99 protein-coding genes, 1 pseudogene and 1 riboswitch (1 of these 101 only partly in view) are annotated in these 101,693 nt (G+C 42.1%); of the genes and pseudogenes, 29 read left to right on the forward strand and 71 right to left on the reverse strand.

Annotation, left to right across the window (positions count from 1 at the left end):
- The 11 genes in view from rpoS to JIG41_RS19810 are tightly spaced (at most 59 nt apart) and all read right to left on the reverse strand, a layout consistent with a single transcriptional unit that may run on beyond the window.
- Positions 1–835: the 5' portion of an RNA polymerase sigma factor RpoS gene (gene rpoS / locus JIG41_RS19760; RefSeq protein WP_199525325.1), read on the reverse strand. The gene continues 149 nt to the left of window position 1, outside the view; only the first 835 of its 984 coding nucleotides appear in the window; it begins with the start codon at positions 833–835; its stop codon lies off the left edge, out of view.
- 57 nt (positions 836–892) lie between these two features.
- The gene (locus tag JIG41_RS19765; protein ID WP_199525326.1) at positions 893–1,717 is read right to left on the reverse strand and encodes a peptidoglycan DD-metalloendopeptidase family protein; all 825 of its coding nucleotides are present in this window, start codon (positions 1,715–1,717) and stop codon (positions 893–895) included.
- 41 nt (positions 1,718–1,758) lie between these two features.
- Entirely contained in the window at positions 1,759–2,337 is a 579-nt protein-coding gene (locus JIG41_RS19770) for a YqaA family protein (RefSeq protein WP_065978037.1), read from the reverse strand.
- An 11-nt stretch (positions 2,338–2,348) separates the two neighbouring features.
- Positions 2,349–2,987 (reverse strand): protein-L-isoaspartate(D-aspartate) O-methyltransferase, encoded by a 639-nt coding sequence (locus JIG41_RS19775; protein ID WP_036970812.1) that lies wholly within the window; start codon positions 2,985–2,987, stop codon positions 2,349–2,351.
- Positions 2,977–3,741 carry a 5'/3'-nucleotidase SurE gene (surE, locus tag JIG41_RS19780; RefSeq protein WP_118844020.1) on the reverse strand — a complete coding sequence of 255 codons (765 nt, stop codon included), beginning with the start codon at positions 3,739–3,741 and terminating at the stop codon, positions 2,977–2,979. The genes JIG41_RS19775 and surE overlap by 11 nt, the downstream gene beginning before the upstream one ends.
- Entirely contained in the window at positions 3,742–4,770 is a 1,029-nt protein-coding gene (truD, locus tag JIG41_RS19785; protein ID WP_118844019.1) for a tRNA pseudouridine(13) synthase TruD, read from the reverse strand.
- On the reverse strand, positions 4,767–5,249 hold the full coding sequence (ispF, locus tag JIG41_RS19790) for a 2-C-methyl-D-erythritol 2,4-cyclodiphosphate synthase (RefSeq protein WP_036970817.1): 483 nt from the start codon (positions 5,247–5,249) through the stop codon (positions 4,767–4,769). The genes truD and ispF overlap by 4 nt, the downstream gene beginning before the upstream one ends.
- Positions 5,246–5,947, reverse strand: a complete 702-nt coding sequence (gene ispD, locus JIG41_RS19795; RefSeq protein WP_065978035.1) for a 2-C-methyl-D-erythritol 4-phosphate cytidylyltransferase — start codon at positions 5,945–5,947, stop codon at positions 5,246–5,248. Before ispD ends, ispF begins: the two co-directional genes overlap by 4 nt.
- Complete coding sequence (gene ftsB, locus JIG41_RS19800; RefSeq protein ID WP_036970819.1) at positions 5,937–6,227, reverse strand: cell division protein FtsB; 291 nt, start codon at positions 6,225–6,227, stop codon at positions 5,937–5,939. Before ftsB ends, ispD begins: the two co-directional genes overlap by 11 nt.
- A gap of 22 nt (positions 6,228–6,249) precedes the next feature.
- Positions 6,250–6,882, reverse strand: coding sequence for a hypothetical protein (locus tag JIG41_RS19805; RefSeq protein ID WP_065978034.1), 633 nt, complete (start codon positions 6,880–6,882; stop codon positions 6,250–6,252).
- A 59-nt stretch (positions 6,883–6,941) separates the two neighbouring features.
- Positions 6,942–7,424, reverse strand: a complete 483-nt coding sequence (locus tag JIG41_RS19810; RefSeq protein WP_036970820.1) for a DUF2947 domain-containing protein — start codon at positions 7,422–7,424, stop codon at positions 6,942–6,944.
- Between the two features lie 61 nt (positions 7,425–7,485).
- Between JIG41_RS19810 and JIG41_RS19815 the strand changes: the two genes are divergently transcribed.
- Genes JIG41_RS19815 through JIG41_RS19825 form a run of 3 tightly spaced genes read left to right on the forward strand, consistent with a single transcriptional unit; the run spans position 7,486 to position 9,815 of the window.
- Entirely contained in the window at positions 7,486–7,725 is a 240-nt protein-coding gene (locus JIG41_RS19815; RefSeq protein WP_065978071.1) for a DUF1653 domain-containing protein, read from the forward strand.
- 52 nt (positions 7,726–7,777) lie between these two features.
- On the forward strand, positions 7,778–8,626 hold the full coding sequence (locus JIG41_RS19820) for a MoxR family ATPase (protein ID WP_075594100.1): 849 nt from the start codon (positions 7,778–7,780) through the stop codon (positions 8,624–8,626).
- 1 nt (position 8,627) lies between these two features.
- Positions 8,628–9,815, forward strand: coding sequence for a VWA domain-containing protein (locus JIG41_RS19825; RefSeq protein WP_036970823.1), 1,188 nt, complete (start codon positions 8,628–8,630; stop codon positions 9,813–9,815).
- 105 nt (positions 9,816–9,920) lie between these two features.
- Here the strand turns inward: JIG41_RS19825 and JIG41_RS19830 are convergent, their stop codons facing one another.
- The 4 genes from JIG41_RS19830 to tkt all read right to left on the reverse strand — a co-directional run bounded on the left by JIG41_RS19830 (position 9,921) and on the right by tkt (position 14,525).
- The gene (locus JIG41_RS19830; RefSeq protein ID WP_143474494.1) at positions 9,921–11,093 is read right to left on the reverse strand and encodes an NRAMP family divalent metal transporter; all 1,173 of its coding nucleotides are present in this window, start codon (positions 11,091–11,093) and stop codon (positions 9,921–9,923) included.
- Between the two features lie 258 nt (positions 11,094–11,351).
- The gene (hpf, locus tag JIG41_RS19835) at positions 11,352–11,708 is read right to left on the reverse strand and encodes a ribosome hibernation-promoting factor, HPF/YfiA family (RefSeq protein ID WP_036970825.1); all 357 of its coding nucleotides are present in this window, start codon (positions 11,706–11,708) and stop codon (positions 11,352–11,354) included.
- A 182-nt stretch (positions 11,709–11,890) separates the two neighbouring features.
- Positions 11,891–12,202 (reverse strand): pyrimidine/purine nucleoside phosphorylase, encoded by a 312-nt coding sequence (locus tag JIG41_RS19840; protein WP_036970827.1) that lies wholly within the window; start codon positions 12,200–12,202, stop codon positions 11,891–11,893.
- Between the two features lie 331 nt (positions 12,203–12,533).
- Positions 12,534–14,525 (reverse strand): transketolase, encoded by a 1,992-nt coding sequence (tkt, locus tag JIG41_RS19845; RefSeq protein ID WP_036970828.1) that lies wholly within the window; start codon positions 14,523–14,525, stop codon positions 12,534–12,536.
- 267 nt (positions 14,526–14,792) lie between these two features.
- On the opposite strand from tkt, the gene metK reads away from it, so the two are divergent.
- The gene (gene metK / locus JIG41_RS19850; RefSeq protein ID WP_036970829.1) at positions 14,793–15,944 is read left to right on the forward strand and encodes a methionine adenosyltransferase; all 1,152 of its coding nucleotides are present in this window, start codon (positions 14,793–14,795) and stop codon (positions 15,942–15,944) included.
- A gap of 295 nt (positions 15,945–16,239) precedes the next feature.
- Here metK and JIG41_RS19855 read toward each other — a convergent pair whose 3' ends face one another.
- The 3 genes from JIG41_RS19855 to JIG41_RS19865 all read right to left on the reverse strand — a co-directional run bounded on the left by JIG41_RS19855 (position 16,240) and on the right by JIG41_RS19865 (position 18,885).
- Entirely contained in the window at positions 16,240–16,644 is a 405-nt protein-coding gene (locus tag JIG41_RS19855) for a diacylglycerol kinase (RefSeq protein ID WP_036970830.1), read from the reverse strand.
- Between the two features lie 68 nt (positions 16,645–16,712).
- A complete protein-coding gene (locus tag JIG41_RS19860) occupies positions 16,713–17,399 on the reverse strand; it encodes an START domain-containing protein (RefSeq protein ID WP_180311367.1) in 687 nt (228 codons plus the stop codon).
- Positions 17,365–18,885, reverse strand: coding sequence for a CYTH and CHAD domain-containing protein (locus tag JIG41_RS19865; RefSeq protein ID WP_036970831.1), 1,521 nt, complete (start codon positions 18,883–18,885; stop codon positions 17,365–17,367). The genes JIG41_RS19860 and JIG41_RS19865 overlap by 35 nt, the downstream gene beginning before the upstream one ends.
- 212 nt (positions 18,886–19,097) lie before the next feature.
- On the opposite strand from JIG41_RS19865, the gene JIG41_RS19870 reads away from it, so the two are divergent.
- Positions 19,098–19,697, forward strand: coding sequence for a TIGR04211 family SH3 domain-containing protein (locus JIG41_RS19870; protein WP_036970833.1), 600 nt, complete (start codon positions 19,098–19,100; stop codon positions 19,695–19,697).
- A gap of 110 nt (positions 19,698–19,807) precedes the next feature.
- Here the strand turns inward: JIG41_RS19870 and JIG41_RS19875 are convergent, their stop codons facing one another.
- Complete coding sequence (locus JIG41_RS19875; protein ID WP_036970835.1) at positions 19,808–20,290, reverse strand: winged helix-turn-helix transcriptional regulator; 483 nt, start codon at positions 20,288–20,290, stop codon at positions 19,808–19,810.
- 166 nt (positions 20,291–20,456) lie between these two features.
- Between JIG41_RS19875 and putA the strand changes: the two genes are divergently transcribed.
- Positions 20,457–24,260: a bifunctional proline dehydrogenase/L-glutamate gamma-semialdehyde dehydrogenase PutA gene (putA, locus tag JIG41_RS19880; RefSeq protein ID WP_036970837.1), complete on the forward strand. Its 3,804-nt coding sequence runs from the start codon at positions 20,457–20,459 to the stop codon at positions 24,258–24,260.
- Between the two features lie 225 nt (positions 24,261–24,485).
- Positions 24,486–25,694, forward strand: coding sequence for an HD-GYP domain-containing protein (locus JIG41_RS19885; protein WP_065978031.1), 1,209 nt, complete (start codon positions 24,486–24,488; stop codon positions 25,692–25,694).
- 25 nt (positions 25,695–25,719) lie between these two features.
- Here JIG41_RS19885 and JIG41_RS19890 read toward each other — a convergent pair whose 3' ends face one another.
- Together JIG41_RS19890 and JIG41_RS19895 are read right to left on the reverse strand one after the other, a co-directional pair.
- On the reverse strand, positions 25,720–26,799 hold the full coding sequence (locus tag JIG41_RS19890; protein WP_196857598.1) for a general secretion pathway protein GspB: 1,080 nt from the start codon (positions 26,797–26,799) through the stop codon (positions 25,720–25,722).
- 13 nt (positions 26,800–26,812) lie between these two features.
- Complete coding sequence (locus JIG41_RS19895) at positions 26,813–27,733, reverse strand: ExeA family protein (protein ID WP_036970843.1); 921 nt, start codon at positions 27,731–27,733, stop codon at positions 26,813–26,815.
- Between the two features lie 195 nt (positions 27,734–27,928).
- Between JIG41_RS19895 and JIG41_RS19900 the strand changes: the two genes are divergently transcribed.
- On the forward strand, positions 27,929–29,038 hold the full coding sequence (locus JIG41_RS19900; protein WP_036970846.1) for a tRNA nucleotidyltransferase: 1,110 nt from the start codon (positions 27,929–27,931) through the stop codon (positions 29,036–29,038).
- On the opposite strand, the gene JIG41_RS19905 is transcribed toward JIG41_RS19900, so the two are convergent.
- The 4 genes from JIG41_RS19905 to JIG41_RS19920 form a co-directional block, all read right to left on the reverse strand.
- Positions 29,026–29,487 (reverse strand): DUF1566 domain-containing protein, encoded by a 462-nt coding sequence (locus JIG41_RS19905; RefSeq protein ID WP_227006851.1) that lies wholly within the window; start codon positions 29,485–29,487, stop codon positions 29,026–29,028. The two genes, JIG41_RS19900 and JIG41_RS19905, sit on opposite strands and share 13 nt — an antisense overlap.
- A 61-nt stretch (positions 29,488–29,548) precedes the next feature.
- Positions 29,549–31,225, reverse strand: coding sequence for a DUF1566 domain-containing protein (locus tag JIG41_RS19910; RefSeq protein WP_036970850.1), 1,677 nt, complete (start codon positions 31,223–31,225; stop codon positions 29,549–29,551).
- An 89-nt stretch (positions 31,226–31,314) separates the two neighbouring features.
- The gene (locus JIG41_RS19915) at positions 31,315–31,647 is read right to left on the reverse strand and encodes a hypothetical protein (RefSeq protein ID WP_074988863.1); all 333 of its coding nucleotides are present in this window, start codon (positions 31,645–31,647) and stop codon (positions 31,315–31,317) included.
- A 23-nt stretch (positions 31,648–31,670) separates the two neighbouring features.
- The gene (locus JIG41_RS19920; RefSeq protein WP_036970855.1) at positions 31,671–32,387 is read right to left on the reverse strand and encodes a DUF2982 domain-containing protein; all 717 of its coding nucleotides are present in this window, start codon (positions 32,385–32,387) and stop codon (positions 31,671–31,673) included.
- Between the two features lie 241 nt (positions 32,388–32,628).
- Between JIG41_RS19920 and JIG41_RS19925 the strand changes: the two genes are divergently transcribed.
- From JIG41_RS19925 to msrA, 3 genes are all read left to right on the forward strand, one after another.
- The gene (locus JIG41_RS19925; RefSeq protein ID WP_199525340.1) at positions 32,629–33,681 is read left to right on the forward strand and encodes an efflux RND transporter periplasmic adaptor subunit; all 1,053 of its coding nucleotides are present in this window, start codon (positions 32,629–32,631) and stop codon (positions 33,679–33,681) included.
- A 3-nt stretch (positions 33,682–33,684) separates the two neighbouring features.
- Positions 33,685–36,783 carry an efflux RND transporter permease subunit gene (locus JIG41_RS19930; protein ID WP_065978026.1) on the forward strand — a complete coding sequence of 1,033 codons (3,099 nt, stop codon included), beginning with the start codon at positions 33,685–33,687 and terminating at the stop codon, positions 36,781–36,783.
- A gap of 85 nt (positions 36,784–36,868) precedes the next feature.
- Positions 36,869–37,402 carry a peptide-methionine (S)-S-oxide reductase MsrA gene (gene msrA / locus JIG41_RS19935; protein ID WP_199525327.1) on the forward strand — a complete coding sequence of 178 codons (534 nt, stop codon included), beginning with the start codon at positions 36,869–36,871 and terminating at the stop codon, positions 37,400–37,402.
- Positions 37,403–37,462: 60 nt separating this feature from the next.
- Here msrA and JIG41_RS19940 read toward each other — a convergent pair whose 3' ends face one another.
- Both JIG41_RS19940 and JIG41_RS19945 read right to left on the reverse strand, forming a co-directional pair.
- Entirely contained in the window at positions 37,463–39,313 is a 1,851-nt protein-coding gene (locus tag JIG41_RS19940; RefSeq protein ID WP_199525328.1) for a TonB-dependent receptor domain-containing protein, read from the reverse strand.
- Positions 39,314–39,346: 33 nt separating this feature from the next.
- A riboswitch (cobalamin riboswitch) is annotated at positions 39,347–39,502 on the reverse strand.
- Positions 39,503–39,719: 217 nt separating this feature from the next.
- Complete coding sequence (locus tag JIG41_RS19945) at positions 39,720–40,202, reverse strand: YajQ family cyclic di-GMP-binding protein (protein WP_074988861.1); 483 nt, start codon at positions 40,200–40,202, stop codon at positions 39,720–39,722.
- Positions 40,203–40,356: 154 nt separating this feature from the next.
- On the opposite strand from JIG41_RS19945, the gene JIG41_RS19950 reads away from it, so the two are divergent.
- On the forward strand, positions 40,357–40,707 hold the full coding sequence (locus JIG41_RS19950; RefSeq protein WP_036970865.1) for a VanZ family protein: 351 nt from the start codon (positions 40,357–40,359) through the stop codon (positions 40,705–40,707).
- Positions 40,700–41,602 (forward strand): ketopantoate reductase family protein, encoded by a 903-nt coding sequence (locus JIG41_RS19955; RefSeq protein ID WP_065978023.1) that lies wholly within the window; start codon positions 40,700–40,702, stop codon positions 41,600–41,602. The genes JIG41_RS19950 and JIG41_RS19955 overlap by 8 nt, the downstream gene beginning before the upstream one ends.
- A gap of 121 nt (positions 41,603–41,723) precedes the next feature.
- Here the strand turns inward: JIG41_RS19955 and thiI are convergent, their stop codons facing one another.
- Both thiI and JIG41_RS19965 read right to left on the reverse strand, forming a co-directional pair.
- Entirely contained in the window at positions 41,724–43,181 is a 1,458-nt protein-coding gene (gene thiI, locus JIG41_RS19960) for a tRNA uracil 4-sulfurtransferase ThiI (RefSeq protein WP_036970869.1), read from the reverse strand.
- Between the two features lie 109 nt (positions 43,182–43,290).
- A complete protein-coding gene (locus JIG41_RS19965) occupies positions 43,291–43,944 on the reverse strand; it encodes a TetR/AcrR family transcriptional regulator (protein WP_075594110.1) in 654 nt (217 codons plus the stop codon).
- A 218-nt stretch (positions 43,945–44,162) separates the two neighbouring features.
- Between JIG41_RS19965 and coaD the strand changes: the two genes are divergently transcribed.
- Positions 44,163–44,645 (forward strand): pantetheine-phosphate adenylyltransferase, encoded by a 483-nt coding sequence (gene coaD / locus JIG41_RS19970; RefSeq protein ID WP_036970871.1) that lies wholly within the window; start codon positions 44,163–44,165, stop codon positions 44,643–44,645.
- Positions 44,642–46,018, forward strand: coding sequence for a capsule assembly Wzi family protein (locus JIG41_RS19975; protein WP_075594090.1), 1,377 nt, complete (start codon positions 44,642–44,644; stop codon positions 46,016–46,018). Before coaD ends, JIG41_RS19975 begins: the two co-directional genes overlap by 4 nt.
- An 11-nt stretch (positions 46,019–46,029) precedes the next feature.
- On the opposite strand, the gene JIG41_RS19980 is transcribed toward JIG41_RS19975, so the two are convergent.
- The 9 genes and pseudogenes from JIG41_RS19980 to argC all read right to left on the reverse strand — a co-directional run bounded on the left by JIG41_RS19980 (position 46,030) and on the right by argC (position 53,730).
- A complete protein-coding gene (locus JIG41_RS19980; protein ID WP_199525329.1) occupies positions 46,030–46,479 on the reverse strand; it encodes a hypothetical protein in 450 nt (149 codons plus the stop codon).
- Positions 46,480–46,556: 77 nt separating this feature from the next.
- The gene (locus JIG41_RS19985; protein ID WP_065978021.1) at positions 46,557–47,066 is read right to left on the reverse strand and encodes a hypothetical protein; all 510 of its coding nucleotides are present in this window, start codon (positions 47,064–47,066) and stop codon (positions 46,557–46,559) included.
- 11 nt (positions 47,067–47,077) lie between these two features.
- Positions 47,078–47,602 carry a hypothetical protein gene (locus JIG41_RS19990; protein ID WP_075594089.1) on the reverse strand — a complete coding sequence of 175 codons (525 nt, stop codon included), beginning with the start codon at positions 47,600–47,602 and terminating at the stop codon, positions 47,078–47,080.
- A gap of 14 nt (positions 47,603–47,616) precedes the next feature.
- Complete coding sequence (locus tag JIG41_RS19995; protein ID WP_074988854.1) at positions 47,617–47,823, reverse strand: hypothetical protein; 207 nt, start codon at positions 47,821–47,823, stop codon at positions 47,617–47,619.
- A 582-nt stretch (positions 47,824–48,405) separates the two neighbouring features.
- Positions 48,406–49,767: pseudogene (gene argH, locus JIG41_RS20000) on the reverse strand (argininosuccinate lyase); the annotation flags it as partial.
- Between the two features lie 51 nt (positions 49,768–49,818).
- Complete coding sequence (locus JIG41_RS20005) at positions 49,819–51,021, reverse strand: argininosuccinate synthase (RefSeq protein WP_036970883.1); 1,203 nt, start codon at positions 51,019–51,021, stop codon at positions 49,819–49,821.
- A 9-nt stretch (positions 51,022–51,030) separates the two neighbouring features.
- Positions 51,031–51,951, reverse strand: a complete 921-nt coding sequence (locus tag JIG41_RS20010; RefSeq protein WP_036970885.1) for an ornithine carbamoyltransferase — start codon at positions 51,949–51,951, stop codon at positions 51,031–51,033.
- Positions 51,952–51,958: 7 nt separating this feature from the next.
- A complete protein-coding gene (argB, locus tag JIG41_RS20015; protein ID WP_036970887.1) occupies positions 51,959–52,720 on the reverse strand; it encodes an acetylglutamate kinase in 762 nt (253 codons plus the stop codon).
- Positions 52,720–53,730, reverse strand: coding sequence for an N-acetyl-gamma-glutamyl-phosphate reductase (gene argC, locus JIG41_RS20020; protein WP_065978016.1), 1,011 nt, complete (start codon positions 53,728–53,730; stop codon positions 52,720–52,722). Before argC ends, argB begins: the two co-directional genes overlap by 1 nt.
- A 221-nt stretch (positions 53,731–53,951) precedes the next feature.
- Here argC and argE point away from each other — a divergent pair, with 221 nt between their 5' ends.
- Complete coding sequence (argE, locus tag JIG41_RS20025; protein WP_036970890.1) at positions 53,952–55,106, forward strand: acetylornithine deacetylase; 1,155 nt, start codon at positions 53,952–53,954, stop codon at positions 55,104–55,106.
- Positions 55,107–55,368: 262 nt separating this feature from the next.
- Here the strand turns inward: argE and panP are convergent, their stop codons facing one another.
- Complete coding sequence (gene panP / locus JIG41_RS20030; RefSeq protein WP_036970892.1) at positions 55,369–56,997, reverse strand: pyridoxal-dependent aspartate 1-decarboxylase PanP; 1,629 nt, start codon at positions 56,995–56,997, stop codon at positions 55,369–55,371.
- 248 nt (positions 56,998–57,245) lie between these two features.
- Between panP and JIG41_RS20035 the strand changes: the two genes are divergently transcribed.
- Positions 57,246–59,105, forward strand: a complete 1,860-nt coding sequence (locus JIG41_RS20035; protein WP_036970894.1) for an EAL domain-containing protein — start codon at positions 57,246–57,248, stop codon at positions 59,103–59,105.
- On the opposite strand, the gene JIG41_RS20040 is transcribed toward JIG41_RS20035, so the two are convergent.
- The 8 genes from JIG41_RS20040 to folB form a co-directional block, all read right to left on the reverse strand.
- Positions 59,102–59,767: a tRNA (guanosine(46)-N(7))-methyltransferase TrmB gene (locus tag JIG41_RS20040; protein ID WP_118844011.1), complete on the reverse strand. Its 666-nt coding sequence runs from the start codon at positions 59,765–59,767 to the stop codon at positions 59,102–59,104. The genes JIG41_RS20035 and JIG41_RS20040 overlap by 4 nt on opposite strands.
- A complete protein-coding gene (locus JIG41_RS20045; protein ID WP_036970898.1) occupies positions 59,767–60,534 on the reverse strand; it encodes an ABC transporter permease in 768 nt (255 codons plus the stop codon). Before JIG41_RS20045 ends, JIG41_RS20040 begins: the two co-directional genes overlap by 1 nt.
- Positions 60,534–61,463 (reverse strand): ABC transporter ATP-binding protein, encoded by a 930-nt coding sequence (locus tag JIG41_RS20050; protein WP_036970900.1) that lies wholly within the window; start codon positions 61,461–61,463, stop codon positions 60,534–60,536. Before JIG41_RS20050 ends, JIG41_RS20045 begins: the two co-directional genes overlap by 1 nt.
- Positions 61,460–62,083, reverse strand: a complete 624-nt coding sequence (locus JIG41_RS20055; RefSeq protein WP_036970902.1) for a flavin prenyltransferase UbiX — start codon at positions 62,081–62,083, stop codon at positions 61,460–61,462. The genes JIG41_RS20050 and JIG41_RS20055 overlap by 4 nt, the downstream gene beginning before the upstream one ends.
- Before the next feature lie 21 nt (positions 62,084–62,104).
- Positions 62,105–63,448 (reverse strand): UDP-N-acetylmuramate:L-alanyl-gamma-D-glutamyl-meso-diaminopimelate ligase, encoded by a 1,344-nt coding sequence (mpl, locus tag JIG41_RS20060; protein WP_199525330.1) that lies wholly within the window; start codon positions 63,446–63,448, stop codon positions 62,105–62,107.
- Positions 63,449–63,609: 161 nt separating this feature from the next.
- Positions 63,610–64,413 (reverse strand): undecaprenyl-diphosphate phosphatase, encoded by an 804-nt coding sequence (locus JIG41_RS20065; protein WP_199525331.1) that lies wholly within the window; start codon positions 64,411–64,413, stop codon positions 63,610–63,612.
- Positions 64,410–64,898: a 2-amino-4-hydroxy-6-hydroxymethyldihydropteridine diphosphokinase gene (gene folK / locus JIG41_RS20070; protein WP_199525332.1), complete on the reverse strand. Its 489-nt coding sequence runs from the start codon at positions 64,896–64,898 to the stop codon at positions 64,410–64,412. Before folK ends, JIG41_RS20065 begins: the two co-directional genes overlap by 4 nt.
- 1 nt (position 64,899) lies before the next feature.
- Complete coding sequence (gene folB, locus JIG41_RS20075) at positions 64,900–65,256, reverse strand: dihydroneopterin aldolase (RefSeq protein ID WP_036970914.1); 357 nt, start codon at positions 65,254–65,256, stop codon at positions 64,900–64,902.
- A gap of 226 nt (positions 65,257–65,482) precedes the next feature.
- Here folB and plsY point away from each other — a divergent pair, with 226 nt between their 5' ends.
- On the forward strand, positions 65,483–66,091 hold the full coding sequence (plsY, locus tag JIG41_RS20080) for a glycerol-3-phosphate 1-O-acyltransferase PlsY (RefSeq protein WP_036970917.1): 609 nt from the start codon (positions 65,483–65,485) through the stop codon (positions 66,089–66,091).
- Between the two features lies 1 nt (position 66,092).
- Here the strand turns inward: plsY and tsaD are convergent, their stop codons facing one another.
- The 3 genes from tsaD to JIG41_RS20095 all read right to left on the reverse strand — a co-directional run bounded on the left by tsaD (position 66,093) and on the right by JIG41_RS20095 (position 68,107).
- Positions 66,093–67,106 (reverse strand): tRNA (adenosine(37)-N6)-threonylcarbamoyltransferase complex transferase subunit TsaD, encoded by a 1,014-nt coding sequence (gene tsaD / locus JIG41_RS20085; RefSeq protein WP_036970921.1) that lies wholly within the window; start codon positions 67,104–67,106, stop codon positions 66,093–66,095.
- 61 nt (positions 67,107–67,167) lie between these two features.
- Positions 67,168–67,758, reverse strand: a complete 591-nt coding sequence (locus JIG41_RS20090) for a YjaG family protein (RefSeq protein ID WP_199525333.1) — start codon at positions 67,756–67,758, stop codon at positions 67,168–67,170.
- Positions 67,742–68,107, reverse strand: a complete 366-nt coding sequence (locus tag JIG41_RS20095; RefSeq protein ID WP_065978009.1) for a DUF2007 domain-containing protein — start codon at positions 68,105–68,107, stop codon at positions 67,742–67,744. Before JIG41_RS20095 ends, JIG41_RS20090 begins: the two co-directional genes overlap by 17 nt.
- Positions 68,108–68,192: 85 nt before the next feature.
- On the opposite strand from JIG41_RS20095, the gene JIG41_RS20100 reads away from it, so the two are divergent.
- From JIG41_RS20100 to JIG41_RS20115, 4 genes are all read left to right on the forward strand, one after another.
- Entirely contained in the window at positions 68,193–68,600 is a 408-nt protein-coding gene (locus JIG41_RS20100) for a DUF2721 domain-containing protein (protein ID WP_036970930.1), read from the forward strand.
- A gap of 52 nt (positions 68,601–68,652) precedes the next feature.
- Positions 68,653–70,179 carry a DUF3369 domain-containing protein gene (locus tag JIG41_RS20105; RefSeq protein WP_118844008.1) on the forward strand — a complete coding sequence of 509 codons (1,527 nt, stop codon included), beginning with the start codon at positions 68,653–68,655 and terminating at the stop codon, positions 70,177–70,179.
- A 122-nt stretch (positions 70,180–70,301) separates the two neighbouring features.
- On the forward strand, positions 70,302–71,189 hold the full coding sequence (locus JIG41_RS20110) for a LysR family transcriptional regulator (RefSeq protein WP_065978067.1): 888 nt from the start codon (positions 70,302–70,304) through the stop codon (positions 71,187–71,189).
- A gap of 129 nt (positions 71,190–71,318) precedes the next feature.
- Positions 71,319–71,939, forward strand: coding sequence for a 2OG-Fe(II) oxygenase (locus JIG41_RS20115; protein WP_036970936.1), 621 nt, complete (start codon positions 71,319–71,321; stop codon positions 71,937–71,939).
- Here JIG41_RS20115 and ubiA read toward each other — a convergent pair whose 3' ends face one another.
- Together ubiA and JIG41_RS20125 are read right to left on the reverse strand one after the other, a co-directional pair.
- Entirely contained in the window at positions 71,940–72,818 is an 879-nt protein-coding gene (gene ubiA, locus JIG41_RS20120) for a 4-hydroxybenzoate octaprenyltransferase (protein ID WP_036970938.1), read from the reverse strand.
- Positions 72,815–73,360 (reverse strand): chorismate lyase, encoded by a 546-nt coding sequence (locus JIG41_RS20125; protein WP_065978007.1) that lies wholly within the window; start codon positions 73,358–73,360, stop codon positions 72,815–72,817. The genes ubiA and JIG41_RS20125 overlap by 4 nt, the downstream gene beginning before the upstream one ends.
- A gap of 166 nt (positions 73,361–73,526) precedes the next feature.
- Between JIG41_RS20125 and JIG41_RS20130 the strand changes: the two genes are divergently transcribed.
- A complete protein-coding gene (locus JIG41_RS20130) occupies positions 73,527–73,934 on the forward strand; it encodes a flagellar basal body-associated protein FliL (protein WP_036970946.1) in 408 nt (135 codons plus the stop codon).
- Between the two features lie 33 nt (positions 73,935–73,967).
- Here the strand turns inward: JIG41_RS20130 and glpG are convergent, their stop codons facing one another.
- The 6 genes from glpG to JIG41_RS20160 form a co-directional block, all read right to left on the reverse strand.
- Positions 73,968–74,783 carry a rhomboid family intramembrane serine protease GlpG gene (glpG, locus tag JIG41_RS20135; protein ID WP_199525334.1) on the reverse strand — a complete coding sequence of 272 codons (816 nt, stop codon included), beginning with the start codon at positions 74,781–74,783 and terminating at the stop codon, positions 73,968–73,970.
- Complete coding sequence (gene glpE / locus JIG41_RS20140; protein WP_065978005.1) at positions 74,780–75,097, reverse strand: thiosulfate sulfurtransferase GlpE; 318 nt, start codon at positions 75,095–75,097, stop codon at positions 74,780–74,782. Before glpE ends, glpG begins: the two co-directional genes overlap by 4 nt.
- Positions 75,098–75,152: 55 nt before the next feature.
- Positions 75,153–76,178, reverse strand: coding sequence for an L-threonine 3-dehydrogenase (gene tdh, locus JIG41_RS20145; RefSeq protein WP_036970956.1), 1,026 nt, complete (start codon positions 76,176–76,178; stop codon positions 75,153–75,155).
- A 54-nt stretch (positions 76,179–76,232) separates the two neighbouring features.
- On the reverse strand, positions 76,233–77,429 hold the full coding sequence (locus JIG41_RS20150; protein ID WP_199525335.1) for a glycine C-acetyltransferase: 1,197 nt from the start codon (positions 77,427–77,429) through the stop codon (positions 76,233–76,235).
- 150 nt (positions 77,430–77,579) lie between these two features.
- The gene (gmhB, locus tag JIG41_RS20155) at positions 77,580–78,140 is read right to left on the reverse strand and encodes a D-glycero-beta-D-manno-heptose 1,7-bisphosphate 7-phosphatase (protein WP_065978004.1); all 561 of its coding nucleotides are present in this window, start codon (positions 78,138–78,140) and stop codon (positions 77,580–77,582) included.
- On the reverse strand, positions 78,140–79,198 hold the full coding sequence (locus JIG41_RS20160) for a glycosyltransferase family 9 protein (protein WP_036970965.1): 1,059 nt from the start codon (positions 79,196–79,198) through the stop codon (positions 78,140–78,142). The genes gmhB and JIG41_RS20160 overlap by 1 nt, the downstream gene beginning before the upstream one ends.
- Before the next feature lie 125 nt (positions 79,199–79,323).
- Here JIG41_RS20160 and JIG41_RS20165 point away from each other — a divergent pair, with 125 nt between their 5' ends.
- Positions 79,324–80,046 (forward strand): 3-deoxy-D-manno-octulosonic acid kinase, encoded by a 723-nt coding sequence (locus tag JIG41_RS20165; protein ID WP_199525336.1) that lies wholly within the window; start codon positions 79,324–79,326, stop codon positions 80,044–80,046.
- Here the strand turns inward: JIG41_RS20165 and hldE are convergent.
- From hldE to JIG41_RS20180, 3 genes are read right to left on the reverse strand one after another with little or no spacing between them, the layout of a single operon-like run.
- Positions 80,036–81,475, reverse strand: coding sequence for a bifunctional D-glycero-beta-D-manno-heptose-7-phosphate kinase/D-glycero-beta-D-manno-heptose 1-phosphate adenylyltransferase HldE (hldE, locus tag JIG41_RS20170; protein WP_036970970.1), 1,440 nt, complete (start codon positions 81,473–81,475; stop codon positions 80,036–80,038). The two genes, JIG41_RS20165 and hldE, sit on opposite strands and share 11 nt — an antisense overlap.
- A complete protein-coding gene (locus tag JIG41_RS20175; RefSeq protein WP_036970972.1) occupies positions 81,475–82,065 on the reverse strand; it encodes an SIS domain-containing protein in 591 nt (196 codons plus the stop codon). Before JIG41_RS20175 ends, hldE begins: the two co-directional genes overlap by 1 nt.
- Positions 82,066–82,093: 28 nt before the next feature.
- Entirely contained in the window at positions 82,094–83,536 is a 1,443-nt protein-coding gene (locus tag JIG41_RS20180; protein ID WP_249406721.1) for a capsule assembly Wzi family protein, read from the reverse strand.
- Between the two features lie 165 nt (positions 83,537–83,701).
- Between JIG41_RS20180 and waaA the strand changes: the two genes are divergently transcribed.
- Both waaA and JIG41_RS20190 read left to right on the forward strand, forming a co-directional pair.
- Positions 83,702–84,973 (forward strand): lipid IV(A) 3-deoxy-D-manno-octulosonic acid transferase, encoded by a 1,272-nt coding sequence (gene waaA, locus JIG41_RS20185; RefSeq protein ID WP_036970976.1) that lies wholly within the window; start codon positions 83,702–83,704, stop codon positions 84,971–84,973.
- Between the two features lie 28 nt (positions 84,974–85,001).
- Positions 85,002–85,523: a DUF1415 domain-containing protein gene (locus JIG41_RS20190; protein WP_036971769.1), complete on the forward strand. Its 522-nt coding sequence runs from the start codon at positions 85,002–85,004 to the stop codon at positions 85,521–85,523.
- 36 nt (positions 85,524–85,559) lie between these two features.
- Here the strand turns inward: JIG41_RS20190 and JIG41_RS20195 are convergent, their stop codons facing one another.
- From JIG41_RS20195 to purL, 4 genes are all read right to left on the reverse strand, one after another.
- Positions 85,560–85,895 (reverse strand): YdbL family protein, encoded by a 336-nt coding sequence (locus tag JIG41_RS20195; RefSeq protein ID WP_036970980.1) that lies wholly within the window; start codon positions 85,893–85,895, stop codon positions 85,560–85,562.
- A gap of 9 nt (positions 85,896–85,904) precedes the next feature.
- Positions 85,905–86,087, reverse strand: a complete 183-nt coding sequence (locus JIG41_RS20200) for a YnbE family lipoprotein (RefSeq protein WP_036970983.1) — start codon at positions 86,085–86,087, stop codon at positions 85,905–85,907.
- Positions 86,080–88,557, reverse strand: a complete 2,478-nt coding sequence (locus tag JIG41_RS20205) for a YdbH domain-containing protein (protein WP_199525338.1) — start codon at positions 88,555–88,557, stop codon at positions 86,080–86,082. The genes JIG41_RS20200 and JIG41_RS20205 overlap by 8 nt, the downstream gene beginning before the upstream one ends.
- Positions 88,558–88,690: 133 nt before the next feature.
- Positions 88,691–92,575, reverse strand: coding sequence for a phosphoribosylformylglycinamidine synthase (gene purL / locus JIG41_RS20210; RefSeq protein WP_074988843.1), 3,885 nt, complete (start codon positions 92,573–92,575; stop codon positions 88,691–88,693).
- Positions 92,576–92,951: 376 nt separating this feature from the next.
- Between purL and mltF the strand changes: the two genes are divergently transcribed.
- Both mltF and JIG41_RS20220 read left to right on the forward strand, forming a co-directional pair.
- Positions 92,952–94,427, forward strand: coding sequence for a membrane-bound lytic murein transglycosylase MltF (gene mltF / locus JIG41_RS20215; protein ID WP_036970988.1), 1,476 nt, complete (start codon positions 92,952–92,954; stop codon positions 94,425–94,427).
- Between the two features lie 103 nt (positions 94,428–94,530).
- Positions 94,531–94,704 carry a hypothetical protein gene (locus tag JIG41_RS20220; RefSeq protein ID WP_162898022.1) on the forward strand — a complete coding sequence of 58 codons (174 nt, stop codon included), beginning with the start codon at positions 94,531–94,533 and terminating at the stop codon, positions 94,702–94,704.
- Here JIG41_RS20220 and tadA read toward each other — a convergent pair whose 3' ends face one another.
- Positions 94,705–95,202 carry a tRNA adenosine(34) deaminase TadA gene (gene tadA, locus JIG41_RS20225; RefSeq protein ID WP_065978122.1) on the reverse strand — a complete coding sequence of 166 codons (498 nt, stop codon included), beginning with the start codon at positions 95,200–95,202 and terminating at the stop codon, positions 94,705–94,707.
- 230 nt (positions 95,203–95,432) lie between these two features.
- On the opposite strand from tadA, the gene JIG41_RS20230 reads away from it, so the two are divergent.
- Positions 95,433–96,737 (forward strand): inosine/guanosine kinase, encoded by a 1,305-nt coding sequence (locus tag JIG41_RS20230; protein ID WP_075594081.1) that lies wholly within the window; start codon positions 95,433–95,435, stop codon positions 96,735–96,737.
- Between the two features lie 6 nt (positions 96,738–96,743).
- On the opposite strand, the gene glsB is transcribed toward JIG41_RS20230, so the two are convergent.
- From glsB to ftsY, 5 genes are all read right to left on the reverse strand, one after another.
- Entirely contained in the window at positions 96,744–97,664 is a 921-nt protein-coding gene (gene glsB, locus JIG41_RS20235; protein ID WP_036970994.1) for a glutaminase B, read from the reverse strand.
- Between the two features lie 92 nt (positions 97,665–97,756).
- On the reverse strand, positions 97,757–98,620 hold the full coding sequence (gene rpoH / locus JIG41_RS20240) for an RNA polymerase sigma factor RpoH (RefSeq protein WP_036970997.1): 864 nt from the start codon (positions 98,618–98,620) through the stop codon (positions 97,757–97,759).
- Between the two features lie 238 nt (positions 98,621–98,858).
- Positions 98,859–99,845 carry a permease-like cell division protein FtsX gene (gene ftsX / locus JIG41_RS20245; RefSeq protein ID WP_065978123.1) on the reverse strand — a complete coding sequence of 329 codons (987 nt, stop codon included), beginning with the start codon at positions 99,843–99,845 and terminating at the stop codon, positions 98,859–98,861.
- Positions 99,842–100,519, reverse strand: coding sequence for a cell division ATP-binding protein FtsE (gene ftsE, locus JIG41_RS20250; RefSeq protein WP_074988840.1), 678 nt, complete (start codon positions 100,517–100,519; stop codon positions 99,842–99,844). The genes ftsX and ftsE overlap by 4 nt, the downstream gene beginning before the upstream one ends.
- Before the next feature lie 55 nt (positions 100,520–100,574).
- Positions 100,575–101,693 (reverse strand): signal recognition particle-docking protein FtsY (ftsY, locus tag JIG41_RS20255; RefSeq protein ID WP_199525339.1); only part of this gene is annotated, 1,119 nt, incomplete at its 5' end.

A 101,693-nucleotide genomic window follows, 5' to 3' on the forward strand; every position in this document is an offset into this window, starting at 1 on the left:
CGTAGCCAAGTAAACCGAAACGACGTGCAAGTACTTCGCGTTGTTTTGGGTTTAATTCACCAAGCCAATCAACAATGTGTTTGTTGATGCCATTATTTTGTACTTCGCCCTCAGGACCAGAGCCTTTTTCGTCAGCAATGATATCGAGTAAGGCTTTGTCGTTTTCGCCTCCAATTGGCGTATCAACCGACGTGATTTTTTCGTTTAAACGTAGCATTTTAGTCACGTCTTCAACGGGTTTATCCAGACACTCTGCAATTTCTTCTGCGGTTGGTTCGTGGTCAAGTTTTTGTGTTAGTTCGCGAGCCGTTCTTAGATAAACGTTCAGTTCTTTTACAACATGAATAGGTAAACGAATTGTTCGTGTTTGGTTCATTATGGCACGTTCAATCGTTTGACGGATCCACCAGGTTGCATAAGTTGAAAAACGAAAACCACGTTCTGGGTCAAATTTTTCAACAGCGCGAATCAGGCCAAGGTTACCTTCTTCGATAAGATCTAGCAGCGCAAGACCTCGGTTGTTATAGCGGCGAGCAATTTTCACCACTAAACGTAAATTACTTTCTATCATTCGTTTGCGAGAGGCTTCACAGCCTTTCAATGCTTTACGCGCAAAAAATACTTCTTCTTCTGCACTTAAAAGAGGAGAAAAACCAATTTCACCCAGGTATAACTGTGTCGCGTCTAGGTTTTTGACGACTTCGTCTTTTGTAAAAATTTCATCATCGTTGTCGACTTCTTCGAGTAACTCAGATGAATCATCTTCAACCATCGTGTCATCAAATTTATCATCAACTGTTTCAGTTGTTTTCTCAAGTTTTGCTGTGTGACCCATAAGCGTCCTCCCGAGCAAATATGTGATTGAGCTAAATCACTTTATCAATACCTTTGGCTAAGGTAGATACTTAGCAGGATTGACTGCTTGACCTCGGTAACGAATTTCAAATCTTAAAGCCGTAACCGACGAATCTGAACTGCCAATTTCTGCTATTTTCTGCCCCGCCTTTACTTCCTGTTTTTCCTTTACAAGCAACTTTGAGTTGTGTGCATAAGCACTTAGGTAATCATCATTATGTTTCAATATGATTAAATTACCGTAGCCCCTCAATGCGTTACCCGCGTATACCACAGTTCCTTGTGCAGCAGCTAAAACAGATGCCCCCTGTTTATTAGCGATTTGTAACCCTTTATAGCCATTTTCTTTTGTAGAGAAACGGCGCGTGACCTTACCCTTAGCGGGCCAGCTCCATATGACTTTTGTATTAGGATTACTATTTTTTGCACTAACTTTCTTGTTGGCTTGTTTTTGAACATACTCTCGTTGTTTTGGCTGATCAAGCTCTTTTTTTAATTTTTTGTTATTTTTTTGTATCAAAACGGTAGGCTTTTTACTCGAATTCGTATATTTTTTCGTCTTTTTTTGTTTTTGTGCCGATTTTGTGAGCAAAATGCGTTGCCCAGGATAAATCGTATAAGGTGCTGGAATATCGTTTAATTTTGCTAAAGTACGAAAGTCTTTTTGAGCACTAAACGCGATTGAATATAAAGTATCGCCTTTGTTAACCTTGTAACTTGAGCCAGAAATATTAACTTTGCGGGTAATTTGTTTTGTATGATTATCTAAACTACTAACAGGAGCGGGAGCATTACGGGAGGAGCAACCAAAGAGCAAAATACTAATAAACAAAGTAACATACACTGCTAACTGTCTGTTCATCGTAAAATGCTCCTTATAATACTAACTGTGAGTTTTAGGGGTTATCGTAGTAAAAAGTACGCAACAACAACTAAAATAACTAATCCCCAGCCAAGCGCTTCAACATATTGACGTAATTTTTGCTCCATTTTCACGCCCCCCCACTTCATTAAAGCCGACACTAAAAAGAACCGAGCCCCACGTCCAATGGCAGACGCAATTAAGAAAGGTAAAAATGCCATCTGCATTAAGCCTGCCCCAATAGTAAAAACTTTATAAGGAATAGGCGAAAACCCAGCAAGAAATACAACCCACACGCCGTATGTTTCAAACCAGCCTAGCGCAGTATCAAACTTTGCTTGCCAGCCCATTTGAGCAATTAGCGGCTCAACGACGGGCTCAAATAGCCAAAAGCCAAGCAAGTAACCTAAAATACCACCAATAACTGACGCAATAGTAGTAAAGCTGGCAAATCGCCATGCTTTATCTGGCTGAGCGAGTGACATAGGAGCTAACATCACATCTGGCGGAACAGGAAAAAAAACAGATTCAGCAAAGCTCATCCCTGCTAAATAACGCTCTGCGTGACGATGCTTAGCCCACACAAGCGCCATATCATATAACTTAGTAAACAACTTCAAAGTGTAACGTCCTATTCAATATCACCAGGTACTAAAGGTACAAATCGTACTGGTGCAACTTTATGTTCAGTGAATGTGTCGCCATTTCTGACAACCATCATTAATTGCTGATCTTGCTCACCCACGGGGGCTATCATCACACCGCCATCAGCAAGTTGTGCTAGTAACCCTTGCGGCATCGTTGCTGCCGCAGCAGTCACGATAATCCCTTCAAATGGTGCTTGCGATTGCCACCCTTGCCATCCATCACCATGTTTCATCGTTACATTGTATAAATCAAGCTTATGTAAACGGCGCTTTGCTTGCCACTGCAACGCTTTAATGCGTTCAACTGAACACACTTTAGTGAACGTTTTTGCAAGAATCGCGGTTTGATACCCTGATCCCGTGCCAATTTCAAGTACCTTATCGCGTACTCCTGCAAGTCGCAGTAACTCTGTCATTCGCGCAACGATATAAGGCTGCGAAATTGTTTGCCCTTGACCAATAGGTAAAGCGGTATTCTGATACGCTTTATGCTGTAAAACATCATCAACAAACACATGCCGCGGGGTCGTCGCAATCGCCTCAAGTACAGCGGCATCTTCTACGCCATCCCGCTTTAATAATTCAGCCAATGCCAACGCACTGCGATTATAATTAGTCAGCACTATTAATCTCCATCTTCGCTAACCAGCTATCGACGGCTTGAAGACTCTCCTTCGCTGTCATATCAACACTTAACGGTGTTACTGAGGCATACCCATTATTAATGGCGTAAAAGTCAGTCCCTTCTCCTGCGTCACTTTCAGCGCCGAGCGTGCCATACCAAAAAATATCACGCCCCCACGGGTCTTGTTGTTTGGTCATGGTTTCAGCTTTATGACGTGCGCCAAGGCGTGTTACTTTTACTCCTTTGAGTTCTGAAAGAGGAATATCTGGCACATTTAAGTTAATGATCTGATCTTTCGGTAGAGGGTGTGATGCAAGCTCTTTAATGATACCGACAGCCACTGCTGCTGCCGTTTCAAAATGATTCCCTTCTTTAGAACAGAGTGAGACAGCGATCGCTGGCAGCCCTAAGTGGCGGCCTTCGGTTGCGGCTGCAACCGTACCAGAATAGAGCGTGTCATCACCTAAGTTAGCCCCATGATTAATACCAGCCACAACTAAGTCAGGCTGCTCATCGGTTAGCTCATTCACGCCAAGGTGAACACAATCCGTGGGGGTGCCATTAATAGAAATAAAGCCATTATCTAACATGGTCGCACGTAACGGGTTCATTAAGGTTAATGAATTGCTGGCGCCACTGCAGTTACGGTCAGGGGCAACCAGCGTCACATCGGCAATTTGCGTTAACGCATGATATAAAACGGCAATCCCTTTTGCATGCACTCCATCATCATTGCTTAATAAGATTTTCATTTACGCATCCTTTTGTTTTTGTTCTCTTGGGCTGGCGTCTTTATAGTCCACCAGCTCTCGCAAAAGCGCGGTTGCAAAGCAGCCTTTTGGTAAACCAAAACTCAGTTTTACAGTTGTCTCATCAAGTGTTTCAACAGTTAAAGACTCGGGAATTAAGCGCAGCATTCTGCGCTCATTCTTAAGCCCAAGCTCAGCTAATCCCTCTATCCAAGACTGATAAGGGAGCAACCATTGCTTTTCGGTTTCGGTTAAGCCTTTTTCGCCTTTGCCCACCATTGGTGCCGACATAACAATATCGCCAGAGGCTAAACGTGCAATATTGTCATCGCTTATATTGTCTTCAAAAAAGGCATTACTGCCGCTAAGCATAAACACTTCGCGGTGCATGGTTTTCGCAAGACCATGCTCAGCTACACGCATACTTACTATTTCATTGAACACATAAGAACGGGCCGCTGAAATCACTAAACCACGCAGCTTTTTATCGCGAATACGCTCTCCTGCAAACATCCGTTTAGCCATTTCAAGGTTATGCCCTCCATGACCAAATCGCTGTTCGCCAAAGTAATTTGGCACCCCAGCACGCACTGCATTAATACGACACAAAATATCTAAAGGCTCGGTCACATTACGCAGGGTAATCGTAAATCGATTGCCCTTGTGGCAGCCTGTTCTTAATTTACGGTTGTGGCGCTGCTGCGCGATAATAAAGAATTGCTCGTTATTCAGTTCACTAAATTCAATGTGCTTTTTAATCGGCACAGGCACACTAAACCATTGTGTACAAACACCGTGGCGATCTTTTAAACCCGCATAGCTTACATCACGCGGTGATACGCCCGCTTTTTCGGCAATTCGCTTGGCTATAAACTGGGTGTTTTCACCTTTTTTGACGACCTGCAAGCACACATGCTCGCCGCTGCCAGTGAATTCAATACCGAGGTCTTCGTCAACCATAAAGTCTTCAGCAAACGTTTTAAAGTCGGCTTTTGATAGTGGTTTTCCGTATAAATAATTCAATTCACTCATGAATTTTGTTTACTCATAATAACCACTGCGTGGCTTGAAATGCCCTCTTTACGACCTTCAAAGCCCAGCTTTTCGGTGGTAGTGGCTTTCACATTCACTTGCGAAATATCGGCTTCTAAATCAGCAGCTAAATTTTTACGCATGGCTTGAATATGAGGCAGCATTTTTGGTGCTTGAGCTACAATGGTTACATCTGCATTGCCAAGTTCATAGCCTTGCTCTTTTGCAAGCTTAACCACATGACGCAATAATATTCGGCTGTCGATGTTTTCGTATTCACTCGCAGTATCTGGGAAGTGCTTACCAATGTCGCCCATTGCCAGTGATCCTAATATAGCATCACATAATGCATGAATAGCCACATCGCCATCTGAATGCGCTAAAAAACCTTGTGGGTAATCAATTTTTTCACCACAAATAACCAACGGGCCTTCGCCGCCAAATTTGTGAACATCAAAGCCATGGCCAATTCGAATCATGGGGTTCTCTCGTTTTGTTGTTTTTGCAGTAGAAACGCTGCTAAATCTAAATCTTCTGGGGTGGTTATTTTAATGTTGTCACTGCGCCCAGCGACTAATTTTACTGGCTGCTTTGCCCACTCAATCGCCGAAGCTTCATCGGTGATAGTCACGCCGTTCTCTAGGGCATTTGAAAGTGCATCTACAAGCGCCTGATAAGGGAAAAATTGAGGGGTAAGCGCCTGCCATAAATCATCACGTGGCACAGTTTGCTCACTATGAGTATGGCCGCGTTTAATAGTATCTTTGACTTTAGAGGCTAAAATACCGCCCTCGTTAGCTGCTAGGCACTCATCGACCAAACGAGTTATATCGCTTAAACACACTAACGGTCTTGCTGCATCATGCACCAGTACCCAGTCTGGCGGGTTATCAGCAAGTGACAGCAAAGCATTAAGGACTGAGTCGGCACGCTCTGTGCCGCCCGACACTCGTTCTATGCGGCTATCGATTTGAGGTATCACGTCAAAGTAACCATCGTCGTCACTTATTGCTACTTTTATCGTGTGAATAAAATCTAATTCAGCAAGCTTGCTAAGGGTATGCTCTAAAATGGTTTTACCCGCCAGTTCGATATACTGTTTTGGCGCAGAATGTTGCATTCGGCTGCCAACACCGGCTGCGGGAACTATTGCAGTGATTTTCTGTTTAGTTTTCATTTTGTTGTTGGCCTGGCAATACACGAATAAACGTTTCACCAGGTTTAATCATTCCTAATTCATTACGCGCACGTTCTTCTATGCCTTCTTGGCCGAGTTTTAAATCTTTAATATCGGCTTTGAGCACTTTGTTACGTTTTAATAATTTAGCATTTGTATCTTGATGAGAGGCGACCGCTTGTTTTAGACGAGTGTAATCCTGCACACCATTATGGCCAAACCATAAACGATACTGGATAAATAAAGCCAAACATAACAAGGCGAATTGAAACACCCGCATTGAACACTCCTTCGCGGTTAAATTAAGTCAAAGGGCGTTTTAAATTACGCCAATTTATATTGCTTGCTAGTAGCATTTCTCTTAATGACAAACGCTTAGGTGTAATCCGTTTATTAAGTTGCCATTGATGGCCACAACAGGCTGCTGCCATCACTGCTTTTGACGGTTTTAATAACTGCGCTGGCGCGTGTTCTAATGACTCACCGGATAACGTAAACCAACCAAGCTCATTACAATGTACCTTATTGTCGCTTACTTGATCTAAGCTGTCTATGCGCACGGTGGTACATTGCCCGTCATTAATTAGCACGGGGACAATTAACCCACGCTTAGCATATTGACTATAAAAGTCTTCTGATGCACTTTTGCTATATACAGGCGGCGTAGTTTTTTGTTTTTCGAGCCAGCTGCCATTTTGTGAATCAAGCTGTAAAGGCGCATCACCACTGACTATCCGTATTGCTAGTCGCTCTATGTAATAAGGCAAACTTGCCAATAAGCGTCTAAGCCTTGCCGCATCAGGTTCATCGACCAAACGCGGGATTTCTCGAGCATAAAACGCATTACATAACTGTGCATACAAAGCCCGTTCGGCATCAGTTTGCCAAATTTCGGCTTGTGGCGACGGTTCGCTCTGTGGATTAGAAATAGACAATGCCCGCTCTTATAAAACAATTGCTTGACTGTTTTATAGCATAGAGCGTTAATTGAGCGCTACTTTACTGCGCCTTTTTTACCCAGTTTAGCATTACCCGTTTCTAAAAACTGCACAACTGCATCGCGTTTTTTGCCCATTAACAAACTGCCATCGGCTAAAAACATAAAGTTTTGCCAGCAACGTTTAAACACTGCAAAGCTAGTTTCAATAATATTGTCGCGCGCCATACAAAAATACACGGTGGTGTTGGCTTCCCAATCAAGGTGCGCCAAGATTGCCTCGGGGAGTTGTTCTTCGCCAGCTTCCCACGCATTTTCCCAATTAATGGTTTCGGTAAAGCTGTCTTCTTTGCCACACCAATCTGTTTTATCGAAAAAATCTGGGTGATCATGCTCGCGGCTCACCATGGTAGACCAAAGTACAGCGGCACGTTCGCTGGTCATTGGTTTAATTTGCTGCGCATCTGCTGCGTTAATTGGCATGTCTTTATGGCGAAAAACCCATGCTTTTTTGTATTCATCTAACGAAATATAATTCATAGTGTTGACAGTTTATTTAGCATTAAAAAGTGCAAAACGTAATTATACAAGAGATCAAAACATGACTACAGCAATAAAACCTCATCCTCTCAAATCAGGCATATACCAGCATTACAAAGGCCCAAAATACAAAGTAGAGTATGTCGCCACTCACAGTGAAACCGAAGAGCCACTCGTTATTTACCAAGCACTGTATGGTGAGTTTGGTATGTGGGCACGCCCACTCAGCATGTTTTTAGAAACCGTTGAGGTAAACGGCAAAACAGTCCCACGCTTTGCATACCTTTCAGACGCAGAATAACTATGGCATCATAGCATTATTAATCACTGCTCAGACCAGATAAGGTGACATCGTGCTTTTTAATTCAACCGACAACTACATTGCCAGTAACTCATTAAAACAAGCGGTTAACGCAGCCATCTTGCTCGAAAAACCTCTGCTTATAAAAGGTGAGCCCGGCACAGGTAAAACCATGTTAGCCGAGGAGCTTGCAAAAAGCTTAGACACCACGCTTATTCAATGGCATATAAAATCGACCACCAAAGCACAGCAAGGCCTATACGAATATGATGCAGTGTCACGGTTGCGCGACAGCCAGTTAGGTGATGAGCGCGTTCACGACATTGGTAACTACATTGTAAAAGGTAAATTATGGCAAGCCTTCACCTATGGAGAGCAACATAATAAACGCCCCGTGTTGCTGATTGACGAAATCGACAAAGCCGATATCGAGTTTCCAAACGACTTATTGTTAGAACTCGATAAAATGGAGTTTCATGTTTATGAAACCGGTGAGCGCGTTATTGCCAAGCACCGCCCTATTGTTATTATTACCTCAAACAACGAAAAAGAGCTGCCTGATGCCTTTTTACGTCGTTGTTTTTTCCACTACATCGACTTTCCATCGAGCGACGAAATGGCGCAAATTATCGATGTACATCACCCGCATGTTAAGCAAGACTTGGTACGCGAAGCACTTGAAGTATTCTTTAACCTGCGCGATGTAAATGGCATAAAGAAAAAGCCCTCAACCAGCGAGTTACTCGATTGGTTAAAATTATTGATGGCTGAAGATATCGATGCCAAAACACTGCATGATAAAAGCCAAAAAGGCGGCCTAATGCCAATGTTTGGTGCGCTATTAAAGAACGAGCAAGACATTAGCCTCATCGAAAAACTTGCTTTTATGAGTCGTCGTTAAGATGTTAATTGCGTTTTTCTTTAAGTTACGTGAATACCGCTTACCCGTGAGTCTGCGTGAGTTACTTGATTTGATCAACGCGCTCAAGCAAGGGGTCATTTTTGCCGACGTAGACGCGTTTTATTACTTAGCGCGTACCATCATGGTCAAAGACGAAACTCACTTTGACCGGTTTGATAAAGCCTTTGCCGATTACTTTAGCGGGGTTGCTGACCTTGATTTACTCGAAAGCTTAAAACAACAGCATAACCTGCCTAACGACTGGTTGCGCAAAGAGTTTGAAAAACACTTAACAGACGAAGAAAAAGCACAGTTAAAAGCGATGGGTGGCCTCGATAAACTTATGGAAGCCCTGAAACAGCGCCTTGAAGAACAGCAAAAACGCCATGCTGGCGGCAACAAATGGGTTGGCACTGGCGGCACCTCGCCGTTTGGCGCGTATGGCTTTAACCCAGAAGGCGTGCGTATTGGTCAAGACGGTAATCGTAACCGCCGTGCTGTAAAAGTATGGGATAAACGGACATACCGCAACCTCGACAGTGACCGCGAAATTGGCTCTCGCACCATTAAGCTCGCGCTTAAAAAACTGCGTAAATTTGCCCGCACCGGGGCTAGCGACACTCTCGATTTAACCGAAACCATTCGTGCTACTGCAAAGCAAGGTGGCATGCTCGATGTAAAAATGGCACCCGAGCGCCACAATGCTGTAAAAGTGCTGATGTTGTTTGATATTGGCGGCTCAATGGATGATTACATTCATACCTGTGAGGAGTTATTTAGTGCTGCACACAGCGAATTTAAGCACCTCGAGTTTTACTATTTTCATAATTGTTTATACGAACATGTTTGGCAAGACAACGAGCGCCGCCATTCAAACGTGATTGATACCATGACCTTGATTAACAAGTTCACCAGTGACTACAAGGTCATTTTTGTTGGCGATGCCACCATGGGTCCTTACGAAATAGCCTACCCTGGTGGCAGTGTAGAACATTGGAATGAGGAACCCGGCAGCGCCTGGCTAAACCGCATAACAAATCACTTTGATAAAGTCGCTTGGCTCAACCCACAACCGGTTGAGCACTGGCGTTACTATCAATCGATTGATTTTATAAAACAGTTAATGAACAACCGTATGTATCCACTCACCTTAGATGGCATAAGTAATGCGATTAGGGAATTGAGTTAGCCTAGATTGTAGGCGCGATTTTATATCGCGCAATACTAAAAATTGACTTGGGATCAACCCACTGCTGACACACAATGATGCTGGATTTCACTTCGTTCAGGCAAATTAGGTAAACTTCCAAACCAAAAACACCAACGCAAAGCCCACTAAATAAACCAAACCTAGCCAGCTTAGAGTCCGAATTAAGGGGGAATGCACAATACTTGGCTCTGAGCGCACTAAACTAAAGTTAAGCCATGCAAATACTGGGGTGGTAACAAAGGCGAGAGTCATGGCAAACGTAAGCATGGGGCCAAGTGCCGATTTAAAGAATAAAATGATTGCCATACCAGAAAATGCTTGCAGTAAAAGCCACATATTTAAACTGTGTTTAGACTGTTTTACAGGCAGTAATTTGTGCGATTCATTTAAGGTTCTGGCGTAGCCGTCAAGCACGGTAAGCGTGGTGCCAAACATACATAAAAAAGCGATACCCGACACCAATGGCCTTGCCCACTCTCCCATTGTAAGGGCGTACATATCAATAAGCTGTTTAGCAAACGCCACCCCACCTAATTGCACGGCTTGTACCTGTCCGTATTGCACTAATACACCTAGCGAGAAAAACACCAAAGCTAGGGCTGCTGTAAGCCAGTAGCCTAAATTAAAATCAAATAAACCTTGCTGCTTAGTAATAACTTGTTGCTGCTGCTTTTCTTTTAGCCAAAGTGAACTAATCGCTGAGATTTCAATAGGAGCTGGCATCCAGCCCATTAGCGCCACCATAAAGCCAAGCATTGCAAGCTCATACGGCGACGGGCCCACGTAGTCAACTGGAGCCATAAGACCATTATTAATTGCCACCACCAAAGCAGCCACAGTTGTAACAGTAAGCAGCCCCATAATGATTTTAGACACGTTATCGAGCGCCTTAAAATGCCCCAACAACAAAATAAGTAAACAAACAGCCAAAATAATCCAACACAACAAGGTCACCGAAATGGTGATCGGCAGTGCGTAATGTAATAGGCTGGCTGTTAAAAGTAGTACCCCTGCGGTATTCACTACTGCAGCCACAATATTTAACGCAATAAAACTGTAAAAGTAACCCGGCCCTTTTTGCTTGTAGCCCTCAACTAAACTTTGTTTAGTTGCAAGGGTGTATTCCATACCAAATCGAAAGAATGGGTACTTAAGTACATTCACAACAATAATTAGCCAAAATAGTTGCCAGCCAAATAACGAGCCAGCCTGCGTCGACGCCACCAAATGTGAGCCACCAATCGCCGCTGTGGCCATTAATATGCCAGGGCCAAGTGCATTAAGTTTAGATTGCCAATGTGATACTGCTGATTGCATATGCTTTATGTGTTTTATTCTTAGTTACAAGCAACTTACAGCGTTTTAGATGAGATTGGAAGACACTCCTCGCTTCTGAGTTCTAGGATTAAGTTGTCAGTTTATAAAACCAAAAAAGCCAAACATATTTATGTTTGGCTTTCTCTTGTTCGAGGTTTTGCGCTAAATTTTTGTGGCTAACACTTAGCGTCTAATTTATTAGCTTAAATTCATTTCTTGAATAATCTCATGGGCGATTTCCGGCGTTGTGCTCACCGGTTTTTCATGTAGTTTAGCTTTCATTTGCCCTTTACGATGTTTTAGCGATGCATCGAGTTTTTTAGCTGCATTTGCAAGTGCTGGGTACATCACTTCATCTTCTCCTTTAACTGATAAACGTGCACCTTCATAAATAGTGCTGATCTCAGCTTGATACTTGTGATGTTCTTTTGAAAGAATAATATCGAGAGATATTAACGATGGAAAATGGCTAGCAATTTTTGAGAATTTCTCGTTGATATGAGCTCTAACAGCCTCAGTAACGTCAACATGATGACCAGAAATATTAATCTTCATAGGGTATCCTTTTTTCTTGTTACCTCATAGTTAGTATTGGGGGCGATTTGAATTAACACAAGCGAAAATCAAAGATAATTAGTAATTGATTGTAACCACACATGATTTAGATCATGCTCTGCGGATAAAATATGCAAAAGCCCGTATTACACGGGCTTTATAGAAAAGTTATCAACTGCTCATTAAGTGTACGAGCAACAATAATCAGCAAAGTCAGTTACCTTTACGCGAAAGGTAACATTGGCGTCTACATTAAACGAATCTCCAGCCTTCATGGCTTGCCACTCAGTTTCGCCTGGCAGTAACACTTGCCACTCTCCCGCAAGTAACTCCATGTGCTCTTTTTGATTTGTGCCAAACTCAAATTCTCCTGGTTGCATAAAACCTAATGTTTTAGTACTGCCATCGGCAAAAAGCACAACACGGCTCGAAACTTTACCATCAAAATAGACATTCGCTTTTTTTACAACACTTACACTGTCAAACTGAGTCATACTCACTCCTGTTATGTTTTATAATCTTCTTTATTTCAGCCTGCCCGAATTTTAAGTAAGCAGCAACTGAAGATTATTCAATTAACCTCTATATGTGAGCTGATTTTTTTATTATCTTTTATACACTGAGCAATTAAAAAAACAAATAGAGTGCCTATGTGTTCACCAAAACACTAAAAACGCCCCTACGGTATAAAGTACCCAAGTAGCAGTGATAATTATTGCTGATCTGTCGGGTACGTATCGAATCTTTTGACTGGCAGCAAAAATCCATAAAAAAGCCCGCGCAGTGCTAAGACCGCGCGGGCTTTTAAATTTTAGCGACTAAAGCTTAGAACAAAGCGTTTGCTTTGTTTACGATGTTTTCAACCGTGAAACCAAAGTGCTTGAATAACTCACCAGCAGGTGCTGACTCACCAAATGTCGTCATACCTACTACTGCGCCATTTAGGCCTACGTATTTGTACCAGTAGTCTGCAATGCCCGCTTCGATAGCTACGCGGCGTGTTACGCTTGCTGGTAATACGCTTTCTTTGTAGGCTGCGTCTTGCTCATCAAACAAGTCAGTTGAAGGCATAGAAACCACACGTACTTTTTTGCCTTGTGAACGAAGCTCTGCAGCGGCGTCTTGTGCAAGCTGTACTTCTGAGCCCGTTGCAATAAGGATAAGCTCAGGCTCACCATCGCAACTCAGTACGTAACCACCTTTTTTCACATCGCTTAACTGTTGTGCAGTACGCGTTTGTTGCTCAAGACCTTGACGTGTGAAGATCAATGACGTTGGGCCATCTTTACGCTCAATCGCTTGTTGCCATGCAATTGCAGACTCAACTTGGTCACACGGACGCCAGTTAACAAGATTAGGCGTTAAACGCATGCTTGCAATTTGCTCTACTGGTTGGTGCGTAGGGCCATCTTCACCCAGACCAATTGAATCGTGCGTGTATACAAAAATGCTTGGTTGCTTCATTAATGCAGCCATGCGTACCGCATTACGCGCGTATTCCATAAACATTAAGAATGTTGCGCCGTAAGGAATAAAGCCTTTGTGCAGTGCAATACCATTCATAATTGCCGACATACCAAACTCACGGACACCGTAGTAGATGTAGTTACCGCTTGCGTCGTCTGCTGTTACGCCTTTTGAACCATCCCAAATTGTTAAATTTGAACCAGCAAGGTCAGCTGAGCCGCCCATAAACTCTGGTAATAATGGACCAAATGCATTCAGTGCATTTTGTGAAGCTTTACGTGTTGCAGGGTTTGCAGGGTTTGCTTGCAGCTCTTCGATGTACGCTTGTGACTTTTCAGCCCAATCTGCTGGCAATTCGCCATTTGTACGACGCTTAAATTCTGCTGCTAGCTCTGGGTGTGCATTTGCGTATGCCGCAAACTTTTCGTCCCAGTTTGATTCAAGCTGTTGGCCCTTTTCTTTTGCGTCCCATTCGCTGTAGATATCAGCTGGGATTTCAAATGCTTCGCCTGTCCAGCCTAAGAACTCACGTGCCGCTTTGATCTCATCATGACCAAGTGGAGCACCATGACAGTCATGACTACCCGACTTATTAGGTGAACCGTAACCAATCACTGTTTTACAACAAATTAATGATGGCTTGTCGGTAATACTACGTGCTTCTTCGATGGCTGCGCGGATGGCCTCTGGGTTATGGCCATCAACATCACTCACCACGTGCCAGCCATATGCTTTAAAACGTGCAGGTGTGTCGTCGCTGAACCAACCTTCTACTTCACCGTCGATAGAGATGCCGTTGTCATCCCAAAACGCAACAAGTTTACCCAGGCCTAATGTGCCCGCTAATGAACAGGCTTCGTGAGAGATACCCTCCATTAAACAGCCATCACCCATAAACGCGTAGGTAAAGTGATCAACGATGTCGTGGCCTTCACGGTTAAATTGAGCAGCAAGCGCTTTTTCAGCAATTGCCATACCTACCGCATTTGTGATCCCTTGGCCTAATGGGCCCGTAGTGGTCTCAATACCTGGTGCATAGCCATACTCTGGATGCCCTGGTGTTTTTGAATGCATTTGACGGAAGTTTTTAATTTCTTCAAGTGGTAAGTCGTAACCACTTAAATGTAGTAGAGAATAAATCAGCATCGAACCGTGGCCATTTGAAAGAATAAAGCGATCACGGTCTGCCCACTCTGGGTTCGTCGGGTTGTGCTTTAGATAATCGCGCCATAGTACTTCTGCGATATCTGCCATGCCCATAGGGGCTCCAGGGTGGCCAGAGTTGGCCTGTTGTACTGCGTCCATTGATAAGACGCGAATAGCATTTGCAAGTTCTTTGCGAGATGGCATGAATTCTCCTACCTTTAATGTATTTGCGCTGGTTGTTTGTTAAGCCCCATTCTTACTTATTGTATGGGTGCAGTGCAATTAAAAATCCGTATTAAATGGGTCTATTACCACTGTTTATTAAGAACGAAATGTTATTAGTAATTTAAAATAGACGTCTAGGCGTAAAATAACTATGCAAACATAATTGTTTTAGATAAAATACGCCCCTTAATTTTTTAGCGCTATTACCGACGTTAGTGAAGCGCAATATTTGTGAGCAGAAATACAATGGCAAAACATTTATTTACTTCTGAATCTGTATCTGAAGGTCATCCGGATAAAATCGCGGACCAAATCTCTGACGCGGTTCTAGATGCTATCTTAGAGCAAGATTCTCATGCCCGTGTTGCATGTGAGACTTACGTTAAAACTGGTATGGTTATGGTGGGTGGTGAAATCACTACTAGCGCGTGGGTTGATATCGAAGAAATTACACGTAAAACTGTACGTGAAATCGGTTACACGCATTCAGACATGGGTTTTGATGCTGACTCGTGCGCAATCCTAAACACTATCGGTAAACAATCTCCAGACATCAACCAAGGTGTTGACCGTGCACGTCCAGAAGACCAAGGCGCGGGTGACCAAGGTTTAATGTTTGGTTATGCATGTAACGAAACAGACGTTTTAATGCCTGCACCAATCACGTATTCACACCGTTTAGTTCAGCGTCAAGCGCAAGTTCGTAAAAGCGGTGAGCTTAACTGGTTACGCCCAGATGCAAAATCACAAGTAACATTTGCATATGAAAATGGTAAGCCGGTAGGTATTGATGCTGTTGTTCTTTCAACGCAACACTGTGATTCAATCTCACAAAACGACCTAGTAGAAGCGGTAATGGAAACCATCATTAAGCCGGTTCTTCCAGCAGAGCTTATCTCTAGCGCAACGAAATTCTTCATCAACCCAACTGGCCGTTTCGTTATCGGTGGTCCAATGGGTGACTGTGGTCTGACTGGCCGTAAAATCATCGTTGATACATACGGTGGTATGGCGCGTCACGGTGGTGGTGCTTTCTCAGGTAAAGATCCATCAAAAGTTGACCGTAGCGCTGCATACGCGGCACGTTACGTTGCTAAAAACATGGTTGCTGCGGGTCTTGCTGACAAGTGTGAACTTCAAGTTTCTTACGCTATCGGTGTTGCAGAGCCAACATCTATCAGCATCGAGACATTTGGTACAGGTAAATTAGAAGAAGCACGTCTAATCGAATTAGTGCGTGAACACTTCGACCTACGTCCTTACGGCTTAATCCAAATGCTTGATCTTGAGCGTCCTATCTATCAACCGACTGCCGCTTATGGTCACTTCGGTCGTGAAGAGTTCCCTTGGGAGCGTACAGACAAAGCAGACGCACTTCGCGCAGCTGCTGGCCTGTAATAGGGTATACAGACTGAAAAAGCGCCATTTTGGCGCTTTTTTTGTGTTTAATTTTTTACTCTAAATTTTTATACCATTGCGCTTATACCATTACGCTTAATTAAGTGGTCTATTTTGAGGCAATAAAACCGCGTTGATAACAAGGCAAAAATTTAGTTATTTAGTTGTTCTCAGCAATTGCTCCTGCATTGCTCTACCTCCTGCATCCATGCTGTCGTAAATCAGATATTTTTAACGCAGATAGCGACTGGTTTAATCGCTCAAAATGATTAAGTATTATTGCGATTGGTATTAATTACAGTAACGTCATTATCTTTTCATACATCGCCACCAGCCAAACCAGTGCTAAAATAACCAATGACAAGGTCACCGCTGCCGAGGCCATATCCTTTGCGCGCCCAGACAGTACATGATATTCAATCCCCACTCTGTCAGTCAGCGCTTCGATGGCCGAATTGAGTAGTTCAACAATCAACAGTAATAAATACGGAATAAACAACACGAGCCAATGAGTCAGTGACTGCGCCAGAAAAACCGATAACGGTAATAAACACACCCCTAAATAAATTTCTGAGCGAAAAGCTGACTCTTCTTTAAATGCGGCCTTAAAACCTTTAATTGAGCACCTTGTGGCTTTTAAAATACGTCCAATACCAATGCCGTTGGGTTTATTGACCAAGGGGATTTTGGGTTCTTTCATGCTGTTCCTAGTACGAATAAACTTCGCAGATAATATTCATAAATACCTAAAATGTCATCTTCGCTTTACTAAGATAAGCACTTTCCTGGCACACTTGGGGGATTTGTCCGTGAAAACGCATTCTTTTTTAGCTGTTCACGCAATGCTTGTAATGACTTAAACACACTTTTTAAAGATACTTTATTACTTAACCAATGCGGAATAGCACCGCTTGGGTCTGCATACGCTTGGTGGGTAATCAGTAAGTTATTTTGCTGTTGCTCTAAGCGCCAATAAGCGGTGAGCTCTTTAATACGCACCACCCCTTTTACCAAAGGTTTAACGTGGGGCTGGCTGGTAATTTTAAGCTCGGTTTTATTATCGCTTAAGGTGTGATAGCAAGAGTAGCTCACTAAATCACGATCAGAAACCGGCCAAGGCGAGTTAAAGCGCGTATAAACAAGCGTCTCTGCGGGGCTAAGCCGCTCTATTAGGGTTACACTTTGAACATTTTCGAGCCAATTTGGCGCGTTGTCGGTGTCGCTAAGTAAGGCCATAAAGTCATCTGCCTTGGTATCTTCAACAACCACAGATGCATTAATTTCGATAATGCCACTGTCATGTTTTTGATACGTGACCTTTATACCTTCTTGCTGCTTGTATGTATGCCATTCTATTGGGGTCGCGACAGTTGAACAACTAAACCACGCTAACCCAATGAATAGCCAACGATTCACAGATTTATAACCAGTAGGGATCAGTATTGAATGAGGCATGACGACTTTGTTCCATGGCGCTCACTAAAAATTCTGACTTTTGCTCGAGCCACGTTTGAATCTTTGCTAATTCCTGATCGTCTTGTCCTGCACACAACTGCTTTAAATACTCAAGAGTACTGAGCTCGTAAATACCATGCGAAATATCTAACCAAGGAATACGAAACTCGCTTCTGTCGTCTTTATTGAATAATGCCCCCAAACAGTTACCACTTAAAAGAGAGTTTTCTAGACGAGTACGCAACGATAAATAGTCTTTATCACTCAGTGCTTGTTGTTCAGGAATAAGCTCATGCATATCGTGCCAATCTTTTGCAAATAAGCGCTTGGCTATATCTGCTACTGGTTTTTCTGCAGCTTGGAACTCTGCCTGCCCCCACGACTTACGCCATTGCTTTTCAATCAACCAGGTGGTCAATTGCAACAGCAAACGGTTGTAACGGGTGCTGTGAAATAACGCTTTTACATCGTCAATACTCGGCTGAAGCTCTTTTAGGTCGTTAATCACTTGAGTTAGCTCTGGTGCGCTATTAATTTTTTTATAATAGGCGTGACGTTTTGAGGTATAGGTTTTTAACTGAATGGCGTTTTCAACCCACGCCAACTCACTCAGCAACCACTTTAACTCAGTACGTAATGACTCTGTATCATCTTTACTAACAATATCATCGAACAGCCAAAAGGTGTGGCGAATTAATCGAATGCCATCAGTGACTCGTTTTAAGGTTTTTAAGCTCGGCTTGATGAAGTAACAGGCTTCATGCTTTTGTACAAAGCGAATCGCGTAATTTATCCCTGCGACCAAAGCTTGTTCTTGTGTGGCCTCTTTTTTAAGAGGCACAAACCCAATCGATTTACTTGCTTTTAGTGGGGTGTTATCGGCTAAGCCATAACCTCGTGCAGCTTTCGAATATAGCCCAAGACGTACATTACATTCGCTAACCAGTTTATCTGCAAGGGCAAATAACTCGTGGCGACTGCCTTCAATTAATTCCACTTCAAGCTCAGAGATCAGCTCAACTTTACCTGACGCTGCAATTTCACCTTTATCAAGTACAACCTCAATTTTAGCTCCACTGTTGGTTTCGATTAACCACGTGCGACGAATAAAGTTAGTACTAAAAATAGGGTACAGGTTGTCGGCAATCGCATTAACTTGCATGCCATGCGGCCAAATTGTGGCATCAAAAGCCATTAAATCTGGGCGACCACCTTCTAAAGGTAAGTTATATTCTGGGCGTTGATGTAATCCACCTACAACTTCGCCAGCGAGTTTAATCGTTTGCTCGCACTGGTTATCACAGCAGCGGGTACGCAAACCAATATCCAGTGCGCGTAACTCACGACTTGGCGTATCATAGTAAGCATTTTGTAAGCTGCGTGACGGTTTATTTGTAACGGTTTTTGCAAATTGAGTAATTAATGCGGGGATCAGTGGAACAACGGCATCTGACACCAAAAACTTCAGTTCTATCTCAGTATCCATTCGTTTTGCGGAGTACATTTAAAATAAATAAGTGCTCAAAATAAACAAAGCAGCTACTTAATGCAAACTTTTTCCTGATTTTTACCCTCAAACCCTGTCTTGGATTACAATATCAGCCTTGCTATTAATAGTTGAAATCCCTACTATCTCTATACATTACGTATTTAAAAATTTGACCATTTTGGGCAAGGTTACATTAACAAGGTAGATTGATGTTAAAACAGTGTATTTTTGGGCTGCTCCTATCAGCCGCCACTTTCATTAGCTATGCAGAAGAAGCGCCTACAAGCGACAACGGAAACACCGCATACATAGTCGACAACCTCTATACCTTTATGCATTCAGGCCCGAGTAAAAACTACCGTATTTTGGGGTCAGTTGATGCAGGTACTCAAATTACCTTGTTATCAGAAGAAGATAATGGTTATTTTAAAATTCGCGACGACAAAGACCGCGAAGGCTGGGTAGAAACGAAGTTTATCAGCGAGAACGCCGGTATCCATCAGCAATTTCAAGCTCTGAATAACGACATGACCTTGATGCAAGAGCAATTACGCCAAGCAGAAATTGAACTACCGCAATTACAAGAACAAAACAGAACCCTCACTGAGCAAAACCAAGCGCTAAGCGAACAAATTGAAAAACTAAAAAGCACCATAGAATCTGAGCGCAACGTGAAACAATTAGCCAGTGCCAAAGAAAAACGCCAACTATTAACTTACGGCGGCGCTATTGCATTTATTGGTTTATTACTTGGTATTATTTTAACGATTATGCTTTCACGCCGTAAACGTTATGATGGTTGGGCGTAATAATAGCAACCCGCAATAATAGTTAATCATTTTTAGGGATTGATTAAGCGAGTGGGTATAACCCAGCAAAAAATCTTCATAAAAAAAGCACCGTTTGGTGCTTTTTTTGTTTAGATATCGAATCTTAAACCGCTATCTTGTTTTATCTTTTCGATCACCATATAGGTGTGGTGCGTACCAACACCGGGAATATCAACCAAATCACCCAAAACTTGGCGATATTCGTCCATATCAGAGACTCGCACTTTTAATAGGTAATCGTATCCGCCTGCCACCATGTCGCACTCGACCACTTGTGGAATATTTAAAATATATTCTCTGAACACTTTAAACACTGAGGTATTTGAGGTCACTAACGACACTTGCACATGAGCCAACAAACTTTGATTAAGCTTGGCTTCGCTTAACTTTGCATAATACCCCTCAATGTAGCCCTCTTGCTCTAAGCGCTTAACACGGTCAAGACATGGACTCGGACTCAAATTCACCTGTTTTGCCAGGTTAACGTTCGATATTCTGCCATTTTTTTGCAGAGCGTCTAAAATTGCTAAATCGATACGATCTAACATGCGTAATCTATTCGGGTTAGTCATAACAGAATTTTATGCGGCTAAGTTAACGGTATGCCCTGTAAATTATCGTAAATCGAAAAATATAACCAGCATATTCTGCTGGATTTTAATTAGAATGCACGGATTATATCAATGGTAAGAAATACTTTTAGTTTATTTCTAGACTCCACATACCAGAGGGTTACATATGCTATTTAATGGCGATTTGACAACTGAATGTCCAATTAGACAAAAGATCCGCGACTTTTACCGTATAGATGAAAATGCGGTTATCGATCACATTTTGCCTTTGGCTGAAGTAGGCGTTAAAGCCCGTAGCCGAGCGTGGGAACGTGCTCGTCAAATGGTTTTAAATATCCGTCGCGACCAAGATGGTCAAAGCGGTGTCGATGCACTGTTAAACGAATTCTCACTATCGAGTGAAGAAGGCGTTGTTTTAATGTGTTTAGCAGAAGCATTACTACGTGTTCCAGATAAGGCAACGCAAGACTCGCTTATCCGTGACAAGCTTGCCAAGGGTGATTGGAGTTCGCATTTAGGTAGCAGTGACTCTTTATTCGTAAACGCCTCATCTTGGGGTCTGTTAGTAACGGGTAAAATGGTTAACTACAGCGACAAATCTAAAGAGCAACAATTTGGTGTGCTTAAGAAAACCATTGGTCGTTTAGGTGAACCGGTTATTCGTAAATCTGTGAACTTCGCGATGAAGATCATGGGTAAGCAGTTCGTAATGGGTCGTACCATTGACGAAGCAATTGAACGTGCTGCTGATAAAGAACAAAAAGGCTACGTATACTCATACGATATGCTAGGTGAAGGCGCGCGCACCATGAAAGATGCTGAGCGTTATTTCCAAAGCTACATGACAGCCATTCATGCAATTGGTAAAGCTGCAAATGGTCGCGGTCCAATAAAGAGCCCGGGTATTTCAGTGAAAATTTCTGCGATTCATCCACGTTACGAGTTCACGCATCGTGAACGTGTTATGGCTGAAATCGTACCAAAACTAAAAGAACTTGCACTTGCAGCTAAAAGCTACGATATCGGCTTTACGGTTGATGCTGAAGAAGCTGACCGTTTAGATATTTCTTTAGATATTATCGAAGCGGTATTCAGTGATGAAGAACTGGGTAACTGGCAAGGTTTCGGTTTAGCAGTTCAAGCCTACCAAAAACGCGCTATTTTCGTTGTTGAGTGGGTTGCAGACCTTGCACGCCGTGTTGGCCGCAAATTAATGGTTCGTCTTGTAAAAGGCGCATACTGGGATACCGAAATCAAAACCACACAACAAGATGGTTTAGATCACTACCCTGTATTTACCCGTAAAGCGACTACCGACGTATCATACAAAGCCTGTGCGATTAAACTGCTTGAAGCACGCGATGTTCTGTATCCGCAATTTGCAACACACAATGCTTATACAGCAGCGACGATTTTAGAAGTTGCAAAAGGCGATCACGAAGGCTTCGAATTCCAACGTTTACACGGTATGGGTGAATCACTGTTCGACCAAATCGTTGAACAAGAAAAAATTCAGTGTCGTGTATACGCACCCGTAGGTCAGCATGAAGACTTACTTGCATACTTAGTACGTCGTTTATTAGAAAACGGCGCTAACTCATCGTTTGTTAACGCGATTGTTGATACCACTCAACCAGTTGAAGCACTGTTACCAGACCCAGTTGAAACACTGCAAGGGTTGCGTAATAAGTACAACACGCAAATCAAGATGCCTATCGATTTATACGGTGACGAGCGAGCGAACTCAAAAGGCATGGATTTAACTGACATCAATGCCATTACACCATTTAAAGAAAACCTAGACACCTGGTTTGCAGAAAATCGCATTGAGTTAAATGATGTACCAGAAGGTTCAATTGCAGTTAAAAACCCTGCGAACCACAAAGAAATCATTGGTCATGTGAAACTACAATCATCTGATGAGATGACTGCGCTTCTTGAAAATGCTGAAAAAGCGTTTGAATCATGGTCACAAACACCGGTTAAAGAACGTGCTAACTTACTTCGCCGCATCGCTGATATTTTAGAGCGTCACCACGATGAACTCGTCGCTCTTTGTATTAAAGAAGCGGGTAAAGTGGCGCAAGATGGCATTGATGAAGTGCGTGAAGCCGTTGATTTCTGCCGTTATTACGCTGCTCGTGCTGAAGAGTTATCTGAAGATGAGCGTTTTGAAGCGCGTGGCGTGATCTTATGTATCAGCCCATGGAACTTCCCGCTTGCTATCTTCTTAGGCCAAGTTGCTGCTGCTATCGTAACGGGTAACACGGTGATTGCAAAACCAGCTGAGCAAACAAGTTTAATTGCGCTTCGTACAATTGACCTTATGTTATCTGTTGGCTTACCTGAGCATGTTGTACAACCTGTTATTGCACGTGGTAGCGAAGTAGGTAAGACAATTGTACCTGATGAGCGTATTCAAGCTGTGATGTTCACAGGTTCAACTGAAACAGGCACAATCATCTCGCAAACACTGGCTGCACGTAACGACATTCAAGTGCCGTTAATTGCAGAAACAGGTGGTCAAAACTGTATGATCGTTGACTCAACAGCGCTTCCTGAGCAAGTTGTTGATGATGTGATCAGCTCTGGCTTCCAAAGTGCGGGTCAACGTTGTTCTGCATTACGTGTTTTATTCTTACAAGAAGATATTGCTGATGGCATCATTGAGATGATCAAAGGCGCATTAAAAGAGCTTCATGTTGGCGACCCTTCATTACTTTCGACTGACATTGGTCCTGTAATTGACGAAAAAGCACTGAAAAACTTAAACGAACACGTTGAATACTTAAAAGGTAATGCAACACTTCATTACGAGTGTGCAATTCCTGATAACAACGAAAATGGCGCTTATTTCTTCGCACCGCGTTTATATGAAATTAAAGACCTTTCAGTACTTAAACGCGAAGTATTTGGTCCATGTGTGCACATTATTCGTTTCAAAGGCTCAGAGCTTGATAATGTGATTGATCAAATCAATGGCACTGGCTTCGGTCTAACAATGGGTATTCACTCACGTATTGAAGAGCGTTGTGAATACTTAGCAAAAATGTCTCGTGCAGGTAATGTGTACGTAAACCGTAACATGATTGGTGCAATTGTTGGTGTGCAACCATTTGGTGGTCGTGGCCTTTCAGGTACTGGCCCTAAAGCAGGTGGTCCTAACTACTTACAACGTCTTGTGAAAGAAAAAGCGTCACCTGATAACGTACAAATGACGAACCTATCACCTGATGAGCTAGACACTCATCATTATTCAGGTGCGGCTGAGCAAGTTGCTAAGCTAATGGAAAACTCATTACGCGATGAAAAAATCTGGCGTGCAACACCGTTAAACGACCGCGTTTCTGCGGTACGTCAGTTGTTAGCAAAAGTCGCTACTGTCGAAATTATCGACGAGCTTGCTGATGACTTAGCATTAACATTAGCCGATGCACGTGCGCAGCTTAACCGCCTTGAAAAGCACATGCGTAAACACACTGTATTACCTGGACCAACAGGTGAATCTAATACGCTTCACCTTGAGCCTCGTGGTTGTGTTGTGTGTTATGCCGATAAGAGTACTTCATTTAACTTCTGGGCGATTTCAATTATCACAGCACTTGCTGCGGGTAACACAGTCATCACCGTTGCATCTGAACTGTTCTACGAAGAAGCGGTTGCTTTCAAAGACAAGTTTATTTCAACAGGTATCGCCGAAGGTGTATTCCAAGTTGCTAAGCCTAACCAGTTACAAGCTATCTTGGCACACCCTCACCTTGCCGGTGCGGTTGTAGCAGCTCGCTCATCACGTTTAGGCTATTTCAGCCAACAGTTAGCACAACGTAAAGGGGCGATTCTGCCAGTGATTAGCTCTGAGTACTACGATACGTTAATCAAGCGCTTACTGACTGAAAAAACAATCAGTATCGATACAACAGCGTCAGGTGGTAATACATCACTGATGACGCTTGTTGAAGATGATGAGTAAACAGCGCATAAAAGTTAACTAACTTTGCTGTTATAAAATCTAAAAGCCCCTGTACCTAACAGGGGCTTTTTTATACCCAGATAAAATAGCCTAACATTAAGAAAAACAACCACTTTATAGACGAAAAGCTGCACCAATTTCAAAATTATCACCTTTATTATTATTTACTAGAAGACAAATTATCTGCTAGGTTAAAGGTAATGTATTTAACTTGAAGTAAAGGCCTTGAAAACTCTCCCTATTGATCAACTTAAGCCCGGTATGTTTGTACAAAGCGTTACAAAACAGACAGGCAAAATCCGCATTAAAAACCAAGGATGGGTGAAGACTCAGGGAGGTATCGATAAACTAGCTAAAGCGGGTATCTTAGAAGTCGTTATCGACCCCGATAAAACGCTCACAATGAGCAGTGACAATAAAGTGGAAGAGCAGCAAAACACTTCGCCGCCAGAGCCGCAAACCGTCGCCCATAACCCTTGGCATACATCGCATAGCGTGTCTGCAGAAATGGCCAAAGCGAATAGTTTATACAACGAAGCAAAATCACTCCAAAGCAAAGCATTTAATGATATTCGTACTGGTAATAAAATTGATATTGCGCCATTTCAAGAATTGGCCAGTGGCTTTATGGACTCCGTTTTCCGTAATCAAGATGCCCTTGCCTGCATTACCAGAATGCGCGAAAAAGACGCCTATTTACTCGAACACTCAATTAACGTTTCAATTCTTATTAGCATTTTTGCCAAACACTTAGGCATCGATAAAAGCATCATTCAAGAAATAGCGACAGGTGCCCTACTGCATGATATTGGCAAAATAAAAATACCTGATGAAATACTCAATAAGCCAGGCAAGTTAACAGACGAAGAATATCAAATCATTCAAGACCATGCCCGTTTCAGCAAAGAAATATTAGAACAATCAGGCCTCAGTGGCATCGCAGTTGAAATTGCGGGTTTCCATCATGAGCGATTAGATGGCAGCGGCTACCCATTCGGTAAGCATGGTGATGAATTAAGCCTGTACGTTCGTATGGCGTCGATTGTTGATGTATATGACGCACTCACCGCAGAGCGAGTCTATAAAGCCGGTATGGAGCCAATTAAAGCATTTAAAATTCTAAAAGATGGCTGCCCAGATAGTTTTGATGGCGACCTTGTGACGAAATTTATTCAATGTATCGGTATTCACCCTGTCGGCACCTTGGTGAAACTTGAAAGCCAAAAGCTTGCCGTGGTTACACGAAGTAACCCAAGCAGCCCATTAAAACCCGTGGTAAAAGTGTTTTATAACGCCAAGCATGCACACTATACCGAAGTGCAAGATATTGATTTAGCAAATAACCGTTGTCACGATAGCTTAGAAGCAGCAGTCAGACCCAATGACTTTAATGTCGATCTGATCCGCTTCTTCAAAAACTCAATTTTGCCATAACCACTATTTTTAAATATAAGACTGGCTACTCTGGCCAGTCTTGCAGTGCTTTTAACGTAAACTCGTAACCGTCGTAACTAAATAAACTTTGCTCAGGTGTGATTTCTATCACATTGAGTACGCCAATATTATCGCCTTCATACAATTCACGACCATTTATCTTTATCCAACGTTTAGAGGCTTCAGAGGCATAAATGTGCGCCTGATACTTAATTGTTGGGATCAAGCTTTGCAGCGAGTCAGGCAGCAGTTCGACAGGCTCTGCGTATGATGAGTTTTTAGTACTGCGCGTTATATCAGCCACATGCTTATTATCGACATCTTGCACTGCTCTCTCGAAGGCACTTTTTAAGTTATTAGGCACGTCGTTAAATTCGTCATCAACCACGGTTTGGTTGACTTGCGATGGGCTTTGATCATTTAGCGGCTTACCCAGCACCTTGTATTTGCTCATGTCAATGTCTCGACTGCTCATTTGCTGCGGTGTCATTTGTTGCATTTGCATTGGCTGCGAAAATTGTGGTTGCTGAGGCTGATAAATTGGCTGATTTTGATACACAGGCTGTTGATAAACAGGTTGCCCTTGATAACCTTGATTAGCATAAACAGGCACGGTATTAACGGGTACTTGCACCCATTGATATTGCTGCCCTTGCACAGGAACTTGCTGCATCATTTGCTGCTGAGGTGCGACTGTAACAGGCACTTGGCCCATATTATTCGCAGTATTGTTAACAGGCGGATTGGCCTGTGTATTGGCAGCTTGCGGAACGGCTTTTGCGGGTGCCTCCTCTGTTACAGGTACATTATTTGTATCTGTTGTCGCTAAAGTCTCTGTCGCTTGTGAAGAATTTTGTGTCTCTTCAGCACTGTTACTAGTAACTTGCTTTTGCGCAAAAGGTTCATTTTTTTGCAGCCATTTACCAATAGAAAAGCCTGCCATCAGCGTTAAAATAACCGCTAGTAATAACCCAAACGAAAAAGCAAGACGGCGATAACGGGTTAATTCTTGTTGTTGTTTAAGCTGCAGAGCAGCGTGGTCATGATCAATCGCTGTTTGCTCGTGTTGACCAGATTGTTTAATTGCATCTAAAAGTAATGACATAAATGATCACTCGTTATATTAGGTAAGATAAACCAATACCCATACCCAATACGGCTAAAAATGAAACAGGATAAAGCCAAACATAACTTGGCTCTTTGTTCGCAGTTGACGAAATAGGCGCACTGCTTGGCGGTAAAGCTTCAACTGCTGAGCGCATGACAAGCTCACTATCAATGCTCAGCTTTTGCTGTGAAAAAGCCCCGACTAAGCAGCGCTCACACAATAAATTAATAAGCCTTGGCACCCCTTCTGTTACTTGGTAAATCGCTTTTAAGGCATCAGCAGAAAAGAGCGCTTGTTCAGTGCCTGCTTTGAGTAAACGGTGTTTAACATAAGCAAACACTTGGCCTTCGCTAAGCGGTAATAAGTGGTAACGCGCCGTTATACGTTGAGCAAGTTGTCTAAGTTCGGTGCGTTTTAATAGCTCTTGTAGCTCAGGCTGCCCAACTAACACTATTTGTAGTAACTTTTTATGGTCTGTTTCTATATTCGTCAATAAGCGTAATTGCTCAAGCACATCGGGAGCCAGCAATTGTGCTTCATCGATAATTAAGATGGTATGACCGCCTGCTAAATTATTCGCCTCAAGATGCTTTTTAATCACATCTGTTAAGGTTTTTAATGTGGCATTTTCGCTGTCATAGTCAATCTTAAGTTCGTCGCAAATACTGGCTAGCAATTCAAGTTGAGACAATGCCGGGTTGTGAATTTGTGCGACTTGCGTGTTTTCAGGTAACTGCTCTTGCAGACTTCTGGTTAATGTTGTTTTACCTGTTCCCACTTCGCCGGTTAAAAGTACAAAACCGCCGGCTTCACCTAGTCCATAAGTAAGGTGCGCTAAGGCCTCTTTATGACGCTCACTAAGAAATAAATATTCAGGATTAGGGGCAATCGAAAAAGGTTTTTCTGACAAGCCAAAATAGCTTAAATACACCGTGATGTTCCTTGCGTTTAAAATCACGGCCTATAATGGCAAAAAACTACGCGACTTAAAACCTTGTTCGTACGTTATACTAAAATTACTTTAAGATAAAAAACACGGCCCCGAATAAAGCGCCTGTTTTTTGGAGTTTGGGTATCGCTGGCAAATAACGTAAAATACCGAAAAGGTAAAAATAATAGGTGTACTATGCAGGTTTATTTGGTCGGTGGCGCTGTAAGAGACGCACTGTTAGGTCGTGAAGTAAAAGAACGCGACTACGTTGTCGTAGGTGCAACTCCCGAGCAACTAATTAAACAAGGCTACCAACAAGTCGGCAAAGACTTTCCTGTTTTTTTGCACCCAAAAACAAAAGAAGAATATGCACTTGCCCGAACTGAGCGGAAACAAGGCCAAGGTTATACGGGATTTATCTGCGATTTCACGCCCGATGTCACTTTAGAACAAGACTTAATCCGCCGAGACCTAACTGTTAATGCGATAGCGCAAGCCGAAGATGGCACATTAGTTGACCCTTTTGGTGGGCAAAGCGATATCGAGAACCGTTTATTACGCCATGTTTCAGATGCGTTTTCTGAAGATCCGTTACGTATTTTACGAGTCGCCCGATTTGCTGCTCGTTATCATTACTTAGGCTTTTCTATTGCGCCAGAAACAGAACGTTTGCTTATTGCGATGGTAAAAGCAGGCGAGCTTGAAACACTCACAGCGGAACGAGTTTGGTTAGAATGCGAAAAATCTCTTAGTGATGGCGCATTTGCAGAGTTTTTAAATACTCTCTTTAAAATTGGAGGCTTACATGTGATCAGCCCCACGTTAGAATCGCAGTGGAGTGATGCATTGTATCAAACGATGCAAGCGCGCTTTGATTATGCCAACAAGCACTCTATTACAGACACAGCATTACTTTTTAGCCAAGTGACACTCTCGCTAACAGAATCTGATATTCACACAATCGCACAGCAGATCCGTCTACCAAATGAAGTGCGTGATGTTGCTCTTAACACTGTTGCTCATCGTTCAATATTGTCTGACAAGCAGCCGGATTGTGACGCACTGCTAGGCTGTTTTAACCGACTTGATTTATGGCGTCGTCCTGAGCGTTTAAACGCCGTACTCAAGGCGTTAGAAATAAGTGAACAAAAGCCAGTGGCATGTATAACACAACTACACCAAGTGACTGAACAGGCAAGCGCTGTCGATCCACAGCAATTTATCGCCCAAGGAATTAAAGGGGCCGACATAAAAACCGCGCTTGAAAACGCGCGGCTATCTATCATTAAAAATTATTTTTCATAACGTACGAGTCGCAGAAATACATCGGATTCTTTAGCGTGAAGACTGTTTATGCCTTTATCAAACTGATAAACCCAAGCAAGGTCTGTTCGCTCTTTTCCTGATGTACTGCTCCAGTAATTTTGCAGCTTAGTAGCAAGAAAGACACTTTCGTTAATACTCGGCTGCACGCATCGATGCTCTAAAATGCTGGCTAACTCTTTTACATTAGGCACATGCCAATCAGAAAAACCGGCAAGACGCGTATTCTTTGCACCGCGTAATGCTTCACCCCAGGTTAGCTGCTGGCTGGTGCCTTCACATGTTGCCGTTGCACTATTGTAAGTTTGTCCAAAGCTACAACGTTGCCACATTAAGCCTGTTTCTACATCACTTACCGTGCCATTTTCGTTAATGACAAAGCGGCTGTCTGGGGTCGTTTGCGTTACCGCATCGTAGCAAACCTGCGCCATAGCAAATGTAGGCTGTGTTGCCAGTAAGGCAACCGATGCATAGAAAGATAGTTTACGCATATTATTCTCCCGGTGTTCTTACTAAACGGACAAAGGCGGTTTTCCCTTTCGGATAGGCCAAGTCGTTTGCGCTACTCATATCAATAATATATGCCTGCGACAAACTGGTACCATCCACAGCGGTTTGTGATGTCCAATACGGCATAAACGGGTTGCCATCATCGCTTAGCTGAATATTGCTTGGCTGATTTGGAAAAAACTCACTGTTGAGTAAGCTTACTTCACCTTGTTTAGCGTAATCCAGTATTCCCAGAAGTTCGGTATAGGTAGGAACACGCCAATTAGTGCCGCCGCAAAAATCAATCGCATTCACTTCATTCACATACGTTTGTAAACCACACGCGGTGTTACTTGGGCATGTTGAGTTTGCTGCACCTTGAACACTGCCCGTTTGTACCCCGTTATTACTATTTAAATACCACGTATAATGATTTGTTGCTGCACGGTTAGTGGTTGCCGGTGGCAGTGTGGCACTTGCCGCTTTTACTTCCCAAATTAAGCCTGTCACGTTATCGCGTACACAACTAAAGTTTGCTGCGTCGTCTGGCAGCTCATCCGCAAATTCATTTAATTTTGTAAAATCAAATGCCAAGTCACCTTGGCCTACTTTATCAAGTTGATTAGCAACACTGTCACGCCCTAAATCTGCATCTTGAGCTGGGAAGTTATCACTTTTGCAGTTAATTTTTTGCGTGTTGTTATAGCAGTCGCTCATGCCCGTATCATTTATAAGGCCGAGGGGTTTAGGGCTGATACCAATCACTACCGTATCTGTATCACTGCGCGATTTACTGTCGGTGACGGTAACCTCAAAACTAAGTTCTGTGTCGGTATCAACATCAGGGGCAATGAATGTGGTGATACATTGATTTTGATTTGCAAGGGTGACTATTTCACCCGTTAGTTGTTCCCAATAGCACTGCTTGGTTGCAGTCACAATTTCACTGTTACTTGCATCAAGCGTAACGGTATCAAACTCTATAACTTGCTGATCTTCCCCAGCGTTAGCAATGATTACTTCAAGGGTTTTATTAAGCGTAAATGACTGTTCAGAGCTTGCAGAGCCCCCTTCATCATCGGTCACTGTTAGTCGCCATGTCATTGACGTGTTTGATTCTAGCAGCGGGTGAGTAAAGCTAATCGTTTGATTATTAAAGCTATCAACGGTTAAATCTGGGCCCGAAAGCTGAGTCCATAAGTAACTGTCTATCGAACCATTTTCATCAATATCGACAGACTCTTCACCACTGAGCACAATAGTATCATTGTATTTTGAGGGCAGTTCTTGCGGTGCAGTTTGCGTGATCACGGCAACAGGCAGCTGGTTATTAGAGGTAATGAATATGCTTACTTCATCACTGACTAACTGACCATCACCCGTTTGATAATTAACTTTAAGTACGAGCTCTGAGTCTCGCTTAATATCAGGGGCAGTGAGAGTTTGCTCAGCACCTTCTGCTGGGAACCCCTCTACAACAGGGCCACTTACTCGTTGCCACGTAAATGTTCCATCAGCAGGCGAGCCCTTAGCCAATAATGTAAACTCGCTTTTTTCAATAATTTGCTGATCAGCTCCAGCATTAACTGTCGCAGCGATTGGTGTTGTGTCACTCGACCCACCGCCCCCACAGGCTGTGAGTGTCGTTAATGCAACAACTACAAGAGGCACTAATCTCATGTTTACCACCTTAAAATGCAACGTTGGCTTTATAACCAACTGCCAAATAAGAAGATAACTAGCAAGTAAAGTGCCAAGAACACCCTAAATTATAAGTAACTTTCTTGATGAATACGCACAAACAATTTAGTGCCAATTTTACTGTAATCTATCTTATATTCTCGGCCATCAAGGGCTTGAATGAACAATAGACGTTTTTCTTCTGCAAAAACATCAGGGCTGGTGATGTAAACCATTTCGAGGTAACGCTCTTTTGCTTCACGACGGTTTTTTGGCAGATCTTCTTTAAACGGTTCAAGACCATTTTGTGTCACTTTTATACGTGGGTGGTTTTCGCCATTCACAATTACTAAGTCGAGTTTTTTATCTTTATGAATAATTGTGTTTCGACCACTTTTAATAAAAGAACGTTCTTGACTCATAGCCTTTTCCTACTTACTGCCACCTAATTACTTACATCTTTCTGTAAACGAGTATTGATAAATTCACTAGGGTTTAATTTCCAACGATTCAAATCTGCACTGAATTGCCAAATATCAGTATCAAGTGCATTGGCAGGCAACAATAAATCGTACCCTGTCAATTGCCTCAAATGCTGCGTACGATTAGCAAACATGGCAATCAATCCTTTGTAAAGCTGACCACTAGGGGCAGTGTAGTCCGTCTCTTCAACTAACCATTCTGATGGGCAATTGCCATTTTTGCAATGTTTTTGAACAACTTGCATAAATATATGACGTTGTTCTATTAATAATCGCCCTGCAATTCGTGGGTGAATCTGAGTTAAAAATTCATCTATGTTATTGAGTTTAATACCAACTGCGTTTAACTCAAGGTATTCTAAGCCTTGTTCCACTTTCGGGACACCACTGTGGTGAAAGTTTTCTCGTTTTAATTGCCAATGCCCAACTTTATGATGATATATAAGCAACTGATTAGTATAGGTAAAGCTATAATAAGGCTCTTGTGTTTTTAAAAAGCCGACAAATATAGCAGCAAGGCAGCTACTGACTAAAAAAATTTCCACTATACTAATCTCACCGGGACGTAGCAGGTTAAACAGCATAATGAATACAAGCCCAATGCCTCCGACCAATAAAAACTCAATACCATGTCGCGAAGCCTGTGCCCGTACCTTTAAAATCGCGTTTTTGTTATCCATACACTGAAAAGTAAAAAATAAACATTACAATTGTGACCAAAACAATCTTTCTAAGCGTTAAACAATACGGACACTTGGTTTGTTTACTCATACTTACACCTCTCTTCTCATAACAATTAAGGAACAAATGCGCTGAACTTTTAACTTTTACGCCAAATGCACAAATATATGAGATACCTGACATACGGGGCACGTACTAATTTTGTACACTACACTCAACTAATTTTCTGGTAACACGATGATGTATTCGACACAATCTGGTAAAGCGCTTTTTCCTTTTATTATTACCCTTTTGCTAGGGTTATGTATTTATTTATATTTACCTTCAAGCCAAGGCGAGCAAAGCAACTTTGGAGACCGTTCAACCCAGGTTGTCGCACATACCGTCACGGCTGAAGAAAATGCCGTTTTAATCGAAGCGATAGGCAGCGCGCGCGCGAATCAAGCGATCTTCATTCGCAGTGCACAAAACGACTATGTGACTGATATATTTTTCAATGATGGCGATTTAGTAAGTAAAGGTCAAAAACTAGTTCAGTTACAAGCACAACAAGAAGAATTAGCAGTAAAAGAATTAAGTATCAATTTACGTGAAGAAAAACGCCAACTAGACCGCTTAACCGAACTATCACGTTCGCAAGCAACCGCTAAATCGTTACTTGAAGAGCAATTGTCTCGTGTAGATGCCACCGAAGCTCAGCTTGAAAGCGCCAAAACTAAACTAGCAGAAATGACCATTAAAGCGCCTTTTTCAGGCTTATTAGGTAAGCGTGAAATCTCGATAGGTACTTATGTTAATAGCACCAGCAATATTACCACTCTCGATGATATCAGTATTATAAAAGTGGACTTTAAAGTTCCTGAAAAATACCTTGCGCAACTGCAGCTAGGCATGAAAGTCATGACTCAAAATGATGCTTACCCAGGAAAAACCTTTAACGGCAAAGTCACGCACATCAGCTCACGCATTGACTCGGTTACTCGCAGTGTTGAAGTGACGGCCAGTTTTACCAATTCAAGCGGTTTATTACGCCCTGGTATGCTGTTAAACACCGCATTACAACTGAGTTCAAACCAAGCACTCATGGTGCCTGAAAAAGCGGTAATCCCTCAGCAAGATAAACACTATGTATTCAAAATTGAAGACGGGGTTGCCAATAAAGTTGAAGTACATGTAGCGGGACGTCATAACGGGTGGGTTGCCATCGATAAGGGTCTAACAGATGGTCAACAAGTCGTGACTGAAGGCATTATCAAAATTCGCACTGGCAGCAAAGTTAGTATCAAGGGCTAAACCATGAAAATTACAGATACTAGCGTTAAACGTCCGGTCTTTGCGATCGTAATAAACTTACTGTTACTTACCTTTGGTCTCGTCGCTTTTTCGATGCTTCCACTGCGTGAATACCCAGATATTGAAACCCCGATTGTGAGTGTAAGCACATCGTATACTGGGGCCAGTGCAGAAATTATTGAAACCAAAATAACCCAAGTGCTCGAAAATCGTATTTCGGGTATTGAAGGGATTAAAAGCATTAATTCGTCAAGCCGTAATGGCCGCTCAAACATCACCATTGAGTTTAATATCAGTCGCGATATCGATGCCGCATCAAACGATGTGCGTGAGCGTGTAGCACGTGCGCTTGATAGCCTACCAGAACAAGTACGCCCACCTGAGGTGTCAAAATCGAACAGCGATGAAAGTCCAATCGCTTGGTTTGTCCTTAATAGTTCGACAATGGATTCGTTGCAACTTTCTGACTACGCACAGCGTTTTATTGTTGACCGTTTAGCCGTAGTTGATGGTGTGTCGAATGTACGTGTCGGTGGTGAGCGTAAGTACGCCATGAAAATTTGGCTAAACCGCAAGGCCATGGCGGCGCGCGGGATCACCAGCAGCGATATCGAGAATACCTTACGCACAGAAAACGTTGAACTGCCCGCTGGTGAGATTGAATCGATTGACCGTGATTTTACTGTGCGTACAGCACGCAGCTATAAGGATCAACGCGACTTTAGAAACTTGGTTATTAAACGGGGCGACGACGGCTACTTAGTGCGCCTAGGTGAAGTGGCCGATGTGCATTTAGAAGCCGCTGACGACGAAAGTTTATTCCGTGGTAATGGCCGTAACATGATTGGTTTAGGCATTGTAAAACAAGCAAAAGCGAATACCCTTACGGTGGTAGACAATGCCCGCGCCGAACTTGAGAAAATAAAACGTAACCTACCTGAAGGCACCACGATTCAAGACAGCTACGACTCGTCAGTGTTCATCAAAGAATCGATTAACGAAGTGTACCGCACACTCGCTATTTCAATGGCCTTGGTTGTCTTAGTTATCTACTTATTCTTGGGGAGTATTCGCGCGACTTTAGTGCCCGCAGTTACTGTTCCTGTGGCACTCGTTGGTAGCTTTATGTTCTTGCTTGCCATGGGATACTCAATCAACTTGCTTACCCTACTCGCTTTAGTGTTAGCTATTGGTTTAGTGGTCGACGATGCCATTGTAATGCTTGAAAACATTCACCGCCGTATAGAGCTTGGTGAGCCACCTTTACTTGCTGCCTTTCGTGGGGCACGTGAAGTAGGCTTTGCCATTATTGCCACCACGCTGGTGCTTATTTCAGTGTTTGTGCCACTGGTCTTTATGGATGGCCGTATTGGCGCATTGTTCACAGAATTTGCCATGGCAGTGAGTGCGGCTGTGTTTTTCTCAAGTATTACCGCGCTAACCTTGTCACCAGCGTTGTGCTCAAAGGTACTTAAAGCCTCTGAAAAAGAAAGTAAATTTAGCCAATGGATGGATAAAACATTTGCCAAAATTGAACAGGCGTATCGTAATTCACTAGCATCAAACATGAGTCGAAAATGGAGCTTGTTGCTCACCATGATCATGACAGGCGTTGCCAGCTTCATGCTATTTCAGCAAATTCCTTCGGAACTGACGCCAAAAGAAGACCGCGGTACTTTCTTTATCATGATGAGCGGCCCTGAAGGGGCAAGTTACGAAAATAACGCCGCTAATATGGCTAAAATCGAAGAGCGTTTAATGCCATATTCAGAGTCTGGTGAGTTGAGCCGTGTGCTCATTCGTGTACCTGGCTGGGGCGGCCAAGGGGGTGTTGCAATCGTTGGTATGGCCGATTGGGATAAACGAAAACGCTCAACATGGGAAGTGATCGATGAAATTAGTGGAAAAATGCAAGAAGTGACTGACATTCGTGCCTTTGCTATTATGCGCAGTGGTATTGGTGGCGGTGGCTCATCACGCCCAATTGAATTCGTATTACAAGGTAACGATTACGACCAATTAGCCGATTGGCGTGACCGCATTATTAAGCGTGCTGAGAAAAACCCAGGCCTTGTGCGCATTGACCACGACTATAAAGAGACATTCCCACAGTTTTTAATCAATATCGATAAAAACAAAGCCGCTGATTTAGGCGTGTCTGTATCCGATGTAGGCCGCACTCTTGAAACCATGCTAGGTCAACGTCGAGTGACAACCTTTATCGACCGTGGTGAAGAGTACGACGTAATTCTAAAAGGGACCAAAGAAGACTTTGCTAACCCGACGGATATCTCAAATATCTACTTAAAATCACGTAGTGGTGAACTCGTGCCGCTAGATAGCCTCATTACGCTAAAAGAAGAAGCGACTGCATCACGTTTAAATCGCTACAACCGTATGCGTGCGATTACTCTTAGCGCCAACTTAGCTGATGGCTACACCTTAGAAGAAGCACTGAACTTTTTAAATCAGGTTGCCGCTGAAGAGAACGACATTGATGGCGCCATTGATTACAAAGGTGAGTCTCAGCTGTTTTACGAAGGTGCATCAGCGATGACCTATGTGTTCATCCTTGCGCTGACAGTGACGTTCTTAGTACTTGCAGCCCAGTTTGAAAGTTTTATTCACCCACTGGTGATCATGCTAACCGTGCCACTCGGTCTAGTTGGGGCCTTATTTGGTTTATGGTACACAGACTTAACGCTAAATATTTACAGCCAGATTGGTATTGTGATGCTAATAGGTTTAAGTGCTAAAAATGGTATCTTGATTGTTGAATTTGCAAACCAGCTACGAGATAAAGGCGTTGAGTTTAACGAAGCCATTACACAAGCCGCTACGCAGCGTTTACGTCCCATCATTATGACCTCATTAACAACCGTAATGAGCTCTGTACCGCTAGTACTCGCAAGTGGTCCGGGTGCAGAAAGCCGTATGGTAATTGGTGTTGTGGTATTCACCGGCGTAATTGTGGCAACCTTACTCACCTTGTTTGTTGTGCCCGCTGCGTATACTGCCTTTGCGCGTAATACACAGTCACCAGAGTACTTACAAAGTAAACTGGAACAACAAGCGAAAGACAAACCGTTAGAAGAAATTTAGACGCTCTGTAGCTTTTAACAAAACGCCGTCTTTACGGCGTTTTGTTTTTTCAGCTATAGTCAGCAAAACAGTGAGGGAGTAAAACATGAATAACAACATACAAATAGCCACATTGGGTGGTGGCTGCTTTTGGTGTATTGATGCCGCATTCAGACGCGTCAAAGGCGTATTAAATGTAAGCTCTGGTTATGCTGGCGGCGAGATTGAAAACCCCAGTTATCAGCAGATTTGTACGGGGTTAACCGGACACGCCGAGGTCGTACAACTGGACTTTGATAGCAGCATTATTAGCTACAATACCTTACTTGAAATGTTTTTTACGCTGCACGATGCGACACAATTAAACCGCCAAGGTAATGATGTTGGCACACAATACCGCAGTGTCATTTATTATCATGATGAACAGCAAAAAGATGAAGCAGAGGCGATGATAGCAGCCTTACAAAAACAAATTCGTGAGCCGATTGTCACCGAGCTGAGCCCGCTTACACACTTTTACCCAGCAGAGCAATACCATCAAGATTACTATAACGAAAACCCGAACCAAGGTTATTGCAGTATTCTTATTGCCCCTAAACTTGAAAAGTTCGCTCGTTATTACGCCGATCAATTAAAATGAAAAAAGCCCGCTAAGTAGGTAGCGAGCTTTTAGACGCAGAACTAATAATTTCCTTTATTATTAGAACTGATAACGGGCACCTACAAATAAGCGACGCTCTGGCGTATTGTAGTAATAAACGTCGTTGATGAAATCACCATCGAGATCTTTCCCATACGCATCAACGGCGTTATATTCTCTATCGAATAGATTTTCTACGCGAAGTGACACGGTCAGGTTATCGGTTGCTTGGTAATGGCCCACAAGGTTCCATAACGTGTATGAAGGTAAGTGTGTCAGTTTGCCATCTCGATCACCGCGATATTGCATATCAATACCAGCATCAAAGTCGCCCCATGCTTTATGTAATGACCAATTCACGCTGTGTTTAGATACATAGGTCAATGCATTACCTGTTTCAGTATCCTCTGCTGATAGGTAGGTAAAATTGAAGCTGTGATCAAAACCTAGCACTTGGTTTTTAAAGCTAAATTCAACCCCTTCGTGGCGAGCTTGATTGATATTCGTTGGTTGCCAAGCGCCGGATGCATTTGGTGCCCAGGCAATTTTGTTATCTATTTCACTGCGGAAAATAGCGATATCTAGGCTGATATCATTCACATTAAGTGATAAACCTAACTCTTGGTTATCTGATGTTTCAGGATTGAGTTCTGGGTTACCAGAGCCGGGATAATACAGATCATTAAAGGTTGGTGACTTAAAGCCGGTGCTTTGGCTTAAGCGGAATGTCGCGATATCATTTAGATGATAACCGACCGCTGCCGTATAGGTTGTTTCGTCACCAAATTGTTGGTCATCATCTTGTCGTACAGTCAGATTTGCCAGCACGTGCTCATCATCGTAGTAAGCCCCAACAAACGCAGCGAATACCTCACGACTGTCTTTTAGATAAGTGCCAGAATTAGTATTTACTTCATCTTTATACCAGTTTAAACCACCGCTAATTGTTAAACTTTGATTTAAAAAATATTGGCCGTTGTAATCGATTTGCTCACGTTCTGTCTCAAACTTATCAACCACCGTTGCACCGGTGTAGTCGATACGCGAGTCATCTGAACTGTCGCTAGAGATTGCAATATCAATCGCATGGGCGTGTTTTTCGAATGCTTTTTTCCAACCTAATGAAGCTTGGTAGTTTTCGAACTCACCTTTTTCTACTGTACTATCAGCAGGACTAAAAGAGCTATCGTATTGCGCTTCACCTTCTGAGTACTGACCCTGTAATAAAAGCTCCCCTAGTCGCTCATTTTGATAGCCTAGGTTAAAACCAAGGTTTTTATTTTCATAGCCATCTTCATCAGGTGCTACACCTTGCAATACATCAAAGCCGTCTGTTTTTTCGTAACCTGCATTAACAGAAATATCGACATCTGCAATCTGACCACCAGTAGCCACTTGGTACTCTTGGTAAGAATCTGAACCAAAGGTGACATCCAAAGTGGTATTTTGTGCTTTACGAGTAATAATATTGATCACACCCGCTAACGCATCTGAGCCATACACAGCAGCACGAGAACCCTTAATGACCTCAACGCGTTCAATACTGTTTAACGGAATATTGCTAATACTTTTATAGCCCAGCGTTGCCGAACCTGTGCGTACACCATCAATTAAAATAAGCGTATGACGTGAGCTGGCACCCCGAAGTGAAACACCTGAACTTTGCCCAAAACCACCATTAGCATTAATTTGGAAACCGGCTTGTGTTGCCAGTAAACTAGGTAAGTCGCGAACATAGCTTGCATCGATATCAGCACGGTCAATGACTGTAACGCTCGCTAAGACTTCATTAATAGATTGTTCGAATTTATTGGCAGTCACTGTGATGTGCTCGATTGATTGCTCATCCGCAGACACAGAAAAAGACAACGCAGCAGCAACCGCTACGCCTAACGTAGATTTATTTAGCATGATATCCCCTAGCCTGTGCCCACCGCACACGCAAATAGTAAGTTAATTCAAGGCCGGTCTCCGGACTCTGCATATACTGAGCATACGCATTACCGTTGCGGGGGCAGTGTTGGCATTGTTTTCTCCTTGAAAACGCACCAGCTTCCCGATTATCTTGCTGTTATTTCAGCCTTTGAAATAGCATGTATCTAAGCAGATACAGCAAGCACCTTGAAAATAGGCTGCTATTGTGATGATTTTAGGAATAAATGTCAATGGACGTCTAAACTTCTAAACAAAGCTAGATAGAAAGTAAAATAAAAAAGCCAAACACGTTTATGTTTGGCTTTAGATTAGTCACAACTTCACCGCTCTTCTAGTAGAGCTGTGCGTTCGTAGTCAGACAGTGCTTTCGCAATAAAATTAATTAATCGCGGAAGTTTTTGAATTGGAATGGTTGACCTAAATCAGCAGTACGAACAACCTGCATTGCTTCTTGTAAATCATCACGCTTTTTACCCGTTACACGTAACTCTTCACCTTGAATAGCGGCTTGTACTTTAATTTTTGAGTCTTTAATCAACTTGACGATTTTCTTTGCAACGTCTTTTTCAATACCTTGCTTAAGTGCCACATCACGCATGACGTATTTACCGCTGCGCGACTCATCTCTAAGCTCTAAACTAGACACGTCTAAACCGCGCTTTGAAATTTTCGCAGCAAGAATATCGAATAATTGCATAACTTGCTGTGGTGCTTCGGCTTTTAGCTTAATGACTTTGTCGTTTAATTCGATTGATGCATCAACACCACGAAAGTCAAAACGTGTTTCTAATTCACGCTTAGCATTATCCACTGCATTCTGCGCTTCGTTCATTTCTACTTCAGAAACAATATCAAATGAAGGCATGGGGTTCTCCTAACAAGATTTTTAAAATAAATATGCCTAGGATTATAACGTCAATTTTATAAATCTTTACATTTTTCTGCACACCGTTCAGGTGCGATACGAAAATTGTTTGATATACTGCCCATTCATTTTTTAGGCAGTTTAAAGGTTTATTGTGACTAGGCGCATATACCAAATTATATTTTTAGTCAGCATTATTGGCTTCACTATTCTTTTCGCCAAAGAAATTAAAGGCGTAAGTAACCTATTCCCACATGTTGATAAAGTCGCGCATTTTGGCATTTTCTTCGTACTGGCTATGGTGATGGATAAAGCGTTTAAATTACCCCTTATAGTGCAAATATTATTGCTTGCAGGGTACGGTGCTGCCATTGAGTTTATGCAAGATATGCTGCCTTATCGTCAAGCTTCAGTTGCCGATTTTGTTGCCGATTTTATAGGTGCTTCGAGCTACTTTATTATTAAACTTGGTTTTCATTTAGGTAATAAACAGCGCAATGGCTAATATTTTAATTGTAGGTGATGGTGCTATTGGCTTGTTATTCAGTCATTTTTTATCAGCTCAACATACTGTTACCTTATTAACGCGCAAGCCCACTTTGACCACCCGTTTTTATCAACCTTCAAATGGTAAATCACAACCTATTAACGCACGCCTAATTAATCATAAAGAACTTAACCAGTTTGCCCCATTCGAGTGGGTGTTATTTACGGTGAAAGCCTTTCAGGTTGAAGCTGCATTTAAGCAACTTCAACCTTATCTAGCTGAGCACTGCCAAGTTATCTTGTCTCATAATGGCATGGGCAATGTGGATGAACTTAACGCCGCGCTTTCGGCCCATCAAGGTCTATCATTTTTAACCACTCAGCAGGCGGGGTTCAAAGCAACTCAATACAGCGTGAATCATACTGGTGACGGTGCCAGTCTTTTAGGTACGTGTAATGATGCTGCGCGCAAAGTGCTAAAGCAGATCGAGCAGCACTTTAGCAGCTTACCTAATTTTAGTGTTACCGATGATATTCATACCCTTCGTTGGCAAAAACTGTTGGTGAATATCGCTATTAATCCGTTAAGCGCTATTCATAATGTAAAAAACGGTCAACTTCGTACGCCGCACTTTAGCTCACGAATTATTAATTTACTCAGTGAGGCGTGCTTAGTTGCTAACAAACAAGGTATTTCACTCTCATTAAGTGACGCGCTAAACAATGCCTACAGTGTAATGAGTGCAACCGCCGCAAACTTTTCGTCGATGCAACAAGATATTAGCCATAATAGAGCGTCTGAGATTGACGCTATTTGTGGGTATGTATGTGAGCAAGGCGCTAAGCTTGGAGTGAAAACCCCCTACAATCAAGCCATGCTTAGTATGATAAAAGCCAAATCAGCAGGGCTTTAACAACACCCCTCTTCTATTATGGCGGCTGGAAGGTGTGCCAATTAACAGCAAATTGAAAAGTCAGCGTCTTTCGTTAGGCATTAAAAAAGCGCGAAATTCGCGCTTTTCTATACCCGTTTACTTATGGGCGATACACTTTTACGTTGCTAAAGCCTTCTTCGTGTAAAATAAGCGCTTGTAGCTGGCTCATTACCCCTTTAGCACAATATAAGTAGTATTCTTTATCTTTTGGTAAATCACCAAACTTAGTCGCTAAGCGGAAAAATGGTAAATGAATTACTTCGATACCTTCAAGCTCTAGCGGGTTAGCGTCTTCTTCTTCTGGTGAACGAATATCAACAACCACTGCGTCTTTTGGAAGATCAGAGACTGACTCTGCTTCTTTCACTTCTTGTTTTGCTTCGGTATCAATGTCGCGGACATCCATAACACGTGCATTTTCAACCACCGTATTAAGTACATCAAAATCAAATTTAGCTTCTTCAGCTAAGATGGTTTTAATTTTTGCTTTAACTGTTGGTTTTTTAGATATTACACCACAGTATTCAGGCATACTCTCTGCCATTTCTGCTGTGCCAATTTTACGTGCAATATTAATAATATCTTGCTTGTCGTGTTGAATAAGTGGGCGAATGATCAGCGTTTCGGTGACACGGTCAATCACACTTAAATTTGCCAGCGTCTGACTCGAAACTTGGCCAATACTCTCACCGGTAACAAGTGCTTGTACACCTAGTTTTTCAGCCACTTGGCTGCCAGCACGCATCATCATACGTTTAAGGACAACGCCCATTTGGCTGTTTTCAATGTTTTCGAGTATTTCCGCTACGACGGGTTCAAAATCAACAGTGACAAATTTCACTTTATGGGTTGAGCTAAACTGTTTCCAAATGTAGTAACTTGCTTGCTTCACGCCAATTTCATGCGCTGCGCCGCCTAAGTTAAAGAACAAAAAGTGAGTACGAGCCCCTTTTCTGATCATTTGATAACTAGCAACACCTGAGTCAAAACCACCTGACATCAGTGATAGCACATCTTCTTGCGTTGGTAATGGGAAACCAGCCATACCAAAATGAGTCTCTGTAACAATGTAGGCTTTTTCGTCACGCACTTCTAAACGTACTGTTACCTCTGGGTGAGATAACTTAACGCGCGCGCCCTCTACATGTTGATTTAACCCACCCCCTACATAGCGTTCAACATCACTTGATGTAAAGTCGTGCTTACCAGAGCGCTTACAACGAACACAAAATGTTTTGCCTTCAATGGTGTGGCCGATTAATTCTTTGGCTTTTTGGTAGATGTCATCAAGCGATTCGAAATCAGTCTCGGTTACTTCTATAAACTGTACGATCCCAGGTATACGCTTTAAGCCATCGATGATATCGAGACGGACTTGTTCTGACTCCAAGAGACTTACAACTGAAATATTATCCCAGTTGTTTCTTACTTGCACTTTTTCGTCAACACGACGTAAAACGATCTTAATGTTATTTTCTAATAACTTGGTAAAACGCTTACGTACAGATTTACTCTTGATAGCGATTTCTGGGTGTAATTTGACGATAAATTTAAGCATAGTTCACTCTTAGACTGTGGAATTCACACGCCTTGAGACATACCAACCTCAAGGGCGCGCGATTATAACAAAAATTATAGCGTCTAGGAAATAAACTGCTTCAGACGGATTATTGTGCCGTTGGTTCAGCGTTAGCTAAAGCTAAGTACTTCGCGCGTAATTGGTTAACTTGCGCTAGGCTATGCTCAGTACAGTGGGCTTTTAATAGTAATAACACCTTTAAAATACCGTGGTAAATATCTTGTCTTGCCAATTCACCACTTAAGCGACGCGCTTTGATATAAGGTGTCCAGAAACTCACTGTCATTTTTAACATATGAGCAAGCTCTGTTACATCATCATCTTCAATGGTGATAATATCACCCGCTCTCAACGCTAATAAAACCTCTTTGACTTGTTCAAGTAATGCCGCCTGAAATTCGATGTAATCTTTTTTAAGGGCTTCGTCTCGCGACAAAATGTCACCCAAGTTGTCATAAAAAAACTGGTATCGCCACATCAATTCAAACAAGGAGTCTAAATACCCTGCTAAGTTTTCGAGTGCATCATCATCGGGGGTTAACGGCTTGAAGTGAGTGTGCAAGTGCTCACTATATAAAGCAAATATATGACGGATGATATCTTCTTTATTTTTAAAGTGATAATACAAATTACCCGGACTAATACCCATATGTGCAGCTATATGATTGGTTGTTATAGCACGCTCACCATGGAGGTTAAATAACTCAATGCTGGTGTGTATAATTTTATCCTTAGTGCTCATATGCTGATTACTCTGTTTTTTATGATTATTAAGTACTGAAAGCCAAGCAGTATAAACAAATGCGCGGCAATAAAATACTACCTTGAAAAAATCTAACCTCAATCGGTTTACCGTTCCTTTTTAGGGACAAAAACTAGTAAGATACGCGTATTTTCTAAGCTGCATACAGACTCAAACACTGTTAATATAACAAGCAAATTTATAGATAGCTGATAGTTATGAACGTTACTGCAATATATCCGGGCACATTCGACCCGCTAACAAATGGCCACACAGACCTAATTCATCGCGCTGCAAAAATGTTCGATCACGTTATTGTTGCAATTGCGCACAACCCAAGTAAGCAACCTTGCTTTACACTTGATGAGCGTGTTGAACTGGCTAATAAAATATTAGCGCACCTTGATAATGTCAGTGTTATCGGGTTTTCTGGTTTACTGGCTGATTTAGCGCGCGAGCATAAAGCAGAAGTTCTTATTCGCGGTATTCGTGCGGTGTCAGACTTTGACTATGAATTTCAATTAGCAAACATGAACCGCCGCCTAAACCCTGATTTAGAGAGCGTGTTTTTAACGCCTGCCGAAAAAAATTCTTTTATCTCTTCAACCTTAGTGAAAGAAGTAGCACGTCATCATGGCGATGTAAGTGAATTTGTTGACCCAATAGTTGGTAAAGCATTACAGGAAAAAATACACGGATGAAATTAAAGAAGCTCATTAGCTTAAGTGCATTACTAATGATCTCTGCGCCAAGTATTGCTGGGCCATGGATAGAAAGCGATGACCCACTGCTACGCGCATCAATCGAAATGCTATTTAATCAAGGCGTTATTAAGCAACCAATTAATAGCTACCCGCTTATGTGGCAAGGAATTGCACGAGACTTAGCGTCTGTAAATACCAGCCAACTTAACGCGCAAAGCTTGTTTGCTTATCAGCATGTAAAACATGCGTTAGATAATGCGAAGCAAAAAACCAGCTCGAGTGTGCGCTTAAATTACAATAGCGAGCCTGAAACACACCAAAGCTTTGGTAAACGCCACCAGCAAAAAAGCGGTATAAATAGTTACGGCTCAATCACAGGTCAGCGTGTCAGTGCAAAAGTCAGTGTTAATTACGCCGATGAGGCACTCGATACACAGCATGTTAATTACCAAGACAGCTATTTAGCTGTGCTTGTCGGTAACTGGTCTATTAGTGCTGAACAAGTCAGTCACTGGTGGGGGCCTAGTAACGAAAATGCGCTGTTACTCTCTAATAATGCCGCGCCCATGAAAGGACTGCGTTTTAGTCGAGCTAATAGCCAGTATGTTGGCCCACATTGGTTATCGTTTGTGGGGAATTGGCAGTTAACGGGGATATATGCCAAGCAAAAACCGTATCTAAACAACAGTGAACAAGGTGATTATTGGGCCCTCAGATTTGCCAGTACACCACTTATGGGACTAGAAGTTGCCTTTAATACTGCCGGCTCTGACTATTTAACATCAACCGAGCGTGATGTCATTGCATTAGAAAATAACGAATCGACTCACCGTTTAACAAGTTTTGATATTAAGTACTCAACAAGTGCGTTATCGCACCCTGTGGCATTCTACGCAGAGGTAATGGGTCAAAACAAAAGTGGTTTAGCACCCAGCGATCCGTTCTACACGTTAGGCGTTGAAAGTTATTTTGGTACATCGGATAGTTTATTAAAAACGTATTTAGAGTACTCAAATACAGAACAAACATGTGAACTACATAGCGAGTGTGTCTACGGCTCAGGAAGCTATACTCAACGCCAGCGACTTGTAGGAAGCTCAATACCACAACAAAGTAAATCGGCTATCCTTGGAGCCTATTACCATACTTTAGATGGCTATGGTGGACATGCAAAGCTACGATGGATTGATAGTGAACGCCTTGATAACGAAACCATTACCAGCGTAAGCCAATTGCAACTTGAACTTGGCTACCAACAAGCACTCTTCAATGGTCTTTGGAAAGTAACAGGGCTGGTCTCAAAAGGTGAGATGGGCAACGACTCAAACACGAATACAGCACTTAGAACAAGCTGGGAATACCGTTTCTAGAGCGGGTGAGGTCAGGCTAATTTGGTTTGACCTCGCATGCTTCTATAAAGCTTTACTAACCCTAAAAAATCCTTATTACAAAACAGCGCTATAAGCATCATCATGTCCATGAGATTCACTGTAATAGTGTAAAAATCCCAAAACCACCACTCACCCGTATAAGTGTAGTTAATATCATAGTACATCCCTAAAAACAGCGATGTATTTACTAAAAGCCCCGTGTAAATATACAGCTTTGCAGGCACTTCAAGAAAGGTTTTTTGGTGGGCGACTAACCAGATAACGGCCAACATCAATAAATCAGAGCCAGCCCAAATGACGTATGCAAAACTCGAATCTAACATATTGTAGCCAAACGCTATATTAAGTAATGGGTCACTAGCCATGTAAGAGATAAACATAGCCAGCGCCATCCACATCACTGTTTTATCACCATTTGGCGATGAAGACTTCTTCACCATGTTATATAAAAAAGGCCATTAAAAATCCCCACATGATGAAAGTAGCGAGATAAAGACCAAAGTTTTCTTGCAAGAGTTTAAGCACTGGGCAGTCTTCTAGTCGCTTTAGAACGAAAACGTTTCGCTACTGCTGCAAACTTAAAAAAATCCTTGTTAGTAAGTAATGCGACTATCATCATAAGATCAATAATATTTACGCCGAACGAATAGATACTCCAAAGAATCCAAGGAGTACGATTTTCAACAAGTACGATATCTACAAAAATAGAAAGCATCAAAAGAGAGTTTAAAAACAAGCCTACAACGACATAATAAATGGCATAGAAAGAGTCGGCTCGCCCACAGTAAATCCAAATAAATATGGTCGCGATGGTTATAACATCAAAGTAAAACCAGTTCAGATAGATATTGCTTGATAAATTTAATACTCCACTCAAGAAGTATGAAAGCATCATTATCAAGGACAAAACGACAAGACGTTTATCTGGTTTGTTAATGTGGGTTACTAAATTGAAAAGGAATGCCATTAAAAATCCCCATTCAATGAAGGCTCCTATCAGGCTTCCTACTACATCACTGATATACATAGCTTAACTTTTTAAGCTAACTTATGAGTTTTGAGAGAATTATGTATAAATGTTTTAAACTTATTCAATCCAAGAAAGTCACGATCAACAATCAAAGCAACAATCATAGATAAATCAACTATATTTACACCAAAAGAATAAATATCCCAAAAGAACCAAGGTTGAGTATTTCCGTAAATAAATAGGTCCAGATACATTAGCAAGAATAACGTTGTGTTAATACTTAAGCCAATTATGAGGTAAAGAAATGAAGGGGTAGTTTTTTTAAAAACGAAATAAGATGAAACCAAGAATACTATGGTCACAACATCATATAATGCCCAATCGAGGTAAGTAGCTGGGACTGGTGATAACCAAGTAAATAAAAAATCCCCTGCCATATAAGAGGTTGCCATTATGAATGAACTGAGCAACAAGGTCGTTTTTCTCTTCACTCCTAATGTATACACAAATACATTAAAAAAGAACGCCATTAACATGCCCCATACAACAAAGGCCGACAATGAAAAAACACCAAAAAGCTCAGTTAGAAACATCCATTACCCGTCATTTATTCTTCTTTCTTCTTATTTGGAAAAACAGCGCCGCCACCGCGTTGAAGATCAATACCACTTGATAGAGACAGCGCTTCGTTTGATAAAGTTACTGTATCAGATTGCAGGGTTTTATTACTAGTAGTTTGTTCCAAAGCGGGCTTTGTTTGTTGCATTTGGCTGTAAGCTTGCATTTGAAGTTGGCTATTGTTCGTAACTTGCATCAGTTAAATCCTTTAAATTATTAGTTGTTTACAATAAGCTTACAACAGGTTGTAAGCTGAGTTAAGCGTTCTCATTCTTTTGACGCTTTTTGCAGTAAAATAACTGCTGTCTCTAACTTTGCAATTAGTGATCCAACTTTTTAGAAACAACGATCATTTTGATCAATTTCCGCTGACCTTTGTAAATTTTAGGCATAAAAAAACGCACAGGGGTAACCGTGCGTTTTTCCTATCCAGGGAGTTAAGCCTCGTTTTTACACGGGATCACCGCATTATCACAAGACTTCAAAATGAATTTCGTTCTTTTAACGTGAGCGACACACATTATTTTCATCGTGTATAAGACAAACAGCCTCATCACACTTTTTGCACAACGAGTAATACATTATGGCGTTGAGTTAATAGACATCGTGCCAAATTTTTGGCTATTGTTTATAAACCATCAGCACCACACTGTAAAATGTCTGTGTACGCTGTCACTTTGGTGCGGCAAGAATTCAGCCATCCATAGCTTTGAGCCGAAATAACAGAACCGTTAATTCGGCATCAGCTTAATGTGCATTACACATCTTTATTAGCAGACTTCTTGGCATTATCGATGGCGCTCGTTACTTGTTCTAACGAGGTACCCCCTAAAGCCTGTCGCGCTTTAATACATGCATCTATTTCTAATACAGGATATACATCTGATTCGAAAATGCTATGCACAGATTTGAATTGCTCTAAACTTAAATCTTCTAAGTTATTCCCTTCGGTAATAGCCATTTGCACTAAGGTGCCTACGATGTGGTGGCCTTCTCTGAAGGGGATGCCTTTAGCCACTAAATAGTCAGCCAATTCGGTGGCGTTAGAGTGCCCCCCTTTTGCTGCGGCTAGGGTCTTTTCAGCATTAACTTTAATCCCTTTAATGCATGCTTGTGCCATATGAATACACGCAAGCCACGTTGGCATCGCATCAAACAAGCCTTCTTTGTCTTCTTGCATATCTTTATTATATGCAAGTGGTAAGGCCTTTAAGGTCATCATCATGGCACTAAAAGCACCAAAAACTCGCCCTGTCTTACCCCGAATTAGCTCAAGTGCATCTGGGTTTTTCTTTTGTGGCATCAATGATGAACCCGACGTCACACCATCCGACAATTCAACAAACCCTGCTTCACCAGAATTATAGAAAATAAGATCTTCAGCCATACGAGATAAATGAATCATTGAGATAGAGGCACAGCTTAATAGCTCCACCACAAAGTCGCGATCAGACACTGCATCAAGACTATTGCGCGTTGCAGCGGTAAAACCTAGCCCCTCGGCAAGCGTTTGCCTGTCAATTGGGTACGCCGTACCTGCCAGTGCACCACTGCCTAATGGACAAAAGTTCATACGCTTTTTCGCATCTGTTAAACGACTTTCATCACGTTCAAGCATTTCCACATACGCCATGCACCAATGACTAAAGAGCACGGGCTGAGCGCGTTGCAAATGTGTATAACCCGGTAAAATAGTACCCAGCTCACGTTCTGCTAAAGCAATAAATTCGGCCTTTAAATCAGCAATAGCGTCAAGAATATGATCCGCTGTGTCGCGACACCATAAACGGAAATCTGTAGCAACTTGGTCGTTGCGGCTACGACCTGTGTGAAGTTTTTTTGCTAAGTCGCCAACTTTGTCAATTAATGCCGACTCAACATAAGAATGAATATCTTCATGCCCTGCCACAGCAACAGCCTGTGGATTAGCTTTAACCTCATCCAACAGAGTATTAAGTGCTGTGACAAGATCGTCGTACTCTTGTTGATTTAACACATCAACCTGTTTAAGCGCACCGGCCCACGCAACTGAGCCAATAATATCTTGCTCTGCAAGCTGATAATCAAAGGGAAGTGAATCGTTAAATTGCTTAAATGCTTCATCTGGACCCGTAGAAAAACGTCCGCCCCATAATGCCATTGAATTCTCTCCAAACGCTGATATTGCCCCGCTGAACGGGGCAAAATAAAATTATTTTTTCGTTAATGCAGAGATTCTGCTCGAAAGTGAGAATAAACGAATAAACCCTTCAGCATGTGATTGGTCGTATACATCATCTTCACCAAAGGTTGCAAAGTCTTCACTGTATAAGCTGTTAGGTGACTTCTTCTGTACTGCAGTTACTTGACCTTTATACAGTTTAAGAACAATTTCACCTGTTGCCAGCTTTGAGAGTGATTCAGCAGCTGCAAGAATTGAATCTTTAAGCGGCGTAAACCAACGGCCGTCATACACTAAGTGTGAGAACTCACCACCCAGCACTTCTTTCCACTTGCGGCTTGATTTATCTAACACGAGCTCATCAACAGCTTGCAGTGCAGCCATGATTACTGTGCCCCCAGGTGTTTCATAACAACCACGCGATTTCATACCGACTAAACGGTTTTCAACAATATCTACACGGCCTACACCATGTGGCGCTGCGATATCATTTAGCTTAACTAAACAATCGTATGGTTTTAATGTCTCACCATTAACCGCAACCACTTCACCTTCTACTACGTTTAATGTCACATATTCAGGCTCGTTTGGTGCTTGCTCTGGAGAGTTAGTCCAGGTCCACACTTGATCGCTCGGTTGGCACCATGGATCTTCAAGCTCGCCACCTTCGTGCGAAATGTGCCATGCGTTTGCATCACGGCTGTAAATTTTTGTAGCAGATGCTGAACAAGGGATATTACGCTCAGCCAAGTAATCTAGTAATGATTCACGGCTTGATAAATCCCATTCACGCCATGGCGCAATCACTTTAAGATCAGGCGCTAATGCTGCGAAACATGATTCAAAACGCACTTGGTCGTTACCTTTACCTGTGCAGCCATGCGACAGTGCATCAGCCCCCACTTTACGCGCAATCTCTACTTGTGCTTTTGCAATAATAGGGCGCGCCATCGACGTACCCAGTAAATAGGTACCTTCGTAGATAGAGCCTGTTTTTAATGTCGGATAAATATAATCACTGACCATTTCGTCTTTTAGGTCAACCACATAACACTCAGATGCACCTGAGGCGATTGCTTTGGCCTCAACGCCTTCAAGCTCTTCAGCACCTTGGCCTACATCAGCAACGAATGCGATAACTTCACAGCCGTAGTTCTCTTTTAACCACGGCACGATTGCCGATGTATCTAGACCACCAGAATAGGCTAATACGACTTTTTTGATTGAACTCATTGGTGTTCCTTAAACAAAATTTGGATTTAATAATGTGACAAGCAGTGCGTTTTGCGCATGCATACGATTTTCTGCTTGTTGAATAATTTTTGATGCAGGGCCATCCATTACCTCAGAGGTAATTTCAAATTCGCGATGAGCTGGCTGGCAATGCAACACTGTTTGCGCGCCCGTTTGATCAAGCAACGCTTGATTTAACTGGTACGGCATATATTTAGCCTTAACTTGCTCAAGTGGGGTTTTATCTCCCATAGATACCCACGTATCAGCATAGACTGCATTTGCGCCGACTGCCGCTTCAATTCTGTCACTGACCATCACAGATGCACCATTCATGGCTGCAATTTGCTCTGCTTGTTTGAGAATCTGTGAATCTGGAGAACTCCCCTTAGGGCAAACCGCCACAAAATCAGTCCCTAACGTTGCAGCAAGTAACATAAGTGAATGCGTCACGTTATTGCCTTCACCTAAATAAGCAAGCTTCAGTTTACTGACATCGCCGTGTACTTCTTGCAGCGTTAAGAAATCCGCTAATGCTTGGCATGGGTGGTATAAATCACACAGACTATTCACCACAGGCACTGACGAAAATTCAGCAAGCGTAGTTAATGTTTTATGTGCAAATACACGAGCCACAATACCGTCGGCCCAAGTAGAAATATTTAAAGCAAAATCTTTCACCGATTCACGTGCACCCATAGCCCCATTTTGTGAGTCTAAATACACAGCATGGCCACCTAATTTATTAATGCCTATATCGAATGATAAACGCGTGCGTAAGCTTGGTTTTTCGAATAATGTCACCACTGATTTGCCCGCTAACGCTTGGCTAAAATCAACAGGGTTTGCTTTAATTTTTTGCGCTAAGTCTAATAATTTAAGCGCGCCTTTTTGGTCTAATTCAAGACCCGATAAAAAGTGAGTTAACATGTAATACCTATGGTGTAATCTTTGTTCCAACGTGCTCGCCTTGCAATAAAGCGACTAAATTTTCTGGCTTTAACCAGCTTGAGATATACACACCACGTCGTAAATGTTGGGCAGCAAGAAGACTGGTCTTAACTTTGACCTCCATCCCGCCCTGAATAACTCCTTGAAGAATTAATGCATCTATTTGCTGCGTATTAAGTTGATGTAATGGTTGCTTATTTGCATCAAGTACCGCTTCTACATCAGTCATAAAAATAAGTTCTGCATCAAGCTCTTTCGCAATCGCTGCGGCCGCTTCATCTGCATTTACGTTGTACCAAAGTCCCTCTTCATCAAAACCAATAGAGCTGACTAATGGTAGACGGCCTTGTTCAATTAAGCTGGGTAAAATACTGTCGATACTGTCACAGCATTGCCCAACTTGCCCCAACGCTTTTAATTTTTGCTTAACCACAACACCGGCTTCATAAAGGCTCATACCCACAGGTTTATGACCCGAGGCAATGGCTTGACTCATTAGTTGTTTATTAGCACAGCCAGCTAACGCCCCAACGATGTATGGCATTTGTTCTTTTGGACTGATACGTAAACCTTGGTGCTTAGCACTGGCGAATCCCGCATCCATAAGCCATGCATCAACTAATGCACCCCCACCATGAACAATCACAAAGTTAGCTTGCTGTTGTGAGATTAAAACATCAAATAGGGCTTTTGCAGCATCGGCAGTATTTAATACCGCACCGCCAATTTTAATGACCCATGTTTTCATCATAACGCTCCTACTAATCCGGTATGATGAGGTATACCCATCGCTAAATTAATACATTGCAATGCTTGCCCAGCCGCCCCTTTTAACAGGTTATCAATGGCCGACATAACAATGAGCTGTTCGCCTTTTTGTTGCCACGCAATATCAACATACGGCTGTTTAGCAACGCCTTTAATACTGGGTATTTTGCTTCCAAGTAAACGAATCAACGGTTCATCGGCTAACACCTGATACGCTTCTGTTACTTGCTCTGGTGTTACACCGGGTTTTAATTGCACATAAATAGTTTCTAAAATTCCCCGCGGAAAATTCCCCAAATGCGGGGTAAATAACACAGGATGGCCTAAATGTTGTTCAATTTCAGGTGTGTGCCTGTGGTTAAATAACCCATAAGGCGCAAGTGATACTTCGCAAAAATGCGTATTAACACTCGCTTTTCTACCCGCCCCCGTGACGCCTGACACGGCATTAATAATAATTGTTTGCTCTGCTAATAAGCCGGCTTCTTTCAATGGTTTTAATGAGTTAAGTGCGGCTGTAGGATAACAGCCTGCAACCGCAACCAAATTTGCCTGACTGATTGCATCCGCATTCCACTCTGCTAGTCCATAGGCTGCTTGTGTTAAAAGCGTTGGATGCTGATGCGCAAAGCCATAGTAAGTGAGGTAATCCTCATTCCCAGCTAAACGAAAGCCGCCTGATAAATCGAATACTTTTTTACCCATTGCTAAAAATCGAGGAGCAAGGTCAACACTCACTTCATGATCTGTACATAAACACACGTAATCAGCATGCTGTTCGATGTCGGTATAAGCGGCTGCTGTTAATGGCTGTAATGGATGGTCTAAAAGCCCTAAATGCTCAGGATATAAGTCACTTAAACACTTATTTTTATCTAAGCTGCCCTCAGAGACATAACATGCCTTTAAAGTTAGTTGTGGGTGCTTGGCGACTAAACTCGCAAGCTCTGCGCCGCTATATCCACTTGCGCCAATAATCACTACATTCATTGCTTGGTTTTACCTATTTAACTTATCTATTTACACATTTAAAACTACTCGCTGTTTAGCGAATAAAAACACTATCTAAAGTAATGAAATAAGGTTATCGTCGTTTTGTGTTCATACGCTACTTTAAAGTATATTTATGCTCAAAAAGTGAATTGATATTCATAATAAATACTTTTATATTGTTATGCAATTAGATTGAATAATTATTTTTGGATTTTTTTATGTCGCTTCCCTCTTTTTTATCGATGTATCAACAATTGATTGCTGCGCCTTCAATTAGTGCAATTGAAGACTCTTTATGCATGAGCAATAAAGAGGTCATTACCTTACTTGCCAATTGGTGCGAAACCTTAGGCTTTAGCTGCGAAATTACAGAGCTTGAGCATGGCAAAGGTCGCTTTAATTTATTAGCGAGACGGGGTGAAGGTGAAGGGGGACTGATGTTAGCGGGCCACACCGATACCGTGCCATTTGATGACAGCCGCTGGAATTATGATCCGTTTAAATTAAGCGAGCATGACAACAAGTTATTCGGTTTAGGCAGCATTGATATGAAAGGTTTTTTTGCTTTTGTACTGCAGGCCATTAGTGAGCTTGATGCAAGCCAGCAAACAGAGCCTTTATTAATTTTAGCCACAGCCGATGAAGAAACGACAATGGCGGGTGCTCAGCAAATATGTCGCCACCCTAATTTAAAGCCCGCGCGCTGTATTATTGGCGAGCCAACAGACATGACACCGGTGTTTACTCATAAAGGCCACATGAGTTCAGCGATTCGCGTTGTGGGTCGTTCGGGTCACAGCTCAGACCCTGAGCGAGGCTTAAATGCCATCGAAGTCATGCATAAAATGATTACAAAACTGTTAATCATTAAAGACGAATTAAAGAATAAATATTCAGTTGAGCACTTTGTAATACCGTACCCAACATTAAACCTAGGTCATATTCATGGCGGCGATAACGCAAACCGTATTTGTGGCTGCTGTGAAATGCACATTGATATGCGCCCACTACCCGGTTTAAGCGTACAAGAGCTGCAAGCCATTTTGATTAATGCAGCCAATGAAATAAATACTGAGTATCCAAACGCTGTCAGCGTTATTGACTTACACGACCCAATACCTGCATTCAGCGGCAGCACAGATAGCGCTTTAGTAAAACTGGCAGAAAAGGTGTCAGGCCAACCTGCGGTTGCAGTTAACTACTGCACCGAAGCGCCGTTTATTCAACAATTAGGCTGTGAAACGATTGTTATGGGGCCAGGGTCAATCAACCAAGCACATCAGCCTGATGAGTTTTTAGCCATGGAAAAAATCAAACCATCGCAACAGATCATCAGTGAAATGATTAAGGCTAGCTGTTTTCAAAAGGCATAATACCATTTTGCAATAATTTTTAATCATTTTGAGGGATTAAACCAGTCGCTAACTGCGTTAAAAATTGCTGATTTACGACTGCATAGATGCAGAAGGTAGAGCAATGCAGGAGCAATGCAGGAGCAATTGCCGAGAATACCTAAATAACGAAATTTTTGCATTGTTATCAACGAGCTTTTATTGCCTCAACCTTGCTCATTGAAATACGCAAATTGGTATAAAAAAAGGAGCTTTCAAGCTCCTTTTTACTTATTTATATCACCTAATCCATGTACTTACTTAAATACTTTTTAAATACAGGATCTGTTTTAGACAGTTCTTTTTGCTCCGCAAGAATATCTTTTAATATAGCCTTTGACGTAAGCGGATTCGCTAACACAACTCTAAACACCACGGTAGGCTGGTAATCGTATTGCGCAGGGGTTAAACGTGTACGCGATACAAACGAACGCCCAGCTTCACGCTGACGTTTTTGCATACTGGCCGTAAAACGGTTCAGTGAAGCATAAATATCGAGTTTAGTTTCTTCGTCAGCATTTTTAAGTTTTTCTTGAATCTGTTTAGGGACATATCGATAGGTTAATAAACACAATTCAGGTTCTGAAATCAGCTCAAAGTCTTCGTCTTGCCTAATTAATTCAGCAAAGGTACGTGCTTTAACGATACTGCGGTCAATCAGCATCTCGTAACCTTTACGACCAATGACACGTAAGCATGCATGCACCAACATTGCCATGCCTGGGCGACTACCTTCAAGCGTATGACTCCCCAAATCTTTTGAGCCTTTACGTAAAATATACTCTGCATGATGCTCAATCGCATCGGTTGCTGCTGGGTCTTTAAATAACACTAAACCAGCGCCCATTGGCACATACATCTGTTTGTGGGCATCGATTGTAATTGAATCGGCTCGCTCAACACCACTCAATAAATGGCGATAGTTTTGCGATAATAAGGTTGCTCCTCCCCATGCTGCATCAACATGGAAATGACAGCCCAATTCTTCACTTAAATCAGCCATATCATTAAGGGGGTCAATACTGCCTGTTTCCGTAGTACCCGCAACACCTACCAGCGCCATTACCTTAATGCCTGCCGCTTCCAGTTCTTGCGCTTTTTCACGCATGGCTTGAATGTCTACTTTATTGTTCTTATCGGTTTTTATTGCAATGATATTGTCGCGACCAATTCCCAATAAATCGACTGTTTTACCAAGAGAGTAATGACCTCGTTCAGAAACCAGTACAGCAAGCCCTTTATAGCCATAATGCAACATACCCGCAATTAAGCCTTGAGCTGCAATTCCTTTGTAATCGCCATCCGCTCTTAATAAACGGTTTCGTGCAATCCACAGTGCGGTAATGTTGGCAACTGTCCCCCCTGAGCAAAATGCACCGAGTGACGTTTTTGCACTATGCATCCACTTACTGTAAAACGCATCATCTTGTCCATATACAAGGTGATGCATCATACCAAGCACTTGTCGTTCAAGTGGGGTGAACGCTTTTGAGGTTTCAATTTTTACTAAGTTTTGATTCAGACCTACCATCAACTTTGATAACGGCAGTACAAAGTGCGGTAAAGCAGAAGTCATGTGGCCAATAAAGCTAGGCGCGGCTGTATGAACTGAATGCGCAACAAGTTGCTCCATAATATCTTGAGCATAGTCAGATACAAATGTGGGCTCTTCTGGAATCATTGCCGATTGAAAGTCTTTCTCTATCTCATGAAGAGGCTTCTCAATCGCAGCAATATTCTCGTTTAAGAATCCTGCAAGGTTGCTTGAAATCTCTGATTCAATTTTACTCAGTGTCGAGTCTGGTGCTTCTGGCACCGTAAAAATACGAATCAAACTTTCTTTAGAGGCGACGGCACAACGCTTTTGATCCATCCTAATACCCATTATAAGCAGCTTAAAAATGAACCCAATGCAGGAACATTGAGGTTTACATTTTGCGGCACTGTTTCTATGAAATTGGCTAACTTTACTGGAATATCATGAAAATGTCTCGCTTAAAGCCAAAAAGCCATGCTTTCGGTGACAAAAAAATGATCGATGGGTGAATTTTGTCGTAATTTTCTGCTATCAGCTGCGTATTTTTTAAGTATAATCAAGTCATAACTGCAAAGGGAACACCTATGCCGAATGGAATGCAAAGAACACGCTGGCTTATTTATGGTTTTGCCGCATTTTTTATTAGCTTATTTGGCTATATTTATTACACCTATGAATCAACACGTAGTGAGATAATGGCGAATGTTGATGCCAAATTACTCAATGCGGCAATCAGTGTTAAGCATATTTTAGGGGATGATTATCATACCCGTGTGAATGCAGGCCAAACTATTTCACCTGAGCTGTATAAAGATAAGAGCAGGGCTTTATCTGACTACGCTAAGCAAATGCAGGTAGCGTATGTATATGCGATGGTGCTGCGCGATGATACGGTATTCTTTAGTGCCTCTAGCTATACTCAAAAAGATCACAACAGTGGACGCGTGACACACTTTTTAGATGCGTACCCTGAAGCCACCGACATCAATAAAGAAGCTTTTTTTTCGACAGAACCCGTTTTTGAAATATCACAAGATCACTGGGGCAACTTTAAAAGTATCTTTGTGACCTTTGTTGACAAAAACGGCCACACTTATATTACAGGTGCAGACATTGCTATTGATGATCTCAATGAGCAACTGCAACACAGCATAACAAAAGCAACCATTACAAGCGGCTTCTTTTTCTTTATTGTTGCTTTAATCGCGTGGCTTTATTTTTTACAGCTTAAACGCTCACTCCTGACTGATGCTCGCACCGGCTTTGCCAATCATATTGCGCTCGAGAATTACATAGAAAGAACAACCAGACACCGCATGGAACTTGCTGTTATCAGTATCAATGAGCTTGAGGATATTAGTAGTTTTTATGGCACCGATGTCAGCGATAGAGTGATGGCTAATCTACTCACATATTTTCAATCCCGCATACCAAGCGAGAGCGCAATCTTTCGTTTAGCGACGAATAAAATCGCATTATTGAATATTCGCAACGCTGAGCAACGTATTGACGATATTATCAATACCTTTAATCACGCAATTCCTGTGCTAAGCGAGCCATTTATTTATATTACTTTGCATGCTGGAATCGCCTCGTGTAACAAACTCATGCTCATAGAAAATGCACATATAGCCTTGCAACAAGCCAAGTTAAATAATCAACGTATTGTTCGCTATGAGAATGTATTTAAACAAGTTGAAGAGCAATTTAGACACAACGTCACTCTCGCTAAAGAAGTTAGAGAAGCGTTCGATAACAATCGAATCGTGCCCTACTTTCAGCCAATTTATAACACGGAACTTAAGCAAATAAGTCACTATGAAAGCTTAGCCAGAATGGCAACTGCACAAGGTCGGATTCATTGCCCTGATTACTTTATGGCTGTATTAAAACGCTCACGCATGGACGGGTTGTTAACACGCACCATGTTTTCACGATGTATTGAACAATTCAGAAAGACAAATGTGCGCTGGAGTATCAATATCACCGCGCAAGATATTCTCGATCCAAGTTTAAGTGAATTTCTAGAGCAGCAATTAAGGCGTTACCCAAAACCACACAATATTATTTTTGAGTTTCATGAAACTGAAGCCATTGCATACTTTAGCCAAGTGAAAGCCTTTATTAGTTTATTAAAGAATAAAGGGGCGCAAGTGATGATCAATGAATTTGGTGCGGGGTACTCAAACTTGTCTCACATTTTAAAGCTTGAAGTGGATGGCTTAAAGCTCGACAAAGACCTAGTAAGCCAAATACACAATAATGCCGATAGTTTTATGTTTATAGAGCATTTAGTGAAGTATGCTCAGCAATTAAACTTAGCGGTTATTGCTGAGCAAGTAGAAAGTGAGCAAATTGCCGATGCACTTTCACGTGCGGGTATCACACTCATGCAAGGTAATTATTTTGCTCCACCCACTCCCTACATTAACACGCAAATTTAAAGGTTTATGACCAAGCGGTGGCTCTGCTGTCCACTGGCCCAATACTTTCGCTCGAACGGCGTAATAGGCACATCGTGTTCATAGCGTTCAACTTGGCATGGATGTCCAGCCAACTCAAGGGCGCGAGCGAACTCTTTAACGTAGATATCCCAGTTACTTCTGAGCTCTAATCGGCCGCCAAGTTTAACAATAAATGGAAAAATTGCGGCCCCATGCCAGCGCCTTTGTAAGTGCTTAGCTTTTGGCCAAGGGTTTGGATAAAGCAGATAATGGTGAGTTGGCTGCCAATTTGCTGCAACCGCTAAACGCCAAAAATCATTTAAATCAGCTTGTACCAAAATATACTGGCCAGTGTCTGTTTGTTTATATTCAATATCGTGCTTATCTAAACGATGTGACGACTTGTCAATTCCAATAACAAGTGCCTCTGGGTGGCGCTTAGCAAGATTAGCGGTACTCTCTCCCACCCCACAGCATGAATCAAGAATAATTGGTCCATTGAATGCGTGAACTTTTTCATTCACTTGGTCAAATGCAGCTTGCGTGTGCGCTGCAATTGGTTTTTTAAACTCTGCACTTAAGTGCTTTAAAACAATCTCGTCTAGCTTGTCATGCAAGCCGGGTTGATTCGATACAATACTTCTCGAATTTGCATCTGTCATTAGTGTCTAAGCCCCACACCGCGTTTAATTAGCGTTAAAGCTAACGTAAATAACCCCACAATAAATAATCCTAGTACACCAAACGCGACCGATAAGTCGACATCCGACACACCTAAGAAGCCATACCTAAATGCATTAACCATATATATAATTGGGTTTACTTGCGATACCCCCTGCCAAAACTCAGGTAACAGGGTAATCGAGTAAAACACCCCACCTAAGTAGGTTAATGGCGTTAAAATGAACGTAGGTATAATGCTGATGTCATCAAAGCTATTTGCGTAAATTGCATTTATTAAGCCCCCCAGAGCAAATACGGCTGAGGTTAAAATCACAGTCGCCATAATCACGAAAATATTGTGAATTTGAATATCAACAAATAGCAAAGACACGCACGTAACAATTAAGCCAACCAACATGCCTCGTGTCATACCTCCACCCATGTAGCCTAGTACAATGATGTAATTAGGCACCGGTGCCACAAGTAGCTCTTCGATACTTTTTTGGAATTTAGTGGAATAAAAGCTCGACGCCACATTAGAGTAAGAGTTAGTAATCACCGACATCATGATGAGGCCAGGTACTATAAATTCCATGTAGGAAAAACCACCCATATCACCAATGCGTGAGCCAATTAGGTTACCAAAAATAACAAAATAAAGGCTCATCGTAATTGCTGGCGGTACCAGCGTTTGCACCCAAATACGTAAAAAACGAATACACTCTTTAATCCAAATACTCTTTAGCGCTACACCATATTTAAACATTATTCGCCTCGCCCTTGTTCTAATAAACCCACAAACAACTCTTCTAATCGATTGGCCTTATTACGCATACTGAGCACTGTATTGCCTTGCTCGGTTAACGCCGTAAACACCTGATTTAGCCCCTGCGATTTAGCCACCTCAACTTCTAAGGTATGATCATCGGTTAAAGTAAACTGATAACCATCAAGGCTGATAGGGTTAACTGGCTGTTTTAAGTCAAGCACGAAGGTTTCTTTATCAAGCTTGGCAAGTAACGCTTTAATTGTGGTGTTTTCGACAATCACACCACTATCAATAATAGCGATGTTCTTACACAACAATTCCGCTTCTTCTAAATAGTGCGTGGTAAGAATAATGGTAACGCCTTGTTTATTGATTTCACGCAAGAAATCCCACATAGAGCGACGCAGTTCAATATCAACCCCCGCCGTAGGCTCATCAAGAATAAGTAACTTTGGTTCGTGCATAAGCGCACGGGCAATCATTAAACGGCGCTTCATTCCCCCCGATAACGTGCGAGCTTGTTTATCTTTTTTCTCAAATAAACCAAGTTGTTTTAGGTATTTTTCAGCACGTTCATGAGCAAGCTTTCTTGGTACGCCATAGTAGCCAGCTTGATTAACTAATATTTGGTTAAGCGTTTCAAACTGGCTAAAGTTAAACTCTTGCGGTACTAAGCCGAGCTCTGATTTTGCAGCTTCGAGATCTGTATCGATATTATGACCAAAGACTTCAACACGGCCTGCGCTTTTATTCACAAGTGATGAAATCACGCCAATTGTGGTTGATTTACCCGCCCCATTGGGACCTAACAAAGCAAAAAAGTCGCCTTGTTTTACCTGTAAATCAATCCCTTTTACGGCTTCAACGCCATTTTTATAAACCTTTTTAAGGCCTTCAATATTTAATGCGATTGTCTGTTCGCTCACTGTTTGCCCTCTCCATAACCCCAACGTTTCGTTAGAGTATGTTCAATATGTAAATGATCTAAAATACGTGCCACCATAAAATCGACCAAGTCAGAAATGTGCTCAGGTTTATGATAAAACCCGGGTGCTGCAGGCATAATGGTGACACCCAATTTTGCTAACTTGAGCATGTTTTCTAGGTGTATTTCACTAAAAGGTGTTTCGCGTGGCACCAAAATAAGCTGACCACGTTCTTTAATAACCACATCAGCAGCACGTTCCAATAAGTTATCAGATGCGCCAACGGCAATGGCCGAGACTGAGCCTGCACTGCAAGGACACACCACCATTTTTTTAGGGGCTGCCGAGCCCGATGCTACGGGGCTAAACCAATTATCTTTACCAAATACTTTTAGCTGCTCTGGGGCTGCATTGAACAGCTTACTAAGCTGCTCTGTCGCTTTGTCTTCATTACCTGAAAGCTTAATATTTGATTCGGTATCAAGTACCACACGCGCAGCGCTTGAGATCAACACGTACACTTGAAACTGTTGTTCTAATAATACTTCTAACAACCTTAAACCGTAAGGCGCGCCCGACGCGCCACTAAACGCTAGGGTTATTTTATCTTTAAATTGCATACAGTTAACTCCGTATACTGGTTAGTTTTGTTCTAATACCGTGATCAAGCGCTGATGAATACCTTCAAAACCACCATTACTCATAATCAAAATATGGTGATGGGCAGCCGCACTGTTTGCAACCAACGTAATGATTTCCTCAGTACTCGTGCTGCAGTGCATACCCGCTTTGTCAGCATAGTCTTTTAATGACCAACTCAAATTTTCTGGCTCAAACAAATACACCTCATCGGCTGCACTAAGCGAGTCAATAAGCGTTTGCTGATGCACGCCCATTTTCATGGTGTTCGAACGGGGCTCTAGTATCGCAATAATTTTCTCATTGCCGACTTTAGCGCGCAGGCCTGCTAAAGTCGTTTTTATCGCGGTTGGGTGATGGGCAAAATCGTCATACACTTTAATGCCCTTTATATCAGCTTTGAGTTCCATGCGACGCTTAGGTGAAATAAACTCAGCTAAACCTGCAATGCTCACGGGCACAGCGATACCGACATGACGCGCAGCTGCAATCGCCATAATCGCATTTTTGACATTATGTTCGCCCATAGCTTGCCACGACACAACGCCCTGTACTTCTCCCGCTAACAACACTTCAAACTCGCTGCCATCCGCTTTAAGTAAGCGATAATCCCAATCACCTGACAGCGTTTCGCTATCACTCCAAAGGCCGCGCTCAATCACATCCTGCAGTGCTTCATCTTGGCTTGGCCAGATAACTTTGCCACTACAGGGTAATGTACGCATCAAGTGATGAAATTGTTTTTTAATCGCATTTAAATCTTCAAAAATATCAGCATGATCAAATTCAAGATTATTGAGGATTAAGGTCCGTGGTAAGTAATGCACAAACTTACTGCGTTTATCAAAAAAGGCGGTGTCATATTCATCGGCTTCAATGACAAAAAAAGGCGTCTCACCAACTCGTGCTGATACCCCAAAGTTTTGCACAATGCCACCAATCAAAAAGCCCGGTTTCATACCTGCATATTCTAGCAGCCATGCCAACATACTCGCGGTTGTCGTTTTACCATGCGTGCCTGCGACAGCAAGCACCCATGAGTTTTGCAATAAATTATGCTTAAGCCATTCTGGGCCTGAGGTGTAAGGTAAGCCTTTATCGAGCACATATTCCACACAGGGGTTACCACGGCTCATCGCATTGCCAATGACCACCATATCGGGCGAGGGGTCTAATTGTGTAATGTCATAACCTTGAGTTAGCGTAATGCCAAGCTCTTCCAGCTGCGTACTCATTGGGGGGTAAACATTTTGATCAGAGCCTGTCACTGTGTGACCCAACGATTTAGCGATTGCGGCAATCCCGCCCATAAAGGTGCCACAAATTCCAAGAATATGAATATGCATCTACTGTCCTGAACAAAATGAATTACGAAAAAATAAAGCGTTATAATGCCAAATATAACCTTTACTTACCATGATTAGACGGCAATAGACTTTTGCCGAATAGCAAACATAAAAAAACACCTCAAGACCGAGGTGTTTTTTAAAGTGAGTAAAACGGTTTTTTACAGCATTAAAAATGCAAATAAACCGACACCAAGTAACAAGCGATAGATAACAAATGGCATCATGCCCATGCGCTCAATTACTTTTAAGAAAAAGAAAATACAGGCATAAGCCGAAACAAACGATAGACCTGCACCGAGTAAAATAGCTTGCCAATCAATCGCTTCACCTGCAGTTGCAAGTTGATATATATAATATGAACCTGCCGCAGCAATGACCGGAATCGACATTAAAAACGAAAAACGTGCTGCGCTTTGCTTATTTAAACCCAGCAATAAACCCACGGTTATCGTTATGCCAGAGCGCGACGTGCCAGGAAAGACCATTGCCAGCACTTGCGAAAAACCCAACAGTAACGCACTAAAAAAATTTACTTGGTAGATATTTTTTACTTGTTTTGCTTTTACATCGGCATACCAAAGTAACAAGCCGAAAACGATAGTTGAAGTGGCAATCACCCACGCATTTCGTGAATAGCTCTCTACAAAGTCTTTAAATAAGTACCCAATTAATAACGCAGGAATCGTGGCAACAATGATCCACCAGCCCAAACGGCTGTCATCTGTTGCGCCTTGTGAGCCAAACGACTTAAACCAAGCCCCCAAAATATCAACCACTTCTTTACGGAAATACAGTATCACCGCACCAAGCGTACCTACGTGTACTGCAACATCAAATGCTAAACCTTGATCATGCCAGCCTAAAACTTGCGAAGGTAAAATTAAATGCGCTGAGCTCGAAATAGGTAAAAACTCAGTCAATCCTTGAATTAAGGCTAAAACAATTATCTCAATAATACTCATGGGTTAGTAAACTCCACCTTCCATAGTTTTTGTTGTGGGTTGTTATAATATTTCCATAGCTCAGCCAGTGTTTGCTTAGCTACAGGGTGAAAAAAATCAGGGGCAATTTCTGCTAGCGGTTTTAAAACAAACGCATTTTTTGTTATTTCATCACGCGGTAATTGCGCTGGCGAATCGCAAATAATGTCATCATAAAACAATAAATCAAGGTCTAATGTTCTAGGACTAAACTTTTTATCTTCACGAGTACGACCGTTATCTAACTCTATTTGCTTCAGTAATTTACACAACTCAGGCAATGGCATGTCAGTATTCGCACCAAGCACTGAGTTATAAAAATTATTACCCGCAAATCCCACCGCTTCACTTTCATATACCGATGAATGAACACTATCAGGGAAATACGGCTTTAACGTCTTTAATGCTTGGCGAATATAATGCTCTTTATTTACATTCGAGCCTAAGCTGATAAAAATCTGTGCCATATTAACTTGCCTTGTGACGGGTGATTTCGACTCCCACCGTTTTAGCTTGAGGAACCGCAGCTGGTTTGCTGACACGAATTGTGACTTGGCTGGTTGTAAATTCGGTTAAAATAATCGCGGCGAGTTGTTCAACTAAGGTTTCAAGAAGTTCGACGGGTTTTGCCGTCGTGTGCGCTATAACGCGTTCACTGACTTTAGCGTAATCAAGCGCTAAGTTTATATCATCGGTTGCCGCTGCGGCTGAAATATCACACACCATTTCAATATCAAAATACAGGCTTTGTTTCGTTTCTTTTTCAAAATCATACACGCCTATAATGGTGTCTACGTGCAGTTGTGATATGTATACCTTGTCCATTGATACTCCAAGCGACATAAATATTAAAACCAATACCTATCGTATACGCGTATTAATTTCAATAATGCGCACAGAGCTGTCATAAAGTTTTAATATATAAAAATTCCCTCTACAATAACGGGTAGATGCACTGCAAAATGTAGCGTACTATCTACTCAAAAGTAGCGGCAGATGGTTTTGCCGCCAATGATAGCCCAAAAGTGCAGATTAAAAAATAAGGAAGCGCGTGTTAGAAGTTTTAATGTTAGTTTTAGCCTATTTACTGGGGTCGGTTTCCTCCGCTATCCTCGTGTCTAGGTTATTTAAACTACCAGACCCACGCAGTCACGGATCGAATAACCCCGGTGCCACCAATGTGTACCGACTTGGTGGAAAAGTCCCGGCTGTATTAGTGCTGGTGTTTGATATTTTAAAAGGCACCATCCCAGTGTGGGGCGCTTATTTCTTAAAAATCGAACCGCTGATGTTAGGTTTAATTGGCGTCGCAGCGTGTTTAGGGCATATGTACCCTGTATTTTTCAGCTTTAAAGGGGGTAAAGCCGTTGCGACGGCCTTTGGTACTTTACTACCTATTGGATTATCTTTAGGTGGATTATTAATCGCGACTTGGCTATTAATAATCGCAATAACGCGCTATTCGTCACTTGCAGCACTTATTACAGTGTCGCTTGCCCCACTTTATACATGGTGGATAAAACCACTTTATACGTTGCCAGTCACGTTTTTAACACTGTTGATTATTTTCCGTCACAGAGCAAACATAACCCGTTTATTAAGTGGTGAAGAGCCAAAAGTAGGGACTAAGAAAAAAGCCCCTGACAATAACAACGACTAAGTTACAGCGCTTCTAATGAGTCGATTGGCCAGCGCGGCTTAGTTTTCATATCAAGGCTTGCAAACTGCCCCGCTTTAAGGCGTTGCATGCCCGCGTAGGCGATCATAGCGCCGTTATCTGTACAAAATTCTGTGCGAGGATAATACACTCGACCTTTCATGCCTTGCATAACACGCTCTAATTGCGCACGTAATTGAACGTTAGCGCTCACTCCACCGGCAATCACTAAGCGTTTAATACCTGTTTGTTTAAGGGCACGCTTACACTTAATAATCAACGTATCAATTACTGCAGTTTGAAATGCGTGGGCTATGTCAGCTTTAGTCTGCTCATCATCAGCACTGTCACGAATAGCAAGCGATGCAGCCGTTTTTAAACCACTGAAGCTGAAATCGAGCCCAGGTTTATCTGTCATCGGACGTGGAAACACAAACCGTTCAGGCGTGCCTTGCTCAGCTAGTTTTGCTAAACGAGGACCCCCTGGGTAATCAAGTCCTAATAATTTCGCTGTTTTATCAAATGCTTCACCTGCCGCATCATCGACAGATTCACCCAGTACTTCGTACTCACCAATTCCTGACACTTTCACCATCATTGTATGCCCACCCGATACAAGTAGCGCAATAAACGGGAATTCAGGCTTATCTTCTTCGAGCATTGGCGCCAGTAAATGCCCTTCCATGTGGTGCACAGCGACAGCAGGAATATTCCAGCCATAAGCAAGAGAGCGACCGATAGAGGTGCCCACTAACAAAGCCCCCACTAAACCTGGCCCTGCGGTGTAAGCAATGCCGTCAATATCGTCAGGACCACAACCGGCTTGCGCAAAAGCTGCGTCGATTAATGGCAAAGTTTTACGTACATGGTCGCGTGATGCAAGCTCAGGTACCACACCACCGTAGTCTGCGTGCACTTTAACTTGGCTGTATAGTTGATGTGCTAATAAGCCTTGTTCATCATCGTAAATGGCAATACCTGTTTCATCACATGATGATTCAATACCTAAAATTCGCATCAATTACTCCGCCAAGAAAAATAAGCGCGTATTTTACAGCTAAAATACGCATTACTGAACACTAAATTGCAATACCAATGTTGGTTTGACCGTCTGAAATAGCAAGCTGCTTGAGCTCTTTTACGTTTTCTGGGGTAATTCGGCCCATTTGCTCAACAAAATCAATTAGCTCTGCAAGCACATCCATCTCATACTGCATTAGCGGGTGTTCGCGGACTGATTTGTTATCAGCCACTTCACCTTCAACCGTTAATTGGTATTCAATAAAGCGTGCAACAGAGGCTTGTGAAATTTTGCTAATGTTTAAAAACTCTTGGTCATCTTTAGCCATCAGGCCATGCAACATTCCCAATAATGCGGTTGCAGTGTCAATAGCGGGGTAAGTGCCAAACATATCAAAGTCACTGAGCTCAGGTACATTAGGCTCAATTTTTTCAATTTGCTTTTCAAGGCTTATCTTACTTTTTGGCAGTAATATTTTTTCCCAGCATACATTCAGTGCGCTGCGAAATACCGCTGCGTCACCAAAGCCAGTTGCTTCACTAAATAAGCTGTAATTAGGCAACATACGCTCAAGAAGCGCGCCGCCTAATACCGCTTTTTGCAAATAGTTTAATTCTCTAATGCGTTGAAAATTATTCGCTTTCGTCATTCTTAACAGTCCTACAAGACCAACATATTTCAAATGTTGGGCCATTCAGTTCGCTGCATGATGGGCAAACCCAGTCTGGAGCCGATTGTTTTACTTGCCGGTAGTTTACCAATATTTCTTGTGCATGGCGCTCTTTTAATGCGTAAACAAGAATATCAACCCCCGTTTGTTCAAAGGGAATCTCTCCCATTGCACCTTGCAGAAGCTCACCTTGCAGTTGGCATTGTATTCCTGCGGTATGTAAAAGCCCTTTTATAATATTAGCTTCAAGCCCATTAGCGGCTTGGTAGATACGTACCCATGAAAAAGGTTCTGACGTAGTTGGTTGATTTAAATTATTTTTATGCAAATTTACTCTCTTTTACTTTGCAGCTTTAGCAACCTAAGCTACCCTAGCAATTGACCCTGCTACAACCTATATTGAAGGTAGCCTTATGACATTAACAACGCCTGGGCTGTTATTCCCGGCCATTTCTTTACTTTTACTTGCTTACACCAATCGCTTTTTGGTACTTGCCCAACTCATTCGAGAACTGAATGCGCGCGAAGGAGAAAGTATCCGTCCTCTGGTTGTTGCACAAATCGCCAACCTCAGAAAGCGTATTAAACTGATTCGTATAATGCAAGTTTACGGCGTGGCATCATTTCTCATGTGTACCTTGTCAATGTTCGCTTTGTTTATTGAGTTTAATACAACAGGCATCATATTATTTGGACTCAGTCTTGCTTGCTTAACTTTATCGCTTCTTACCTCTTTATATGAGATTCATATTTCATGTGATGCAATAGAAATTGAATTAAGAAATATAGAAAAAAAACCCTTAGTGGATAAGGCAGAGTAAATTTCTGCCTCTATACTTATTGTTACCTGATACGACAATAAGTGGTGCTTGTGTGGATGATTTTTTATTTTCTGAAGAACGGTTAGAAGAAAATAACGTACAAACTGAAGAACCAGAATACTGGCATATTCTTGTTGTTGATGACGAAGAAGATATTCATCAAGTTACCAAGCTTGTACTAGCTGGTTTTCAATTTGAAAATAAAAGCTTACGCTTCTACGATGCCTATTCTGCAGCAGAGGCTAAAGAGCTTTTGAAAAAAGATATCCCTTTTTCAGTGGCACTTGTTGATGTCGTCATGGAAACAAACCATGCCGGACTTGAACTTATTCAGTATATTAGGGACGACATTGATAACCACCATATCCGCCTAATTCTTCGTACAGGCCAGCCAGGTGAAGCACCTGAAGAATCTATTATCCGTGATTACGATATAAACGATTACAAAAACAAAACCGAATTAACAGCCATAAAAATTAAAACACTGCTCTATTCTGCACTGAGATCTCATCGTGATATCCAAATTATTGATCGCCATAAACATGGCCTCGAACAAATCATAAATGCCTCAGCTAACTTTTTAAAATGCGACAGTGTGCAAGAATTTGCATCCACTATTTTAAGCCACGTGACAAATGTGATGGGTATAAACGACACTCAAATTTATTGTGCTGCTGCGGTTAATTTACAATCATCTCCTGCAACAGACTTTCAATTATTGGCGGCTTCAGGCGTTGGGCCTATCCCCAGTCAAAATAATATTCCTGACGAAGTTAAAAGTTTATTTATTGATGCTCATGATCGTAAGTCATCACTAAAAACAAGCACCGACTACATTGGTTACTTTCCAACCAAAGCGGGCCTTGAAACTATGCTGTATGTAAATAAAGGAAGTAAATTACATGCTACCGATCATCAACTTCTTGAGTTTTATGCAAACAATATTGCACTGGCCTATGACAATCTTAAATTGCGCGAAATGGTAAAAGAATCGCAAAAGGAATTGTCCTATATTCTTGGTGAAGCAGTAGAAAAACGCTCTAAAGAAACAGGCTCACATGTTAAACGTGTCGCGTTATACAGCGAGTTACTTGCAAAACTATCAGAACTTAATCCCTTTCAGTGTGAAATCATCAAGCTTGCCTCCCCCTTACACGACATAGGAAAAATAAGTATCCCTGACAACATCTTAAATAAGCCCGGAAAATTAGATGAGACAGAATGGGAAATAATGAAGACACACGCTGAAGTAGGTTATGAAATTCTAAAAAATTCAAGTAACGAGATCATGACTTGCGGCGCAATGATCTCACTTCAGCACCATGAAAAGTGGGATGGCTCTGGGTATCCACACGGTTTAGCAGGTAAAGATATTCATATCGTTGGTCGTATAACTGCGCTTGCTGACGTGTTTGACGCTCTATGCAGTGACCGTTGTTACAAAAAAGCGTGGCCACTCGATGAAGCACTTGCACTAATAAAAAATCAACGTTCGAAACATTTTGATCCAACTTTAGTCGACTTATTACTTGAAAATTTACCACTTTTCTTGGAGATTAAAGACCGTTACCCTGACTAGTTGTAACTTACCTGTAAAACAACACTTTTAAAAATGGGTACAATAATTTACTATACTCAATGTTAGGTATTATTATTTTAACTCAATGTAAGGGCTTACTTAATAAAAAGGGACTATATAAAGTGAGATTTGAACAACTTGAACAATTCGTTGCACTCGGCGTACTCAGACACTTCCGCCAAGCTGCTGAAAAAACCCAGATAAGCACTTCAGCGTTAACTCGTAGTATTCAAACACTTGAAGATGAAGTGGGCTATGAACTCGTTACTCGCTCTACTCGTTCTGTAAAGCTAACCAAAGAAGGTGAACTTTTCCTCGAGTACGCACAACAAACACTTAATAATTTAGAAGAAACAAAAAAACGTTTATTCGAGTCATTAAATGGTTGTGAAAACGAAAAGCTCGTTATCGGCTACACAACTAAAGCAAGTGCAGTTGTACCTGTGTCGTGTGGGCAATTTTTAGCACAGTACCCACATGTTAAAATTGAAATGCAGTTGCAAGAACAAAGTGAGTTAATTCGCAAACTGCAACTTGGTGAAATTGATATCAGCGTTTGCTCACAAGCCATGAATAGCATTGGTAGTGATATCCATTTGCCTGATCAGCTAATTTTATTTGTATCAAAAAATCATCCAATTGCTAATAAAACAGACATTAGCAAGAAAGACTTAACAGACTATCCAATGTACAGCTGTTTTTCACAATCGAAGCCGGTTCAATCGATGCTAAACGAAGCAATTGATTCATTCAATAAATCAACCAGCGTTAAGGTCGGTAGTATTGAACAAGTTATGGAAGGCTTGAAAAAGTCAAACCATATTGCGATTGCGAGTATTGAGCATGCCAACAGCGTTTCTTCAGACCCTGAATTGCTAGTATTAAAAACCAATAAAGGAATCGCTCACGAACAGTTAGTAATCCAAACTAATCAACAAATTAATGAAAACTCGCACGTGAGTTATTTATTAGATCTTATTGAAAAAACAGCATTATCTAGCCACAACTAAATGCACATATCAAGCTGGCTTGACTACGTTAGGCCAGCTTATACATCCTCATTGTTTTACTGCATAAAAAGCGTGCATGTAATTTTTTTTCAGATACACTTACGCACCTTTTTTTGATTGTGCATATGAATGACCGCGCAGCTTATTTCCAATACTTATTTAAATGCAATTGAACATACTGGTTATGCCATTGTTGAAAACGCAATTGATGAGCAGTTGATAAATGATTTAATTGCAGATTGTTACCGAATTAATCCCCATTTTCATGTTGCAGGTATCGGTAGGTTAAACGATCAGCAAATCGATAAAACGGTACGCAAAGATAAGACCTTTTGGTTTGATAGCTCAAGCCAAGCGCAAATAACTTATCTCGCAACCATGGAAGCAATTAAGACCCAGTTAAATAGAGAGTTTTTCTTGGGCTTGTTTGATTATGAATGCCACTATGCGAAGTACCAACAAGGTGACTTTTATAAAAAGCATTACGATGCCTTTAAAGGACGCTCAAACCGTATTTTTACAACGGTTTGCTACCTAAATAGCCCCGCGTCTGGCGGCGAGTTGGTTATTTATAAACCTAAAAGTAAAGACATTGAAGTGGTCATAAAACCGAAGGCAGGCACATTAGTCATGTTTGAAAGCGAACGCTTTATGCATGAGGTATTACCCGCAGACGATGTGCGTTATTCAATTGCTGGTTGGTTCAGAAAAAATGCCTCAATAAGCGGTATTATCGACCCACCGCGATAATCAAAACGGTAATGGCAAGGATGCTACAAGGCCAATAAAAATAACCAGCCCGACATAATGATTATTTAGAAACGCTTTAAAGCAGTGCTCTCTGTCGCGATAGTGAATAAGCGTTTGCTGGTAAAGTAAAAATCCAATCGCCGCTATTAAGCCTAACCAATAAGGCATATCAAGCTGATTGCTTATGCCAATGTAACTGAGTATCGCAATGAATAGCGCATTCAGTAAGAAAATAATATGCCTGTCAAAACGTGCAAATAAGATAGCCGTTGATTTAACACCAATCTTTAAATCATCATCACGGTCAACCATGGCGTACATGGTATCGTAAGCCACAGTCCACACGAGGTTTGCAATAAATAACAGCCACGCTTCAATTGGCACTGAGCCAATTGAGGCCATGTATGCCATTGGAATAGCCCAACTAAATGCGGCTCCTAGTACCACTTGTGGTAATTGGGTATAACGCTTCATAAACGGATAGCAAAATGCCAACGCAAGAGCCCCCAAAGAGAGCAAAATCGTCGACCACCCCAGCATTAAAACTAATCCAAATGCCACGGCAATTAACAACACAAATAAGCTCAACGCCTCACCACTGGACACTCGCCCTGCGGCTAGCGGACGCGTTGCTGTGCGCTTTACTGAACCATCAATTTTACGATCAGCAAAGTCATTGATAACGCAGCCTGCACTTCGCATTACAAACACCCCTAAACTAAACACCACAAAATTTAATAAGCTTGGTGCTCCCTGATTTGCAAGCCATAACGCCCAGTACGTTGGCCAAAGCAATAGCAAAGTACCAATCGGCTTATCTGTTCGCATAAGTTGTTTGTAATAAGGAATGTGTGCGATTTTTAATGCAGCTAGTTTCATAAGTAAATATAAGCCTCTGGCAGAAAAACTTCGGCCACTAAAAAATGGGCATTTGACAATGAAAATACACTTCGTCTTCCCCACAGTGGTTTAGACTCTTTGCCAAGCACAGCTAATAAAGTTTGAATAGTGTGCTGCTCATTAAACTCTGCCACTTCTATCTCTGTACGAGATAAGCTTGGGTCTTGAAAAATAACATCCCCTAATGGCCGTGTTCCCATACTTAGCAACTGCTGCTTTTTTAAGGTATCATCTGCGGGTAACCAGCTTTGTGCATAAACCATTGGTTTATCATCACATAATAGTAGCACTTCGCGGTTAAGCGCTTGGCTCAACGGCGTATTTAATAAAGCTTGTTGCTCCTTTGTAAGATCAAAAGGGGCTTCATTGAGCACTTTAACCGAAAAGTGTTGGCAATGACGCTTAAGCTTGGCCGTCAATGACCCTGCTTCAAGCAACCAACCTTGCTGCTGTTGCGTTAAATGAGGGTATGCCGAAGCAGGCTGCCAATGCGCAGCTAACGAAACTGGGAATGTAATCACAACGACTCAATAATTATAAAAACCGCGTAAATGATATCACTGCAACCCGTTTCGAAAAAGTCATGATTTAATCTCTACATGGGTTAAAAAACAGAGAACAACCTGTATCTTAAGTTAATTTGGGTATAGACTAAAAACCATTGAATAGGTGGGATATTCTTAAACTATGAAAAAGTCATTGTTATCAATTTACTTGATTAGCATGCTCGTTATTGGCGCTACGACAAGTTTCTCGACACGCGCAGAATCAAATGTCGGTTACTTCGGTTTTGAGCCTGACATTATCACCAATTATATTGGCCAAGGAAATAAAAAACTGGGTTATGTACGGATCACTGTTGATCTAATGCTTAATGATATTTCTGATATTGGTGTGGTTGAGCACCATACTCCGCTATTGCGTGATGCGATTGTCGAGATACTGTCAAAAGAACCTGAAGAAAATATCAAGTCGCTCACGGGCCGTGAAGAAATTAGAAAGCGCTGTACAGAAAAACTCAAAGCACTGTTAAAGCAAGAGACTGGACAAGAAATAGTACGTGAAGTGTTGTTTACTAAGTATTTATACCATTAAACGTGACGGCAAAGGCCGTCACGTATAATAAAACTACTTACGCGACAATAGTTTATCTGACATGGCGTAAGCCATACCCGCAATAAGCCCTGCTAAATGTGCCCAGTTCGCCATCCTAACCGGCAACATATCCACAAAGCCTAAAATCAGCCACACCAACATAAAGCCAACAATACTGTTGCTAACAAGCGGGGGTAGTTGAGGTCGCATTACACCGTAAATCCAACAGAAACCGAGCAAACCATACACAACACCACTGAGCCCACCAAAGTTCGGACCAACTACTAAAAACTGTGCCCAATTACTGATAAATGCCGTCACTAAGAAAAGCCCAACTAAGGTTAATTTACCACTGCGTTTTTCTATGTCATTACCCAGTGTCATCCACCAAATCAGGTTAAAAATGAGGTGGATAGCGCTGAAATGAACAATCGCAGGGGTAAACCAGGTTAGCGGCTTAGCAGGGTTAAATTGCAACATACCATAAAGAGTTTCAAACCCACCCAGTAAAAACGCCACAAAAATAGCGATTGAAACTAAGGTCACAGTACGGTTTAACCAGCTCAATGCTTTAAAGCGTGCTTTTAGGTTAAGTGACTGGCCTTGATATAACAACGGCGACTCAGTACTGCCAACTTGCCACGATGCTTGAAGGTACTTTTCGTCATTTGGATTCGCGGTGAACGCTTGCCACAGTGGCTGAGCTTGATGAAAATGCTCAGGAGCAACACAAATAATCACTGTCTTACCATCGTGTGAGCGCAGTTCACCATGCAAGCCTTTACTTTTAATGTAATCGATAAAGCCTTGCGCGGCGCGAGGATTATTAATGCTGCCCAATTCAATCATCGTTCAATGTGCTCCGGTTGTTGTGTCTGCCATGCTGTAAAGCCGCCATCCATACTGTAGACGTCTTCAAAGCCTTGCTCTACTAAATAGCTTGCTGCACCTTGAGAACTTACGCCATGATAGCAAACGATAATAATAGGCTGATCAAACTCTTTGTTCATCATAAACTCACTGATATTAGCATTTGATAAATGCTCAGAACCAGGGATATGCCCAGCTTGAAATGAGTTAGGGTCGCGAATATCAGCAATCACCACATCATTTTTATCTAATAATGCAAACGTTTCACTGACTGAAATATGTTTATATGACATAACACTCTCTAAACTAAAAAGGCGGCCGAAAGCCGCCTTATCACACTCTACGGTATTAATCCCAGTTTAGGATTACTTTACCTGATTGGCCTGAAATCATTGTATCAAAGCCTTCTTGGAAATCATCCACTGAGAATTGATGCGTGATAATTGGATTAAGGTCAAGACCAGACTGAATTAGACTCGCCATCTTGTACCACGTTTCAAACATTTCTCGGCCATAAATACCTTTGATAATTAAGCCTTTGAAAATAACTTGATTCCAATCAACCGCCATATCTGATGGTGGAATTCCCAGCATGGCAACTTTACCACCATGATTCATGTTATTTAACATGCTGTTGAATGCAACAGGTACACCTGACATTTCAAGACCAATATCAAAGCCCTCGGTCATGCCGAGCTCTTTCATAATATCTTCTAGGTTTTCATTCGCAACGTTTACAGCGCGTGTCGCGCCCATTTTACGCGCTAAATCTAGGCGGTACTCGTTTACATCAGTAATCACTACATGACGCGCACCGACGTGCTTAGCAACCGCTGCTGCCATAATACCAATTGGACCCGCCCCGGTGATAAGGACATCTTCACCAACAAGATCAAACGACAACGCTGTGTGTACTGCATTCCCGAATGGGTCAAAGATTGATGCTAATTCATCAGAAATATTATCTGGAATTTTAAATGCATTGAATGCAGGGATCACGAGGTATTCGGCAAATGCACCTTCACGGTTCACACCCACACCTGTTGTGTTACGGCATAAATGCACGCGACCAGCGCGACAGTTACGACAGTGACCACAGGTAATATGGCCTTCACCAGAAACACGATCACCCACTTGGAAACCACGTACTTCCTGACCCATATCAACCACTTCACCCACGTATTCGTGGCCAACAACCATAGGTGTTGGAATAGTGTTTTGTGCCCATTCATCCCATTTATAAATATGGACATCTGTTCCACAAATTGCTGTTTTGCGGATTTTAATAAGCAGATCGTTATGGCCAACCTCAGGTTTTGGCGCATCGGTCATCCAGATCCCTGGTTCTGCTTTTAATTTAGATAATGCTTTCATGATTTACACTCAATTAAAAAAACCGAAGCAGGTGCTTCGGTTTAGAAAATAAAATTAGATAACACCCATTTCTTTACCAATACGGGTAAAGGCAGCAATTGCAGTGTCTAATTGCTCTTTTGTATGCGCCGCAGAAATTTGCGTACGAATACGTGCTTGGCCTTTAGGTACAACAGGGAATGAGAAACCTGTTACATAGATACCTTCAGCAAGTAACTTGTCAGCCATCATCGAAGCGACCTTCGCATCGCCAAGCATTACTGGAATAATCGCGTGGTCTTTACCTGCGCAGGTAAACCCTGCTGCTTCCATTTGCTCACGGAAGTAATGAGCGTTATCCCATAATTTAGCGCGAAGTTCGCCACCGTTACTCAACATTTCAAGTACTTTGATTGATGCTGTAACAATTGATGGAGCTAATGAATTAGAAAAAAGATATGGACGTGAACGCTGACGTAACCACTCAACAATTTCTTTTTTACCTGATGTATAACCACCTGATGCGCCGCCCAACGCCTTACCTAATGTGCCGGTAATGATATCGACACGGTCTAATACGCCACAGTATTCAGGTGTTCCTTTACCGTTTTCACCCACAAAGCCAACGGCGTGAGAATCATCAACCATAACTAATGCATCGTATTTATCAGCAAGGTCGCATACTGCTTTAAGATTACAAATAACGCCATCCATTGAAAACACACCGTCAGTGGCAATAAGCTTGGTTTTTGCCCCGGCTTCATCAGCTGCAATTAATTGCTTCTCTAAGTCGCTCATATCATTATTAGCGTAGCGGAAACGTTTTGCTTTACATAAACGAACCCCATCAATGATAGAAGCATGGTTTAACGCATCTGAGATGATGGCATCATCTGGGCCTAAAATTGTTTCAAATAAGCCTGCATTAGCATCAAAACACGATGAGTAAAGAATAGTGTCTTCTGTTTCTAGAAACTCAGAAATTTTGTGCTCTAATGTTTTATGAATATCTTGAGTACCACAGATAAAACGCACTGAAGCAACACCAAAACCATGATCGTCAAGGCCTTGTTGTGCGGCTTTTATTAGCTCTGAGCTATTTGCAAGACCTAAGTAGTTATTTGCACAGAAATTGATAACTTTATCACCTGATGCAACTTCAATTTGAGCTTGTTGCTGTGAAGTAATAACACGTTCGCTTTTGTATAAACCCTCAGCTTTTACTTCATCTATTTGTTGCTGAAGCTGAGTGAAAAACGCAGATGCTCTCATCTGAAATCTCCAAATAATCTTTTAAGTAATCAGAGCCGATTAGCTGTGACTGTGAAATTTGCGCCTATTGTAAAAGCTTAGGCGAACAATTGCACTGTTTGTAGTTCGTCGCACAACCTAAATTAGGCGCGGTAGATAGGAAAAAACTGGTCATACCTGCTGTAAGTGTAAAATCAAATTAGGTAATTCAGCTAACGAGTCGCATACATAGTGCGCATGCTGCTCCGTTGACTCTGCATAATTTTGTCCAGAGCGCACTAAAACACGCGTTGCCACATTGGCTCTTTCGCCAGCGAGTAAATCGCCAAGTTTGTCACCAACCATGATACTTTGAGCGGGATCTATGTGGTGCTCTTCAATCGCTTGCAACAACATGCCAGGCGCTGGCTTACGGCATTCACATTCTTGTAAATAGGCAGGCAACGCTTTACTTGGATGGTGTGGACAAAAATAGACATCTAGAATGTGTACACCGTGTTTTAAAAACTCATTTTTCATCCATTCACTTAAGTGGTGAAAATCTTGCTCTGAGTAATAGCCTCGACCAATTCCAGATTGATTCGTCACGATGATAATTTCATAACCTGCATCAGTGAACTTTTTACACGCCGTAAAGACCCCTGGCACAAACTCAAAATCATCTGGCTTGTATACGTAACCATGGTCAATATTTACAACACCATCGCGGTCTAAAAATAGCACTTTACTCATCACAATTGCTCTTTTAATAAAACAAGATCAAACATTAAAGTAACCTCTTCAACACGTATCTGCGCCATTAAATCTGCACCTTTAACGCGTGTCCCCCACGGCAGCTGGTCTGCTGTTTTACCTGTTTGCTCAAGTAAGTTTTGGTGATAAACCTCAACAACATAATTTTGATATAAATAAGGCCCCGTGCGTTTTGGATTTGAGTGAGCGTATAAACCTATCACCGGTGTACCCACTGTAACGGCCATATGCGCAGGTCCTGTATCAGGCGCAAGCACTAATGAGGCACGCTTTAGCACACACAACAACTCTTTAAGCTGAGTTTTACCAACTAAGTTGAGTACAGGCACGTGACTGTGCGCAATAATTTGCTCAGCCAGTTCATTTTCAAGGGGTGTTGGCCCCCCCGTAATTACAACTGAGAATCCTTGATTATGAGCGTAATCAGCGAGCGCAGCATAACGTTCAGGAAGCCAGTTACGCTCTTTTTTACTGGCCGCAGGTGAAATAACAAAAATACGTCCTGCTAACCGCTCTGTACCGAGTAAAGTATCTGCCGTATGTTGATGAGCATCTGTTATTGGCATCTGCCAGCTAGGCTCATACTCTGGTACACCGATTGCCTTTGCAAAACCTTGGAACCCTTCAAGAACATGCGCTTCTGCTTGAGCTGCAATTCGCTTATTGATAAATAGACTATGTAATTCTTTTGAACGTGCCCAGTCAAAGCCCACTTTTACTTTAGCAGGTATACAACGTGCAGCAAGATTAGCTCTGAGCGCTACCTGCATATGAAGTAACACATCAAACTTTCGCCCTTTAAAGGTTTCTTTAAGTTGTTTGTATGCTTGCTTACCCTGCTTTTTATCAAATACAACAAACTCAACACCCGGTAAATCAGCAAGCAGCATCGCTTCCACTTTACCAATAACCCAAGTAATTTTCGCATGAGGATGCGCTTTTTGAATTGCTTGCACCGCCGACACCGCATGACATACATCACCAATAGCCGAAAGCCTTAATATACAAATATCTGAATAGGAGGTTGATTGAGTCACGTGCACCCTTAGCAACAGCAAATAATAGGCGATCTTAAATTAACCTGATGCTATTGCAAGCACTTATGCGAAAAGCTAAAAATGCGGTACTATATAGCTATTCACTGTTTATATTTTAAGTTGTTATGTTCGACACTCAGCATCTGCAAAATTCGACCCTTTTGTGCCACCCTGCATACACTCAGATGCTTACATATGACTGGTTTGATGCTCACTTTTGGCAACAACAAAATAAAATAGTTGGCGCTAAAAAAGGCCGAGCAACGGCCTGGTTTTTTAAGCATGAACAACTGACCGGTGTATTGCGTCATTATTGGCGTGGCGGACTCATAGGCAAACTATTAACAGATCAATATGTGTATGTCGGCTTAGAGCACACGCGGGTTTACAAAGAGTTTTCGTTGATGATGCACTTAACTGAGTTAGGCTTAAATGTGCCCACACCTATCGCTGCAAAAGTCACACGAAGTGGTTTTATTTATCGAGGCGATATTATCACCGAGGCAGTAAAAGGAGCACAAAGCCTCTTAGATATTTTGGTGACTCGCCCGTTAACTCATGACGAATTAAAGAATGTGGCCACAACGCTCAGTGAATTTCATAACCGTGGTGTTTATCACGCTGATTTGAATATCAATAATATTTTATTTGACGAAGCGGGTAAGGTCTTTATTATCGATTTTGACCGTGGTGAAATAAGACAGCCCGAAATGGCGTGGCAACAAGAAAATATTAAACGCCTTGCCCGTTCATTTGCCAAAGAACAAGGCCGTAATGAGATAATGCACTGGCAACAAAGTGATTGGCAGTCACTGTATTGTGACTACCAAGCATTGCTTAAGATTTAATTTTGCTGATGACGTTAGACGTCGAGCAACCATTAAGGAACTCAAGCACTTCAACTTTACCGCCATGGCGTAATACATGGTCTGCACCCGCAATTTGATCAACCGTGTAATCACCCCCTTTCACCAGTACATCGGGGCTAATTTGCTCGATGAGCTTAGCTGGCGTGTCACTCTCTTGTGCACTACCAAATGGAATTACCCAGTCAACCGATGCAAGCGCACTGAGAACCATAGCCCGCTCTTCAAGCGGGTTTATTGGACGTTCAGGTCCTTTAAGGCGCGTGATTGATTCGTCATTATTTAAACCAACAACTAAACGATCGCCTCTGGCTTTTGCCTGCGCTAAATAGCGTACATGACCTGCGTGTAGAATATCGAAGCAGCCATTGGTAAAGACAATTTTCTCGCCATTTTGTTTTGCAAACTCGATATGCTGCAACACATCTTCAAATGGCGTTTGATAATGCTCGCCGGTTTGCTGTAAGTACTGACCCAATTTACGACTCAATTCTTCAGGAGATACCGTCGCTGCGCCTAGTTTACTTACGGCAATACCCGCTGCAAGATTAGCAATTTCAACGGCATCTTTAGGTTGCATGCCAGCGCCTAACATCACCGCTAATGTAGCAATTACAGTATCTCCGGCACCAGTAACATCACTGACTTCTAATTGCTGCGCCGCAAAGTCATGCTTCTCAGTTTGACTGATTAACGACATTCCTTGCTCTGAACGAGTTAATAACATCGCCGCAACGCCCGCATCTTCAATAAGCTGGCGCGCACTCTCGGTTAAGCTTTGCTCAGACTCAGTTTTACCACCAGCCAGCTTAAATTCATTCAAGTTTGGCGTAATATAGTCGGCACCACGATACAAATTTAGATCCGATGATTTAGGATCAACAAGAACCGTTTTACCTGCATTTTTAGCCACTTGGATCATGGCTTGAATTAAGCTTAGTGAGCCTTTGTTGTAATCAGAAAATAGTACAAAGTCATAATCATCTAACACTAACTCTAAACGATTCAAAAGCAACTGGCTGTGTTGTTCAGTAAAGGTTTCTTCTAAATCTAGGCGCACCACTTGCTGATGACGACTTATCACGCGCATTTTAGATATGGTGGGTAAATCACAGACGCTAACAAGCTGCGAATCAATTTTCTCAGAACTCAAAATAGTTTCAAGAATTTGTCCGCTTTCATCTTCACCAACAAGCCCTAATAAACCGACCTTACCATCTAAACGGGCAATATTTTTAGCCACGTTTGCAGCGCCACCCGCTTTGTCTTCAAACTTACTGACTTTAACTACGGGCACCGGGGCTTCTGGTGAAATACGACCCGAGTCACCATGCCAGTAACGGTCTAGCATCACATCACCAACAACTAAAATTCGCGCTTTAGATAAGTTTTTAAGTAACGCTAAATCCATTACTGTTGCTCCGCTACAACCATATCAATGGCTTCACATAACCAGTGACCGATAAACATATGTGCTTCTTGAATGCGCGCTGTTTCATCGTTTTTAATGATTATTGGTAACTTCGCGATATCTTTCACTTTACCACCGTCACGGCCAGTTAAAGCCACAGTGAAAGCGCCTATTTCATTAGCCGCAGCAAGCGCAAGATTAATATTAGGGCTAGTGCCTGAAGTCGTTAAGCCAATCACTAAATCTTCAGGTTTACACAACGCCTGAACTTGGCGTTCAAACACAGTATCAAAATGATAGTCATTACTGTGCGCCGTTAAAATTGACGTGTCAGTTGTCAATGCGATTGAAGCAAGCGGCCCACGCTCTAACTTATAACGTACAACAAACTCTGCCGCTAAATGCTGCGCATCGGCGGCACTGCCACCATTACCAAACCAAATTACTTTACCACCTGCCTGCAAAGCGCTGTGGCATGCTTCAAGTAATTGCATCACCTCAGGATGATAAGTTTCCATGGTCTCAAACAGCATTTGATGACGATTTAAACTTTCTAGGTAGCTTGCCGCTACAGAATCAAGATTAGACATATAAATTCCTTAAAAAAAACGGCTAGACCTACCAGTATACTGCAACAGATAGCCAAGTATAATTCTCACCAAACACATCTTCGCCATAAGTCAGGGTGGTTTCGAGTGTATGTTCATTCAATTGACGCGTATTGCTCAGTTGAAGTTCAATGGCACTTTCGTATTCTTTACTATAACCGCCAATATCATAATGGTAGTTACTCTCATTTTTAATGCTCGATAATTTCGCTACCCATAAAGAGCTCAAAGACTCTAAGTAGCTCAGCTCTAATACATGAGTTTGAGATGGAACACCATCTCCGAAATAGCGTTGATCCGCTGCAAAATGTCCTACGACAAAACCATCAACGGTATTTCCAGAGGTTGGATAAATATAATTTTTATACCAAAAACTGTGCATATTTGTATGTTCATAACGTAACGCAACGGTATCCGTTATTTGTGGGAAGAAAGCACCGATGCTGTAAGCAACATTGCCAAATTGGTAATTTTGGTGCTCTTTTGTGTCTTCGCCACCGTACTCAAAATACAACTCGGTTGGAAGGCCAAAATCAAAATTTATAGTACTAGTGATAGATGCAAACTGATCACCTAGCTCACTATCTGGCCCACCTGCAAGCTCGCCATTATCATTACCCGCAGGGTCAAAAAAAGCCTTAAAAACATCGCTAGCATTTACTTCTCGAGGACCACCACCAAATTGCATCATACGGTTGATGCCAATTTTCCAACCACTTAGGGGCTCTATACTGAAATGCGTACCAGCAAGCTTTGGCGTGCCGCTATGCAGCTCCCCTTGATATAAAATACCGTTTTCGACATGCTCTAATTCAGAATAATACAGCTCAAAGTCAAAATTCCACCAATTATGCGCAGGTTGCACCATACCTAATGAAATAGAAGGGGCTGTTTTTGCATTAGTAGAAATAATTTGAGCTGAATGTTTAAACGGTGAAAACCAATGTTCTTTATAACCAACATTCAGTTGTAAATCATCTCCAGCAAAACTTACAAAAGTATTGTAATTCACAAATTTATTTTGCTTGGCTCTGTAATCAACACCAACTTGTACTAAGGTATAATCGTTTGCACGCCAAATACCTTCAAAAAAGCCTTGGCCCCACTCATCTGAGCTTAAACCACGTTGATTAGCAATTTTCTTCGTAGTATCACCATCGACCTGAAATTTTAGACCCACACGCGTAATAGCATCTTCACGCTGATAGGGTTTAATCTTAGTGCGGATCGCTGCAGCCAAACTTGGCTCTTTATTTTCAAGTTCATTAAGTGCGTATTCTACCTCAGCCAAACGATATGGCTTCGTCATAGGTGTGCCTGAGGTTAATGCAAATAAAGTATCTAATTGATGATCAAGCTGTGCATCCATGCCAATCGGTATGTAAGCGGTGGGTGTTGCCAATAAAGGAGAAGAGCAACTGAGTAACACGCTTATAGCCGTGGCTTTTATCATTTTAAATTTCATAACTATAAAGACTAAATATAAAGTAACTGAAATACTACCAAATTAGCGGCGACGAAACACTTAAAACTCTGCAAGATAACCCTTTTTAACATTTTATATTTAGCTCGATTGGCTAACACGCTATCATAATGTTTTACACTGATAGGCTAACCAATGGCACGTATTTTATATTCTCTCATTTTATACATTCTTAGCCCGCTTATTATTTTCTACCTTTACGCTTTGCGTGGAAAAAAAAATAAAGGCTACCGTGCGCATTTTACACAGCGTTTTGGTGTTTCATCATTACAACAGCATGACGTGGTTATACATTGCGCGTCTGTTGGTGAGGTTTTAGCAGCAACGCCACTTATCAAGGCGCTGCAACAGCAAAATTCGCAGCTAAGTATTTTAGTAACCTGTAATACACCCACTGGTCGTGAGCAAATAAAGAACAACTTTAAAAATACGCTCAGTTGCTGTTATTTACCGATTGATTTCCCGTGTGCCACCAGCCGGTTTTTAAAGCGAATTAAGCCTCGCGTCCTGTGCATTCTGGAAACAGAGTTGTGGCCCAATTTAATGGCGCAATGTAAAAAACGCAATATTGAAGTACTTGTTTTAAATGCGCGGCTTTCAGCTAAGTCGCAGCAGGGGTATCAAAAAGTGATGCCTTTAACAAACGTGATTATGAACTCAATTAGCGCCCTTGCCAGTCATAACCAAGATGATGCTAACCGTTTTATTGAGTTAGGTTTAGCGCCGCAGAAGGTGCGTGTCTTTGGCTCAATTAAGTTTGATATAACCCCCACGCGCGCGCAATTAGATAAAGTCGCCGCTCTTAAAAGCGAATATAACAACGCGCGCTTTATTTGGGTTGCAGGTTCAACCCACCCAATTGAACATGAGCGTGTTCTAAGTGCACATCAGCAGTTGCTCAGTGTAGTACCCGATGCCCTGTTAATTATAGCTCCGCGTCATCCTGAACAATTTGATAAAGTAGCATCACTCCTTAAACATTCAGACATGACTTTTAGTCGTCGCAGCGAGAATAATTATACGAGCCAACAAGTCGTTCTTGCCGATACCTTAGGTGAACTACAATGCCTGTATGGCGTTGCTCGCATAAGCTACATTGGCGGCAGTTTAATTGAACGAGGTGGCCATAACCCACTCGAGTCTGCGGCATTTTCAGTTGGCGTACTAGCAGGTCCTCACACGTATAATTTTGACCATATTTACCCTGAGCTTATAAACGCTGAAGGTGCTAAAACAGTTAACAATGAACAGCACCTTGCCGAAACACTTATCGCTTTAAGTGCCGATAACGAGGCCCTCGTTAAGTTAGGTCAACAAGCCGCAAAATGTGTTGTTAATAATCAAGGTGCTATTCGTAAAACAGTGCAATTAATTGAGCAATTTTTAGAGAAACAACGTGAATCATAACCTGCCAAAAAGCCGTCCCGAACTACAAATGCGCGAATGGGTATCAAGTGTCATTGTAAAATACAACTTTTGCCCATTTGCCCGTAAAGAAGTAGAAAACAACTGTATTCACTATCAAGTCAGTCCGTCAGTAACACTAGATGATGCTGTCATGGATATGCTTGAGCAATGCACGGAACTTGACCACAATGAGCAGCGCGAAACAACTTTACTAATGTTTGAGCAAGGCTTTAGTGATTTTGACGAGTTTTTAGATTTGGTCGACCTAGCCAACGCACTACTAGTTGCACAAGGCTTTGAAGGGAAATATCAAATCGCTAATTTTCATCCCGATTATGTGTTTGCGGATAGTGATGAGACAGATGCTGCAAATTATACAAACCGTGCTCCGTACCCGACACTTCATTTAATTCGTGAAGCGAGTATGAGCGAAGCGCTCGCCAACTACGATGAGCCTGAATCTATTCCTGAGCATAATATTAAACTTGCAAGACGCAAGGGTATCGACTTTTGGCAGCAGCTGTTAAAAAGCTGTATTGATAAAGGCTAAAGCCAGCTTTCGCTGGCTTTTAGCACCTTTAATAGGTTATTTTTTTACCCATTGACCATTCACTTCAATATAGTGACCAGGTTTTGTTTTTTCAATAGTTTTTGCGGCCGCCAATGCCTCTACTTGCGCTAAAGATAAATTGTTCTTTTTGGCAAGTTTCAAGTATTGCTCTTTACGCTTCGCATTGATTTCATCAACAACGGCTTTCGCTTCACTGTTATTGACGACTAATCCGAGATAACCAGAGCTATCTTCACCCACAAATCCTTGGTTTTTAGCCTCATCTAGGCTAATAGCCCAAGCAGAAAATGATAAACAAACAGCACTGATTAAAGTGATCACATTCAATTTTTTAAGTTGGAATTTACGCATGTTTGCTCCTTAGAATAATTCGCTGTCGTCACTGAATAACGTGTCGAGTTCTTTATCCACTTTAACGCGGATTTCGTGATCAACTTTCACATTTAAGTTGATTGTAATCGGTTCTTTTGCTGCTACCTCAACGCGGTGTGTGCAAGCACTTAACAAACCGACGGCTGTTAGCATTACTAACCATTTAGCCATTATTGCTTCCTTTTTTTGCATACTCTTTCTCAACCTTTTGAGTAATCTCATCACTTAAACGCAGTGCTCTTAATAACGTAAACACATTTTCCTCATGATTATAGTTAAAATTAACGGCTTGCTGCTGTTTTTCATTAAAGCCTTGTAAGTTAACACCTAAGTGCAGCCACCCATCCGGTTTAAGATCAACACTGCTTTTTAATTGTTTAATATCTAAATTCTCTAACAAGCTAAGCGTGGTACTTAGTTCTTGTTGCTGTGCTTTTACCGCTTCAAAACCTGCATTGTTAGTAATCAATAATTTACCATCGCCTTGATTAACCAGCTGCCCTTGCTTAACGGCAATGCCCTGCTCATTTATAATGACAGGCAAGGTCCCTGCTAAGCGCCCAGATAAACTAATACCAGACTCCGCATCCAGCGTTACCAACTTGCTGGCGTCGATGTTTTCGAACTTAATCATTGCAGTTTGGCTTGTTGCAAGCGGGCAAAATTCATTCACAACAAATGCTCCCCCCATCACAAGACCAGTGACATTTGATGTACATGGCTTATTTGCGTCAACCTGTAATAGGCCTTGTAATTTTGTAACCACAGCACCTGCACGCAGTTCATTAAGTGTAAATTTAGTTGGGGCAATATTAAGCTGACCTGAATTAAACTCCGCCTTCACCTGAGTGTTAAAATCATTAGCGAGATAATCATTATAAAGCGCACTGAGCTTAGCAATGCGGATATCCCCGCTTGCCTGCAGTAAGTTTACGTCACCTTTTATAAAGCCCGAGATAACGCCATCGGTTAACGTCGCTAATGGCTCAAACTGCTTTAAAATAGGGTTGAGTTTTGACATAGCTTGTTCAGGTATCACCAACTCAAATGGATGAGCAACCTTAGACATATGATGTGTTATCAGCGCTTCAATACCGTCGACAAAAACATGGTGCGTTGCCTGTAATGCGCGACTTTGGGTTGCATTTGACACCACAGACAAATTCGTTAATGTCAGTTTAGGAGTCACTAGCTTAGCTAATTTACTGGTCGCGCTAATATCAGCAAATAACTCTCCCACACTTAAATCACTCTTCACTGTGAGCTCATTTGTTAGTCCCGACATCTGCATATCTGAATAGGTCGCTGACTTTATAGCACTATTGAGTTTCGCTGTTACGTTCTGTGAATCACTGAGATGCACGTTTATTTTAGTTTTTAAATCAGTCACTTTCGCATCAAAAACTTGAGCTCTTTTAACGGATATATCAGCATTGAGATTACCCGCTATAGGACGAGTAAGTATATTCTCAAGCTCTACTTCACCTTTGATACTCACGCCATCCGCTAGTACATCAATAAAATCAGGCAGTGATGCCATTGAAAGTTGAAATTCAGAGTTAACGCGCCCTACTTCAATACGAGCCTTCAACATTAGCTTATCTATCTCGTCACTGGTGAAATTTACTACAGCGTGTGAGTAAAGCGTTTTAAGGGGAGCATCTAGCGCTAATTGGGTATTTTTAAACACCAATTGGCCTTGTTTATTACTCGAAGTCAGTTCCAACTCGGGTAAAGAAAGCTGCTTTTGTTGCAGCGCAATGGGTTGTGTAAACTGCACATGCCAAGTAAGGGGGGTGTGTGCTCGTGCAAACTCTTGGTATTGCTGCTGTTCGATTTTATCTAAACAAATAGGTGAAACAACGACTTGACTCTTTAAACCACTCAAATCAGCAGTGAGCTGTTGTTGATTGAGCTGAAATTCAGCCGTTACTTGGCCACGGCTCTGTGCGCTAAAATCACAGTGTTCAATGCTTTGCTTATTTTGCTGATACTGATGTTCATGTTGATAATCGGCAGTAACTGAGCTGGCCACATTGAGTGTTATGCCATCGAACTTAATCTGTAAGTCAGTCGAAAAATGGGCATTTTTTGGCAGCGCAATAAACCTTCCGGCAAGTTCATCATTAAGCATTATATTGGTGACTATCTCACCACCAGTAACCGTGACATCCGCATTAATATCACGGCTGACTGTAAAGTGATTTAAGCGATTTTCTTGCACGGTGACTCTAACCGGCTCGGCGCTAAAACCCGACGAAATATCAAGCTGCTCAATATTTATAAGCGGTCTTTGCTTTGGAAGGTCTAAAGCAAGTTTTTTTAATTCTGTACGCTGATTGTCGCTTTTTGATAAGGGGCTATTGATCGTAAGGTTGGCACGAGAAATGATAATTTGCTGCTTATTAGCACGTATACCCGCAACTTCTAATTGCTGACCTTGATAACTCAAACACAGCTTTTCGACCTTTAAATCAAGCTTTCTTGTTAGTGACCAATCAATACAATGCAGCTCAATGCCATTAGCACTCAGCACAGGCGTTAAGTACCATGAGGTCAGTGGTAATCTAAAAATATAGGCAAGCAGAAAAACCCCGAGCACTAAACCTAACAAGCCTGTAATAGCACGTTTAAACTTCAAAAAACTCTCCTTGCCTTTGCTCTCGCTTCTCGCTTCTCGCTTCTCAACCCATTATAAACAAAAAGGCTGCACTTAATAGTGCAGCCTTTTTAGTTTAACCGGTTTATATGAACCTAAGTAGATTACTTAAACTCTACCCCACGTTTTTGCGTGCGTTGCGGAACATACGCATCCACGGGCTGTCTTCTGTCCACTCATCAGGGTGCCATGAGTTCGCTACTGTACGGAATACACGCTCAGGGTGAGGCATCATAACCGTTGCACGGCCATCTGTAGACGTAATACCTGTGATACCCTCTGGCGAACCGTTCGGGTTAGCTGGGTATTGCGTTGTTGGGTTACCGTAGTTATCAACAAACTTCACAGCCACAGTGCCTGACTCAAGCGCGGCTTTTACTGCATCGCTGTTAGCAAACTCAGCATGACCTTCACCGTGAGAAACAGCGATTGGCATACGAGAACCCGCCATACCATTAAAGAATACCGATGGGTTTTCTTGTACTTCTACAAGGCTAAAACGTGCTTCAAAACGCTCTGACTTATTGGTTACAAAACGTGGCCAGTGCTCTGTGCCGGGGATCAACTCTTTCAATGTTGAAAGCATTTGACAGCCATTACACACACCTAAGCTGAATGTATCTTCGCGGTGGAAGAAGCTTTGGAACTGCTCGCGAGCCATCTCGTTAAATAAGATTGACTTAGCCCAACCTTCACCCGCACCCAATACGTCACCGTAAGAGAAACCACCACATGCCACTAAGCCTTTAAACTGCTCAAGTGTTAAACGACCTTCAAGAATGTCGCTCATGTGTACGTCTACCGCTGCAAAACCTGCGCGGTTAAATGCCGCAGCCATTTCTAAGTGAGAGTTAACACCTTGCTCACGTAAGATAGCCATTTTCGGTTTTGCACCTGTTGCAATGTAAGGTGCAGCTACGTCTTCGTTTAAGTCGAAGTTTAATTTAACGTTTAGACCTGGGTCTTTGGCATCAAATTTTGCATCAAACTCTTGCTTAGCACACTCTGGGTTATCACGACGTGCTTGCATTTGGTAAGTGGTTTCTGCCCAAATTGTACGAAGCTCTGTGCGTGTGTGATTAAGCACGACTGCATCACCGCGAGTAAATACCACACGGTCATCGGCATTTAATGCACCAATTTCATGGCTAATAGCCGCTAAGCCGTGATCAGCAAGTACCGCTTTAACTGCGTCTAAATCTGCGTTAGCAACTTGAATTACTGCGCCTAGTTCTTCGTTATAAAGTGCTTCGATGTCTGACCCCGTTAAGCCTGCAAGGTCAACCGTTACGCCTGTGTGGCCAGCAAACGCCATTTCAGCGATTGTGGTAAATAAACCACCATCAGAACGGTCGTGGTAAGCAAGTAACTTGTTATCAGCAACAAGCGCTTGCATCGCTTCATAGAAACCTTTTAATAACGCAGGGTTATCAACGTCTGGGGTTACATCACCTAATTGCTTGTAAACCTGTGCTAGGCTTGATGCGCCCAGTCGGTTTTGACCCGCACCTAAATCGACTAATAATAGCGATGACTCACCTTTATCAGTGCGAAGCTGTGGCGTTACTGTTTTACGTACGTCTTCAACGCGACCGAATGCAGTGATGATCAGTGATAATGGAGCTGTTACTGATTTTTGTTCACCGTTTTCATCCCACTGTGTCTTCATCGACATAGAGTCTTTACCCACAGGGATCGTTAAACCAAGTGCCGGACACAGCTCTTCACCTACCGCTTTAACCGCTTCGTAAAGACCCGCATCTTCACCTGGGTGACCCGCTGCGGCCATCCAGTTTGCAGATAGCTTGATATTTTCAAGGCCACCGATGTTAGCACATGCAATGTTCGTTAATGACTCAGCCACCGCTAAACGTGCAGACGCACCATAGTTTAGAAGTGCAGCTGGCGTACGCTCACCCAATGACATTGCTTCACCGTGGTAAGTATCATACGTCGCAGCTGTTACCGCACAGTTTGCAACTGGCACCTGCCAAGGACCGACCATTTGGTCACGTGCAACTAAGCCCGTTACCGTACGGTCACCAATGGTGATTAAGAAAGTTTTTTCTGCAATCGTTGGTAAGCGTAATAAGCGCTGTGCTGCATCAGCTGCATCAATTGCCGTCACATCTAATGGCTGCGACTGTGCTTTTTTAGACTCAACTTCGCGGTGCATTTTTGGTGCTTTACCAAGTAATACATCAAGAGGAAGGTCTACAGGATTATTACCAAAGTGGCTGTCTTCAACCGTTAAGTGACGCTCTTCAGTGGCTTCACCAATCACTGCGAATTCTGCACGTTCACGTTTACAAATTGCCTCGAAACGTGGGAAATCTTCTGGCGCAACAGCAAGTACATAGCGTTCTTGTGATTCGTTACACCAAATTTCGTGTGGTGCCATACCCGGCTCATCATTCGGGATATCACGTAGTTGGAATTTACCACCACGGCCACCGTCGTCTACTAGCTCAGGGAATGCGTTTGATAAACCACCCGCACCCACATCGTGAATGAAAGCGATTGGGTTTGCATCACCTAATTGCCAACATTTGTCGATAACTTCCTGACAACGGCGCTCCATTTCAGGGTTTTCACGTTGAACAGAGGCAAAATCAAGATCTTCATTCGATTGGCCAGATGTCATACTTGACGCAGCACCACCACCAAGACCGATGTTCATTGCAGGACCACCTAGTGCAATAAGTTTTGCACCAACTGGGATTTCACCTTTTTGAACATGCTCAGAACGGATATTACCTAAACCACCGGCAAGCATAATAGGTTTGTGGTAACCACGTACTTCTTCACCGTTATGGCTTGATACTTTTTCTTCGTATGTACGGAAATAACCAAGTAGATTAGGACGACCAAATTCGTTGTTAAATGCCGCGCCACCTAATGGACCTTCTGTCATGATATCAAGTGCAGTAACGATACGACCTGGTTTGCCGAAATCAGTTTCCCACGGTTGCTCATAACCAGGAATACGTAAGTTAGATACCGTAAAGCCAACTAAACCCGCTTTAGGTTTAGAACCACGGCCTGTTGCACCCTCATCACGAATTTCACCACCAGAGCCTGTTGATGCACCTGAGAATGGCGCAATAGCTGTTGGGTGGTTGTGAGTTTCAACTTTCATCAAAATTTCGATGTTTTCTTGATGATACGCGTACTCACCTTCGTTATTCGGGAAGAAGCGACCCGCTACCGAGCCTTTCATTACCGCAGCGTTATCTTTATAAGCTGATAGTACGTTTTCAGGATTTTGCTCGTAGGTGTTTTTGATCATTTTGAACAATGATTTTGGCTGTTCGATGCCATCAATTGTCCAATCAGCATTAAAGATTTTATGACGACAGTGCTCAGAGTTTGCTTGTGCAAACATGAATAATTCGATGTCGTTCGGATTACGCCCTAACTTTTGGAAGTTTTCTACCAGGTAATCAATTTCGTCATCAGCAAGTGCAAAACCTTGCTCAACATTAGCTGTCGCAAGCGCTTCACGGCCACCACCTAAAATGTCAACTGATGACATAGGACGTGGTTCATCATGACGGAACAGCTTAGCAGCATCAGCCATCTCAGCGTGTGTTGCTTCTGTCATACGGTCATGCAATAACGCAGCAACGTCTGCAAGCTGCTCAGCACTTAACTGACCTTCAACATAATATGCAATACCACGTTCTACACGGTGAACTTGGCTCAAACCACAGTTGTGTGCAATGTCAGTTGCTTTAGATGCCCAAGGCGAAATAGTACCAGGACGCGGCGTTACAAGAATTAACGACCCTGCTGGTGTATGCTCGGCAATAGTTGGACCATAAGTAAGAAGCTTCTCCAGTTTAGTGTGCTCATCAGCTGAAAGCTCAGCAGTAAGATCAGCAAAATGCATGAATTCTGCATAAACATTGGTGACTGGAAGTTGCGCCTGTTGGCAACGCGCTAAAATTTTCTGAACTCTAAAATCGGAAAGTGCTGGTGCACCACGAAGGATCAACATAGGTATTTTCATCCGGGGTTAGGGATTGAACGATATTTTAGGCGCGTATTATATACCCAAACCACCTCGAAATGCGAGTTTCAGTTGGAATTAAACGCGATTTAGGCAAGGTATTGATTGCAAAGAATAGTCACCCCCTTATTAAAATCAATTACGCCGTATAAATGCGAGTTTCAGTTGGAATTAAACACAATGAAAGCTGTTATAAATCTTCACGTTGATAGGCTCACCAGTCGTCATAATACAGACCCTTGTTATAGTTGATAAAATAACGATAAGGTCGCTCATAATTTTTGTTAGTACTATTCGCCAAGTGACGCAGCAACGAAGTTTTGCTATAACGGTAAAGTAATGTATTAAGGGGCATTTATTTTTTATGCAAAAGTTACTCGCTATTTTTAGCCTAGTGCTCATGTTGTGCGCGTGTGATATGCAACAGCAACCATCGCAATTAGCGCAAATCAAAGCACAAAATAAAATTAGAATTGGCACATTAGCGGGTGCGAGTAATTATTACCAAGCCCCTCAAGGCGTACAAGGTTTCGAATATGAATTGGCGCAAGAGTTTGCTGACTACGTCGGTGTTGAGCTTGAAATGGTGCCATTTTTTAATTTATCCGACATGTTTGCTCGCCTCGAAAGTGGCGATTTAGATGTGATTGCATCGGGTCTTACCTACAATACAATTCGCGCGCAGCACTACCGATTCGGCCCGACTTACCGCACAATTAGTCAAAAGCTTGTTTATAAACAAGGGCATGTTCGTCCTCGTGAGTTTGCAGATTTAACAGGTAACCTAACCGTACTCGCCAAAAGCAGCCATTCCTTAGCGCTGCAACAGCTAAAGCAACTTCATCCCAATCTAACTTGGCACGAAACAGAAGACATGGATGAGGAAGAGCTACTACAGGCGGTGATTGATAATGAAATAGATTACACACTGGCTGATTCACACACGTTATCGTTGTTTAGACGCTATCACCCTAATTTGAGTATTGGCTTTTCAGTAACAAGAAATGACCCAATAGCTTGGCTACTCAGAAAAGATGGTGATGATTCTTTATACGCTTTGATGGTGCCTTTTTTCGGCGAGGTAAAACAAAATAATCAGTTATACGTCCTCGAAGAAAAGTATTTTGGCCATGTAAGGCAGTTCAATTATGTAAATACACTGGCATATATTGAGGCCATAAAAGAAACCTTACCCAAATACCAACCGTGGTTTGAGCAGTATGCAGGCAATATTGATTGGCGCTTGTTAGCAGCCCTCAGTTACCAAGAATCGATGTGGAACCCTAAAGCAAAATCGCCCACCGGAGTGCGTGGTATCATGATGCTTACACAAGCGACTGCGAAACAAGTGGGTGTAACAAATCGCTTAGCCCCAGAGCAAAACATCAAAGGGGGCGCCGAATATTTAGCTCAACTCATTTCATGGATCCCAGAACGCATCCCACAGCCTGATCGTACTTGGTTTGCATTAGCCTCTTACAATGTCGGGTGGGGGCATGTAAATGATGCGAGAATTATCACAGAACAAGAAGGCGCGAGCCCAGATAAATGGGCTGATGTAAAAAAACGCTTACCGCTGCTCATTAAAAAGCGTTATTATCGTCAAACTAAATACGGTTACGCGCGTGGCGATGTTGCCGTGAAGTATGTTGATAATATTCGCCGTTACTACGATGCTTTGGTTTGGTTGGATGAAAATGATGCGATTGCCAATCCAAGCACCGAAGAAAACATTGAAGAACAACCCGTCATTTCGCCTGAGTTAGATGAAAATACGGCTCAACCAGCTGACACTCAACAACAAACCAGCTCTGAACAGCAAAAGCCAGATAACAACTAGCCTAAAGCCAGAGAAACCTGTTTACTTGTCATCAAATGATCATTATCTTCTAGTATTGATGGAATGGACAATGTCATGCTTTACTCTCACTTAAGGAGCACACATGTTAAAAAGAAGACGTACCACACATAAGTTCAAACGGAATGTTATCTATTCGACAGCGACTCGCCGTCGTATTATGTTACGCAATACCCACAAAAAAGTTATTTGGCGTCGTCGTTTATTCGCGATGCAATTAATGGAAGCACAGGAAACTCCTGCAACGCCAGTTGTTTAACTAGGCGTTGCGAGCAGCGAGTTTAGCCGCTTTTTTCTCTTCTCTGCGGCGTTTAAAAAATGCCGAAATTACAGCCCCACATTGCTCAGCCATTATCTCACCGGTTACTTCAACCTGATGATTAAGACGCGGTTCTTGCAGTAAGTTCATAATAGACCCAGCCGATCCTGTTTTAGCGTCTTTTGCGCCGAATACCAGACGCTTAATTCGGCTATGAACTAATAGCCCTGCACACATAGAGCAAGGCTCTAAAGTGACATATAAAGTGCAATCAATAAGCCGATAATTATTAAGTGCCTTACCTGCTTCACGAATAGCCATCATTTCGGCATGAGCAGAAGGGTCGTTATCAGTAATTGAGCGATTATACCCATACGCTATTAATTGATTGTCTTTGACTAATACCGCCCCCACAGGAATTTCATTAATGTTTCCCGCCTCATTTGCATAAGCGAGGGCTTTTTTCATCCAGTATTCGTCGCTATATTGTTCGCTCATAAATCACACAAAACTTGTAAACTGCCTGTAATTATACCTAGTTAGTCGATAAAAAGGGCGATAATTAAGACTACACTAAAAAATTAAAGTAAATTTTAATGGCTTTATCATGGCTCAATGAACCTATATTGCGCTATAATCTCGCGCTTTTTTTATTTAGCTAATAGCAATTCAACTAGGTAAATTTGTTGATTTACACTTTGCAATTGATATCAATACACGGGTAGCAAATGAAATTTCCTGGACGCCGCAGGCATAAACATTATTTTCCAGTGGAAGCCAAAGATCCACTAACAAATCAACTGAACTCAACCGAGCGGCTACAACGTAGTTATATAACGGGTATCGATCAAATAGTTGTCGATATTGAAGCGAAAGTTGATCAAGCTTTCCTCGATGAATTTCAATTGCGCCGTGGCATGTCACAGGTAATTGATAGCGACATTACCAATGCATTATATGACCGCCTAAAGCTTGACGATATGATCGATTACGAGTTCGCAGGTGGCACCATCGGTAACACGATGCATAACTACTCAACACTTGCTGATGATCGCTCTGTGTTGTTAGGTGTAATGAGTGAAAACATTAAAATTGGCAGCTATGCGTACCGTTTTTTATGTAATACATCAAGCCGGGTTGATCTAGATTATTTACAACCTGTTGATGGCCCAATTGGTCGCTGTTTTACACTGATTGATGAAACTGGTGAGCGCACCTTCGCGATAAGCGCAGGTTTAATGAATCATCTACGTCCTGAATCAATTGATAAAGAGTTAATTGAAAATTCATCAGCACTTGTGATCAGCGCATACTTAATGCGTACCCAAGGTGATGAAACCATGACTGAAGCAACCATGCAGGCAGTTAAATATGCCAATGATGCAGACGTGCCAGTGGTATTGACTCTAGGCACTAAATTCTTAATTGAGCAAGACCCTTTATGGTGGGCCGACTTTGTTAAAAAGCATGTCGATATCTTAGCAATGAATGAAGAAGAAGGCCTTGCGATTACAGGCTTCGAAGACCCACTTCTTGCGGCAGATAAAGCACTTGATTGGACCGACTTAGTGATTTGTACTGCAGGTGAAAAAGGCTTGTTTATGGCCGGTTATGTTGACGAGCAATTTAAACGCGAAACAGAGTACCCGCTGCTACCAGGCGCTATCGCTGACTTTAATCGCTATGAATTTTCGCGTGCAATGAGAAAAGACGATTGTCAAAACCCAATCCGTGCATACAGCCACACTGCCCCATTCATGGGCGGCCCTGATAGCATTAAAAACACCAATGGCGCGGGTGATTGTGCACTCGCTGCTGTGCTACATGATTTATCTGCAAATGTGTACCACAAGCTTAATGTTGCTAATTCGGCGAAACACCAGCAACCAGCGATGACTTACTCATCACTGGCGCAAATTAGCAAGTATGCCAACCGTGCGAGTTATGAAGTTCTCGTACAGCACTCTCCGCGTCTATCGCGTGGTTTACCTGAACGTGAAGATTGTTTAGAACAAGTATACTGGGATCAGTAATACTCATTAAAAAATCGAAATATCCAGTTTCTGGGATAAACGCTCAAGGGCGGCTATCCCAGCCACTGAGTTACCGTATGAGTTTAAACGTGGTGCCCACACAGCAACTGTAAACTGATTAGGTAAAACGGCTAATATTGTGCCCGATACCCCTGATTTTCCGGGCATCCCAACACGGTAACCAAAATCTCCCGCCGCATCATATAAACCACTGGTAAACAGCAACGAATTAAGCTGCTTATTTTGTCTTGTACTCAGTACTTTATTACCCCGAGTGTCTTTGCCTTGGTTTGCAAGATAATTATACGCTTTAGCGAGCTCCACACAGTTAAGCTCAATGGCACAAAAATTAAAATAAGCCCACAAAACATCATCGACTTCATTATTAAAATTACCAAATGATTTCATTAAGTGTGCCATAGCGGCATTGCGATGACGAAACTCATACTCTGAATTAGCAACTTTTTTATCTATCACAACCGATGGATTGCCTGACAGTTGACGAAAAGATTCAAGCATCGAGTGCATTGGCGCTGAAAGTCGGCTGTATAAGGCATCGCAAGTCACGATGGCTCCAGCATTAATAAACGGGTTTCGGGGAATACCCTGCTCAAACTCTAGCTGAGTGAGCGAGTTAAATGCAGTACCAGAAGGCTCTTTGCCCACGCGTTGCCAAAGTTCATCACCATAACGCTGCAGTGCAAGCGTTAATGTCATCACTTTAGACACAGACTGAATGGTAAAGCGAGCACGGCAATCACCAGCGCAAAAAGTGTGACCATCGACAGTATGAATAGCAATTGCAAATTGGTTTGGTTCAACATCCGCAAGTGCAGGAATGTAGTCTGCCACTTTGCCTTGACTCAATAATGGCTGAACTTCTTTGGTAATTTCATTAAGTACGTGTTGGTAATCAGTATCTGGCATACTGTATCCTTAAAACAGAAAACCCCGCATTTGCGAGGCTTTATAGTAGAGATAACTCTGAAGTCCGAGCTCTTAATTAGCTCGTGACTCCATTAGCTCATGGCTGTTTGCAGTTTTTTCATCGCTGTTTTTTCTAGCTGGCGAACACGCTCTGCTGACACGTTATACTTTTCAGCAAGCTCTTGCAGTGTTGCTTTATCATCAGCTAACCAACGAGCACTTACGATATCTTGCGAGCGTTCATCAAGCGTTTTTAATGCACTAAATAAACGTGCATGCGACTGTTCTTGCCATTGCTGCTCTTCAATATCGTCAGCAAGGTCAGCACTGCCATCAGTTAAATATTGTACTGGCGAGTAGGTGCTTGTAGGTGCATCGTCATTGTCGTCACCAGTTAAATCAAAGCCCATATCTTGGCCACTCATACGCGATTCCATCTCACGTACTTCTTTTTCACTAACCCCTAGCTCGTTAGCAACAGTGCTAACCTCGGCTTGGTTAAACCAACCTAAACGTTTTTTGTTTTTACGTAGATTGAAGAATAGTTTACGTTGCGCTTTTGTCGTTGCAACTTTCACGATACGCCAGTTTTTTAGTACGTATTCATGAATTTCCGCTTTAATCCAATGTACAGCGAATGAAACTAAGCGTACGCCGACGCTCGGGTCAAAGCGTTTTACAGCCTTCATTAGACCGATGTTACCTTCCTGAATTAAATCAGCTTGCGGTAAACCATACCCTGAATAGCTTTTTGCAATGTGAGCTACAAAACGAAGGTGCGACATAATGAGTTGCTTCGCAGCATCAAGATCACCTTCTTCCTGAAGACGTGTCGCTAACTGCTTTTCATGCTCGGCATCAAGCATTGGAATCGTACTGACAGCTTGAAGATAGCCGTCCATACTCGCGCTTTGTTGACCTGCAGTAAGTGCCATTGCGTATAAATCTTTACTCATTTTTCACCTCAGTGATAAACATTTGAAACCATCTTAGCACTCTTTAAGCGAGAGTGCTAACTTCAATTAAAAACTTTTTTAAAGCTCAAATCAAGTGGTTTTTGTATCTATTTTTAGTCTACGCTAACACGCTGAATATGCGGTGAATTCTAGCTTTAATTGAAAGAGCGATAAATTTATTACTGCTTTTATTTAGTGCTAATAAAGCAGTGTAACAACGAATTGTTACACTTTATTGTTATACTTTATCGGGTTCTATTTCTTTTATATATCTATTTACAGACAAATACGAGCCGACAAAACCAAGCCCCGTTGCAAGTGCAACTAAAATGGCAAATTCAGATAACGTCAAACCGATTAAATTAAAACGGCTGCCATAAACTCCCGCGACTTCGCTCACCGCTGCACCTAGCCACCACATCATCAAAGCAACACAAATAAATGAAAATAGTCCACCGATAATGCCATACCAAATACCCGTCCATAAAAATGGCGCATGTATAAATGCATTGGTTGCCCCCACTAACTTCATAACTTGGATCTCTTCCTTTTTATCCATGATAGATAAACGAATCGTGTTTCCAATGATCAAAGTCACCGAGGTTAATAATAGTAAAGCAATGGTAATGACGCTCTCTTTTAATAAGCTTAACAGTGCGTTTAAGCGCTCAAGCCATGCAATATCCAGTTTACCAAAATCAACTTCACGCTCATCTTCAAGTTTTTTGAGTAACTGTTCAGCAGCATTTGGCTGACGATACCGTGCCGTCGGTGTCACAATAACAACATCGGGCAGTGGATTCGCATCTAAGTATTCTAATGCTTGTCCAAATCCTGACACCTGCTTAAATTCAACAAGCGCATCTGCTTTAGAAATAAACTCAACCTTATCGATTTCAGGGTAAAGCGCTAAACGTTTGACTAATGTTTGTGTTTGTTGCTCTGTCATAGACTCTTTAACAAACAACGAAATTTCAGCGGCATCTTCAAACCCGCTGCTTACCTGAGACACATTTTTCACGACTAAATACAAGGTCGCTGGTAACGTTAAGCTTAGCCCTAATACCGCAATAGTCATCAAGGAGGCAAGTGGCGTGCGCCACATTTCACCTAAGCTATGCACACCTTGACGGATTAAGTTAATAAAAAAGAAATACGGCGCCGCTAGAATTGATTTCTGCTGACGATCATTGTGACTGGCTCTACTTTTAAATAATAGGCTCATAGCGCTCCCTCAGCTAATGGATCCTGGATCATACGTCCATCTTTAAGGGTTAGGCTGCGATAGCGCATCCGTGCAATTAAACCAATATCATGGGTGGCAATTAACACCGTCGTACCATGATTATTAAAGTCTTCGAATAAGCGTAAAATATCCATTGAAAGTTCGGGGTCTAAATTACCGGTCGGTTCATCAGCTAACAAAATAGGCGGTGAATTTACGATAGCCCTCGCAATTCCCACGCGTTGTTGCTCGCCTCCAGATAAAGTCGCAGGGTTACATTTGGCTTTATCAAGTAAGCCCACTTTATCAAGCGCACCATGCACACGCTTTGCAATTTGTTTATGGTGTGTGCCTTCAATAATCAACGGCAAAGCGACATTATCAAATACCGAATAGCGTTCTAACAAACGATGGTTTTGAAAAATAATCCCTATATCACGGCGTACATAAGGAATTTGACGAGACTTAACAGCATTTAAATCAATATCATTAATTAGTACTTTGCCAGCCGATGGACGTTCCATCAAACTAATCAGCTTTAATAATGTACTTTTACCTGCGCCACTATGCCCAGTTAAAAAAGCCAACTCGCCTGACTCAATATGAAAACTGACTTTTTCCAGCGCACGGTGACCGCCGGGGTATGTTTTACTGACTTGCTGAAAATTTATCATTTTAGTTATCAATCATCTTGCAGCTGAAAAGGGAGCATGCTCCCTTTTTTATGAATTATACGTCGTCCTCATCTTGGCTAAACAACGCATCAATGAAGTCATTACTATTAAAAGTACGCAGGTCGTCGATTCCCTCGCCAACGCCTATGTAACGAATTGGAATATTAAACTTATCTGCCACAGCAAAGATAACCCCCCCTTTTGCTGTCCCATCCAGTTTAGACAAGGTAATACCCGTTAAGCCAACACATTCATTAAATAGTTTTACTTGGCTAATGGCATTCTGCCCCGTGCCCGCATCAATTGTTAGCATGACTTCATGCGGCGCATCTGGGTCTATTTTCTTCATTACACGCGCTATTTTTTCAAGCTCTTGCATGAGGTTATCTTTATTTTGCAAGCGCCCTGCTGTATCCGCGATTAATACGTCTACATTACGTGCTTTCGCCGCTTGAAAGGCATCAAACACAACCGATGCACTGTCTGCACCAGTATGCTGTGCAATAACAGGTATACTGTTACGCTCGCCCCACACTTGTAATTGCTCAACCGCGGCGGCACGGAAAGTATCCCCCGCAGCCAGCATGACTGATTTACCTTCATTTTGGAATTGCTTAGCAAGCTTACCAATGGTCGTGGTTTTACCCACCCCATTTACACCCACCATTAAAATAACAAATGGTTTTTTATTTTCTGGCAAAGTTAATGGCTGCTCAGCTGTCTTTAACATTGCGGCCATTTCCTGCTTCATTAGCTCGTAAAGTGCATCGCCATCTTTAAGTTGTTTTCGATCGGCTGCATCTGTTAGATTATCAATCAACTTCATGGTTGTATCGACACCTAAATCAGCCGTTAATAGCTGCGTTTCTAACTCTTCGAATAGCTCATCATCAATTTTTTTACCACTAAAAATAGAGGCAAAGCCCGAGCCAATATTAACGCGAGTTTTTAATAAACCTTTTTTAAGGCGGGCAAAAAAGCCTTCTTTTTTCGGTTTATCGGTTACTTGCTCTGTTTTTTCTTTTTCAATACGAGCTTGTTCTATACGCTCAGCTTCAGCTTGTTCTGCTGCAATACGTTCCTGTTCTACACGTTCAGCTTCAGCTTTTTCTGCTGCAATGCGCTCCTGTTCTAAACGTTCAGCTTCAGCTTTTTCTGCTGCAATACGTTCTTG

This window comes from Pseudoalteromonas sp. bablab_jr011, from assembly GCF_016464045.1.
GTDB lineage: Bacteria > Pseudomonadota > Gammaproteobacteria > Enterobacterales > Alteromonadaceae > Pseudoalteromonas > Pseudoalteromonas lipolytica.

Coding starts and splice junctions, on each gene's coding strand:
- JIG41_RS19765 (WP_199525326.1), bottom strand. CDS start 1,717: ATGAACAGACAGTTAGCAGTGTATGTTACTTTGTTTATTAGTATTTTG.
- surE (WP_118844020.1), bottom strand. CDS start 3,741: ATGAAAATCTTATTAAGCAATGATGATGGAGTGCATGCAAAAGGGATT.
- truD (WP_118844019.1), bottom strand. CDS start 4,770: ATGAGTGAATTGAATTATTTATACGGAAAACCACTATCAAAAGCCGAC.
- ispF (WP_036970817.1), bottom strand. CDS start 5,249: ATGATTCGAATTGGCCATGGCTTTGATGTTCACAAATTTGGCGGCGAA.
- ispD (WP_065978035.1), bottom strand. CDS start 5,947: ATGAAAACTAAACAGAAAATCACTGCAATAGTTCCCGCAGCCGGTGTT.
- ftsB (WP_036970819.1), bottom strand. CDS start 6,227: ATGCGGGTGTTTCAATTCGCCTTGTTATGTTTGGCTTTATTTATCCAG.
- JIG41_RS19810 (WP_036970820.1), bottom strand. CDS start 7,424: ATGAATTATATTTCGTTAGATGAATACAAAAAAGCATGGGTTTTTCGC.
- JIG41_RS19815 (WP_065978071.1), top strand. CDS start 7,486: ATGACTACAGCAATAAAACCTCATCCTCTCAAATCAGGCATATACCAG.
- JIG41_RS19825 (WP_036970823.1), top strand. CDS start 8,628: ATGTTAATTGCGTTTTTCTTTAAGTTACGTGAATACCGCTTACCCGTG.
- JIG41_RS19830 (WP_143474494.1), bottom strand. CDS start 11,093: ATGGCCACAGCGGCGATTGGTGGCTCACATTTGGTGGCGTCGACGCAG.
- hpf (WP_036970825.1), bottom strand. CDS start 11,708: ATGAAGATTAATATTTCTGGTCATCATGTTGACGTTACTGAGGCTGTT.
- JIG41_RS19840 (WP_036970827.1), bottom strand. CDS start 12,202: ATGACTCAGTTTGACAGTGTAAGTGTTGTAAAAAAAGCGAATGTCTAT.
- tkt (WP_036970828.1), bottom strand. CDS start 14,525: ATGCCATCTCGCAAAGAACTTGCAAATGCTATTCGCGTCTTATCAATG.
- metK (WP_036970829.1), top strand. CDS start 14,793: ATGGCAAAACATTTATTTACTTCTGAATCTGTATCTGAAGGTCATCCG.
- JIG41_RS19855 (WP_036970830.1), bottom strand. CDS start 16,644: ATGAAAGAACCCAAAATCCCCTTGGTCAATAAACCCAACGGCATTGGT.
- JIG41_RS19860 (WP_180311367.1), bottom strand. CDS start 17,399: ATGCCTCATTCAATACTGATCCCTACTGGTTATAAATCTGTGAATCGT.
- JIG41_RS19865 (WP_036970831.1), bottom strand. CDS start 18,885: ATGGATACTGAGATAGAACTGAAGTTTTTGGTGTCAGATGCCGTTGTT.
- JIG41_RS19870 (WP_036970833.1), top strand. CDS start 19,098: ATGTTAAAACAGTGTATTTTTGGGCTGCTCCTATCAGCCGCCACTTTC.
- JIG41_RS19875 (WP_036970835.1), bottom strand. CDS start 20,290: ATGACTAACCCGAATAGATTACGCATGTTAGATCGTATCGATTTAGCA.
- putA (WP_036970837.1), top strand. CDS start 20,457: ATGCTATTTAATGGCGATTTGACAACTGAATGTCCAATTAGACAAAAG.
- JIG41_RS19890 (WP_196857598.1), bottom strand. CDS start 26,799: ATGTCATTACTTTTAGATGCAATTAAACAATCTGGTCAACACGAGCAA.
- JIG41_RS19900 (WP_036970846.1), top strand. CDS start 27,929: ATGCAGGTTTATTTGGTCGGTGGCGCTGTAAGAGACGCACTGTTAGGT.
- JIG41_RS19905 (WP_227006851.1), bottom strand. CDS start 29,487: ATGGCGCAGGTTTGCTACGATGCGGTAACGCAAACGACCCCAGACAGC.
- JIG41_RS19910 (WP_036970850.1), bottom strand. CDS start 31,225: ATGAGATTAGTGCCTCTTGTAGTTGTTGCATTAACGACACTCACAGCC.
- JIG41_RS19915 (WP_074988863.1), bottom strand. CDS start 31,647: ATGAGTCAAGAACGTTCTTTTATTAAAAGTGGTCGAAACACAATTATT.
- JIG41_RS19920 (WP_036970855.1), bottom strand. CDS start 32,387: ATGGATAACAAAAACGCGATTTTAAAGGTACGGGCACAGGCTTCGCGA.
- JIG41_RS19925 (WP_199525340.1), top strand. CDS start 32,629: ATGTATTCGACACAATCTGGTAAAGCGCTTTTTCCTTTTATTATTACC.
- JIG41_RS19930 (WP_065978026.1), top strand. CDS start 33,685: ATGAAAATTACAGATACTAGCGTTAAACGTCCGGTCTTTGCGATCGTA.
- msrA (WP_199525327.1), top strand. CDS start 36,869: ATGAATAACAACATACAAATAGCCACATTGGGTGGTGGCTGCTTTTGG.
- JIG41_RS19940 (WP_199525328.1), bottom strand. CDS start 39,313: ATGCTAAATAAATCTACGTTAGGCGTAGCGGTTGCTGCTGCGTTGTCT.
- JIG41_RS19945 (WP_074988861.1), bottom strand. CDS start 40,202: ATGCCTTCATTTGATATTGTTTCTGAAGTAGAAATGAACGAAGCGCAG.
- JIG41_RS19955 (WP_065978023.1), top strand. CDS start 40,700: ATGGCTAATATTTTAATTGTAGGTGATGGTGCTATTGGCTTGTTATTC.
- thiI (WP_036970869.1), bottom strand. CDS start 43,181: ATGCTTAAATTTATCGTCAAATTACACCCAGAAATCGCTATCAAGAGT.
- JIG41_RS19965 (WP_075594110.1), bottom strand. CDS start 43,944: ATGAGCACTAAGGATAAAATTATACACACCAGCATTGAGTTATTTAAC.
- coaD (WP_036970871.1), top strand. CDS start 44,163: ATGAACGTTACTGCAATATATCCGGGCACATTCGACCCGCTAACAAAT.
- JIG41_RS19975 (WP_075594090.1), top strand. CDS start 44,642: ATGAAATTAAAGAAGCTCATTAGCTTAAGTGCATTACTAATGATCTCT.
- JIG41_RS19980 (WP_199525329.1), bottom strand. CDS start 46,479: ATGGTGAAGAAGTCTTCATCGCCAAATGGTGATAAAACAGTGATGTGG.
- JIG41_RS19985 (WP_065978021.1), bottom strand. CDS start 47,066: ATGTATATCAGTGATGTAGTAGGAAGCCTGATAGGAGCCTTCATTGAA.
- JIG41_RS19990 (WP_075594089.1), bottom strand. CDS start 47,602: ATGTTTCTAACTGAGCTTTTTGGTGTTTTTTCATTGTCGGCCTTTGTT.
- JIG41_RS19995 (WP_074988854.1), bottom strand. CDS start 47,823: ATGCAAGTTACGAACAATAGCCAACTTCAAATGCAAGCTTACAGCCAA.
- JIG41_RS20005 (WP_036970883.1), bottom strand. CDS start 51,021: ATGAGTTCAATCAAAAAAGTCGTATTAGCCTATTCTGGTGGTCTAGAT.
- JIG41_RS20010 (WP_036970885.1), bottom strand. CDS start 51,951: ATGTTAACTCACTTTTTATCGGGTCTTGAATTAGACCAAAAAGGCGCG.
- argB (WP_036970887.1), bottom strand. CDS start 52,720: ATGAAAACATGGGTCATTAAAATTGGCGGTGCGGTATTAAATACTGCC.
- argC (WP_065978016.1), bottom strand. CDS start 53,730: ATGAATGTAGTGATTATTGGCGCAAGTGGATATAGCGGCGCAGAGCTT.
- argE (WP_036970890.1), top strand. CDS start 53,952: ATGTCGCTTCCCTCTTTTTTATCGATGTATCAACAATTGATTGCTGCG.
- panP (WP_036970892.1), bottom strand. CDS start 56,997: ATGGATCAAAAGCGTTGTGCCGTCGCCTCTAAAGAAAGTTTGATTCGT.
- JIG41_RS20035 (WP_036970894.1), top strand. CDS start 57,246: ATGCCGAATGGAATGCAAAGAACACGCTGGCTTATTTATGGTTTTGCC.
- JIG41_RS20040 (WP_118844011.1), bottom strand. CDS start 59,767: ATGACAGATGCAAATTCGAGAAGTATTGTATCGAATCAACCCGGCTTG.
- JIG41_RS20045 (WP_036970898.1), bottom strand. CDS start 60,534: ATGTTTAAATATGGTGTAGCGCTAAAGAGTATTTGGATTAAAGAGTGT.
- JIG41_RS20055 (WP_036970902.1), bottom strand. CDS start 62,083: ATGCAATTTAAAGATAAAATAACCCTAGCGTTTAGTGGCGCGTCGGGC.
- mpl (WP_199525330.1), bottom strand. CDS start 63,448: ATGCATATTCATATTCTTGGAATTTGTGGCACCTTTATGGGCGGGATT.
- JIG41_RS20065 (WP_199525331.1), bottom strand. CDS start 64,413: ATGAGTATTATTGAGATAATTGTTTTAGCCTTAATTCAAGGATTGACT.
- folK (WP_199525332.1), bottom strand. CDS start 64,898: ATGGCACAGATTTTTATCAGCTTAGGCTCGAATGTAAATAAAGAGCAT.
- folB (WP_036970914.1), bottom strand. CDS start 65,256: ATGGACAAGGTATACATATCACAACTGCACGTAGACACCATTATAGGC.
- tsaD (WP_036970921.1), bottom strand. CDS start 67,106: ATGCGAATTTTAGGTATTGAATCATCATGTGATGAAACAGGTATTGCC.
- JIG41_RS20090 (WP_199525333.1), bottom strand. CDS start 67,758: ATGACGAAAGCGAATAATTTTCAACGCATTAGAGAATTAAACTATTTG.
- JIG41_RS20100 (WP_036970930.1), top strand. CDS start 68,193: ATGACATTAACAACGCCTGGGCTGTTATTCCCGGCCATTTCTTTACTT.
- JIG41_RS20115 (WP_036970936.1), top strand. CDS start 71,319: ATGACCGCGCAGCTTATTTCCAATACTTATTTAAATGCAATTGAACAT.
- ubiA (WP_036970938.1), bottom strand. CDS start 72,818: ATGAAACTAGCTGCATTAAAAATCGCACACATTCCTTATTACAAACAA.
- JIG41_RS20130 (WP_036970946.1), top strand. CDS start 73,527: ATGAAAAAGTCATTGTTATCAATTTACTTGATTAGCATGCTCGTTATT.
- glpG (WP_199525334.1), bottom strand. CDS start 74,783: ATGATTGAATTGGGCAGCATTAATAATCCTCGCGCCGCGCAAGGCTTT.
- glpE (WP_065978005.1), bottom strand. CDS start 75,097: ATGTCATATAAACATATTTCAGTCAGTGAAACGTTTGCATTATTAGAT.
- tdh (WP_036970956.1), bottom strand. CDS start 76,178: ATGAAAGCATTATCTAAATTAAAAGCAGAACCAGGGATCTGGATGACC.
- JIG41_RS20150 (WP_199525335.1), bottom strand. CDS start 77,429: ATGAGAGCATCTGCGTTTTTCACTCAGCTTCAGCAACAAATAGATGAA.
- gmhB (WP_065978004.1), bottom strand. CDS start 78,140: ATGAGTAAAGTGCTATTTTTAGACCGCGATGGTGTTGTAAATATTGAC.
- JIG41_RS20165 (WP_199525336.1), top strand. CDS start 79,324: ATGTTCGACACTCAGCATCTGCAAAATTCGACCCTTTTGTGCCACCCT.
- hldE (WP_036970970.1), bottom strand. CDS start 81,475: ATGGATTTAGCGTTACTTAAAAACTTATCTAAAGCGCGAATTTTAGTT.
- JIG41_RS20175 (WP_036970972.1), bottom strand. CDS start 82,065: ATGTCTAATCTTGATTCTGTAGCGGCAAGCTACCTAGAAAGTTTAAAT.
- JIG41_RS20180 (WP_249406721.1), bottom strand. CDS start 83,536: ATGATAAAAGCCACGGCTATAAGCGTGTTACTCAGTTGCTCTTCTCCT.
- waaA (WP_036970976.1), top strand. CDS start 83,702: ATGGCACGTATTTTATATTCTCTCATTTTATACATTCTTAGCCCGCTT.
- JIG41_RS20190 (WP_036971769.1), top strand. CDS start 85,002: ATGCGCGAATGGGTATCAAGTGTCATTGTAAAATACAACTTTTGCCCA.
- JIG41_RS20195 (WP_036970980.1), bottom strand. CDS start 85,895: ATGCGTAAATTCCAACTTAAAAAATTGAATGTGATCACTTTAATCAGT.
- JIG41_RS20200 (WP_036970983.1), bottom strand. CDS start 86,087: ATGGCTAAATGGTTAGTAATGCTAACAGCCGTCGGTTTGTTAAGTGCT.
- purL (WP_074988843.1), bottom strand. CDS start 92,575: ATGTTGATCCTTCGTGGTGCACCAGCACTTTCCGATTTTAGAGTTCAG.
- mltF (WP_036970988.1), top strand. CDS start 92,952: ATGCAAAAGTTACTCGCTATTTTTAGCCTAGTGCTCATGTTGTGCGCG.
- JIG41_RS20220 (WP_162898022.1), top strand. CDS start 94,531: ATGTTAAAAAGAAGACGTACCACACATAAGTTCAAACGGAATGTTATC.
- tadA (WP_065978122.1), bottom strand. CDS start 95,202: ATGAGCGAACAATATAGCGACGAATACTGGATGAAAAAAGCCCTCGCT.
- JIG41_RS20230 (WP_075594081.1), top strand. CDS start 95,433: ATGAAATTTCCTGGACGCCGCAGGCATAAACATTATTTTCCAGTGGAA.
- glsB (WP_036970994.1), bottom strand. CDS start 97,664: ATGCCAGATACTGATTACCAACACGTACTTAATGAAATTACCAAAGAA.
- rpoH (WP_036970997.1), bottom strand. CDS start 98,620: ATGAGTAAAGATTTATACGCAATGGCACTTACTGCAGGTCAACAAAGC.
- ftsX (WP_065978123.1), bottom strand. CDS start 99,845: ATGAGCCTATTATTTAAAAGTAGAGCCAGTCACAATGATCGTCAGCAG.
- ftsE (WP_074988840.1), bottom strand. CDS start 100,519: ATGATAAATTTTCAGCAAGTCAGTAAAACATACCCCGGCGGTCACCGT.